Below are 115,343 nucleotides of genomic sequence, written 5' to 3' on the forward strand. Positions count from 1 at the left end.
TTTGGGTTCCGATGCCGACCCGTTCACCGTCGCGGCCGATCCCAACACGCCGAACTTTGCCGTCCGCGATTTGGCGCCCCCGCTCACTGTCCCCGCTGCGCGGTTAGGACACCGCCGCGATCTGTTGGCAATGGTGGATCGCTATCAATCCTCGGCCGAAGTCGCCGCCAATCAGTCCGCCCGCGCTTTAAGCACGTTCCAACAACGCGCATTTGACTTAATGACCTCGCCAGAGACCAAACGTGCATTCGACATCGGCGATGAATCAAAAAAACTTCGCGACGAATACGGTCGGCACACGCTGGGCCAATCTTGCCTGATGGCCAGGCGGCTGGTTGAAGCGGGGGTGCGTTGCGTGCTGGTGCATCACAGCGATTGGGATACGCACAACGACAATTTCCACATGCTCAAAAACCGGCTGTTGCCCAAGCTCGATACGGGAATGTCGACGCTGTTTAGGGATCTGTCGGATCGCGGGATGTTAGAAAATACCTTCGTACTCGTCACCGGAGAATTCGGCCGCACGCCGCGGATTAACAAAGATGCCGGCCGCGACCACTGGGGTCCCAGCACTGCTCTCGCCATGGGCGGCGGAGGCATGACCAACGGCATCGTCGTCGGCGATTCCGGCCCCCGCGCCGAACGCCCCGTCACCAACCCCTACGGCCCCAAAGACCTCGCAGCGACCATCTACCACAGCCTGGGCATCTCCCCAGAAACCATCTTCCACACCCCCGAAGGCCGCCCGATGCCGATCGTTCCACATGGGGGGAAGGTGATTGGGGAGTTGTTTTCGTAGGGTTTGTCAGTGGCCGGTGGCCAGTGGCCAGTGGCCGGAAAGAAGGTGACGCATCACTGCTGTTCGTCATTATCGTGATTTGGTGGCTTGGCAGAAAGCAATGGACATCGTGGAGGCTGTCTATCGAGCGACTTCGACTTTCCCGGCTGACGAACGATTTGGACTCACTCAACAATTGCGGCGAGCCGTGGTCTCGGTGCCATCCAATATCGCCGAAAGACAAGGGAGAAAATCGACAAACGAGTTCATTCATTTTCTCTCGATTGCCAAAGGCTCACTCTGCGAAGTCGAAACACAACTGATCATTGCTCAACGACTGGGATATCTACAAAACGAACTGCTGGATCAGCTACTCACCCAATCAGATGAAGTCGGCCGGATCATGAATGGCCTAACAAGATCCCTGGCGAAAAAAACGAAACCACAGATCCTATGACCTTTTTATTCCTCCAACCCAATGCTCTAAAGCGGACCTTAAAAGTCTGGCCACTGGCCACCGGCCACTGGCCACTAACCTTGCTTCTCACAGCCCACTGCCTACTGCCGACGAGCTTGCACGCTGATCCCCCCTCCGTCTCCTACATCTTCCCCGCCGGGGGGCAACGCGGGACGTCGGTGGCGTTTCATGTGGGGGGGCATTATTTGCATGAAGTTTGTCCGTTTGATATGTTGGGCCCGGGCGTGAAGGCGACGCCGCTTTTGCATCGTGCGCCGCATACGACTTGGTTTGAGGGGCCGTTGGTTCCCAAACCGTATTCCTCGAAAAGTGAGGACTACCCGAAAGACCAAGCCGGGGCGGTCAGTATTGCTCCCGATGCGCCGCTGGGAGTTCGCCGCTATCGTGTCTGGACGTCGCAAGGGGTGATTCCCACGATGAAATTTGTCATCGGCGAGTTTCCAGAAATAGTCGAAAAGGAAATCGACGGCCAACCGCTACCGACGCCTGTCGATCTTCCCGTCACCATCAATGGACGAATTTTCCCCCGCGAGGATGTTGACACCTGGACCTTCACCGGAAAAGCGGGCCATGGGTATACCTGCGAAGTCATGGCAGCCCGAATCGGCTCGCCACTCGATTCCCGTTTAGAAATCATCGGCCCCGAGGGGCGCCCGATTGCTGAAAATGTCGACGGCAAGGGAACCGACTCCTTGGTGCAATTCACGGCACCAGTCGACGGTGAGTATCAAGTCAAAATCCACGACATCAATTTCGCTGGGTTGCAACACTACGTCTATCGTTTGACAATTAACGACGGCCCGGTAATCAACGACGTTTTTCCTTTGGGCGGGCGACGTGGAGAGACGGTTTCGGTGGAACTCAACGGCGTCAACATCGCCGCCCCTAACGCGACGTTGCAGATGCCCACCACAACGGAGGCGACTTACACACATCAATTTACGAGTGATGGAAAAGCCACCAATCCGATCACTTTCGAATTGAGTGACCTGCCCGAATTCATCGAATATAAAACTAATCCTAACGATGCCCCGCCGGGGTTACCCGCGGTATTCAACGGTCGGATTCAAACGGCCGGGGAAACGGACCGTTGGACATTTCGTGCTGGGCCAGGGCAGGAATTCATCTTCGATCTACGGGCCTCTCGATTGGAATCGCGGCTCGATTCTGTGTTGTCGCTCGAAGACAGCAACGGAACGGTGTTGGCGGAAAACGACAATCTCGCCGCTGATCAAACAGACTCGCAATTGCGTCATACGTTTACCACCGAAGGCATCTACACAGCGGTGATTCGTGAACGGACCCCGCGCCGCGGTGGTGCGGGGTTCGCCTATCGGTTACATGTCGCCCCGCCCGTGACGGCAGCGCCCGATTTCCAACTGCAATTTTCCGCTGACTCGCTGACGTTGGTGCGCGGTACAGAAGCAGCATTCAAAGTCACTGCCCTCCGCAGCGGAGGTTGCGACGGGCCGATTGAATTATCGTTCGCTGATTTGCCAGCGGGGGTAACGGTTTCTGAAACGACGATCCCCGCCAACAAGTCGGAAACGCAGGTCAAATTCAAAGCGGACGACACGGCGAAAATCGATGTCCACCGCTTGACGGTCACCGGCACCTGCAAGGTTGGCGAAAAGACGATACTGCAACAGGCAACAACGACCGAAGCACCGGAGCTGGATCATCTGCTGCTCGCCGTGGCCATGCCGACGCCGTTTAAGGTGATCGGTGCCTTCGAAACCAATTACGTCTCTCGCGGTGCGACATATTTTCGGCACTACACACTCGATCGCGGCGGATTCGAGGGACCGCTGACGATCAGTCTGGCCGACCGGCAGATCCGGCATTTACAAGGAGTCACGGGACCGGAGATCATTGTACCCGCCGGTGAAACGGAGTTCGATTACAACATCAAACTCGCACCGTGGATGCAACCGGCGCGGACGGCTCGCATCGTTGTGATGGCTGTCGGCGTTGTCACCGACAGCGACGGGACCCAGCACAAGGTTTGTTATACGTCTAACACCGCCAACGACCAGATCATCATGATGGTCGCTACCGGTGAGTTGAGCGTTGACGTCTCACCGAAGTCCATCCTTGCAGCACGGGGACGGGCCGCTCCATTGCAGGTCAAAATCGGCCGCGGCCAGTCGATAACCAGTCCAATCACATTGCAATTGATCATCCCCGCTCACGTGCGCGGTATTACCGCCGAGAAGGTCACTTTACCAGCCGACATCGAAGAGGTTGAGCTACCGATCCAATTTGCCGACGACGCATTGGGGCCGTTCAATATGCCGCTACGGGTCCGCGCAACCGCACGAGTAGACGGCCAACCGTATACCGCGGAAGATCAGTTCGAGATACTGCCCGATCGTGCGCAGCAATAGTCGATCCCGGTTGTGCTTCGCCATTTTCTAGAATATCCTGATCTATAACGTGTTCGAAACGGTTCGCGATCTTTTTCACTTGTCATTTAGGCAGCCGATGAACAGTTTACACAGCCACGAGGGCCGTATGATTCGCTCGCAAGACCACTGGCGAACCGCAGCCGCAATGTGTCTGCTAATCCTGATGTTCGCCATCGTTCCGAACATAGCACAAGCCGACGATGCGATCCCTACGGTCGACTTTGATCGGCAGATCGCCCCGCTACTCGCCAGTCGTTGTCTCGACTGTCATAACGGGACCGAATCAAAATCGGGCCTGAACCTGGCACAATCTAAAACAGCAATGGCTGGTGGCGATTCGGGTGAGGTGATCGTTCCCGGCAGTCTGGAAGACAGCTTGCTGTGGGACTACGTCTCCACCGATCAGATGCCGCCCAAAAAGCCGCTGACGGACAAGGAGAAAGCGCTGATTAAAGCTTGGATTGAAGGAGGCGCGAAATGGGGCCGTGATCCGATCGATCCCTTTCGCTATACCACCACCTCCCGCGCGGGTTACGACTGGTGGTGCCTGCAACCGGTTAACAAACCCAAATTGCCCGATGCCGATGGCAGTCTTCCGATCGATCAGTTCATCCACAAAAAATTGGCGGAGAAAAACTTAACTCCCGCACCGGTGGCTGATCGTCGCACGTTGATTCGTCGGCTGTCTTTTGATCTGTTGGGACTGCCCCCTGCGCCCGAAGAAGTCGACGCTTTCGTCGCTGATGACTCGCCGGACGCCTACGCGAAATTAGTCGAACGGTTATTGAATTCCCCGCATTACGGCGAACGTTGGGCGCGGCATTGGTTGGACGTGGTGCGTTACGGTGAAAGCGCCGGGTTTGAACGGGACGCACTGCGCGATAATTTTTGGGCCTATCGCGACTGGGTCGTCCAAGCCTTCAACGCGGACATGCCCTACGATGAATTCACGCGTCTGCAGTTGGCCGGCGATGTGCTACGGCCCGACGATTCCACCGCCCTGGCCGCCACTGGTTTTTTGGTGGCCGGTGCCTATGACGAAGTGGGACAAAAGCAACAAAGCGCCGCGATGCGGGCCGTCGTCCGGCAGGACGAATTGGAAGACATGGTCAGCGTCGTCAGCCAAACTTTTTTGGGACTGACCGTCAATTGCGCCCGCTGCCACGATCACAAATTCGATCCGATCTCGCAAGCTGAATATTATCAGATGACCTCGGCGCTCGCCGGGGTACACCACGGCAAACGAGATTTCCAGCCTGAGGCCTTATTCAGCGATTACGACCAGCGTTTGCAACAACTTGACAGCCAGCTGACTGCCTTGAATACCCGACGCGAGCAACTGGTGGCCCCCATTCGTCAACGCATCCTAGCCCGTCGCAAACAAGAGCAAAATAACACCACGCCCCCAGAGCCATTCGCTGAATGGCTGTTCGAAGGCGACCTGCGAGACAGTCGTGGCGAATTGCACGGGACAGCGCATGGCACTGCTGTCGTCACCGACGGCCGGTTAGTGCTTGACGGCGAGACCGCTTACGTGGCGACCGTCCCCCTAGCGACCCATCTTTCCGGCAAGACTTTGGAAGCCTGGGTCTCTCTGGCTGATCTCGATCAACGCGGCGGCGGCATCCTGAGTGTGCAAACCCTCAACGGCAATTCATTCGATGCCATTGTCTACGGCGAACGTCAATCGAGACACTGGCTGGCCGGAAGCAATAACTTCTCGCGCACCGCTGACTTTCGTGGGACGCAAGAAACCGCCAATCCCGACGAGTGGGTGCACGTAGCGATCGTATACCGCGAAAATGGAACGATTGTCGGTTACCGCAATGGCCAGCCCTATGGCACGGCGTATCAAAAACCAGGTCCGGTGCAGTTTCTTCCCGAAGCCACGCAAGTCTTGTTTGGGTTGCGGCACGGTTCCCCCGGCGGAAACCGGATGTTCAAAGGTTCCATTGATCGCGCTCGGTTGTACGATCGCGCGCTGAGTCACGCCGAAGTCGCTGCTTCGGCCGGTGTCAAAAATATCACGATCGAAAATTCCGAAATCCTAGCCGCCGCCGATACGCAGCTCCGCGCGGAGCTGGACAAAATTGATTTTGAATTGTCGAATCTGCGTAGCCAGGCAAAACGATATCGCAGTAACAAAATCTATTCCAACGTTCCCAGAAAAGCGGACACGGTCCACGTGCTTCGTCGCGGCAACCCCGCAAAACCTGCTGAATTGGTTTCCGCCTCCGGCATCGCCTCGACTGGGACCGAATCGGCGGATTTCCAGCTAAAACCTGATGCGCCCGATGCGGACCGCCGCAGTAAGTTGGCCGAGTGGATCACCGATCCGCAGAACCCGCTCTTTGCCCGCGTGATCGTCAACCGGGTCTGGCACTACCATTTCGGCTCCGGTCTGGTGGAAACGCCCAACGATTTTGGCTTCAACGGCGCGCGGCCGTCGCATCCCGAATTGATCGACTGGTTGGCGGCCGATTTGATCGAACATGGCTGGAGTTTAAAACACCTACACCGCCGGATCCTCATGTCGGCGACTTACCGGCAATCCTCACAACGCAATCCCGCCGCTGCTGCGATCGATGGCAACAATCGCCTGCTGTGGCGAAAATCGCCGACGCGGCTGGAAGCTGAAGATGTCCGTGATGCAGTGCTGTCAATTTCCGGACAACTCAATCCCCAAATCGGCGGCCCCGGTTACCATGACTTCACCACCTACGTCCACAACGCGCAATTTTATGATATGCGCGATCCTGTCGGCGCCAGTTTCAATCGCCGCAGCTTATATCGCACGTGGGTTCGTTCGGGACGTAATCATTTTCTTGACGCATTTGATTGTCCCGACCCCTCGACCAAAACACCCACCCGCGCCGTTACCACCACGCCGCTGCAGGCGCTGGCGATGATGAACAATTCGTTCGTGCTCCGCATGTCCGACCAGTTGGCGGCGCGATTGACCCATGAGTTCGGTGAGGCCCCGGCGGATCAGATCCGCGGAGCTACGCGTTTGGCTTTCGGTCGTTTGCCGGCGGATGAGGAAATCACCGTCGGCGCCGCTTTCATCAAAGAGCACGGTTTGCCCGCCTATTGCCGCGTTCTGTTTAATAGCAACGAGTTTCTCTATGTCGATTAATAACGCACAGCCCTCGCGGCGCGATTTCTTTTCCTGGTCCGCTGCCGGCATTGGCGCCGTGGCGCTGACCGATCTATTGGCCCGCGACGGCGCCTTGGCTGATGAGTCAGGCAAACCGCCCGGACCGATTCAACATCATCCTGCGGCGGCGCGGCGGGTGATTCATATTGTGCTCAACGGCGGACTCAGCCAGGTCGATTCGTTCGACCACAAACCGGCGCTGGAACAATGGAACGGCAAACCGCTCGATAGCGAAGAACGCCCCGATGTCTTCTTCGGCAAGGTCGGCAACCTGCGGAAAAGCGATTGGCAATTCGCGCCGCGTGGTGAAAGCGGACTGTTGATTTCCAATCTGTTTCCGCATCTCGCCGAGATGGCGGACGAATTAACGGTCATCCGTTCCATGACAGCGGAAACCTCGAACCACACGCCCGCCACGTTTCAAGAACACACCGGCTTTCGCCTCAACGGCTTTCCGGTCATGGGAGCATGGCTGTCGTATGGACTGGGGAGCGAATCGGACGACCTGCCCGGCTTTGTGGTGATCCCCGACACCCGCGGGGTACCCGCCGGCGGCAGTATCAATTGGACCAACGGCTTTTTGCCGGTCCGTCATCAAGGGACCACGCTACGCAGCACCGGCACCGCCATCGACGATCTGTTTCCCGCGCGGCCGGTCAGCGCCACGACCGAACAGGCCAGTCGCGAATTGTTGGAGACCTTGAACCGTCGGCATTTAGCGTCCCGCGACGGCAACGACGAATTGGCTGCGCGGATGCGGAGTTACCAATTGGCCGCCAAGATGCAATTGGCCGTGCCGGAAGTCTCCGCCCTGGAATCGGAAAGTCAGCACACCCAAGAGATGTACGGCCTGGGGGGCAAAGAGACCAACGATTTCGGCCGTAGCTGTCTGCTCACGCGACGGTTGCTGGAGCGGGGGGTGCGGTTTGTGCAACTCTTTTCCGGCGGCGCGTTCGGCAGTCCGCGGATCAATTGGGACGGCCATGAAGACATGGTCCGCAACCACACCCGCGAAGCGACCCGCATCGACCAACCGGTCGCCGCCCTGCTCCGCGACCTCAGGCAACGAGGCCTGTTGGATGACACGCTCGTGCTGTTCACCAGCGAATTCGGCCGCACCCCCTTCACCCAATCCGACGCCGGCGTGCTCGGCCGCGGCCGCGACCACAACCAATACGGCTTCTCCGTCTGGATGGCCGGCGGCGGCCTGAAACACGGCATCGCCCACGGCGCCACCGACGAATTCGGCCTGCGTTCGGTAGAAAACATCGCCACCTGGCACGACTTCCACGCCACCGTGCTGCATCTATTGGGAATCAACCATGAACGCCTGACGTACTACAACAACGGCATCGACCGACGGTTGACGGACGTGTCGGGGGAAGTGATCGAGGATGTTTTGGGTTAGTGCCCGTTGCACTATTGCGTAACGGAGTGAGCGCGGCAAAGTAAACTAAAGTCTTCCATACGTTCCCGGTTACGGTAGTCGTCATGTTGCAATAGCGAGGGTCACCCAGAATGATTCACGACCCATCGCACCACGACATCATTGAGCGATTGAAAGCCCAAGCGGCTTCTGCGAGCCCGCTTGCTGACAGGGGTTTTTCTGGGTGGTGGCATGACCCGGATTCGTATCTCTTACCTCCCGCATCTGACGAATTAATTACCGCGACAGAGGCGGAACTTGGATTCGCTCTACCTCCGCTGCTGAAAACCATCTACCGCGAAGTTGGCAATGGCGGGCAGCTCCTGGGGCCCGGATTGTTTGGACTTCCCGGCGGTTATGATACCAAGAACGGCCAAAACATCGTTTCAAGCTCCAGGGCGATGGCCAGCATGCTTGCATGGTGGGAGCAATTCGTCGTCATTTGCGATCGCGGGTGCTCCATGTGTTCGTGTATTGACTGTACGGACGATGATTTCGCTGTTTATCGCTGGGATGGCAATACCCTCGATGAGCAAACTGCGGTCGATGAACCGAACGACGACATCTGGGAACTCGAAGCGAACACCTTTGATGAGTGGATTGTTGAAGAGGTACAAGCTTTCGAGTCAAAGATCGATTCTTCAGTCCAACCAGCAGGACCCCAGTCTTACAATCGCAAGCGTCGTTGGTGGCAGTTCTGGTGATGCGCCGTGACAGCCAAGTAAGTCCGATTGCGCCGGCCGCTGTTTCACGGTGACCGCGGCGACTTTGGTTATACCCGAAGTTAGTTGCTATCGACACAAATTCAAAAAACGAATGCCGTAAGCATGCGAACAGCCTCTCTGCCGCCGAACATCTAGCGCATGCAATATTTCTACCAGAATTTCCACCACGCTTTGCGACGTCGATCACTAGATTTGAGCTTGGCGATATGTTGCGAAATCTGCGCGTTTGCCTTTGCCAGGCCAGCTTGAGTTGGTGAATCAAGGAAGACGATGTTCGGAGTGGTCTCAAGGTTTTCAAATTGGGAGCCTTTGTAAAGCATCTCGTTTATTGCGTATACTTCTGCGGCCATGGATCCAAAGTGAGTGAGAGATGCGCCCGCATCATGGTAATGGCCGATTGAATCTTGTGCCGCAAGAAAGTAAGGCTCCTCATCAAGTAACCCTTGTTCAATGACATTTCCGTGTCGGTCAAAACCGAAGTATTCGTTGGTGAATTTTACTCCAGTCTCTGCAAAAATGAATCGGCCGCAAACGATCTGAGCGAATATGTAGGCTCGAGCAAGAACATGCTGAGGAGCTTCGTATTGGTTCAGTTCGCCAAATATATCTTCAACAGAAAATGGTGGAGGCGTATCTGCGATCAAATCCAAGACGATCTGCACAGCGTCTTGCGGAGACAAATTGGTGGGGTTGCCAGAACTCACTATAGTGACCTTCAGGGTATAAGTTGGTAATAATAATGGTTAGCTCCGTAGGGCCGGTTGCAACGGTCGAGATTTACCGGTGGCCCCGCGTGCTTGGGGGATACTACCGTCATATCCCGCGCTCTTTCCGTCCGGCACAGCCGGACCACTACTGTTTCGACGACTTGATTCCTTGACCTAGGGGAAAACCAATTTCTGCCAATGCTCGCCAAATGGTCACGGCGACGTTCCGGGATCGTTGTTGGGCTTCATCTCAGCTTGCAGCTCGAATTGCCCATCACGTTCGACCATTGTCATGTAATCAATTGAATTGAGCCGTGTTAGGCCTTTCCCTTGCGTTGTGAGTAGCTTGTATCCCGCGTGATAGAAGGTCAGTTCTCCACGTACCGTTCCGAACAATAATCGACGCGGTCCGACAACTTGAAAAATGAGGTAGGGCCGCCCATCAAGTTCGGTGGTACGGCAATCTGTAATTTTAAGCGGTTGTTTGACGGAAAGTTTCATCGCACGGGTGCCACTGGCGAAGCCAGTGTATTGACGGGCTTGCAGAGATTGGAATCAGCAGGGAAAAGCTAGTGCCACCTTACGCCGAAACATTGGCGACCTCAACTGGACTTCGAGACAATCTAAACATCCCGCCCCCCAATCTCCCCAAAGCTTTGCATTCCGCCTGCTTCCATTTGTCGATAAATCTCTGCAAGTTCTCTGTTGGGGCTGCAACGTGATTCGTGAAACCCAGCCCAATTGGGAAACCGGATCAGTGCTTCGTTCCAGTAATCCTCATAATCCTCGTCGATATCATTTAAAATAACTGAAGTACGATATCGGAACACAAAACGCAGGCACCAGAAATCACGAGGGCGAAAGTTAGTAAGTGGCGGTCGTTCGTCCGTCCACCACAGCGCATCTGAAAGTAGATCATAAGAGATTTCTGCATCGCTCTGAAACGTCATTGCATTCATGGCTGTGGAAATCTTTTTGAAATCGCTGAGGTAAGAGTTCATACGACTCCCATTGTGTAATTCGAATGTAATTTCGAAAACAGGGTATTTCCGCCGGGTACCACTGCTGGCTTGTTTAGCAGTCCCGTAGGGCCAGTTGCACCAGCCGCTTTTTGCCGGCGGCCAAGGGAAACCTTCTGTCATATCCCGCACCGTTTTCGTCCGGCACAGTCAGACCTACGCAATCGCGTTCAACTCCTGGTTTTGTCCGATTCCCTGTAGGATGAAATTAGATCACCCTCGGTCGTAAATTCTGCATGCCACGGGCTAGCCTCTGCGAATCCTCGCCCCACAACGACCACACGTTCTCCGGTTTTGGGGTGAGCAAACTCTTCGGTGTTCGGCAGTACAATGATGTCGGTTGATCCACAGTGTAGACATTTTGCTGGAGACCTGCGATGTTGCCGCCATTCGATTCGCTTTCTAGTTTCCGCGATAAGATCGTTGATCGGAGTACCGATGAAGGCGAATTTCCTCATATTTTCTTCATCAGGGTCCAGCAATTCTTTAAGCTCTGCCTCTAATTCAGCCAATGATTGAACCCATTCGGCCATGTCAATTCGCTCACAGACCGGACACCAGCATTCACATTGGCGGACATGCAATCGCGAACCATCTAGCAAACGGTAGTCCAAGTACGCTGAATAAATTGCGTACGCATCCTTGGAATCCGAATCAGGGAATGTGTATTGCGTGTAGCCTCTACCCATCGGACTTGATAACAAAACTTGTGATAATATTTTACGGTTACGTCAGGCCGGTTGTACCGGCTGCTGTTTATCGGTGACCCGGGTGCGCACTCCTGAAAACCTTCCGATTAGAAATCCTATTTTCCGCTGTTTACAATCACTTCCGACAACAGTTCTTCCACGTGTTTTTCTCGCGATCCTCTTTTGTTGTTCGACTTCCGTCCATCATTGTTTTTGGATCGCACGACAGGGAACGCTATTTTGAAGCATGGCACCAATCATCTCCCAAGTTACCCACCCTTCATTCAGTATAATCCGGGGAAATGACGCATGAAACATCCGGCTTGGTTGGTTGAAGCCAAACAGCACTGGGAAGATGATCGTGGATATGACGCTGGTCGCCTGATTTGCGAGCATATTTCTCCGCAAGTTCAGCCTCTCTGGGGGGGACGTATCCTCTGTTTTATGATGCAGCGGGCTAAAGTTTCTGATCCGGTCCTCGATTGCGTGAAACGATTATCTATGACCCCTTCCGAATGGGGAAATGGTCATGACGTTTTCACTAAAGTGAGAGAAGTCACTCTCCAACATGACAAACTATCAAAAGAATCGTCGGCGGATGAAACACTATCATGGATACTCGCGGTTGCAGAGCAGACAGCCAAGGTGAGCTACAATGCAACATTTCCTCAAGATGAATTCGATGATGATTCGGCAGCATGGATTATTGCATGCCTTCGTGGATTTGCTTCGGTCATGAATGAGTACTGTTTTTACGAGGAAGCGTGGCAGGTTGCTTGCGACGGAGTCGAACTATCATAGTTGACCTGTCCCCATAAATGACACTAGTGCCGGAGGGCCGGTTGTACCGTCCGCTGTTTGTCAGTGGAACCACGTGCTGGGGGAATTCTACCATCGGTTCCCGCGCTCTTATCCTCCGACAGAGCCGGACTTACTTCGCTCCTTTACCTTTCGCCGGTTTGGCCAATTGAATTCCATTGAGATAGTAGGAGGAAAACATGGCAATCTGCTTTCCATCTTTTTTATGGAAAACTTCAACCGCCATTGTCGCTCCGTTCCCCGACCAAACAGAGACTCGTTCTCCATCAACCGTGATCTGTATGTAATTCCAGAAAGGGCCCCCGCTGCCTCCTAGGCTCGGGATTAGTCCTCGCCTTAACACCTGCTTCCAAACCAGTTTTCCAGTTTTCATCTTCAAGCAATAGATGAGATATGGGGTCCCAGGGTACTCCGTCCCACATTGAAATCCCACGACACAAATATCATCGCGAATTACTGCTGCAACGGCGCCATCCTCTTCTGCATCCCATTTCTCACCAGTTTGCAACCCGCAAAAGTCACTTTTCTTGAGGGTAATCTTCTTCGCCCCTTGCTCCACTTCCAGCCCGTCGGGCGACTGCACAACGTTGTCGACACCGCTGAATTGCCAACCGGTCTTATCGCCTTTCCACAAATTCCTGAAATGGCGGCTAATAAATCCGACTCTACCATCATCGCTTATGACTCCACGTCGCACCCCCTTGGACCACCAGTCCGGGGGGCGAACGCCGACTCGACCAGCAACGAAGCCAAGAAAAGTGTTCGCTTTTTTGCCGATGCGTCCTTCAGCCACCAAGTCCCTCATTCGGATCCATTCGATCGCGAGAGCGAGGGTGTTATCCTCCAGATGTGTCGATTCAGGATCACTTTTTTGAACTTTCTTATGCAACGCGGCCAAAAAATCGGCATCCAATTCTTGATGCATCATTTCATCGCATTCAACTCCTGCGAACTGAAAGAAAGCCACTGAAAGCAGCATTGCATGGATCATTTGTGAGCACCATTTGTCCTTTCGCAATTTCCTAGAGAGTGACGAACACTCGTTTTTTTGTGGCCATCCCCTCAGCCAGGTTTGGCTTAGGGACAGCATAACCAATTGAAATCACACCGGGCATCCCAATCCCCACCCGCCGCAATAAACACCCCACCATTGTTTTCGCAATTGCGTTGCAATAAACTGCTTACCGCTCTTGACCAACAGTTTCGACCACATCTTCCACAGCTTTCACAATGTTCGCCCGTTTCCTGCTGATTTTGGTACTGCTCCTCATCGCTCCGGGCGGCTTTGCGCATCCATTGGCTGCATTGGCGAGTGAGCAAACGGTTGCGACCGACGTGGCTGAGGCGCCGGTTAATGCGGCTGATGGCAATCCGAGTCCGTTGAAAGCAGCCGCTTGGCATTACATTTTGCTAGTCATGTATTGCGGGATGATTGTCTGTGCCTCGTTATTCGGCGGTTGGTTGCCGTCGATGATTCATCTCTCGCATACCCGGATGCAATTGATTATCAGCTTTGTTGGCGGACTGATGTTGGGGATCGGTTTGTTGCACCTGTTGCCCCATTCGGCCCACGAGTTGGGTTCAGTCAATCGCGCCGCCCTTTGGATGTTGGCCGGTGTGATGGCCATGTTCATTTTGATTCGCACCTTCCACGTGCATCACCACGGTCCCGTCGAAATGCCGCCGGAATTGCAAAACAATCCGGCATCCGTCGCACACGCACACCATGACCACGACCACGATCATGACCACAATCACAGCGACCACCGCGAACCGAGCTATTACCAAAGCTGCGAACATACGCATCAACTCAGTTGGCTGGGGATCACATTAGGCCTAGCGCTGCATACGCTGATCGACGGCATTGCATTGGCCGCCAGCGTGCAGGCGGATTCGGAACGGATTAAGACGTTTTCGCTCTTGGGTGTCGGCACCTTCCTCGCAATACTATTGCACAAGCCGCTTGATGCTGTGTCGATCACCTCACTGATGGCGGTCGGCGGTTGGTCGCCGCGTTGGCGGAACATCGTCAACGGCGGGTTTGCCATGATGTGTCCGTTGGGGGCGGTGTTGTTTTTGTTTGGCGTGCGTCAATTCGGCGATTCGCAACAACAGATCGTGGGAAGCGTGTTGGCATTTTCGGCCGGTGTGTTTATCTGCATCGCTTTGAGCGACCTATTGCCGGAGATGGAATTCCACTCCCACAACCGAGCGCAACTTTCGCTCACCTTAGCGGCCGGTATCGGCTTGGCTTGGGGACTGACATTTTTATCACCAGTGCATTTGCACGCACCAACTCCTGCACCTGTTGCCGCACCAACGGTCATGATCGGCGAGCCACAGTTATCGCAGCCGTGACTCACATGGCGTATGGTACCGGTCCGGCGTTTTTAAGGCTGCAACAGTCCTCCGCACAAAAAGAAAACAAGGCCGCCACCGGTCGGCAAGCGATCGACCGATGCGACCTTGAAGATCACCCGCGCACGGCACGGACAATCGTTGGACGAGGACGCCGATATTTTTCACACAATCCCTTCTGAGCCGAATATTCTCAGGGGAGAAGACGTGTGTGAGATTGTCTTACCCACCTTGATATAAGCAATGACGAGTTTCGCTCAAAAAAATCACCACGATTTCTAAAAAAATCACAAATTCTTCAATTTCCGTCATTTTGAGCTACAAACTTTGCACAGCAACCCATTTGTATCTCGAAAGTCAGCGGACAATTGGCTTGTTTCGGGTCTAGAATTCCGGAATAAAACACTTAGAATGCAGCTGTGTAATTCCACGGTGTAATTCCAAAGTGTAACCCCACTGTGATTCTCATTCCCAAAAGCTGCTGCGCCATGACATACAATCGACTTCTGTGGCTGACAGTGCTGGTCTGGCTAACGGCCACAGCAACGGCGCAGGCGCAGCTGCCCGAACCGGCGCTGCCGAATCCCAAATATCCGTCGGTCCCCCCGCAGGTGGAAACGAGCGGACTAGAGTACATTACGCCGACTACCCAACGGGCCATTGACCGGGGACTGCGGTTTTTGTCGAAAAAGCAATCTGCGGATGGATCCTATGGCAGCGGTCCGCGCTATCGGCACAACGTGGCCGTCACAGCACTGTCTAGCATGGCATTTTTATCCGCCGGACACATGCCGAGCCGCGGACCGTATGGAGAACAAGTTGACAAGACAGTTGAGTTTCTCCTCCGCCACACCAAACCATCCGGGTTTATTTATGTCGAGGAGGGAGCGTCGCACGGCCCGATGTACGGCCATGGATTTGCGACCCTCTATCTGGCTGAAGTGTACGGCACAACGCCCCGCAAAGAGATCCGCGAAAAGTTATCACTGGCTGTAAACCTGATTGTGAATTCGCAAAACGATCAAGGGGGGTGGCGCTATGAGCCCAACAGCAAAGATGCTGACGTCTCAGTAACGGTCTGCCAGATCATGGCCCTGCGTGCGGCTCGGAACGCTGGTATTTTTGTTCCCAAGGATACGGTCGATCGTTGCATCAAATACGTCAAGGCCTGCCAAAACAACGACGGTGGATTCCGGTATCAGTTGAATCACAACCGAGACAGCCTGTTCCCCCGTTCGGCCGCAGGCGTGGTCGCACTGTATAGTGCGGGGGAGTATGAAGGCGCCGAGATCACCCGCGGTATTCAATATCTGCACCGACATCTGCCCCGTCCTGGGCGGGCACGCAACGTCGAATATTATTTTTACGGTAATTATTACGGCGTCCAAGCGATGTGGCATGCCGGCGGCGACCATTGGAAACGATGGTATCCCGCTGTACGTGACGACTTACTCATCCGTCAATCCGCCGATGGCAGTTGGGACAATACCTTGCAAAACCCCGAATACGGGACAGCGATGGCTCTATTGATCCTGCAGATGCCCAACAACTATTTGCCAATTTTCCAACGTTGATCCTCTACCGGTCATTTCCCCCCATGATGCGCCACCCCGGTTCGATGTCTGCTCTTCGCACCCTCTGCGGGTGGATCTTGCTTGTGACCGCTGCCATTCCGCTGCGCAGCAGTTTCGCTGAGGAGATGGTCTCCATCGAATCGGTCAACGGCACAACCTACACCGGTTCGCTGAGCGAGGTGACGGCTGAGCACGTTATCGTCGCGGGAAAATCTACAGAGACCATTCCGATTGCCGACGTCATTCGTATCGATTGGCCGGAGCGACGTGTGGCGAGTTTGAGTGGCCAAGATCTCGTGTTGCTAGCCAACGGCGACCGATTGGTCATGGACCCGGTGCAGACGGACAACGAAATTCTGCGAGCCAAGTGGCGCGAGTTTCCCGGTTTGCCACTCAGTTCCATTCCCTTGGAAATGGTCCAAGGCATCGCGTGGAAACTACCGCAAGACCGTGTTTCGCGCTCAGGAGTCATCACACGTTTGCTAAATTACTCCGCCAAGACGGACTTGCTCACTTTGCGAAACGGAAATTCGGTTGCCGGTGAATTCCTGGGGTTCAACGTGGACACCTTAAAATTGGAAACCGCCGCCGGACCGCTCGACATCGACCTGAAATCGCTGAATTCTCTATCCTTCAACCCTGAATTAATCGCCTTTCCCAAGTCGCAAGGAGTGCGTTTGATCGTCACTTTGATCGACGGAAGCCGATTCACGGCAACGCAATTTCAATACCTAGCCGACGCCGGCATGCAGTTCACCATGGCCTTCGGCGGCCAAGCGACATTTGCACTCGACCGCATCGCTGCGATGCAAGTCGTCGGTGGCCGTGCGGTCTATCTTTCGGATCTCAAACCGCGCGATTATACCTTTACCCCCTACCTGTCGCTCCGCTGGCCACTGCGAACTGATCGCAACGCAACCGGTGAATCGTTGCGCGTCGGGGGCCGCGAATATGCCAAAGGCTTGGGAACGCACAGCCAAGCGGAAATCACCTATGCCCTGGATGGAAACTACAGTCAGTTTCAAGCCGTTGTGGGAATCGACGATCATGCCGGGCGGGGAGGAAATGCGATTGCGGAGGTGCTGGTTGATGAGAAATTGGTCTGGACCAGTGACCCGCTCACTTCTGGTGGCCCACCGCAACGGATTGACTCCATTGACCTCTCCGGCGCTCAGGCACTGACCTTGCGCGTGCTATTCGGCCAACGCGGTGATGTGCAAGATCACGTCGATTGGTGCGACGCACTGCTGGTCAAACAACCCAAGTAGCGGTCATTGCGATTCGCGCATGTTTTCAAACTACGTTCTCGCAATTGCCTATCAGCGTCCCGGGAGTGCGAAGCTCCTGCTGAGCCGCATGCGGACGTTTCGTGTGGAAATAAGTGCGGATATCCCTAGCCGATGCAAGCGATCGTGCCGCCTATTCGACGGCGGCTTGCTGTCCCTCTTCCAGACGTGCCAGTACGATTTCCGCCATCAACGGATGCAGTCCCAGCGGAGGGCAGAGTTGAAATTGCGTGTTGGGGAATTCCTCTGCGAGTTGGCTACGGTGTTTCTGCAAATCCTCGACAACATGAACGCCTGCAGAAAGGAAATAGGGCATCATCAAGACTTCCGTCGCTCCGGCTGCGACACAGCTGCGGCCCCCTTGGTCGATCGTCGGTTCGGTGAGTTCCAGATAGCTGACTTCGATGATCGAATAGCGACCGATACGGCGAATATCGTCCGCCAGCAGGACAAGATCATGGTTCGCGGCGCTCCGCCGACTCCCATGCGCGATCAACAGTACGGCTACAGACATTGGTGACTCCATCTCGATCTGCTTGACGTAGCGACAGAACGTTTGGAGAATCAATCTCGCCCTGTTATGAAGGGTCCCCCGACCGCCGCCGTTTGTTTTATGATTATCGATTGAGTGGGGGCGTTTCTCAAGTTCACATATCGACAAAATCTATCCATAGCCCTCGAATTTCGTCGGCAAAGGAGCAACTCCGCGTGTCGTCAGATCCCAGCCAAATCGGCCCTTACCTCATTACTCAAAAAATCGGCGCGGGGGGTATGGGGACTGTGTACCTCGGACATCATACCGATTCACACAAGGTGGCGGCCGTTAAAGTCCTCCCGTCATCCATGGCGCGCGAAGCGGGATTCGTGGCACGATTCGAGCGAGAAATCGAATCGCTCAGACGACTTTCAAATCCGCACATTATCGAGCTGTTTGAAAGCGGGACCGACGACGACACTTATTATTATGCGATGGAATACGTCGACGGCGAAACGCTCGCCGATTTGATACGTCGCGAAAAACGTCTACCCTGGCGGCAGGTGGTCGATATCGGCATTCAAACCTGTTCGGCTCTCAAATCCGCGCATGACGCGGGTATCATTCATCGTGACTTGAAGCCGTCCAACTTAATGCTCACCGACGAGGGCGTCGTCAAATTGACCGATTTCGGCATCGCCCAGGTTTTCGCCACCAGCAAATTGACCGCGACCGGCGGAATTGTCGGCACTGCGGAATTCATGTCGCCCGAGCAGGCCGATGGACGCCGCGCCAGCAAGCAAAGCGATTTGTACTCGCTGGGAGCAGTCCTCTACGCGCTGGTCACAGGCCGTCCGCCGTTTTCCGGTTCCACCTCGTCGGAAGTGATCCACAAACACAAATACGGACAATTCGAACGTCCGTCGCTATTGGTGCCGGAAATCCCCAGTTGGTTGGAAGTCATCATCTGTCAGTTGTTGGAGAAGGAACCGGAGAAACGTTTCCCCGACGCCTATGTGCTCGCGCGGCAATTGGAACAAGTCCGCAAGCGTGTCGAACTTTCGATGCGGGACACGATCACCAGTCTGCCCTCGCAAGGCGACGTCGGTCCCACCATCGCCATCAGCCCCGAACCGGATTTCGGTGGCGCGACGATGATGAAGGACCTTGTGGGCCAAGAATTGGAACGTCTGCATGGCGAGCACCCGATTTCTGCGTTTTTTAATCGCACACCGGTGCTCATCCTCTCGTTGGTCCTAGTGATCGCCGGTGGATTTTTCTGGTTTCGCGATACCCAACTCCCCGCCGCCGAGCGTTTCGAAGCAGCCCGTGAAATCTTAGATGGAGCGGAAAGTGAACAGTGGCTGACGGCGGGTAAAGAGATGCAAGCCTTAATCGCCGAAGACCCCGACACCTGGCAGGACGAAGTCGCCCCCTATTTGGATAAGGTCGAACTGTACAAACTGAAAAACACCCTGGGACGAAAAGCCCGCAAAACCCTCCGCAAAGGTCCTAGCTCCGAGCCGGAACGGTTACTGCTCTTGGCGCAGAACCATCGCGAACAAGGAGATTTGGCTGCTGCGACCAAAGTCCTGGCGGCATTGACAACACTTCTCAACGAAAACCCTGATTATGCCGATCTCAACCAAGTCGGCGAACAACTTTTGGCGGAGATTTCTGCCGAACGGGAATCGATGGAGAACACAGAATCGATGCTGATCAGTGCTCTCGATCGCGCCGATCGTTTGCAGAAAGATGGAAACCGAGAAGGTGCCCGCCAAATTTGGTTGAGCGTCCTGGAACTCTATGAAAACGAAGCTGCCTTAAGGCCCTACACCGCCCGCGCCAGCGAGGGGCTCAAGGCCGAATCCCACTAAACTCACTCCTCCCTTGCCCCCTGCCTCACCTTGGAGACACCCGACACGATGGCCGAGAACTTGGACCTGAAATCTTTTATTCGTAATGTTCCCGATTTTCCCAAACCGGGAATCATGTTTCGTGATATTACCCCGCTGTTAGCCAACGCCGAGGCCTTCGGCGAATCGATTCGTCAATTCGCCGATCATTTTCGCGACGAAAAACCGACGGCGATCTTGGCTGCTGAAGCGCGAGGCTTTATTTTTGCCGCTCCGTTAGCCCTCGAATTGGGCGCGAGTTTCGTCCCCATCCGCAAACCGGGCAAACTCCCGTTTGATACCCATGCGTTTCACTACGAATTAGAATACGGCAGTGACTCGCTGGAACTGCATACCGATGCCGTTGGCGCTGGGGACCGCGTGTTATTGGTCGATGACCTCTTGGCCACCGGTGGGACCATGCAGGCCTGTGCTGCTTTGTCAAAAAAGTGCGGCGCAGAGATCGCTGGCTTCGCCTTTTTGATTGAACTCGATTTTCTAAACGGCCGCGAAAACCTGTTGCCCCACAACGTGCTGAGTTTGATTCACTACAACGGCGAAGATTAACAGCGAATCCATAGTTCGGGAGTGGGTGCCAACTGCACAACCTAGATCACACTTTACAACATTTTTATCGGCAAATCACAAGAGACGCGTTATGCCCGCATCCGTTGAGGCGGTTGAACAATGCCAGGTCATCATGGCGCATGCCTGGATGGTCCGTACATTCATCAAGCACAGTGAAGAGGTCGAGGATTTCCCCGAACTGATGGGCATCGTCCGCGCCGTGTTCGACACGGCACGCGCGCTGGAAACCCGCACCGATGATCCCGCCGGCTATCTGAAGATGTTGCAGAAGAAAATCGGCAAACTGCGCAAAGCCGCCGCTGAGTTCACGACCAACGCACCGATCGCCTCGGGGCACACCAACTTTCAACAAGCCGTGATCTCGATGAACGCCTGCGTAACCGAGCTGGAACAAATACTAGCTGACTCTGCAGGTTAGACGTCCCAGCGCGCCAATCATCGGGTGCCACTGCTGGCTTGCCCAGCAGTGTTTACGGCCTACGACATTAATCGGCAAGCATCACGCCATAGACGTACCCTTGGCCTTGAAAACAAGAAATCCAATTTTGTTCCGTGACCTTCCCGCAGCACTGCTGGACGAGCCAGCAGTGGCACCCTAAGGAATCAGCTGGAAGCACACCTATTCTCCAGACGTGTCTTGCTTTGCCGGTTGAGGCGGGTCGCTTTGCAAATAGGCGACGATGTCCCGCACCTGTTGGGCCGTGAATCCATCCAACAACTTTTCGGGCATCAATGACACTTCTTGTTGCACCATTTCGTCGATTTCATCGCGAGCGATCACCGTACGTTGATCCTTGGCATCCACGATTGTGATCGTGGTCGGGGTCGAATCAGCGATCAAGCCCGAAACACTCCGCCCGTCGATGGTGATGACGGTATACATAAAGTACTCTTTGCGGATCATCGCGCTGGGATCCACGATGTTCATCAGCATGAACCGTGTATTCTTACGATCGAAGTCAGTCAGTTTGGGGCCGATGGCTTTGCCTTCGCCATGCAGTGTGTGGCAGACCAAACAGGTCTTCACCACCAGTTCTTTCCCCTTGAGCGGATCGCCCGCCTTGAGTTTGACCGAGACGGCGATCCCATGCACCTTGGCCGCTTTATCACCCGGGCTTTCCCCACCTACCACGCGGCCCCAATGTTTTTCGATCAATTCATTGAGCGACTCATCTTTATGAAACGCGATTTTTTGTAGCTGATCGTTGGGAACCTCTTTGGCGGGAATTTTGCCCGCATCGACCGCTTTCAACAATTCCCCAGCCCAAGCCACACGGCTGCACAACAACCCCCGCGCTTGGCTTTTCAATGCGGCCGACATAGCCGGATACCGCTGAAGGACTGTGCGTGAAATCTCCGGAGATTGAAAACGTTGCAGGGCTTGCAGCACCCCTCCGCGGACTGCCGCCGGGGTCTGATCATTCAGCAGCGCCAACAGTTGAGCTGCATCCTCTTCGCGTCCGACTTGTCCCAGGACCTGTAGCAACAACAGACGTGTTTTGACGCCGGTCGTGTTGTCGACAACTTGCCGCATCGCTTCATCGCGGGCTTTTTTGCTTCCCAGTCGAATGGCAAACCGAATCAATGTGGGATCAGGGGTCTCCTGCTCCCACAACTTGGCCAACGGCTGTTGCAGTGCTTTCGGAACCGTATCACGACGACTCCCTTGCAGGCCTTTTTCCATGCCGCGAATCAACATCGCGGTTTCTTCTGCACCTGGAGCCATTGCCAACAACCGCGCGCAACTTTCGAAGTCAGCCTCCTCACCGGCGGCAGCATAACGCTGCGCCAATCGTTCCACGATCATCTTTCGAACCAACGGTTGTTTCCACGCCTCCGGTTCGGCCAGCAAATCGAGCACCAAATCGCGGTCCACAGCCGCTTTATCCTCCACCGCCCACCACAGCAACAACGGAATGTGTGGGTCATCCAGATCGGCGTCCTGCTTGAGCATCTCCCGCACGATCGGCAACGCCTGTTCGCCCGGCAACCGTTTGGCCGTGCAGGCCAATTGGCTCCGCACGGTCGGACTGGCATCGGTCGATGCCAGACTTAACAGACGAGAATGCAGCACCGGCGAAACCTGCTTGGTGTCTCCCAACAGTCGAATTACCCAGGTGCGAATATCTTCGCTACGATGCTCCAGCAGTTTTTCCGCCAATGTGTCATTGAATCCCCCTGAGACATACAACATCCAAAACGCCCGCAGCGCCAAATCGTCATCCTCTGATTCCAGCACGATCTTCTTCAGCGGTGCAATCACTGCCGGATCGCGCCGTGCTGCGAGAATGCGTCGTGCTTCGCGGCCGTACCAATCATTTTTGTGGTGTAGCAATTCCACTAGTTCTAGGCTGGTTAACTTCGCTAGATCAAACGGCTTGACCGGTTGGGTGCCGTCGGCGACGAGTTGATAAATCCGTCCGTTCGTTTTGTCCCAGTCGTCCCGCGGATCAACATGGTTCGCCCGTTCATCGTACCAGTCGGCAATAAACACAGAGCCATCCGGCGCCACAGCACAATCGATCGGCCGAAACCATGTGTCGTTGGCCAACAACAGATCGCCGCCAAAATCATTTTTCAATGTCGAACGATCGCGCTCAATTGTGTGCCAGTAGATTGCGTTGGAAAGAACATTGGCGGCAATGTATTGATTTTGAAACCGCTCGGGAAACGAATCCGCCTGATACACCACACCACCAATCGTGACATGCCCCCCTTTGAAGTTGCTGTGTGGGACATGATTGAAGAATCCGTAGGCGTGCGGGTTTTGTAACGGGCCATGTTTGCCGAAGGATTTTACATAGTACCCTCCCTGCACCTGATGCAGCATGGCATGGTTGCCGTAATTCGTTCCGGCCAGCATGTTGCCGTGCTGATCAAAATCGGCGCCCCAGGTATTGCCCCCCCCTTCGGCGAACAATTCAAATTCCTTGGTCAGCGGATGGTACCGCCAGATTCCCTGTTGAAAGGTGATGCCGCGAATATTGGCGGTCACGGTGCTCCCCTGCGCGCCGTAAAGCCACCCATCCGGTCCCCAGGTGAGCGAATTGGCAAACGCGTGCGAGTCTTCCATACCAAACCCAGTCAGGCAGACTTCCGGATCGCCATCAGGAATGTCGTCACCATCGCGGTCGGGATAGAACAGCAGATACGGGCTTTGCAGCACGAACACACCGCCATGCCCCAATGCCAAACCGGTGGTCAGGTTCAGGTCGTTGACAAAATCCTTAAACTTGTCCGCTCGCCCATCACCGTTGGTGTCTTCGAGAATCGTAATCCGGTCCACACCGCGCGGTCCGTTGGGAGGCGGCTCGGGGAGTTTGTCATAGACCGTCCGCAAATAACGGTCGACCTTCAGCGCCTTCAAACCGGCGGGATGCGGATACTGCAGGTATTGAATGACCCACAATCGGCCTCGTTCGTCAAACGTCATCGACACCGGCTGGCGGACGTCTGGTTCGGAGGCGAATAACTTCACGGAAAACCCATCCGCGACCGTCATTCGTTTGACCGCCTCTTCCGGCGTAAACCCTTGCGCGAAAGCAGCGGCGCAGACAGCATGACACAGTACTGTGGAAACGAGGGCGCGAAACACAACGTTCATATCGGAAAGCTTCTCTCTGAGGGCAATGGAACATCAATGGTTGTTGATCTATCCATTCTCCCCACGTCCCCACCCTTTTGCAACCGCTGACCAACCTCCATCTCACTCGTTCGCGCCGCCAGCCGAGTCGCCGGTTTCTTCAGCGGGTTTGTCAGTTGCTTTCGCACGCGGTGGGCGGGGGCCGGGATATTGGAAATACGTACAAGCAATCCGCCCGTTGTACAATTTTCGCCGCCGCCCCGCTTTCTTTTCAACCAATTCCTCAAAATTCGGGTGTGAGGTCAGCACATAGATCGACCAAGTGTCGAGCGTAGCAAAAACGGTCGCCATCTGCCGATACAACGCCTCCGCCTCTTCCTGCTCCCCCATCCGTTCACCATAAGGCGGATTTGTGATCAGACAAGCATACTTGCGGGGACTGCTCGTATCGGCAAACGCTTTTTGCTGGAAGTGGATGTCGTTCTCCATCCCCACCTGTCGCGCGTGATACCGCGCCTGGCTGAGTGCCTCTTTATCAATGTCGGTGCCGATGATCTGCAGTTCCTGATCGCGCCGAGCTAGATCGTTCGCTTCTTCCCGCGCCTGTTTCCAAAGTGCCCGGTCAATGATCGGCCAACTGTCCGCTGCGAATTCCCGCTGCAGTCCCGGCGCGATGTTTTTTCCAATCAGCGCCGCTTCAATCGGAATCGTGCCCGTGCCGCAAAAGGGATCCAACAAATGCCGGTCGGCATTCCAATAACTCAGTTGGATTAATGCGGCGGATAACGTCTCGCGCAGCGGAGCGTGGCCGGTCAGTTTGCGATATCCCCGTTTGTGCAGACCGACGCCGGACGTGTCGAGCGAAATCGTGGCCCGGTCTCGCAATAGCGCCACTTCGACGGCGAACTCTGGGCCCGTTTCCTCAAACCACGCGCTGCCGTGTGACAACTTCAGTTTTTCGACAATCGCTTTTTTGACCAAACGTTGGCAATCGGGCACGCTGTGCAGCTGCGATTTGATCGATTTTCCCCGCACAGGAAACGCGCCGTCAGCGGGGATCCAATCGGCCCAGGGAATCTCTTTGGTCCGATCAAACAATTCGCCAAAGTCGGTGGTTTCAAACTCAGCCAACTTGACCAACACCCGCTCGGCACTTCGCAACCAAAGATTGCACCGGCAAATTGCCGCCGCATCTCCCCTAAAACTGATGCGGCCATCTTCGACCGTCTGGTCCGCATAGCCCAGCGATTTCAATTCGCGCGAAACGACAGCTTCCAAGCCAAAAGCTGCGGTAGCGATCAATTCCAACTGTTGAGTCATCAAATACCGTCACATCTAAAGCTAAAAAAAGGAACGTCTACTGAGGTCCCGGAAATCTCATCTGAACCGGGTAATCTCATTTGAACTGGAAGCGGCCGCTTGTCTTGGGCGGGGACGATCCCCTATGATTCTTTGCCTGCCAACTACTTTAACATTCGACGAGGAAAACCGCGAAGATGCCCAAACGTGTTCTCGATGTCGGCCAATGCGTCCCAGACCACTCCTCCATTCGCCATTTGGTGGAAAGCAATTTCGACGCCCAAGTTGTGCAAGCCCACAATCACGAGGAAGCTCTCAGCGAACTCCGCGAGGGCGAGTTCGCTTTGGTGCTCATCAATCGCAAATTGGACCGCGACTATAGCGACGGCATCGAGATTCTGAAAGCAATCAAGGCCGATGCGGCCATCGCCGACGTGCCGGTGATGCTGATCACCAACTATGCCGACCACCAAGAACTGGCCCAAGCCGCCGGCGGGGAACCCGGTTTCGGCAAAGACTCGCTCTCCACGCCGATGGCCCGCGAAATGCTCGCCCCTTACCTGGGCTGAGCGGCAGCTGTGCAATAATGCCGCGGAACTGGGTTGACACTCTTCGACAGCCTGTAGTAGATTATTCCTCTACAAACCGTCGAAGAATCACCCATTCCGGATATTGGCCCCATGCCCCCCAATTCGCAACAACTCAGCGACGCCGAAAGCGATGTCCTCAAGACGCTCTGGCGGCTCGGCCCCAGCACAGCGCGGCAGATCAATGAAGATCTGCAACAGCAAGGACAGACCTGGGCGCACACAACCGTGCTCACGCTGCTGCAACGCTTGGAAGCGAAACAGTGCGTACACATCGACAAGTCCTCCTTCGCGCACATCTTTCGCCCAGCGGTCACCCGAGACAAACTGTTGCGCGGCCGCGTTACGGATTTGATCGAGAATTTCTGTGACGGCGCCGCCAGTCCCATGCTCCAAGCGCTCGTCAAAGGACACCGCTTCTCCGACGACGAAATTGCCCAATTTCGCGACTTGTTGGACAAATTGGAGCAACGCGGAAAACGCACCCAGGACTGATGCTCCGCGTGCGTCCTCCAAAACCAATTCATTCATCTCACGGCAAGGCGGTCTGACATGATGTGGTGGCTCACACAACATTTGATTATCGCGGCAGCATTAACGGTCGTCGTCTTCGCCATCACGCGTTGGCGACGGATTCGCCCCTCCGTTGCGCATGCGCTCTGGTTGTTGGTGCTCATCAAACTCCTCGTGCCTCCGCTGGTCGTGTGGCCCTGGACGCCGTTGCCGGCAGCGGCGGTCGAAGCCCCGATTTATGAAATGCCTGCCACAACAACCGGTGTTGAAATCACATCCTTAGAAGTACCAGACAATTTTTTGGAACTGGCTCCACCACCGGTCGCCACAACAGCAGCCCCCATTTCCTTCACGACCGCGGCGCTCGCCGTGTGGCTGACGGGAGCGGTTCTCGTTGTTTGCTGGCGATCACTGCAAGGGTTTCGACTGTGGCGAATGGTTCGTTGCGGTAGTCCTGCTCCTGTTGGACTTCAGCAGGAAGCAGCGGATGCAGCTGTGCGGTCAGGAATCGCGCCGCTGCGAATACGGCTCGTGCCCGGTTTAGCTGCACCAGGTATTTGGTGTACTGTGCGACCGATTTTACTATGGCCGCGCGGCTTGGCACCGGCGCTTTCACCACAGGGTCTTCGCAGCGTATTGTTGCACGAACTAGCACATGTCCGCCGTAAGGATCACCTGACCGCTTGGTTGGTGCTGTTGGGGGAAATCATCTGGTGGTGGAACCCCTGTTTCTGGATCACCCGCCGACTACTTCATGAAAACGCTGAACTGGCCTGTGATGCATGGGTCACGACCGTACTCCCCGAATCGCGGCGCGACTATGCCGAGGCACTGCTCGCCTTCGCGTCCCCCCGATCACAATATTTCACCCCGCAGCCCGCACTCGGTCTGCATTCGACACTCAAGAAAACCTTTACCAGGAGATTGACGATGATCATGGAAGAAACCCGTCACCCCCGCCACATGTCGCGTTGGGGCATTTGCGCCATTGTTCTATTCGGCTTAGCGGTCTTACCGGCGTGGTCGCGTGGGGAGGATGAGCAAGCCAAGCCGATCGTGGAAACGCCAGTGGCAAATGAGCCATCAAGTATACCTGAGTCAGAACAGAACACTGCGTCGGAAGCGGAACCGCCGGCGATCTATATTGATCGTCATGGCGAAATCACCCCCAGCCTCATTGGGGATGATTATATTGAGTTATTGAAACAGCCTAATGCGGAAAAGCCGACACAGGCACTTCATGTTTTTGTAGATTTAGGGACGGAGAATAACGTCGTGGTGAAAGCCATAAAGGACTTGCGAGACTTAGGTTTCACGCGCGAGCAGTTGATCGTTCGGCGAATTCGTGGAGGCCAACCGCAACTAAATTCCTTCTTCACAACGCGAACCTACGCCGTTGGTCATATCGTCGTACCAAGCGACACTCGTTCCATAATGGAACGAGCGAAAGCAATAGGTCACAAAAACCCCAATATGTTTCTCAAGCAAGATGAAATCGTTAAGGGGCTGAATTCGCTGAACGAATTGATCAAGTCGACGGTTTCGCCAGATACATGGCATCGGGTAGGTGGCCCAGGATCGATTTCAGTTGATAACACAAACTTGTCACTCGTCATTCACCAGACAAATGGCGTTCACGATGAGATTGGTGAGCTGTTGGACCAGTTAAAGAGTTTGCAGTTGAAAAGTGCGGAGGCATATGTTGCCTATTTGAGGGATGTGCCGGATTCAGTAGAGATCCCCAATGAATCAGTCTCGTCGCCCCCGAAACCGCGTGTTAATTCGCAGGAACCACAGCTCATCGCAGTCTCCTATATGGTCGAAGACTTGCTATACGATTATGAGCCGGTCAGTCTCAAGGGCTTATCAATTGACGAGCACCGAAGAAGAATCAAGAAGTCGTTGACGTCCGACGACTCGAAGATTGAGCCAGAGTTCCCCACCCTTATCAAAATCATCAAGACGGTATTGGGCAGCGAGAAATGGATCGATGCGGGAGGCAGAGGTACGATGGGCGAATTCCGAACGACACTCTCCTTAGTCGTCCGCCAAACGGAACAGGAACACAAGGCATTGGCCGATTTGCTGGACGCAATGCGCAAGGCCAATCTAGGCCGCGCCATTGCCGATGGCGACAAACAAGCCATCCGCGAATTTACCGAAAACTATCAGGCAAAAAATAAATAGGCGCCAATCCAAACCCCCTCGCGGTCACGCCAGCGCATCACGTGCCGCGGCGGGTTATTCGTCTTGGAAGACCTTGGTGTTCGGCAGTGCTTCGCGCAGCAGTTTGCGGCCTTCATAGGTGACCGATGTGCCGCCGAGATAGACTTTTTCTAGGCCGGTCATTTTGGCCAGATGCTGCATCCCCGCGTCGGTCACTTGGGTGTGGGAGAGGTCCAGCTCCTCTAACGTGGTCAGGCCGCTGAGAGACTCCAACCCCTTGTCGCCAATCTGTGTCCCCCTCAGCGTCATTTGCCGGATGCGGGGGAGCTCGGACAGGTTCTTCATCCCGGCGTCGGTGATTGATGTTCCGGCCAGAATCAGCATTCGCAGATGCTTGACGTGTTTGATCGGTTCCAGACCGGCATCGTCGACGCCCATGTGCGTGAAGTCGACTTTGGCAGCTCCCCCCTTCTGCACCGAAATGAGAGCCCCGGTTTCTTGCTGGATCACCGCCAAGGCTATCTTTTCTTGCTCGGTCGGCCCGTTTTCACATCCGGCCAAACCGGCTACGCTGCTAAGTGCCACCAACGCCGCCAGAACATGGTGATTCATTTCCCACCTCGCGATCGACGTCCCTGTATGTTTCAGACTCAATCTCTGCGCAGAGATTTGACGTGGCCGGCGGAGGTTTGGAAGAACTTGCGGCGTCGCTGCTCCACTTCGGGCGTCTGATTTCTCGATTCTTCCAGGTCCCGCAGGTTCGCCGCGCAATAGCGACAACCAACCGTCCGAATATGGAAATCGATATAATCCTGTTCTTCCTGGTCCAATGCTTCCAGCAAGAAACTCCCCAATTGCCGCCGCGAGGGACAACTGAGGCGATGTCGCCGCCAAATGTCGCCGACGGAGTGAAATCCGTCATCCCGTCGCCGCAAGAGCATTGCCGCCCGTTGTCGCAGCGATTCCGAACTCCGCAGCGCCGATTCCACAATCGACATCCGCTCGACGGGCAGGGATTCCTCGAGATACCCGAGAAGATCTTCATCGGCCAAGTCAGTGGAGGGCATGGATTTACGTAACCCCGTTTCTGAGAAATCTTGATAAAATTTGCATCGTCGCTCCTTCAGGATAATCACTCACCGGCGTGCTTGCCAGTGCGTTCCAGGCTAGTTAGGATATGGAGCCGCTAGGCAGGTGTCGCAGGGGCATGCATCCTGGCACAGCATGTCGGTGCAGAAGCATCCCGGAGCAGACGTCTCTGGGTGCAATCGGGTGACATCGGCTGCAGACTGAGACACGGCCTGCTGCGTGCGCCCGGCTGCGTTCGCCAACATTCGTGTCTGTTCAGACGAATCAAATCGCACAAAATAGTATTCACTTTCAGTTTTGAGGAATAAGGTGTGTCTGCTGAATTAAAAAGTATGTCGGTCGACGAATTAAAGGTCCAAGGCCGGACAATCCGCGAGCTCATTATACGGATGACCACTGCCGCCGGCAGCGGACACCCATCCAGTAGCCTCTCCGCTGTAGAAGTGGTAACGGCACTTTTCTTCGGGGGGATCATGAAATATGACCCCAAAAAACCACATTGGGCAGGTCGCGACCGCTTTATCCTCAGTAAAGGGCACGCGGTTCCCGTGCTTTATGCGGCCATGGCCGAAGCGGGCTATTTTACGCCCGAAGAAACCATGACGCTCCGCAAACTGGGCAGTAAGTTTGAAGGGCACCCCAACATGAAGCGGATGGACGGCATCGAAGCCAGTACCGGTTCGCTCGGACAGGGGCTTTCTATCGGCATCGGACACGCGTTGGCCGGAAAAATGGACTCCGCCGATTACAAAGTGTTTGTCATGCTGGGCGATGGCGAATTGGGCGAAGGCCAAGTTTGGGAAGCAGCTGCCACAGCTCACAAATACAAACTGGGCAATCTGACCGCCATCGTCGATCAAAACGGCTATCAACAAACCGGTGCCACGAAGGATGTGCTCAACATGTCCTCAGTCGCCGACAAATTCGCCGCATTTGGCTGGCATACACAGGAAATTGAGGGGAACGACCAAGAAGCCGCCCTCAAGGCACTCCAAGCCGCCCAAGCCGTGACTGACCAGCCGACCATGATTGTTTCCCGGACCCAAAAAGGATTCGGCATTTTGCCGTTGTTAGAGCAACAGGGAGACGTCAATTACCACGGCAAGCCGTTGTCGCCGGAATTGGCCGAAAAAGCGATCGCGTTGTTGGAACAATCGTAGCGGCGACTGACGAATTTCCGATTCACACAACAAATATCCCATAGATTTTTCAAAAGAGCAGTTTCATGTATTTTGGCGAGGCCAGCGGATACAAGTTGGGGCAAGCACCCCGTGACGCCTTCGGTGACGCACTCGTGGCGTTGGGCGCTGAGAATAAAGACGTGGTCACAGTCGACGGTGACGTGGGGAACTCCACGCGGACCGAACCGTTTGCTCTGGCCCATCCAGACCGAGCATTTAATGTCGGGATTGCCGAAAGCAATATGGTCAGTGTGGCGGGAGGCTTAGCCGCCTGCGGTAAAATTCCGGTCGTGGCCAGCTTTGCCTGTTTTCTGCTGAGCAACGCCCACGATCAAATGCGGATGTCGGTTGCGTTTCCCGGCCTGAACGTCAAGTTCGTCGGCACGCACGCGGGGATTTCCATCGGCGAAGATGGCCCGTCCCAAATGGGCATTGAGGACGTCGCTTTGGCCTGTACATTGGCGGGAGTCAAAGTGATTGTGCCGGCCGACGGCCCTTCCAGCAAAGCCGCCACCGCCGCCACATTGGCCGACAACGGTCCCACCTATTTGCGATTGGGACGCGGAAAAGTCGCGGAAGTTTATCCCGATGGCTGCGATTTCACGATCGGCAAAGCCAATCAGCTCCGGGACGGCAAAGACGTGACGATCATCGCCAATGGCCTGATGGTCGGTGCTGCTTTGGATGCCGCCCAGGAATTGGAAGCGGCCGGCATCTCCGCCCGCGTGCTAGATATGCATACCGTTAAACCGATCGACGAAGAAGCGATTGCCAAAGCTGCCCGCGAAACGGGCCGCATCGTGGTCGCCGAAGAACATCTGTCACACGGAGGCCTGGGATCAGCTGTGGCGATGGCTGCCTCAACCTCACATCCCGTGCCGATCGCCTACGTCAACGTGGGTGACCGTTACGCAGAAAGCGGCGACCCCATGGGACTGTTGCAGAAATACGGTCTGACTCCGCAGGCCATTGTTGAAGCAGCCAAATCTCTAAAATAGGTGCACCCGGCATAGTCCCAAGCGAAAATCGCTGAGACTGCCACAAGTCGGATGCAAACGATTGAAATGGGTTGTGAAGATTTGCGGTGACCACTAAAGTCACCGCAAACTGTTGTATCACCGATTGGATTCCGCCCGTTTCTGGCGTACGGAAACACGTGTGGGTCCCGCGCCCGATGGTTGGGAAAATCGCATTGATCGAATACCGGCCTTTTCGGAATTCCGATCCGCCTCGGCTCGTCAAGCTGTGGAATGCGTGCGAGATGGGTCGCGGAGCAGTCCACGGCATCACCTGCGACATTCTGGACGCCCTGGTCTTCGCTGAGCCGTACTGGGACAGCCAGGGGCTTATTGTGGCGATTGCCGAGGGCGAGGTCGTGGGATTCGTCCACGCCGGATTTGGCCCCAACGAATCCGAATCCGCACTCGACTTCACCACCGGCGTCATCAGCATGGTGATGGTCCATCCTAAATATTACCGGCAGGGAATTGGCCGGGAACTGGTCCGCCGGGCGGAGGAGTATCTGCGGACCAAGGGAGCGGAGCGTTTTCAAGCAGGCGAATCCCCCGAGCGAAATCCGTTTTACCTCGGATTGTACGGCGGCAGCAATTCCCCTGGTTTTCTAGAGTCCGACCCCGCTGCCGATCCCTTTCTGAAAAAGCTGGGATACGAGCCGAAACGTCGAATTTTGGTATTCCACAAAGATATTCGCGAGAAAAACGATCCGTTCGATGTCCGCATGGTCGCCATTCGCCGAGCGATGGAACTGATCGTGACCGACCAGCCGGCCCATGCGACCTGGTGGTGGATGACCCGGCAAGGACGCTTCGATTCCATCCGTTTCATTTTGCGGCCCAAACAAGGGGGCGCCCCCGTTGCGGAACTCTCCTGCTGGGGACTCGACCTGTTTGCGATGACTTGGCAGGAACGGGCCGTCGGTTTCACGCATTTGATCGTCTCCGACAACGAGCGCAAAAAAGGTTACGGCAAAACCGTCGTCGTCGAAGCCATTCGCCGCTTGCGGGAAGAAATGGTGACCAAAGTCGAATTGCAGGTTGAAGACGATAATCAAGTCATCATCTCGCTGGTGGAATCGAACAAATTCCAACAGGCCGATGTCGGCATCATCTACGAAAAGGCCTAGACGGCTGGCTTGACCGACTGCTGTCGCTACAGCAGTTCTTTGGGCCGCTGGACCGTCACCAACCGCCCTCCTCCTTCGATGCTGATGTCCCGCCACGACTCCACCGGCAATTCCACATGGGCGATCGCCGCGGTTGGCAAACGCTCATACTGTCCGGTTAGTTGCTCAAGAAAATCCTCCACACCAGGATTGTGCCCCACCAACATGACACACACGGCCTCGGTCTCGGTGTTCCGCAATAACTCGACCCAACTCTCCGGATCTCCGAAATAAAGTTCGCGATTCAATTCAAGCCGTTCAGCGACACCGCAGCGATTCGCTATTTCCTCAGCCGTCTTGCGTGCACGTTTCGCCGTAGAGCTAACAATCCGGTCAGGAATCCTCCCGTACTCGAACAACCACTGCGCCATTCGGGGAGCATCTCGCTTTCCTCGACGATTCAAAGGACGATCGTGGTCCGATAATTCCGGCGCATCCCAGCTCGACTTGGCGTGCCGCACAATAAATAGATCCTTCATCGCAATCTTCGATCCTCTGCGGTACGCCTGTGCTCATCGGTCAATTTGGATACAATCGCCCAGGTGTCCTGCCTAACTTTGAGATGCCCTCTTACAAGTAGTTCCAAAACCCTCTGACGCGTCACGTAATCTCTTGTATTATAGATTCCTGAACAGGCGCAACCGGGTTTTGAAACTGGTTCTAGGACATGCTACCTGCCTTCCGTATCTTACCGCGAGGTTCTTCGTCATATGAAGCGCAACGTCACAATTTTCGCCAGCTGCGGAATTATCGTCTTCCTCACGTCAGCCGCTCTCCGTGCCGAAAATTGGCCGCAATTTCGCGGGCCAACGCGACAGGGGATCTCGAGCGAAGTGGGACTCCCCGTCGAATGGGATGCAGAGACGGGCGAAAATATCGCCTGGAAACAAACGGTTCCCGGCAAGGGGTGGTCCTCACCGGTGGTCGTCAACGGACGGATTTATCTCACCACAGCTGTGGCTGATAGCGACGGGGACAATCCGGACCATTCACTGCGCGTCCTTTGTCTCGATGCGAAATCGGGCAAAGAGCTTTTTAACGTCGAGGCGTTTCAGCGACGCGCCGACGACGCCAACCGGATTCACCCTAAAAACAGCCATGCCAGTCCCACCCCGATCGTGGATGCGGGACAGGTCTTTGTGCACTTCGGCACACACGGGACCGCTTGTCTGAATTTAGACGGCACCTTTGTCTGGAAGAACACTGAATTGGTCTACGAGCCGCAACATGGGAGCGGCGGCTCGCCGGCGCTAGTTGACGATGTGCTGGTGATTAGTTGCGATGGCCGAGACAAGCAGTATATCGCCTGCTTGGACCGCAATGATGGTGAGATTCGCTGGAAGGTGAATCGCGACACCTTTGATGCAGACAAGAAATTCGCATTTCATACCCCCTTGGCCATTGATGTAAACGGCCGCAAGCAGGTCGTTTCCACGGGAGCCAATTCTGTGAGTGGCTTTGACGTGCAGACAGGCGAGGCAATCTGGACTGTACGGCACGACGGCTATTCGGTCGTGCCACGGCCCGTCTTTGCGCACGGTTTGGTGTTTATTTGCACGAGCTTTCAGCGTTCTTCGCTATTAGCGATTCGCCCCGATGGGCAGGGCGACGTGACCGAGACGCATGTCGCTTGGAAGTCGAATGATACGGTTTCGCATAGCCCTTCGCCGATTATTGTGGGCGATAATCTCTATATGGTCTCCGACCGGGGCGTGGCCTCCTGTCGCGATGCCCGTAGCGGTGACCTGCACTGGAAAAAGCGGGTCAATGGCAGCTATTCCGCCTCACCCATCTTCGCCGACGGCCACCTGTACTTCCAAAGCGAACAGGGAGAAGGCGTGGTCATCAAGCCAGGGGAGACATTTGAGGTCGTGGCTCGCAATTCCATCGGCGAGCCAACCTTAGCCTCATATGCGGTGAGCGAGGGAGCGCTGTTTGTCCGTTCCGAAAACCAGCTTTACCGGATCCAACAGGACGAACGTCGATAAACCGCTGCGATGAAAAATTGCGGGCAAGAATGCAAAAAAGACCTCAATGCGGGGTAGATACCGCGTTGAGGTCTTTTTAATGCGTTTCGGAGAAGCGTTATTCTTCTTCGTTCAAGCTGTCTTCTTTGTCTTCGAAATCAAATTCGGAGAAGTCCAAATTCAGCGGCTCTTCTTCCTGCAAAGCACTCCCTTTGAGTTCTGGCTCGCGCGGTCCGTGCTCGTCGCAGTCTTCATCGTGCCACAGCGGCAAACCCAGATCGTAACGTGCGGACAACATCAGGACTTTTTCTTCAGAGCCGGGTTTGGCCGGTGTTGAAGTGATGGGGTCGAGGCCAATCGCCTCTAAATCATCAAATTCGACTGAGTCTTCCGACGCAATCGTTTGCTCACTGACGTCACTGCCGAACGAAAATCCGGGTTCGAGATCAACTACGAACATCTGTTCCATTACTGACACTCCAACAAATCTGGCAATTGGATAAAAAATAGGGGCAACCGCTTTGTGCTGCTTTTTGAAATTACAGCACTTGAGCAACGTCAAAACCTAACTGTCGCCGACTCAACGTGGCGACGTCTAAGTCAAAGGCACCTGCCTGAACCCTGCTACGCATTCCGTAGTCTCATCCCGGAAGAAGTCGTGGGCATCCAACACGTTTAACATCTAGTGGCGTCGGATTGACTCCCGAGGGATGTACTGTTCTCTCGGAGTAAGCAAAGGGGGGATCTCAAGGTAGGGGGGCCGTCTCAGATCACTTGTGCCATTCTTCGGCCTTTTGGCCCAATTGTCAACGACATTTTTGTTTTTTTAACGATTCACATAAAAAAAACACCTTCTTCACACTAGCGCGCCCTGCTGCGACAGTCAACAGCAACCATCATCCCGATTAGGTAAGCCAAGTCTCCAACGATTTTCCGAAATCTGGCAATGCCATTCCCAGTTCTAGGAACCAATCAATCACACATCATTCGGCCGCGTCACCGCATAGCGTTTCAATTTGCGATCCAACGTCGATCGTTCAATCCCCAGGATTTGGGCTGCCTTGGACTTGTTCCACTTGGTCTCTTCCAACGTGGCCAGAATATGCTCTTGCTCCAATTTTTCGATAGAAATTTCCCGGTAATTCGCTGCCACTTCCGTTTCGGGAGGCAACTCTTCGTCAATTCCTAACCCGGAGAGGTGAATATCATGGTCGGCGATAAATTCACCGGTGGAGAAGATGACGGCCCGTTCTACCGTATTTTGCAATTCCCTCACATTTCCAGGCCAATCATAACCGGCCAGTTTTGCCAAAGCCTGCGGCGTAAACCCGCGCGCCGGCCGCCCCGTGCTTTTGACAAACCTTTCTAAAAAGTGATTGGCAAGTTCAGGGATGTCCGAGGGATGGTCCCGCAAAGGTTCGACAATAATCTCAACCACGTGCAGGCGAAAATACAGGTCGCGGCGGAAGCTGCCTTCTTTGACCGCCAACTCGAGATCGCGGTTCGTGGCCGCCACGATCCGCACATCGACATTCACAGGCGTCCCGCCCCCCACACGCTCGAAGGGATGGCCCTCTAACACCCGCAAAAATTTTGCCTGAATCGCCTGACTCATCTCGCCAACCTCATCAAGCATTAACGTCCCTTTGTCCGCCTGCTCAAATTTGCCGACCTTCCGCCCAGTCGCTCCGGTAAACGACCCCCGCTCGTGACCAAACAGTTCGCTTTCCAGCAAGCTTTCGCTCAAAGCAGCACAGTTCATGCACACAAACGGCCCATTCCGGCGTTCGCTGCTGAAATGGATCGCGCGAGCCACCAATTCCTTGCCCACCCCGCTTTCACCGCGAATCAAAGCCGTGGTGTCGGTCGGCGCAATCCGGGCGATCTTTAGACTCAAGCGATGCATGGCGGGACTTTGCCCCACCAATTCGCTTTGAATCGCCAATTGCTCCCGCAGATGCTTGTTCTCGTCGCGAACCTTCTCTAGGCCCTCAGCCAGTGACTCTTGCCTGCGGAGGTTTTCCATGGCCACAGCGAATTGATCCGCGACCGCCAAGGTAAACTCCAAGTCGTCGGGATCGAGCGGATCTTTCGCGTTCGTCGTATAAAGATGCACCAATCCGTACACCACCTGCCCCAGGCAAATCGGTGCGCAGATGACACTTTGGGCATGAATTTGCCCCAAACTGTCACGATTGATCAACCGGCTATCGTCGGCCACATCACGCGCCAAAATCGCCTCGCGCTCGCGCAACACGATTCCCGACAGATAATCGGAAATGGTTTGATAGGGCCGGTCATTTTGTGTTTGATAGGCGACGACATTCAAAGATCCTGGAGAATTCGCCGGATCTGTCCCTTCGGGCAGCAGCAGAATGGCGCCGACGTCGGCCCGGGAACTTTCGAAAAGTCCGCTGAGCACCACTTCCGCCAAGCGGCGATAGTCTTTTGCCGACCCCATTTCCAACGCCAACCGATACAACTGCGCCAAGACTTGACTGGTGCGGTCGACGGCAATCGGGTCACGGTCCGTGGTGATCCGGAATCGCGTGCGGCGGCGACGATGGATGATCGCCGGCTCGGTCATGGGTGGAGGATGATCCAGCACATCCTCGAAGGCCGTTCCAGTATCGTCCTCGACTCCGGAACCCTCTTCGTCCAAAATCGGAAACGCGCGGGACAGGTCGTCGGTAAATGCTAATTTGCAGGCACCGATCTCGATCAGCTGCCCCGGTTCTAACGGGCAATCCCCGGTGACGGCTGTTCCTTCCACGTAGGTGCCGTTTCGGCTTCCCAGGTCGCGCAAAACCCACGCGCCTTCGCTGTGGTAAAGTTCACAATGGTTGCGGCTGCAGACCTCGTCCTGCAATGCGATTCGATTCGTGGCAGCCCGTCCCACAGTGATGACCTGACCGGGCATCAAGCGGTAGATGTCGCGCCACTTGTTGTCTTCGCGGACAACCAAGTAAGCTATCATAGTCACATTTTCACTATACGAGGTGACGCTGCGCAATTGGTGATTTGCGTAGCGATACTAAAGCGGCCCGCAGCCCTCGCTGGGTCGGTACTTTTCCGCGTCGAAATGGCAGTTCTCGGTCGGCGCGGTCTCAGCGGCCTCCATTCAATTCATCCGCCGCTGTAAAAACAGCCCGCGCGATTGGTGTGATCACACTCTCTAGGATACTCAACACGATTCATTACCCGCAAGTGCCATGGAGGTCAAATCAGTCGACACACTGTTTACCCGTTCACCCCAAGGAGGCGACACCTGGGTGATTGGGACGAAGCAAGCCACTCAACGCCTTGAGTTCAACGGCTTTTAGTACTCATTCGCTGCTTCGTCTTCGCCGTCGAAGGCGTCAAACGTCGACTCTGCGACTTGGCGTATCCGCCGTTCGGCAACCTCTTCTCCCAGTCGTGCGGCGGCTTCGTCGGGGGTCATTGAGCCTAAATCCCCGTCGATTCGGCAACGTAGTGCAACGGTGTTGTTTTCCGCCTCTTTTTCGCCAACGACCAACATATAAGGAATCAGGTCCAATTGTGCGTCGCGAATCTTGTGGCCGATTTTTTCGCTGCGAGTGTCGGTTTTGATGCGGAACCCGGCGGCGGTGAATTTTTTCTCCACTTCTCGGGCGTAGTCCAAAAACCGGTCGCTGATCGGCAACACGCGGATCTGTTCCGGTGCCAACCAGAGTGGAAATGCGCCGGCGAAATGCTCGATCAACATCCCCACGAACCGCTCCATCGATCCAAACGGAGCACGGTGAATCATCACCGGACGATGCGGGCGATTGTCAGCACCGATGTACTCCAACTCGAACCGCTCCGGCAGATTGTAATCGAGTTGCACTGTTCCCAATTGCCATTCGCGACCGATGCAATCGCGGACCATAAAGTCCGCCTTTGGCCCGTAAAACGCCGCTTCCCCTTCTTGTTCTGAGAACGGCAGCCCCGCCTCTTGTAACACCTTACGGAGACTCGCCTCAGCACGTTGCCAATTCTCGTCGCTGCCGACGTACTTATCGCTGTTCGGATCGCGAAGCGAAAGTTGCACGCGATAATTCTCCAGACCGACGCTCCCCAAGACGTATTTCACCAAATCCAAGGTATTGCGGAATTCTTCTTCGACCTGTTCGGGAGTACAGAATTGATGCGCATCGTCCTGGGTCAAACCTCGCACGCGCAACATGCCGTTCAGTTCGCCTGATTGTTCATGACGGTACACAGTCCCAAATTCCGCCAACCGTACGGGCAGATCGCGATAGCTCCGCGGCTGCGCTTTGTAGATTTGCACGTGGTGCGGACAGTTCATCGGTTTGAGCAAATACCGCTCTTGCTGATGCTGCCAGTCTTGCAGAGTCTGCAGACGATCATCGACCGGATACTTGGGATCATAATCATCCAGCTCACACCCCAATCGCCGGGCGGTTTCGATAAACTGAGCTTCGTCTTCAGCGGTCAGCGATTCATCCTTCAGGCGTTCGGTCCAGACATCGACCAGTTGTCCGGCATCGTGCCCAAACATCGGCGGGAATTGCGATTCACGATAATACGGGAAGTGCCCGCTAGTTTCGTACATTTCCACACGGCCAATGTGGGGGGAATAAACCGGTTCGTACCCCAATTTGACCAGCTCGGCTTTAATGAAGTCCTCCAACAGTGCGCGAATGGTCGCCCCCTTAGGCATCCACAGACATAGCCCCTGGCCAACGGCATTGGAGATGGTAAACAGCCCCAATTTCTTGCCCAACACGCGGTGATCGCGGCGTTTGGCCTCTTCCATTTGCGCCAAATAGGCCTTGAGTTCCTTTTTATTGAACCAAGCGGTGCCATACAGCCGTTGCAACTGTTTATTGCCGGCGTCCCCTTTCCAGTAACTCCCAGCGACGGACATCAGTTTGAAGGCTTTGATTTTGCCCGCATGTGGAATGTGCGGACCGCGGCACAAGTCGACAAATTCCCCTTGCCGATAGAACCCCAATTCCGAATGCTCAGCCAATCCGGTCTGGATGTGTTCCACCTTGAGTGCTTGATGTAGCCCATCACAAAACTCGACCGCTTCATCTCGGGGAAGCGAAAACTGCTCAAACGGCTCAGCTTCCTTGATAATGGCCTTCATTTCTTCTTCGATGCGCGGGAAATCATCCTCGCTGATTTTGTGTTCCAGATCGAAGTCGTAATAAAAACCATTCGATAAGGTCGGACCAAAAGCCAACGAAACACCGGGATACAACCGCATCACCGCCCGCGCCATCACATGGGCCGCCGAATGCCGCATCACGGCCAGAGCTTCGGCGTCTCGATCGGTTAATAGCCGGAGATTGACGGTTCCCTCTTCGGGAAGTGCCCGGTTGAGGTCGACGATTGTGCCGTTCACCTCGGCAGCAATACAGGCTCCGGCCAAACGTTCACCGATACTAGCGGCGACATCGTAGGCGGAACTCCCGGCGGGATACTCTTTTTTCGATCCATCAGGAAGTTGGACTTCGATCATGACTTTTTTGATTTCTTCAACAGATTTCGCCCGCGGCTCCACCGAAACAAAGGGTGAATCAGACCGCATGAGGGCGTCGGAACACGCCTAATATAGGCGAATCCCCCAAGCGGTCAACTGGCCGATTGGGGTGCAAATCCCCTGTGAATCACGGGCGGAGAGAAGAATCCAGCACAGTTTTTTCACTCCCCCCTGCCCCACAGCCCCTGCCTTGTATTAGATGCACAATCGCGCCGCTGGGTTCGCCAAGAAAAAACTTGGCCCGGTTTGGCGGATTTATGCTTGAAATTTTCCGCCGCAGGACGTAAGTTCCCCTATCGGAATCGGGACGATTAGCTCAGTTGGCTAGAGCGCCACGTTGACATCGTGGAGGTCACTGGTTCAAGTCCAGTATCGTCCACTCGGCTCCACATGTACCAATTGGTACTGAGTCGCTAACCCCTGCCGTTGCAGGGGTTTTTTTATGCGCGGGGGGCGGCTTTGGGTACAATTTGTTGGTTTGGCCTGTTTTCCTAGCTGTCCAATCAGCCGGAGTTTGCATTAAGCGGCTGTAACGTGTGCCTTGGTGGTAGGGCTCGCCTTCACGATGCTAATCCACCTTCACGAACCATCGCGCAACCTCTGGTCGGTGTCTTCGGCGATCACGTCGTTCCATGTCATCTCTTGGCCGGTTTCTTGCGCGCGGATCATTGCCAACACCGCTCGTTCCACATCGGCTCCTTGCAATGCCGCTGCCTCTAGCTCTTTTGCTGAAATTGCAACGCCGGCTTGCGCTGCCATGATTTTCCAGCGGACGATATCTTTGACAGGCGAGCGGCGCAATTTCATCCCGACCACCTGTATCAAGGAAATGTGGGTTCGAGCCAGAAATGCCTGTAACCACAAACTGCCGATCTGGAAGTAAAAGACGCCAGTCACGATGACCATGAGAAACATTACACCAATAAACGCAACAGCTAACCATTCTCCCATTTTCTGCGCTGGAGCTGCAATCACCGCCGTCCACATTTGTAACTGAATCATCCTCTTGTCCTTCCGTAGGGTCCAATGGGAAAAACGCAGCCATTGGCCAGGCTTACTTCGGTGTTCGCACGTCCACACAGACGATCTCGCGGCCGTCGCGTAGATAGAGCAATCCCGCGCAGAGGGCCGGGGCTTGGCGGGTTGGACCGAGTAGCGGTGTGCGGCCGATCTCTTGGTAGTGCTGGGGAGAGGCTTCTATCACGACCAGTTCGCCTTTGATGGTCGAAATGAATAGTTTGCCGTCGCCAGCGATTAGGTTGCCTTTGCCGAAACGTGTTTGTCGCCACACCCGTTCACCGGTTGCTGCATTGACGCAGGTCAGGTGGGTGACCGGTCCGGCGCTGCCGACGTTGTCGAAGCCGTATAGATAGCCATCCATCAGTATCGACGTTTGCCACTCGTTGCGCAGCACACTTTTGACGCCTTGTGAGGCCCAGACTTCGGTCGGACGGAATCGGTCGCCGTCGGGTAACAGTTTCAACAGCACGCTGCCGTGATTCTCCGCAGCGGAAATGAACACCTGCTCTTTGAATGACAGTGGGGTGGCGATGTTGCAGTCGTAATCGGTCTTGTATGGATAGCGCCACAGGTCAGCGCCGTCTTGGGCTGCAATGCCAATCACCGAACTACCGGTGAACACGACCGCTTGCTCTCGTCCCCCCACGTTGAGTAATGCCGGGGAGGAATACCCCGCCGTCTCCTCTGTCCCCGCTTTCCAAGCGGGTTTGCCGGATTTTATGTCGTAGGCAACTACCGTTGCTTGAGGCGCGCCGATCGTCACAATGACCCGTTCGGCGGCAACCAATGGCGAACAGGCCATGCCGTAATCCGCTGGCTGTCCGCCATGTTCTTCAAGCGTGTTGTGTGACCAGAGGATATCCCCGTTGGAAAATTTGAGAGCAACGAGAATTCCTTCCCCAGTGAACGCAAACACCTGGTCGCCCACAATCGTCGGAGTCGCTCGCGGACCGTCCCCCTGCCCGTTGCGGTACTCGGGTGCGACGGGTGTACTCCAGATCGGCTTGCCGGTCGCCGCATCGATACAAATGACCCGTTGCTTACCATCGGTTTGTACCATCGTCAGCAACCGTCCACGGCTGATTGCCAATCCCGACATGCCCACACCCCCGGGCATGCGCCAGACTTCTTTGGGCCCCTCGTCCGGCCATTTGTCGAGTAAATCCGTTTCTGCGGAGATGCCGTTACGGTGCGGCCCGAGAACCTGTGGCCATTCCTCTTCAGCCTGAACGTCGACAGCAAGGATGAGTAAAACCGCACAAACACAGGACCATGTTTTCAGCATTGGGACTTCCTACTGTTATGTCCGCAGAAACGAGGCGAGAAGTCCGGTTCTCGCTTTACCGCAGATATTCTAACAACCAATGAATCGTGTTGCAGGTGCGGTTTTGCTCCCGTGCCAGGAATTATCGAGGTGATGGTCCATCCCTTGAGCAACTGCTCGATTCTGATCTTCTGCGACCTCCTTGGTGAGTCGAGTTCCACACAGAACAAAGGGCGTTATAATGACGTGTCTCGCAAACGGGTTATCAATGGGCTGTTAGGGCTTCTCGAACAAGAAAACGGCGGCGGCTTGATATTGTCCGCATCTGTTCTCGATGGCAAGCGGGCGATGATACATGACCGAAGGGCAATCTCCTCAATCCGGTTTCGCAATCCCCTGGTGGCCGGTCATCGTGACTATCGCCGTCTGGGCGATCACGGAATGCCTTTATCTGTTTGGTTATCAGCAGGCACCTTTGGGAACTGTCTTTGACGGGTTTGTGGGGACGACTGATGACCAGAACATGTATTTTTCCTTCATCCGTCAAAGCGCCGACGGGCATTGGCTGTTCACCAACCGATTGACGCATATCCCGCACCAACCGGCGCTGTTCAATCTGGAATGGCTCATGGTCGGTAAGCTGATGACATTACTGGGCGGATCGCAGCGGTGGGCCTATTCGATTTGGCGGGCCATCGGGACGGCTGTGCTCATTTTTGGATTTTGGAGTCTGGCCTGCGCAGCACTGCGCTCGCAATTTCATCGCCGAGTCGCCCTGTTGCTGTGTGCGTTTGGATGCGGATTTGGTTGGGTTTTTCTGATTTTGGAAAAAGCCGGCCTCACAGCAAAATGGCCGGCGGCCATGCTCGACCTTTCGGACGCCATTTATCCGTTCGGGCAGATCCTGATCAATCCCCACCTCTCGATATCGCACGGATTATCGTTGCTCTTTCTTGCGGCATTTATTGTCGGTGAGAAAACTGAACAACCGCGCTGGTATGGATTCGCTGCGGCGATTGCCGTGCTGCACGGGCTGATTCGTCCCTACGATTTGATTCTCCTGACCGGCGTGATCCCCCTGTATTGCCTGTTGGAGTCGGTCGTCACGCGCAGTTTTTCGTGGAGGAAGCTCGGTCTTCGCGCGGTGCCGTTGATCGCGATTGCCCCATTGGTTGGCTATTACGTTTGGTTGTTCCATTACCACCCCGTTTTTAAATATTGGGCCGGGCAAGGCGCCGTTAAGGAGATGCCCTTGGGGGGGCACCTCTTCAGCTTTGGTGCGATTGGGTTGCTCTGTGCCGTGCGATTGTGCTGTTTTCGCCGCTATCCGCTCAACGGACCGGCCGACCGATTGCTCTGCGTTTGGATTGCCGGAGCACTGGTGTTGGTGCATGCCAACAAACTACCGCTGTTTAGCTTCTTGCCCTACAGCCCGGTGTTTGGCATCACGTTGATTACGCCCATGGTCATCTTGGCGGTCCCTTTGAGCGATGCGATTAAAAATCGATTGGCCACCCGTCGTGTCCGGGTTTTGGTGGGTGTGTTCGTGGTCTTGATCGCCATCAATTCACTGGGCAGCGGAGTGTGGGTGTTGAAGACGGTCTATAACCTCCGGTCGTTTCCTGATCACTACATCGCTACGACCGATGCCCAAGCATTCGACTGGTTGAATACACATAGCCAGGAATCGGATGTTGTACTGAGCACGCTGTATACGGGAAATCGCATGGCCAAACAGGTCTCCGCCCGGATGGTGCTGGGCCATTGGTCCGTCACCCCACACGTCCGCGAAATGACCCGCACGGCTGTGGATTTTTATGCTGGAGAAATGTCGCCGACCAGCGCCAAAGCATTCCTGGATGAGTTGGATGCCGAATGGATCTATGTGGGGCGCGACGAAGAACAGTTCGGAACGATCGCGCTAGAAGAAATTCCGGGAGTGACCCTCAGCTATGCCAATGACGAGGTGCGGATTTACTCTTACAGCGGTGCGGCACACGATCCAGAATGATGGGTTGGCTAAACCGTCGGTTGCTTGGTGAAATATTATTCCAAATGGCGACGGATTTCCTGAGCGGCCATGCGCACGGCGGATTGAATGGCCGGAACTTGGCAGAGCGCGTTAGAATTCCCAAAATCATGCGTTAAGCCGTTCACCCGCACGCACACCACGTCCACACCTGCTTCACCGAGCTTGCGGGCATACGCTTCTCCCTCGTCGCGCAGCACATCGAATTCCGCCGTCTGGATCAACGTGGGCGGCAGTCCGTTGAGTTGATCGAGCGTGGCGCTAAGCGGCGAAGCCCAGATACTGCCGCGTTCGGATTCGTCGGTCGTGTAATGGTCCCAGAACCAATACATCATGGCGCGGGTCAGAAAATAGCCTTCGTGAAACTGTGCATACGAAGCGGTGTCGAAACGCGCATCGGTGACCGGCCAGAATAAGACCTGTTGGCGAATCGGTGGTCCGTTTTCCAGTCGACATCGTAGGGCCACCGCCGCAGCCAAATTGCCGCCGGCGCTGTTTCCTACCACTGACAGACGACTCCCATCCACGCCGATTTGCTCGCCATGCTCGGCGACCCACTGAGTCGCCGCATAGACCTGATTCAAGGCGACCGGATAACGCGCTTCGGGCGAACGTTCGTAGTCGACGAACACGGCAACCGCTCCCGACTGGGAGACAAGCTCGCGCACAAATCGCTCGTGCGTCGAAAAGTCACCAATCACCCAACCGCCGCCATGAAAAAACATGAATCCCGGCAACAGGTCTTTGGACTGCGAGGGACGAACGATGACCAACCGAATCTCGTGCCCGTCGACCGTGATGGTTTTCTCCAACACGTCCGCCGGAGGAAGATCAAACGGCACGGATGACTGGGCATCCGTCATCATCTCACGCGCTTCGGCAGGGCTGACGGTCTCCATGGCAGGAATGTTGCTGCGATTGAATTCGTCCAGAAGTAGTTTCGTCGTGCGTTCCATCACCGGCTGGCGAAAGTTCTGAGAATCAAAGGGTGAGTCGGCAGTCGATGTCATCGCAAGGTTTCCGAGTCAGGTGTATTGAATGATGTTCTCTGCAGCAGATTGTGTGAACAGTATGCGTCTGAAGATTATTTGTCGAGCAATTCCAGACACTCCAATTCTGCGCACAGCCGCAGCAGAGGGATTTCGTTGTGCCCTGCCCCAGGGATCTTGATGAATTGGCCATCAGCGGCCGCCTCTGCCAATTCGCGTCCATGAGCCACAGGAACCATATCGTCCTCGGTACCGTGAAACACGACGACTGGTGCTGTCACACGCGTAATGCGTTCAATAGAGGGCCAACGATCGAGCAGAAGATACTGAAACGGAAACAGCGGGTAAAGCCCAGCGACTGTGCGGGGCATCGAGACGAACGTCGCATTCAAAATCAATGCTCCAGGCTGTGGCGGGTTCGCATTTTCCGATGTCCACAACGAGAGCGCCACCGCTCCGCCTAGGGACTCGCCAAAAATGACAATACGTCCCGGTTCGTAGCCAAGGTCCCCGCAGGCATAGTTCCAGACGCGCATCGCATCGGATGCCAGATGTTGTTCCGATGGCGAACCGGAACTGTCGCCGTAGCCGCGGTAGTCGAAGATCAACACATCAAATCCGCAGCGGACAACCTCGCGCAGGTCGTTGATCCGTTCGTATCGGTTTAATGAATTGCCGGGAAAATAGACAACCAACGGCCTTTGAACTGCGCCATCATCGCCGGCTTGCTGCATCAACCAGCCGTTGAGCTTCTCTCCATCTGGCGTCTGAATCTGAACATCGCGGACCGCTTCCGCATCAAGCCCCACGGTCGTTACCCGCAGATCGTTGGCCACGGTTGGTCGATAGATCAACTTGCGTTGTAACACAACAAAGATAATCACGACCGCCAGATAGGGTACGAGCAGATAGAGCACAACTGCGCGGCGTATCCGTTTCCACCACCCCACTTTGAGGGGCGGCGGTGTTCCGGTGAGTTGTTGATCACCTGCGGCGTCCAAATAACGCTCCCGGTCGGGCCCTCAAAGTCTGCTGACAACTCCACAGATGCGCCCGCCGGACGATGGGGTGATCCCATCGCCGGCGGTGGCGATCGATCTACTTGGGCATCGGCAAAACAATCACAGCGTTCTCAGCAAAGGTGGCTTCGCCCTCTTTGCCGTTGATGCGATATTTGACAGTCAATTCCTTGCTGGAACCGGGAGCCGGGTCTCCGCCGAAGCTTTTGTTATAACTTCGTTTGCTCAACAAAATCAGCGGCAAATCGCGGACCTGTTTTTGCAAATTCTTGGTGACATCCTTGTACGTGTTCCCGGCTCCATACTTCGCTTCGATGATTTCCAGCTTGATCTTTTCCAAGCCTGCTTGCGCCAAAAGCTTTTGCACGTTGCCTCCTTTGTCCCCCAATTTCTGGGCGATGACCAACGTGGATTCGTAAGCTTTGTCTTTGACCTCAGGATCGGCCAGAGAATCGATGGCCAGTTTGAGCGTCTCGGCATTCGGATACCGCGCCAGCACTTCCAACACCAATTTGCGCTCGGCCGCCCTGCGCGAAGCGTCCAGCGCCTTACCACACATTTCCGCACGTTGGTCTTCAGGCAGATTGAACTGCCGCGCGATGCGGACATAACCCCGCAGCGCACGCACGTGATATTTTTCCGCCGGAAGTGTTTTCGCCAAGTCGAGTAGTACCGGCGCCGCATCGGCGGTCATCCATTTCCCCAGCAACGCGCTGCTGGACTCTTGCAGTGGAATACTGTTGCTTTTCGCCGCTTCGGCAATCGTCGCTAGCGCATTCGTGCCGCCCATTTCGGCTAGGATTTCGAGCAGGGCAACTTTGGTCGGGACGGACTTCGTTTGTTTAACCGCTTCGGCCAGTTGAGCCGCGCAGGCTTCCCGATCCGGCATGCGAATGCTCGCCGCCTTCAATGCCCGCTGAGCGACCGGTGTATCTTCGGAATGCTTCGGCTTGGTCGCCCGGGCGATGAGGGCGGATAGATTCTCTAGTTCGACCGTTTCGCCGAGTGACGATAATGCGGCATGCCGCACGTCCGCATCATCATGGTCCAAGGCTTTGAGTAGCGTGGGGACGGCCGCAATGCGACGCGTTCCGACAACCTCCAACAGCAGCGGATATTTTTTGCCTTCAGCAGCGGGTAGGAGCGCGACGACCTGTGCGTTCACGTTTTCCCCGGGAAGATCGGCCAATGTGGCTTTCGCAGCTTGCGTCAGTTCCTTATTGCCTTCGGTCGCGATATTCAGCAGTGCCGAGAGACAGGAAGCATCCCCCACGCGGCCGAGCGCGTCAATGGCGGAGAGCCGCACGGCTTGGGGACCTTTCGCGGCAGCCTGTAAGATGGCAGGCAGAATCACTGTCTCGGGCCGGTCGGCCATGGCTTGAACGATCAAAGCCGCCCGCTGGGGTTTCGCACGCGCCAATTCATCGGCCAGCGCCTGATCGACTTTGTCTCCGGGAAATTCACGGGCTGTGCCTAAAGCCAACTGAAACTTCGCTTTGTCCGGCGACTGAAATTGTTCGATCAACAGCGGAATTCCGTCCTGACCTCGTGCGAGAATTGCACCACGCAACCCTTCGATAATTCGTTGTTGCGGGACATCGGCGTTGCGGACTTCGTCGTAGATTTCCACAGCAACCGCAGCGTCTCCGGCAGCCAGCGATTGTTCGGCACACAGGACACACCCTTCGGCGATGGCAGAACGGATCTTTTCAGGACCGGCGGCCAACGACTTGCGTAACACTTGAGTGGCCTCGGAATTTCCGATGTGCCCCAGGGCGACTGCCGCAGCGGAGGCGACTTCCACATCGTCATCCTGCAATCGCTTGGTTAACAGCTCGACCGCTTGAGCATCTTGGCGGACGCCAATGGAGTTGAGCACGCCGACCAACAGTTGTCCGTCGAGCGAATCGGTCGCATTTCGTAATGCCTCACCGGCGGTACTACCTGGAATCGCCTCTAGGGCAATCCGCGACCAGGAGGCCAATTGCTCATTGGATAACAGTTCTGCCAAGTCGGGCACAGCGGCGTCTGAGCCGTGGATCGCCAACAATTTGCAGGTGATCGCCTTCTCCGCGGGTGGTGCGTCGGAACGGAGGACGGCGAGCAGTTCTTGCTCTTTTTCCGACGACGCTTTGGCTGCATTATCGGCTCGCAGTGAAGTGGTGGCAATGCCAACAACAACGGCGAACAAAATGAAGCCGCGTGCCATTTGTCGATTCATATACATAGTAGCGGTCCCAATATTTTTAAGGACGTTTTGATGGTGAGTCTCAACCGCAATGCGGGTATACGTGGGGTGTCAGACGTGCCAATAAGCCGGAGCCTACAGCCGCCATGGCTCGCGCAGTGCTTCGGATCGCAGACGATTCGCCTGTTCGTCATCGATGAACGTGTGCGTTTCGTTGTCGTATTTGACTTGGCGATCCAGAGACAGGGCGATGTTGGCGGCGTGACACGCGATATGTGCGTTGCACGCCGCATCGGCGTTGCCTTTGGGTTTCGAGCGGGTTTTCACGCAGTCGAGGAAATCGCGGACGTGGAACGTCGCCGGATAACCGCCGATTTCTTCCACGGTCCGACCAGCCAATAACGCGGGTGAACTGAGCACGAGTTTGCCGCTGTCCCCCGCTTCGACCCAGCCATCTTCGCCTTCGAACCGCACCGGGCAGGAGCCGAGTGGAATCCAGCCGTCTTCGCGGAAGACCAACTCCACACCGTTTTCGTAACGGGCGACCAATTGGCCATCCTTGGGCGGATCGTACACAACCGGCGGCGGGCAATCGTCGACCGCCCATTGGCAAAGATCGACACAGTGCGAACCCCATTCGAGCACGCCGCCACCGACCAAGCCGCCTCCTTTTTCGAAATTAAAACCATCCAGCAACTTCGCATTAAACGGCCGCCAGGCTGCCGGTCCGAGATACATGTTCCAATCGACGACTTCCTTGTCCGGCTCCGGTTCCGCCGGCAGCCAGCCGCTCATCATCGCTTGCATCCCGGCGGGATGGGCATAGACACGTTTGAGTTTTCCCAGTTTTCCCGTCCGTGCCAATTCGCAGGCAAACGCGAAGTGCGGCAGATTTCTCCGCTGCGTTCCCGCTTGAAACACCCGTCCAGTCCGCCGCATGGTGTCCTTGAGGATCAAACTTTGGGCAATGTTTTTGGTGCACGGCTTTTCGCAATACATATCCTTGCCGGCTTTGGCCGCTGTCATCGCGGCGGTTGCATGCCAGTTCGGGCCGGTGGCGATCAGCACCGCGTCGATATCTTTGCGGTCCAGCAATTCGCGAAAGTCGCGATAGGTGTCACAATTCTGGTTGCCGTGATGGTCGTCGGCGATCTTCTTAACGGCCGTGCGGCGGGCTTCCTTGATATCGCAAACGGCGGCAAATTGAACGTCCGGTTGTTCCAAGAAGCAACTGAGATCGTAAGTACCACGATTTCCAATACCGATGCCCCCCACGACAACCCGCTCACTGGGAGCGACAGCGCCGTCCAGCCCCAATGCCGAACTGGGGATGACCATCGGCGCGATTGCGGCAGCACCGGCGGTCGCCAAAGTGGACTTCAAAAACCGACGGCGAGGAATCTTGTTTTCCGGAGCTGACATCTCGTTATCTCCTAAAGGTTGTAATTTGTATTGCTAAAAACGCTGGTGAATCCGGGTGCCACTGCTGGCTTGTCCAGCAGTGTTGTTGGCGGTTATGAAATTAGCACTGGCGGACAAGCCGCCAGTGGCACCCCGTATTTTGCTTCGTAGGTTAATTGACTCGCACGAGTTTCATGATCCGGCCTGAGGTATTCCAATCCTGGACGTACAGGTTTCCATCCTTATCCCAGTAGGATCCGTGCGTCCCACTGAAGAGGCCCTCGACCCAGTCCTTTTGCGGCACATTAAAAGACCTCCCTGCTTTGGCATCCGGATTGTGCCCCAACACAGCGATGATGGTGTTTGTCTTATCGAGAATCACCACGCGGCCTTTCAAATCGGGAACCGAAACGAAATCCCCCTGGACGGAGACAGACGTTGGCATTCCCAATCCGGTCACGACTTCATCGATGTAATTTCCATCGAGATCGTAGTGTAGCAAGCGTCCTTTGGGTTCATGGTTGCGATCGCAGATCAACAGGCGGGGCGGATTGTAGCGGGTATCCAAGGTCATCCCGTGCGCTGTGTTGAATTGTTTGAGTTCGTTCCCCTTGGTGCCGAAGTGCATCAAGTATTTGCCGGTCTTGTCGAACTTAAAGATGTGGTTGCTGGCGTAACCGTCGGAGAGAATGATGTCGCCGTTGGGCGCCACCGTAATCGCCGTGGGGCTGAATTTCTTCAGTGCCAGTCCCGATTCTTCGGGGAACGGCAGCTTCAGCACGATGTCGCCGGTCTGGGCATTGAATTTGATCCCCTCGGCGTTGGCGTTGCGTGCACCGTAGATGTATTCGACGCCCTCTTCTTCACGGATCTCCATATCGTGAATGTTGGAGTACTCATCTCCCACAAAGCGGCGAATGACTTTGCCATCCGGTGTAAAGACAAACACACCGATCTGTGCGCTGGTGTAGATATTGCCATCGTTGTCGATCACCACAGCCCCGTGCGTCGGCCCCAGCACCGATTTGCCATCTTCGTCCAGCCCCCAGCCCGGGACGGTGTCGAAGGTCATCGCCCCAGCCCCCATCCGCACCGGCGCGGTTTTCTCACCCGCATTGACTGGTCCAGCAATGAACAACATGATCGCCACAGCGATGTAAGCCGAGAACTGTTTCATGAATTGGATTCCTAATTGTTGTTATTGTGAGGGCGTTTTCGGATCGGCGGCAAAGTTCGCCAGAAAACCGCAGCGACGCAGGCTAGTGCGCGTTCTGCCGTAGAGCATTTAGTATCCAGTGGCGAGCGATGAAATTCAACCGGTAAAGCTTTTCCGGCGGTCTGAGCTGTGTCGATGGCTCAAACAATTTCTTTAAGATGACGATAATTTCAAAGCGGCAAGAGGGGCTTTGCTTGGTGTCTGACCTTAGCAACACCGGGTTATTGACAATCAAACATATTGCAATCGCACTGAAAGCCCCCAAAAGAGACACGATGTCAGTTTCTTACCGACTTGTCCTCACCAACCGGGTTTCTTACTGTATCGTTTTTGCCGATTCCGCCTGATACGAGAAACACCATGGCTACCAAAGAGGATACGCGGCACTGGGTCGGATTTGACTTAGGCGGCACGAAGATGCTGGGTAAGGTTTTTGATTCGCAATTTCGTTCCCTCAGCCACGATCGCGCCAAGACCAAGGGAAACGAGGGGGTGGAGTCCGGTCTGGTCCGTATTACGAAAACCATCCACAAAATGCTGGATCGAGCGGACCTGAAGCCCAAAGATATTGCCGGCATCGGCTTCGGTTGTCCCGGTCCGCTGGATCTTGAGCGCGGGATTGCGCACAGTGCGCCGAATCTGGGCTGGGAGAACGTTGCACTCAAGGATCATTTGGAAGACGAATTCGGCTGCCCGGCTGTTATTTTGAACGATGTCGACGCCGGAGTGTATGGCGAATACCGCTTCGGCGTTGCTGCGAAAAGCCGGGTGGTCGTCGGCGTTTTCCCCGGCACGGGAATCGGCGGGGGTTGTGTCTATGAGGGAAGCATCATGCGCGGAGCGACCGGTTCCTGCATGGAAATCGGCCATGTGCAGGTGGCACCCGAAGGGCCATTGTGCGGCTGCGGACAACGTGGCTGCCTCGAAGCGGTCGCCAGCCGTTTAGTGATCGCCTCCCGGGCCGCAGCGGCTGCCTACCGCGGGCAAGCCCCATATTTGCTGGAAAATTCCGGCACCGATTTGACAAAAATTCGCAGCAAAGCATTGGCCGATTCCATCGCCGCCGGTGATACCGCCGTGGAAAACATCGTCCGCGACGCCGCACGGCAAATCGGACGGGCGGTCGCCGGCGTCGTGCACCTGCTGGGTCCTGACTTGGTGGTCCTGGGGGGTGGACTTGTTGAAGCGATGCCGAAGTTGTTTGTCACCGAAGTCAATGAATCGGCAAAAAAACGCGTCCTCCCCGCTCTGATGAAAACGTTCGAGGTCGTTCCCGCCAAACTGGGAGACGACGCCGGAGTCATGGGTGCCGCCGCCTGGGCACAACACAACGTCGACACCGATGCTCAGGAAGAAGCATGAGGCCAAGGCATGGCCAGCATTTTTTTTCTTCCTCAAGCCTGTCCCCTCAAACCTCAAGCCTTTTGAAACGTGCGTGACTGAAACCATTTCCCGGCAGGACTGTTCAATAGTGCGGGGAGAAAAACCAAGTCCCCCACGAGCGTTGCGGTCAATAACGTAAGCATCAGCCAGGCGAATCGCCCTGTCGGCACGAAGCCGCTCAGCGCGAACACGACCATTCCCATTCCACAAATGACCGTGGTCTGGATCATCGCCCGCGCACAATGTCCAAAGCAGAGGCGTACTGCTTCAGCCCGGTCGTGGCCGCGCGTGGTTTCGATGCGAAACCACGTTAGAAAATGCAATGTGTCATCCACGGCGATCCCCAAAGCCACGCTAGCGGTCATCATCGTGCCGATCCCGACGGGGAGATCCCACCACCCCATCGCGCCAAACACGACGGCAGCGGGAAAGACGTTGGGCAACATGGCGATCAGGCCGGCACGGATCTTGCCCAACACAAAAATCATCGCCAGCGCCACCAATCCAAACGCGGTTAAAAAACTGCTGTAGAGGTCGTGCAACAATATGCGTTGCGATTTGGAGACGACCGGCATGACACCCGTATATTCCGCCGAGATCGTCGGTCGTTGACCCGTTTCAACTTCTTCCAACACAGGGTCGACCACCTGACGCAAATCGGTCAGCGACTGGTGGTAATCTAATTCTTGCATCGCCGGGAGTCGCGCGCTGATTCGCCAACTTTGACGTCCGTCCGTTTCGTAAAAATAGTTTCGTTGAATCAACTGTTGACGAATCTCTACCTCTGCGACAGCCAGTGCACGCGACTTCAACAGTTCGACCGGTGGAACTTGATAGGTGGGGAATGACGCCGGAAATTCGTCCACAGCATACGTCACCGGTTCTGACGCGCTCGATTGCAATCGCCCCTGGGCAAAGGCCTGCAATGCCGCAAGTGATGTTCGAGGCGGACGGCTCAATGCCTCGACCACGAGAGCATCGGCGAACTTGGCACCCTCGCGAAATGTCGAGTGATGCAGACTCACCATCGTCACTGCCGTTGCGGGCCGCGTAAACGCAAGCGCCGCCCGGTGTGATTCAGTTGTTGACAATGCATGCGGTATCAAAGAGGCCTCTGGCAAATCGCGCGGGATCGGCAACTGCAAGCGTGCGGCCACCGCCATAGCTTGTTGCTCGTCCGGCGCGTTTTGCGTGAGAATTGGCGTGAACGTCGCTCCCGACAGAGTCCCGGCAATGTGCGGGACGCGACGAATCGCCTGCTCAACGCGTCGCACGACATCAATCCGATCGCTAAACAGTAAATCGTTCCGGTCATCAAAATTTAGAATGACTTCCACCGGCACGAGCGGGCCCAGGTCCCGTTCCAAGACCTCATAATTCCGCGAAATCCGACTCTCCGCCGGGAACAGACTATCGAAGGCAATTGAGGAGCGAATGTTTTGCAGTCCATAGCCAGCGACCAAAGTGCCGATGAGAAACAAGACACAAAGCGGCAGCGCATACCGCTGAATTCCGGTAGCATAAACGTCAAGAATCCGGTCGAAACGGCGCGGGCGCGGCAGTGGTGCTCCGTCTTCAGCCACCGTCATTGCTGGAGTGATAATCGCGGGCCATTTGACCAAGGCTCCCGGTAGTACATACAGCAACAAGGCAATCGTCACCGAGACGCCTCCTGCGGCGAAGAGACCGAATTGCACGATCGGTTCAATGTCACTGACGCACAAAGACAATAATCCCATGGCCGTCGTCACCACAGCCAAGATGCACGGACGACGCCCCGCTTGAAAGGCACGATCGGCGGCTCCGGGAACTCCAAATCGGCGGACCGCATCGTAATAGTAATTGACCAAATGCACGCCGGCCGAGACCGTGAGCACCAACACCAACGTGGGCAACACGATCAGCAGGGCATTCATCCGCACACCCGACCAATGCATGCTGGCTAAAACCAGTCCCTGCCCAAACAGGGCTGTGCACAGCACGATCGTCGTATACCGCCAAGACCGCAAACACCACCAGCACAAGAGCGCTGAGACAATCGTCGAGGGAATACTCAATCGATTGGCGTCGAACGTCGCTTCAGCATCGAGAAATGCTCCTTCCACCGCTGGTCCCGCCAACAAGAACTGCGCTTCATCAATTCCGGTCACTCGCTCCGCCTCACGCAGAATCACCGAAATCGACTCATCCCGCTCATAGAGGCCCTTTTCGGTCAAAACGACAACCAGACAACTAAAATCGCTGTCCTTCCCCACCAACGAACCGCGCAGCCGTGACAATGCTTCATCGCGCGACAAACTCAACGGAGGCTCCATCAATTCCTGAAGCGCCGTATAACCACTGACAGTTTCGTCGAAGTAAGCGGCCTCTTCAGCGTGAGACTCGTCACCGCGCAGCGCCGTGATTGCCGCTGCGACTTCTGCCAACCGGGGATCGTCGACCGAGCAACCGGGCCAACTGAGTAGCACCGAATTGCCACTTTCAAATTCATCGATGAACCGTTCCAACGCCTGCCGTTCCGGAAGCGAGTCGGGTAGCCACCGTGATGGCAACGTCAACATGCTGTGCATGGTCTGCTGCGCGGCAATGCCGATGAACGGCACCATGCAGAGCATCAAGATCGACGCCATGAGCCAACGACGACGAAAACGCGTTTCGATGGCGGTGATGCTGTCTGCAGAACAATTTGCGGGCGCGAGCGGTGGGTTACCGAGGGGAGTCATAGGTCCTTCTCTCTCACAATGTGCCAGCCTCTCCGGATGATCCGGCGAGGCGAATTCAACGGTGTCGTCAAACAGTCGTGGCTGTGAGAGAAAGATTCATTTTTTCTAGAGCGGCGTCGATCAAGCAGGATCCAACCGCTGTACTGCCCAGAATGCGTTCCCGGCGACATTCTGCAGGCATTGTAGACAATCGTCGGCCGTATGTCACGTGATTATGTAGTCGCTGTCGACGAACGAATCCGCATGTTTTTTTGCTGGCGATTGCCGCCGCGCGGCGCGATATCCCATAATGGCCCCTACGCCAGTTGCGCCCCCGTACCCGCTGTCTTCTCGCGTCTGCCTTTAACACTGAGTAAGGAACTCCTGCATGCGACGTTTTGCGTTTGTTTTTGTGCTGCTTGGACTCACCGCGCCTCTCGACGCGCTGGCCGGTACGTCCAATAGCTTGATGGATATCTCCGCCGACGGCCGTTTATTAGCTTGCTCAAATCGCGACAACGGCACGGTGAGTCTTGTCGATCTGCAATCGAACGCCGTGATACGCGAAATCCCCGTCGGGCATCATCCCGAAGGAGTCAGTTTTCTGGGAGAGACGCACAATCTAGCAGTGGCGGTCTATGACGAGGATCAAGTTCTCTTCATTGATGGTCAAACGGGAAAAATTGATGCTCGCATTGATGTGTTCGACGAACCGTACGGCGTCGTTTCCAACAGCGACGGCAGCCGCGTTTACGTGACCTTGGAATATCCCGGCACCGTGTTGGAAATCGATACGGCTGCACACACGGTGCTGCGCTCCTTGCCTGCCGGAAAGTTCCTCCGTGGCATTGCGATCGAACCGGGTGAGGAACGACTGTTAGTCTCCGAATACCACACCGGCATTGTCAAAGCGATCGAATTGAAGTCCGGCAAAGTCGTCGACAGTTGGCAAGGTTCGCGAGATGATAACCTAGCGCGGCAACTGCAACCGCACCCCACGCGTCCCAAGGTCTATCTGCCCCACATCCGCTCCAAAATAACCGTCACACATGGTGCCGGTTCCATTTTCCCCTACGTGACCGTCATCGACTCCGCCCCCGGCGAGGGTCGCCGCCGCAAACCGATTGCCATGGATTCCTTCAAAGGAACCTTGGTCGTCGCCAACCCTTGGGAATTGGCGATTTCGCCCGACGGCCAACGGCTGTATGTGGTCTTTGCCGGGACGGACGACATGTACGTCTGCGACATTTTGGATGACAATTATCGCGAAATCAAATTTGTGAAAGTCAAAAACCTCGGCCGCAATCCCCGCGCGGTCCGCGTCGCACCGGACAATCAATCGTTTTACGTCTACAACGCTCTCGACTTTGCTGTGGTCAAATACGATGCTCACACACTGCGGCCGATTGCGACCATCCCCGTCTGTGAAAACCCGCACGATGAACAAATCCTGCTGGGCAAGGTGCTATTTTATTCCGCACAGCAACCGATGGTCGGCCGCCGTTGGATTTCCTGCGCCAGTTGTCATCCGGACGGGCACAGCGATGGACGGACTTGGCATAACCCCGAAGGACTACGCGATACGACCGCTCTGTTCGGCATGGCCTGGACGCATCCCATTCACTGGTCGGCGGATCGCGATGAGGTCCAAGACTTCGAACACACCATTCGCAGCCAACTGATGCAAGGTCGCGGACTGATCCGTGGTGACGTCAACCCGGCGTTGGAAACCCCCAATCGCGGACTCTCCGCCGAATTGGATGCCATCGCTGCCTATTCCAATTCCCACAAATTCACCCTCAGCCCACACGCCAAAACAGGCTTAAACGCGGCTGCCAAACGCGGACAAAAGCTGTTTTTCGATGAAGAAACCCAGTGCGCCACCTGCCACGGCGGACCTTTCTTCACCGACTCTCGCATGGAAAAACCATTCCGGCTGCACGACGTGGGCACAGGCAACGACGACCCCTCAGAAATCATGGGCCCCAAATACGATACCCCGACGCTGCTGGGGATTTATCGCACCGCCCCCTATCTGCATCACGGCAAAGCCAAGACGCTCCGGGATGTGCTCACGACACAAAACAAAAACGACCAACACGGTCAAACCAGTCATCTGTCAGCGGAACAAATCGATGATCTCGTCGAGTTCCTCAAATGCCTACCGTACGAGGATCCGGAACCGGCGGCGATCAAGGCGGGTTTGCGGCGCGTTGATTGATATTGAACATTCAAGTAGACAAACAGGCCCGCGTCTCGTGAGAAACGCGGGCCTGTTTCGATTTCAATCCGTCATTTTAACGCGATGATTTACGCCTGCGCGGGAACTTCATATCCCTTGCGGTATTCCCGCGTCGTCAAGGCGTTTGCGGCGGCGTTGTCGATGAACGATTCCGTTTTCTTATCGACCATCAACTTCGGCCCCATGGCGAACTTCACCTGCGAAGGATCGACATTGTTGTCCTTCAAGTGCGACTTGGTCCGCTCGAAGACATCGACCGCAAATTCATTACCCGCCAAGCCAGCTGGGGCAGCCCCGAAATCGCTGGACTCACCCAGGCGATAGGAAATGTTCGCCAGATGGCACAACGCGCTCGACAGATGGCCTTCGTTGATCTCGCCATTGAGATCTTCAACACGACGGCTACGGACGGCATCGACAAAGTTGTTGTAGTGATAACTATCGTCCCCTTCGCTGAAGCGTTTGATCTCATTACCATCTGGATCAAACACGACGGCTGAGGTATAGCTGCATTTCATGTAGCCATTTTCGCAATGGAAAATATTGCCGACGTCATTGCCGCCCGCATCGCCACCTAAGTAATGCTTCGTCGGCAGTCCACGGGTTTCGAAGACCAACAGTTTGTCGCCGTATTCCATGATCGACATTTCGGTGTTCGGCGTTTCGCCGTCGTCGACGTAACCAAACCGGCCGCCGAATGAGATCACACTGTCAGCCAACGTATCGGCCCCAATGCCCCACCGGGCGACGTCCATTTGGTGGATCCCTTGGTTCCCCAAATCGCCGTTACCGTACTCCCATTGCCAATGCCAGTCGTAGTGCAGGCTCTTGCGGGGCACATCGGCCCGCAGCGGTGTCGGTCCCAGCCAGAGATCGTAGTCCACCCCTTTGGGGACCGGCGTCTCTCCAACGTGGTCGATGCTTTTGCGCCGCTTGTAGCACAACGCCCGAGCGACCTGAAGTTCACCCAGGCCGCCCTCTTTGAGAAACTTGATCCCTTCGATCACACCAGGATTCGAGCGAATTTGTGTGCCCGCTTGGCAAACACGGCCTTCTTTGCGGGCCACATCCACCATCACGCGGCCTTCGCGAATATTGTGGCTGACCGGTTTCTCGACGTAGACATCTTTACCGGCCTGCATCGCCCAAATCGCGGCCAGCGAGTGCCAATGGTTCGGCGTGGCGATCGAGACCACATCGATCGAGTCGTCGTCCATCACGCGTCGCAGGTCTTGATAATAAGTCGGTTTCTTGCCGGTTTTCTTATGAACGTTTTCCACTCCCTTGATGTGTCCCACCGTCTCGTCCGGATCACACACAGCGACAACATCGCAGTTCTCCACACCCGTAAAGCCGTTAATGTGGCTGCGGCCTCGACCGTTGACGCCCAACACAGCGACACGGACGGTTTCATTCGCGCTTTTGTTCGCTTTGGCTGCCTGAAGAATCGGCTGCCCCATCAAGCCACCCGCCGTAGCGGTCGCCGTGGCCAACATCGTGTTTTCTAAAAAGCGCCGTCGAGTTTGATTTGCCATTGTGGAATGACCCTTTGCAAGATTTCCAAAACAGGATGTAACTGATCGATACGAAATTCATGGAGGCGTCGGAAGTGATGCGTTGTGCATGGTTGTGACCTTGTCGATTGCGACCACACGACTCACAAACCAAGCTAGCAATTGACAACAACTCGACGTCAGAGTTTTCAAGTGATCCCTCAAATCCCTCAGGGATTATTGTACTAAACAGCCAATCGTTACAAAACCCGACGAAGCGGCAGTTGCCGCTGATTTTTCTCAGTTTTTTCCGTTTGGGCTTGTTGTCTCATTCTCCCCCCGGGTATCATTTTAATGGGCAATGCATAAGTGACACGAGTTGAAGTTCTCGGTAATTTCTCCTCAACAGGTTCACTTTTCGGAAGACTCTGATTAGCAATCAGTCATCACTCTCCAAGAACACGTTTTGAACGTGTTTTCTAACTGCAACAACACCAAAGTGATATGATTGGTTTGCGACATAGTCGCCCTTCAAGTTGCTTGCGTATTCAGCAGCTTGCAAAAACTGAAGACCCTTGGGGATGAGGAGTAAAGCATGGCTGTTGATCAAGCGGCGCCACAACACCAGGAAAAATCGACCACAGTCGATGCTCAAGCGACTGTCTTCATTGTCGATGACGACCCCGCAGTGCGTGGTTCGATGTCTTGGTTACTGGAATCCGTCGACCTGCCTGTCGAGGTGTGTGCTTCGGCTCAAGAATTTCTCGACACCTATAACCCCGCAATCCCCGGTTGTCTTGTCCTTGATATTCGTCTGCCCGGTATGGGTGGGATGGAGCTGCAGAAAGAACTCGCCAAGCGGAACATCCACATCCCCATCATCATCGTCACCGGTCACGCCGAAGTTCCGATGGCTGTCCGCGCAATGAAAGCCGGTGCTGTCGACTTCATCGAAAAACCGTTCAGCGATCAAGTCTTGTTGGATTGTATCCGCACCGCCCTGCAACGCGATTTCGAATCACGTGGCGACGATATCCGCCGCGAAGAAATCGCCGCCCGCATCCGCACACTGACCCCGCGGGAATTCGAGGTCAAGGAAAAAGTCGTCGAAGGCAACTCCAACAAAATGATCGCCGCCCAACTGGGTGTGAGTCGCAAAACCGTTGAAGCGCACCGCGCCGGCGTGATGAAAAAAATGAAAGCTCAATCGGTCGCCGACCTCGTCCGCATGGTCACCGAATACCGGTCGCTCTAACAGACGACTCAACCCGTGTAGCCGCGATTGCAATAGCAACCGTGGCCAGCACAACCGGCAAGAAACAGCAATCTCAGCGATCACCCGCACGATCCAGTCTTGGCACGCCCAATCAGGCACTCGGCAACCGATGCTGCTGGAAGAACTTCCACAGCACGGCATTGGCATCCAAGTTCTTCGTGCTCTTGCCCAAAAATAACAGCGGCGGCTTTTGCCCCGGCCATGTGTGTCCGCCCCCTTCGATCACATACAATTCGATCACAGCCCCCGTATCACCGGGCGGAAACACTTCGCGCCACACCGACGTTCCGTCATCCACAAGAACCGGGAACTCCGTTCGCAGTGGCGTCTCTTCACAACGATTCGCCGCTTTCCAACAATCCAATGTGTGCGCCACGGAAAAGAACTCGGTCCGTGATGGACTCCGTTTTCCACGGCCTCCTTCCAGCGGAACGAAATAATCCTCAGTCCCGTGCATATGCAAAATCGGCACCGGACGCGCGGGTGAACAGCACTCCGTCCCCATCGTTCCCCCAATCGAAGCGATCGCCGCGATCCGCTCCGACAACTCCGCCGCCAACCGGTAACTGAGCATCCCGCCGTTGGACATGCCCGTCGCATACACGCGTGCAACATCCACCGGCAGCCGCGCCGACAAATCATCCAACATGGCCGCGACGAAACCGATTTCATCCGCCGGCGGGTGATCAGGGGGATGATCGTTGCAACAAATCCCCGCATCCCACGACAACAAATGCGGCTGCGGCCCCGTCCCATTGGGATAGACGACAACAAACCCCGCCTCGTCCGCAACAGGATTCAACCCACAAAACCGCACCATCCCCTCCGCATTCGACCGCCCGCCATGAAAAGCCAGTACCACAGGAAGCGGCCTTGAGGCATCGACCCCAGAAGGAACGTGTACCAAATAACTCCGCTCGGTCCCGTCGACGTCGATGGTGTGCAGCGTATCGTTTTCGTGTGAATTGTGCATAAAATCCGTTGTTCATTAAATCCATTGGGTAGCCTGGAAAGATTTTTTCAGGCCGACGAAGTCGGCAAGAAGCCTCTATTACGGCGATCCATACCACAAATATGTTGCAACAAAAACCCTCGGGTGTCTGTCTCGCTCCATAGAATCTTTCCGGGTCACTCGTGACCAATTATGATGATGCCCTATCGCACCCGCAATCACAACCTTGCACTTCCACGACACCGGCAACGATTCGTTGGCTTTGCACCTGCTGATGACGCAGCAAGACTCGACGCTCCACAGAAAAAGTGGTATCGTCACGGCCACACATTTTGCAAAGGAGCCCCTGAAAATGACTGAACCAGACGCAGCCGCCGCGCCGGATGGACCGACCAACGAAGAACTCAAACGCGCGCTAAAAGCCTTCAAAAAACGCCTCAAACTGACCCGTACCGATGACGAGGCCCGGCTCGGTTACGGCGGCATGACCAGCGGCCGCAAATCAGCAATCACCGGCATCACCCCGCCCAACCAATACCCCCCCGCCGTCTGGCAAGAGCTGGTCAAACGAGGCAAACTCAAACACATCGGCCAAGGCCTGTACGAGTTGGTGCCAGTCTGATGGGTGGTGGTTAACGAACGGACTTACAGGACTGTTTTCGGACCAAGACGAGTATAGGTTGAAGCGATGCCGCAAGAACCTAATTCCGACTGTAATTGTGGCGTACCTCAACTTTGTGCAGCGGATAGGAATTGCCCAATCGACTGGGATTCCGAATTGCATGAATTCCAATTGGGCGATTTTGAAGGTCGCCAGTCTTGGGTGATTCGTTACTGCTTCAATTGCGGGAAGCCTCTCTCTGGATCCAAGCGAGCTGACCTCTTCTTCGAAATGAATGCTATTGAAGTTGATGACGTCCAACGACGATTCAAATCAATTCAGTCCGTCGAAGCGTTGGTTCACCAGTTGGGTGAACCAGACGTTTGTACATCGACGGGTGGCGAGGATGTTGATTGGCCCCATGACTTATCCAACGAAGAGCGCGCCTACCTAACATACCTACGATACTGGACGACTGTGGACGTGATGGTTCCGGTAGAAAAGGGAAATTTAGCCGGGTTTATCTGTAGCCCGAGGCGAAAGTGACTTTTATCGCGCAGTCGATAATCAGTTCAAGTAGGTCCGACTGTGCCGGACGATAACAGCGAGGGTGACAACAAACAGGTAACCACTGACAGCGCATGTCTCCCCAATCAGCGGCCGGTAGAACCGGCCCGGCCCTACGGGACTGGCCTAGGGAAGGAAGCAAGAGACCGAGCTGTAGCTGCCTTCTGTGCCGCTAAACCTGGGCATCCTATTTGCAAAGATGGGCACGGAGGTTGGATGGATTCAATTCTAGATATTGCAGCGAATCACTCGTGTGTTTACTGGGAACAGTTCGCATTTGGTTTATGCGGTAGTTGGATCGGTGGCCTTATACGAGAAAGCTGCGAGGATTGCTGTGACAAACATCATCCGTAAGGTTGTGGTATATTCCATCTCTAAGAGAGACAGAGTCTTTGGGTGGGCAAGTGTAATGCTAATTGGCTCATCCCTAATGCTGCAGTTTTTTATTTTTGCTATATATAATATGGATACTAGTCCCTCTGTGGCAGTGCCGCCTAGTGCCATTGATATAACACCGGCACGCGCCGATTTGTTAGAAGACATTAAAATGCGACGCATAACTATTAATGTAAGAACTCGTAGCATCTTTGGTTCGGTTCTTGATCTAAGTTGCATTTCCATGTACTGCCTATTGCTGGGCGTAATAAGCTTTATGGCCATGAAAGGCTCCGAAAAAAAGAGGGCAAACCTGAGGTGCGCGAGGTCCAAAAACAATGACGTACGAAAACTGAACCCATAAAGTTCAAGTAGGTCCGGCTGTGCCGGACGATAACAGCGAGGGTGACAACAAACAGGTAACCACCGACAGCGCATGTCTCCCCAATCAGCGGCCGGTAGAACCGGCCCTACGGGATTATAGCAATCACGAACGAAAATCCATGACGACGCGCAATCTCGCCATCCTACTGTTTGACGACGTGGAAGTGCTCGATTTCTGCGGACCCTTCGAGGTCTTTTCGGTGGCCGGCCATTTTGTCGATCCCGTCGCATTTGAAGTTTATACGGTGGCCGAACAGGCCGGTCCGGTCATCGCTCGCAACGGACTGAGCGTTAATCCGCATTACGGGCTACACGACTGCCCGCCGCCGGATCTGCTGATCGTCCCCGGCGGACAGGGAACCCGTACGCAGATGCACAATCCCGTTCTGATCGAGTGGATCAAACAGGTCGCCGGAGAATCCGAACTCCTGCTGTCGGTCTGCACGGGAGCATTGATGCTGGCCCGAGCGGGCTTGCTCAACGGACTGGAGGTGACCACCCACGCCAATTCGATCGAAGCATTGCGAGAACTCGTCCCCGATGCCACCGTCCATCCCGACCGACGCTTCGTAGACAATGGCCGCGTGATCTGCTCCGCCGGCATCGCCGCCGGAATCGACATGAGCCTGCACGTCGTAGCGCGACTGTTGGGAACCGAAGTCGCAGAGAAAACATCACAGCACATGGAGTATCCCTGGGAACCAGCAAGCCGGTAGCGCACGATCGTCAATCACCTTCGCCGAACCGTTTAATGGAAAACTTGCTCGTCTTTGAGTTATAGTCAATGTCCCAACCATTCCACTGCAGGACAGCGGCTCCCAGAAAGAAAAGACACATCACAGTCACCAGCGCCGAAAGTCCATAGCCGCCGACCGGCGTCTTCAAGAAGTCGTCTTCATGAACCTCGCCATGTTGCAACCGGCTGAGGGAGGGTTCCGAAGGGACGAAGATCACTGGAACGGTCTTGGCGCCGGCCTTGGTCAGTTCTGCGTAATAGGCTGGTTCGATCTCCGCGTTCCGGCTTCCCGTTTCACCCGCCTCGTTTGTGCAGGTGTATTCGACACGCGTTGTGACTCCATTGGGTGCAAGAAACAACCGATCAATGGTCGCGACCCCTTCGACCGCTTCGGTCTTCAGCAGCTTAGCGGCGCGTTGTTCCTCATGGGTCATCCAGGCAATGGAAGCCGAGACGAGTAGCATCACCACTGCAAAGCATGCGATAAAAACGGCGCTCTTGCGGGCCTTACGAAGTTGAATGTCGCCGGCAACCGCCGGGCGCTGATCGGCGACCTTTGATTTTACCGTGGCGACCAAATCGTCAAACTCTTCGATCGCTTCACTCACCGAGGCGACCTTCACGCCCGATTGATCGAACAGATCCAACCGTTTTTGTTGGGCCATCGACGTGGTATTCACCGTGACCCAGCCGATTTCACTCCACCGGTGCTGGCTGGTCCCGCTGCTTTGCTCAATCTCAATCCCCTCCTCACCGACGCGCACGCGCCGCGGACCACGGATGAGCGTCCACCCACCCATGAACAGGCCGAAAGCGATAATCATCGGAAAAGTGCTCATGGAATGCAGAGCGAGTTGATCAACCCGCCGAAAGAGCGCGAGCACGAACCCAAGCACGCTCACAATTGCCGCCCCAACCCCTCCGACCAACATCCACCCGCCGAGCACCTGCTTATTCGCCGCTCGCTCATAAACAAAGATCGGCTCGGAGTGTTCCAATTCTTGCGATTCCATAATCGGTGTCCTGCGATTCCATGATCTGTCATCGGTCGAAGGGTGGCCGGATCACCTAGTGAGAAACGATTTGATGTCTCACCTGCAGGCGGCAAGTCAGCAGCCTAGCGCCCAGCCACTCGATTCTCACAGGTCGCATTGTACCAATGATATTCGCGTTTTTCACACGTTTTTTTTGGGGGGGGCTACGGTGATTGCGTACTTGCGTGTTGAACATTGTTAATAGGTTTGGCAGGCTTAAGTCGCCTCTGGTTTCAGTCATCCGTGTCGGTCGTCTCTGCTCCCACCTCGTCGCCCTTCATCTTTCCGAAATTTGATATCGTGAAAAAAAACAGGACGACATGCACCATTAACGAGAAGAGATAGAAAACGATGCCAACAACAACAGTCCAAGTTGAAAAAGAAAACGGAAATCGGTCCAAATTTGCGAAAACGACTGCGAAGAAGAGTCCAGAGGCAACCCCTCCACAAATCATCCGCAATGTTGAGAATTTAAACTCTGCAACGTCCTTCGATTGACTCTCAGCCATGAAACCGAAAAGAGGATACGAAAAGAACATTCCGTAAAGTCCCGCCAATGGTGCCACGGTTCTCGTGTCAATATCACCAGACAGCCACAGCATGGCAAGCATTGAGGCAATCGAAGTAAGTTCGAAACCCAATGCGAAAGACCACAGTTTTATCATGGGAGTCGCACCTCAGGCTAATCAAACTGAAACCCAAATTCGTCGAGACCGGTTATTGATCGTTTAGTGTGATTCGCAGACCCCGCTGATTTATTCACTTGTGCGAAAACAAACACCATTTTGCTCAACACGTCCACCCGTAGGTCAGTGTGCAGGTCAGGCAGCCGCCTGCCCTAAGTTTCCTGTGAATTTAACACCCAACCGAACGCCCATCGCGACCGCACAACCCGGCGACTTCTGGCCGTGCCAACTTGCAGAATTAGCCGTCGCTTCGGTTGCGCCACTGCCACAGTTCGACGACGGTGTATCCGATCAAGGCGACCCTGCAGAATAACTGCAACGTGAACCCCTTGATCAACAGCATCTCGATACCACTGACGGTTGCAAATGAAAAGTAAAGCATCAACGGGATCGCCACCCATTTGAGGTCGAACCAAACAAGCAACGACATCAGTCCCAGCGTTCCGTACAGCACAGTGAAGCCGATTGACCCCTCGCGAACGTTGATGAATGCGAGAAAAAAACCGGCCAGCGCCAGCAGGGGAGAAAGCCAGATGAGATTTCCGCCAGGACTTTTGAAGCGCATGCTACATGTAGATCAGGCAACCGCCTGACTCCTTAAAGACTTGATCATCAAATGTGGTTTGCACCATGCGGCCGCCTGGCCTGCGTCGCTAAAAATTGGCATAGGGATGTGCGATCGCGAAGTCGGTGCGCCAGTGTTGTGCGAATGTCGTGATGACGAATATCGGGATGAATCCGAAACGCACAGCGAGTAAATCACAGCGTGTCGGATTTTGTGGCCGGCGGTAGGTAATCAGCGTAATTAGAAGCCATTGGGAGATGATTGCCACGGTGCAGGCACGGTTCATTTGCCCAAAGTCGAGCATCAACAGCGTGAGCAACCAGATCGGGAGTTGCTGATACGCGGCAAACCGAATAGCGCGGTCCATTTTCGGATCAATTGGTGTCGCGGCTTTTTCTTCAGAAACCCGTGACATAGGAACCACCACGCTACGAATCACGTACGAAGATGTTGATTAAATTCTCACTGGACCGTCCACTTGCCTAGGAGGCAGTGTTTCGCTGCAGCGTTCTGGTTAGCACGACTTTTTGCGAAACGCTTGCAGCCTCTCCGAATCATCATTCTGTTGGGTCAAGCCTTGCCCCCTTCAGGTGAAGCTCAATGCCTTTCCGGTTGTGAAATCCCGCAGCAAGCTCGCCAAGCTGGTCATAGACCAACGAGAGCAATTGGATACGCGACCAAAAGTCCTGCTCTTTGGGAACGGGACACTTCAAGGCGAACACCAATTCAAACCGGTACTCCTTTCCCCACAACAGCACTTCTACGTGTGACATCTTCGAAGAAATACGCTCGCTAAAAGGAACTAAAGCGATTCCTGGTGCGGTGCTTGCCAACTGCGAGACGAACCCGCTGACCTCGTCGTATGCCTGGCGTAGGCCATCGAAAGCCACCTGTGATGTCCGCGCATCACTGTGAAGTGTCACAGGCACGAGAAAACTCTCCGACGCAAGCACTGCGCCGTTTGATGCTGAAAGACGGGTGTCTGGTGATTTGAACATGATGGCTGGCGGCGAGTGCTAACTAGTATTTTTTAACAACCTTCGTCGAGAATACTCCCGAGCCAGCGGAAGCGTCAACACAATCCATCGCAAACCCGCTCCCACCAAGCCGGTTTCGTCGACTCGGCATAAGTTCCGAATTTGGGACAGTCGCAATTTCACACATTGTTGCGGAGACTGTTCAATTTTCGCTGCAGCAACTCAGCGACATAAGCAGCGTCTTGACGATTTGCCATCCAGATAAAGAATTCTTTTTTCGGGGTCGACAAAGTCGCTACGCAGTTATGGTCCGAATTTTCGACGTCATCGATCCGTACCCGTTTTTTTTGCTCAGCGGCTAGGCGAGCTTCGAATCCAATGATTTCAGCGATAGGAACCGACAAAGTTACACGACAAGGGCCAAACAACGATGTCTGGCGAAGTTGCAACTCGGTCAGTTCCACAATGTTTGTTCCCCGAATCACCCAAACGGCCATGAGTAGGCAAACACCAGCGGGGACGACGTAGTAGGGCCACCACCAGTTAAATTCGATTCCCAGGAATACGGGTATCATTCCCAGCGTGATTCCTAAGATGATACCACCTGCTTTGGCCCCACACGTAGCTGCCGTCGGGAGTCGAAGCCGTAGACCGTTGGGCGGCATCTCCTCAACCTTCACAGTTGCTGGGGCTTCTCGATCGAGGATTTTCGCCCGTAACGCTAACTGCTCAGAGACCTCAGGGTCAAATTCCGCTCCCAAGAACCCATTGATCGTGTCGACCATCCAGTTCAGATCGCTCTCAGTCAGAGATTCGCCGAAACTTACAACGCCATCAACGCATTGAACTTCGATACGATAATCTGGGCCATCATCATTAGAGACAAGATCGGCACGCGAACTGGCATTCAGAGTCAATTGTTTTGTCCGGCTCCAGCCAAATAGATTGCGCCTGACGACGATGCGATCTGGTTCCAGAAAAACGAGGACGGTTTCAAAGCACTTTTTGAACCAATAGCCCAGCAGGCACAAACCAATGACCAGCATTACGCACAGCGCTATTGCAAAAGGCCACGCCTGCCAGATCCCATTTATCTTAAAGCATGTGAAGGCTATTATGCCGAGCCATTGCAAGGAAAATGACAGCAAAAACAAGCTACGTTGGCCAGCACCAGGGAGCCGAAACAGAATGGTCGTCTCATCCGGCTGAGTGAAGACGATTCGCGTTCTGCCGGGAGGTGTTACCGCTGGTGAGTCGCTTGAGGTCGTCATGTCGTTTTTTATCGTGCGAGCGCTTCACTGACATGGTGAAAAGGCCGTACACGTGAATTTTATCCGGACTCTGTGCGGGAATTCTATATCGCTCCGTGAAATTCCTTAGTGATTCGGTCAGGCAGCCGTTTGACGACCGCTCGGGTTGATGGTCAAACGCCGTTTGTATCAGGCGGCTGGCTTACCTACCCCCCTTACCGTTTTTCGCTCCTCTGGCCGAGCCTTTCTCTTCGCGGCCCAGAAGGAGATTCCACACGGCAACCGCACCGTCGTCCGTGCCGATTGCGATGGATGTCCCATCACCGCTGAACGTCACCGCGCTGATGGTTTGCGTTCCATAGGTCGTCGATGAAAGCGTCGTCCCAGTACGAACGTCGCACAACACAAGCCGAGAACCGGAACCGTATGCCAGCATTTTGCCATCAGGACTCATGGCAAGGCCGCCGCAGTCCTCTTCCTTTGACCAAAGGCGTTCCCTTCGATCCATCGACCAGCAGACCAATGCTTCGTCACCTGATCCACGGACCACCTTGCCTGATGCACCGACCAAGTACTCACCGTTTGGAGAAATAGCGAGATGCCGAACAAAGGCAGGGGAATGAGGTTGCCGTTCATCGAAAACGATACGCCCCGAAGGCAGTTTTCGAACCAGCATACGGCCGCTGTCCAACTTATTCTCAAGACCATAGGACTCCCAGCCAAGAGCGATCCTTGCTGCGTCCTTTGCCACTTGCAGCGAGAAAACGTTCCGGCCCGCTCCCTTCAATACCATCGTTTCTTTGCCATTTAAAGGGTTCCAAAAATGGAGATTCCCGCTAGACGAGGTGACAACCATTTCGGTTCCGTCTTTGCGCCAACTCGATACTGCCGGGGCGAACCCCTCGCCGTCACTCCCAAGAGTTCGGAGTGTCTTGCCCGACGAAGCATCCAATACAAGGGGATCGCGGTAATACGGTGCCAGCACGAGCATCTTGCCGTCACCAGCAAACGTCAGGGCGATCTCCTCTTCAGATACAGCGCCCACGGGCGGCAAACTGACTTCCCATGCTTTCACTCGCGTCTTCAGATTCCATAGGTAAACACTACGGACCACGTCAGCAGAAGCCAAGTATTCCCCATTTGGCGAAAACGCAACAGACGACAATGACCAGCGACGCATTTTGAACTCCATTTCCGGCATCGCCGGCAGTCGGACGTCATCATCTGCCGAGGCCGCACGTGACGCTGCAAAAGGCACGACCAAGGCAAAAGCAACTGGCAGGAAAACGCCCAAGAAAACGTCTTTGATCCAATTCATTCTTGCACCTCTGGAATGTCGCTGTGACAGTTACGTAAGGCCTATTGCACGGGCTAACATTTGCGATTAGGCAATCCATCGCGTTCTCATAACCAACTTCCGCCGACCACCAGCCGGAGCCTACCCCTCCACACCCCCGCGCCGCTCCGCAATCTCCGCCAACCGCCGGCGGATCTCCGCTTCGTACCCACGGTCCACCGGCTCGTAGTACGTCCGGTCCACTCCCAGGTAATCTTGATCCACCCAGCCCGCTTCGGAATTGTGGGCGTATTGGTAACCTTCGCCGTGTCCCAATTGTTTCGCGCCGCCGTAGTGCGAGTCCTTGAGGTGTTTGGGGACCGGGATGATGCGTTGTGTGCGGACGTCTTCTATCGCGGCGTTGATGGCGGCGTAAGAGGCGTTGGATTTGGGGGCGGTGGCGATGTAGGTGACGGCTTGCGCCAAGGGGATGCGGCATTCGGGCATGCCGATGAATTCGGTTGCTTGCGCAGCTGCGTTGGCCAATACCAAGGCCTGCGGGTCGGCGTTGCCGACATCTTCGGCGGCGGCGATGACGATGCGTCGCGCTAGAAACCGCGGGTCTTCGCCCGCTTCGAGCATCCGCGCCAGCCAATAGATTGCCGCATCGGGATCACTGCCCCGCATGCTTTTAATCAGCGCGCTGGCTGCGTCGTAATGTTCGTCGCCGTCGGCATCGTATTGAATCGCCTTCTTCTGAATCGATTCCTGCGCGACCGATAGGTCCAACGCCTGCCCACTGCCGGCGATCGACAAAGCGGCGATTTCCAAAGCGGTCAGCGCCCGTCGCACATCGCCATCGCAAATGTCGGCTAAAAAATCGAGTGCTTCATCTTCGGCTTGAATGCGATGCTCACCCAGCCCGCGTTCAGAATCTTTGAGCGCCCGCTGCAGCACACTGCGAATCTCAGCGGCCGGGACCGATTTGAATTCAAAAATCTGGCTGCGGCTGACCAGCGGGGAGACCAGCGAGAAAAACGGATTCTGCGTCGTCGCCCCGACGAGGCTGACGACTCCTTCCTCGACATCGGGCAACAACACGTCTTGTTGCGATTTGTTGAAGCGGTGCAATTCATCGATGAACAACACCGTCCGCTCGCCGGAACCTTCCAACCGCCTGCGGGCCGTATCCAGGGCGGCGCGTAACTCTTTGACCCCGGAAGCAGCTGCGTTTAACTGCGCGAACTGCGATCGCGTGTTGGCGGCGATGAGTTGGGCCAGCGACGTTTTGCCGGTGCCAGGTGGTCCGTAGAAGATGACGGAGCTAATGCGGTCAGCTTGCAGCATCCGCCGCAGCAGTTTGCCCGGCCCGAGAAAATGCGCTTGGCCGATGAATTCATCCAGCGAGCGAGGACGCATTCTGGCAGCGAGCGGTTTTGCCGACTCTCGGAACTCACGTTCCTGGTCGTCGAAGAGTCCCTTCAAAAAAATAAACCTCCACCGGATGCCGGTCGAGCTGATTTGTGTGAACCCGCAATACAAAGGGGGGACCGACGACCGGGTTGTGTGAGCCGCATTCCTGACTAGGTCAGGGGGAGCGGATATACACGCTGCCGACCAGAAATGGTCCCCTGCGGATATGTCATAGGGTCAACAAATAAGGGCCCGTATCGTACATGGCAGAGGTGCATCGAATCCTAGGGATCCAACAGCGTTGATCCTAGCATCGGCCGCGCGGGTTCTCAAGAAGAAAGCGTCCGCAGGTGACGTTTTTCCCGGATCCACTTCACGGCGATTTTCGCCGACTCCGCGACTGGCGGTTGTCGCTCACATTTCTGTGCCGTCGAAATGCCGTGCTTCGAGGTATTTGGTGTTTCGCTCGACTGCCAGGACCACGGTTTGTTGCTTGACGCCGCTGGAGGAGGTGATGGTTGCCGGGACAACCTGCCGCCCTTCCGGCATGCTCAACCGAATCGTAAACGAACCATCTTCGCGCAGGTCGACATTCTCTTCAGAAATAGTGAGCCGCGCTCCGGGAGTCGCATTACCGAATACGACCAACTCAACTCCCATATCCAATTCGATGCTATCGTCGTCTCCGCCCCGCGCGCCGGTTGGTAAAAAGTCGGTCAGCGGATGTGAACTCATCGGTCGACGCATCTGCTGATCCATCATCTCCCGAATTCTTGTGTCGCCATTGCGTTTGCCGTTTTGCGAATGTCCGTTTTCGTATTGCTGAGCTGTTTTGCTCCAGTTTTCATCCACAATCCCACAAGCGCCCGGTTCGGGTGTTGTGACGACATTGGAACGTGCCATTCCAAAGAACCGCCCGCTGGCAGCGAGATAACCGATCTGCAACTGATACACACCCGGCGGATTGGCGACTTCGATATACCAGTGATTGATTCCACCGTGTATAGCGACGTCTTTGACTGTCTTTTCCACACAGCGACGATTTTCGTCGGCCGAAACGTCCAGTACGCGAATCACCGGTTGCGCAGTATGCCATTCATGCGCCAAGCCCGCCTCAGCCCGTTGGATCGTCGCCGGACTCAATTCCCACAAAGCGTGCAACCAAAAGGCATCGTGAGCGACCACAAATAACCGGTCCTGCAGGGCGGCGTCTTGTCCGTTCTCAGTGGCCAGGTTTTTGGAGATCCCGGCGGTCACCGAACGCTGATGGGTGTGTCGCCCGTTGCCGTTGGAGCCGTTCCTGTTTTTAGGGTTGCTCGTTTTGCCACCGTTCATTCGCACATTTGGCGAATTCCCGTTCGTCGAACTCCCATTGGCCGTTGCGGTCCGCACCCGCTTGCCATTGAGCGTTGAGGAGCGGCTTGTGCTGCCATTTTTGCGACGGTCCTTGCGAGCCAATCGGCTGAGCGCCTTGACCAGCTCATCCTTCCGCATTGCATGCCAGCCGGCCACGCCACGGGTTTTAGCCATTCCGGCCAGATCTTTACGGGTCTGCGACTTCAACTCATCGACGGTCATAATTCAACTCCGACTCAATTCCTTAAGGAGCGGCTTTTTACTCCGAGGAACAGTCGCAGCCATCCATGACTCTATCTGATGGGGCCCAAACCCCCGCATCCGAGCGCACGGTGTAAGAACACTGTTGAAACAACACTGCTGTAATAACACTGTGGACGACACAATCCTCGTTGAAATCGGCGAATCATCTCGCCGTTCTCACACAAAATGATCGCAAACAATCGCGATTTTTATCGGCGCCTGAAAACTGCAGCGCACGCTTCGATCTGAGAAAAGAAAACTACGGAAATGTCAGACTCAACAACCGGCGAGAACTTAGAAACGTTGGCAGCCACGAGGAACGCCCCGAAATCGCAACATGTTCACCGTCCAGACCAAGACAGATAGTCCGCACTTCCCTTCTACCAACGCAACTCCGAACATTCAATGCCCATCCAGCCCATCCGGCCCTGGGGTTTGTACCTAACCCTCCATAACCTCTTGACTGCATGAAAGATACGACACGCTGTCTTTGCTTGTCCTTGGAACGCTAACCACTGTTGAGCAATGAACGCCCCCCAAAACAGACGACTCTGTCAACTCATTGAGTTGCGTTCCCCGACAGTTTTGTCCAGGTAGTTAGCGGCCCCCATCACAGCAGTCTCAATGCCCAGGTGTTTTCTACCTGAGACGTCACGACGAACACGAAAACCGGGGCAACCAGAATCAGTCATTGCTCAGACGTCTTGAACTCTTGAAATTTCAATCCGCCACACTGTTCAATGCGCCACCGTGACAGTGTCGCCGCTTCGCACTTCTCAAGATGATTTCAACGACACGGATTCAGTCTTTCTCTAGCTTGATCTAGCTGCCGTTCTCTAGCTGCGATTTCGAGCGCTTCAGAAATTGCTTGGTCATTGATGCGATACAGCCATCGATGCGAGACAGTGATCGAGTTGGACAGTCCCAGAAATGAGAATGGGATTCTGGCGGCGCGCCCAAGTTTGAGAAAATTGAAAACAACGTAAGCAGGGACTTTGACATGGGTTGAGTGGCTGGCTAGACTGGCCCCTCTTGAACGCCGGGGAGAGGCCCCAATTGTTCAAAATTGATGCCGTGTGGACATGGTTTTTCGATGTCTACGCTTTCTGGAAACGGCATAGCGCGGACTCCCGTTTTTGACGGTGTGTTCGTAACTCATCCCGTTTTCAACAAGCTTCGCAAGTAAGGCGAGTTTGTGCCGCCCGACGACCAAAACAAACGCTCACCCGCAGCCATCGGTTACGAATGGGTTTCGCGAGTGACTACGGTGTGCCTGGAAATGGTTTTGCCGGGAATTGGTGGGCAATGGCTGGATGAGAGGTGGGGGACGAATTACCTTACCTTGCTAGGGTTAGTGATTGGGGTCACGGTGGGGATCACACATCTGCTGGCGATGACAAAGCAGGCAGAGCGATCCAAAAAAGATAAAAATTCTCAAGATTGAATATTCGGGAACGGCCGGTTTTGAAACTTCAAACGCTCCAAAGGCTAGATCGACTTTTTCCGCGAACGCTCGCGGGAAGCTGTGTCGTATTAACGGTCGTTGTTGCGTTGGTGTTACCGGTTGTTGCCCTAGCGTTGCGAGCCCGCAACGGGAGCGATGGGGTTCTCGCCGCATGCATTGCAGCGGGCATCTGTTGGGTGGCATCAGTTGCGGCATTGGTTGTTGCTAAGATCACGACGGAGACTCAGTTGCGTTTGGCCGGTGTCTTTGCATCGATGGCTTTACGAACCGGGATCCCGTTGATCGCAGCGATCGTTTTGACATCCACAAGTCCTACATTGGCCCGCGGCGGTATATTTGGAGCCACAGTAGTATTCTATCTGCTAACGCTCATGCTTGAGACAGTGTTGTCGGTACGGTTAGTCAATTCCACGAGCGACATGTCCGGGGTTTCTTGAATTCATGGCTGATCCGGTCCTGCACATAAAAGACAGTTACTACTTCGAAGTGCCGCGCATGTTTTGGCGGCACGATTACGAAGATCTTAGTCAGGTCCCGGAATACCTGCGTGAAGCGCATCCGGACACGACTGTTGAAGAATTCAACGATGCCTTGCACGGCAAGATTTTGATTCCTCAGCCGTTCGGGACCCCGGCCAACCATCACGACCCGGCCACCGGGTTTTGCATCTCGAAGTTCATGATCATTGAAGTGGTCGTGGCGATCATCTTGGTGCTGATCTTTACTAAACTGGCGAAATTGATCTCCACCGGGGAACGGCCTCGCGGGATCTTCTGGAATATGTTCGAGTCGGTCCTGCTGTATGTACGGGACCATATCGCCCGTCCTGCGATCGGACTACACGATGCGGACAAATTCGTGCCGCTGCTTTGGACGATTTTCTTTTTCGTGCTGTTTTGCAATCTCTTCGGCCTGCTTCCGTGGGCCGGGTCTCCAACCGGAGCCTTCGGCGTCACGTTGACCTTGGCGTTTGTGATCTTCGGCGCGGGGCTGATTGCTGGCATGCAAAAGTTTGGTCCCGTGGGATACTGGTTGAATCAGGTGCCCACCATGGATCTGCCTTGGTATGTCGCACCATTGAAGTTGTTGATTTTTGCGATCGAAGTTTTGGGAATGTTCATCAAGCATGCCGTGCTCGGTATTCGACTTTTAGCGAATATGGTCGCCGGCCACTTGGTGTTACTAGGAATCATGGGACTCATCGCAGCGGCAGCAGCAGCCCCGCTTGCGAACTGGAGCCTCGTGGCCACCATCGGCATTTTAGGCTCGACGATCTTTAGCCTCCTCGAGTTGTTTGTGTCGTTTCTGCAAGCCTATATCTTTACCTTTCTGTCGGCATTATTTATCGGTGCCTCCGTTCACCACCACTAGTCGTGGGGGGATGGATGTATCCATTTGTCGGCAACCATAAATGCACTACCTAAATTGGGAGACGGAATCCGTGAGTAGAATGAAAACTGTGTTGGTTGGTATGGCCGCCTTCTTGGCAGCCACTCCCGTGATGGCCCAAGACGGCTCCGGCAGCGTTTTGATCGAGTTCTCAGGTGCCTTGGGAACCGGCCTGGTCGTGATCGGTGCCGCACTGGGCATCAGCAAATTGGCATCCGCCGCGCTGGAAAGCATGGCTCGCCAACCCGAAGTTGCGGGTAGCATTCAAACGGCAATGATTATTGCCGCGGCGTTGATCGAAGGTTTCACCTTCTACGCCATTTTCGTTTGCTCCGGTCAAAACCCCTGGGGAACCTAGTCGTTCTCCAAGGGATGTGCGTTAACCGTCTGTCACTTGCTGCGTATTGAGGAATCCCGTGTACGCAAAATTTTCAATTGCCGCACTGTTGGTCCTGGGACTGGCTCTTTCTCCTGGTTTCGTTTTCGCTGAAGATGACGCCAAGGCAGAAGATCATGCCGCTGCGCATGATCCTGAACACAAAGAGGGTCACGCCGACGACCATGGACACGATGATCACCACTCGATCGGCACCAAAGGTGTCGATATGAGTCCGGCTGAATTCAAGTCGGACTTGGCGATTTTCACGTTTGTAGTCTTCGTGTTGTTGCTGTTCATATTGAAAAAGTTTGCCTGGGGCCCCATCGTCGCTGGTCTCGAAAAACGCGAAGGGGGCATCCAACAGCAGATCGACGATGCCAACGACGCGCACGAAAAGGCCAAAGCCTTATTGGCAAAGCATGAGTATCAGATGGATAAGGCGCAAGACCAAGTCCGTGAAATCTTGGCTGAAGCCCGTCGCGATGCCGAGCACACCCGCGATGAAATGATTGCGGCCGCTCAAAGCGAAACCGAGGCCATGAAAAACCGCGCGGTGAACGATATTAATCAGGCGCGGGACCAAGCCTTGGATCAACTCTTTTCGCACATGGCGAAGAGCGTGGCTGAGGCGACCGAACATGTGCTGGGACGCACAATCAGCGAGTCGGATGACAACAAGCTGATCGATGACGCCTTAGCGCAGTTCGCACCCAGTAAGAATTGAGCGTCGGCGACATTCACTAGCGGAACGGCTGCTAGTGGGATTCGCCAGATGGATTTACTTTTGAATTCGGTTACCACACCGGTGGCCGGTTACGGCACTGTCCGTGCCCGACATCGTCATGGTTTTGAAATATCAGTAACGACATGAACGACGCGACCCCCAAACATAGAGTGGCCAGTGTACTGGAAGACCCCAGTGCCCGTGCTATCGCCAAAGTCTATTCTGGCGCCTTTTTGGGTGCCATCGGCGATGGCGATGCCGCCGGACATTTGGAGGAATTGGTGTCGTTCATCGAGGACGTCGTCGATGCCCATCCCGATTTTGCGACAATCCTGTTATCGCAAATGGTCAGCAAAGACGACAAAGTCTCGATCCTGGAACGTGTACTGCCGGGTCACGGCAGTGACATCCTATTGAATTTTCTCCGCGTCCTGGCCACGCATGACCGGCTCGATTTGTTGCCGCTCATCGCCCAGGAAGCGCAATTGCAATTCGAAACATCCAACGGCCAAGGGCGCGTGCAAGTCACTTCTGCCAAGCCACTCTCGGATGCACAATTGCAAAATATCACACAGTCCTTAAAGACCAAATTGTCTTTCGATCCCATTATCGAACCGCAAGTCGATCCCACGGTCCTGGGCGGACTGGTGATTCAAATCGGTAATATCATCCACGACGGTTCCATTAAAACACAATTAAAATCACTGCGGGGCCGCTTGCAGCAGAGGAGTCTCCATGAAATTCAAAGCGGACGAGATCGCTTCAGTACTCCAGAAGGAAATTGAAGACTTCCGCGGCCAAATCGAGACCAGTGAGGTCGGCCGCGTGTTGGAAGTCGGCGACGGTATTGCACGGGTCTATGGCTTGTCGAACGCCATGGCCGGTGAAATGGTCGAATTCCCCGGTGGAGTGCGTGGACAGGTCTTCAACCTCGAAGAAAATTCTGTCGGCGTCATCATCTTGGGAGATTACCTCAAAATTTCCGAAGGGGACGAAGTCCGTAGCACCGGCGCATTGCTGTCGGTCCCGGTCGGCGATGCAGTCATCGGTCGTGTGATCGACCCGTTGGGCAACCCGCTCGATGGTAAAGGTCCCATCGTGGCAACCGAATCGCGCCCTGTGGAACACCTTGCCGCCGGTGTCGCCGGTCGTCAACCGGTTAAGCAACCGCTGCAAAGCGGAATCAAAGCCATCGACGCCATGACCCCGATCGGCCGCGGCCAACGCCAATTGATCATTGGCGACCGTAAAACGGGTAAAACCGCCGTCGCGCTCGATACGATCATTAACCAAAAAGGCGGCGACGTCATTTGCGTCTATGTCGCTTGTGGACAACGAGCAGCCTCCATCACCGGTGTCGTCGAAGCCCTCGAAGCCGCCGGCGCCATGGACTACTCGATCGTCATCAGCGCCACTGCCAGTGATCCCGCCCCGCTGCAATACATCGCTCCCTATGCCGGAGCTGCGATCGCCGAGCACTTCATGATGCAAGGCAAGCACACGTTGGTGGTCTATGATGACTTGTCGAAACAAGCCCAAGCCTATCGCCAGTTGTCACTGCTCATGCGGCGTCCACCGGGACGCGAAGCCTATCCGGGCGACGTCTTCTACTGTCACAGTCGTTTGCTCGAACGGGCTGTGAAGCTCAGCGACGAATTGGGCGGCGGCTCTATGACGGCTTTGCCGATCATCGAAACGTTAGAAGGTGAAGTCTCTGCCTACATTCCCACAAACGTGATTTCCATTACCGACGGCCAGATTTATCTCGAACCGGATCTATTCTTCGCCGGTGTGCGTCCCGCGATTAACGTGGGTATCAGCGTCTCCCGTGTGGGTGGCAACGCGCAAACCAAAGCGATGAAAAAAGTCTCCGGCGGTTTACGACTCGACTTGGCCGCCTTCCGTGAATTGGAAGCTTTCGCGCAGTTGGGTACGGAGTTGGACAAAGCGACACAAGCACAACTCGATCGCGGATACCGCATGGTCGAATTGCTCAAACAGCCGCAGTTCCGTCCGCTTTCCGTCCCCGACCAGGTGATGAGTATCTATGCGGGAACCAAGGGTTACTTTGACCAAGTCCCGGTGAGCGACGTCCTCGCGGCGGAAGTTGAGATGCACCAGTTCATGGCCGAGCAAAAATCGGAAGTCCGCGACAAAATTGCCGAGACCGGTGCCTTGGACAGCGAGACCGAAGAAGCCCTCAAAAATGCGCTTGAGGAATTCAAAGTCCAATATGCCGCGGGCAAGTCCTCCGCCCCGGAGCCGGTCACGGCTTAATCGCGTCCGCACGAGACGCATAAAAGAGATGAGCGTTGTTTTTCCCAGTTAGTTTTTGATTCGTTCTCGGTAAAATCGCAACATGGCTAAAGCTCGAGCAATTCTGAAACGGCTCAAAGCGGTCAAGAACATCCGCAAAATCACGCGGACGATGGAATTGATCGCGACCGCCCGCTTCAAACGGGCTATGGACCGCGCCACCGAGGCGGCTGCCTATACGCGCAAGATCTCCGAACTGGTGGCCGACTTGGCCGAAGCAGGGGGCGAGTTGGATCACCCCCTACTCAAACCTCACGAAACCCGAGAAAATCGTATCCTGCTCGTCCTCACGTCCAATCGCGGATTGTGCGGCGGTTACAACGCGAGTGTGCTGCGACTTGTCCAACGTGAGATCGTTACCAGTCGGGAAACCGACGAACAACTGCAACTCGAAGTCTCCGGTAAACGCGGCTTGAATTTCATGAAATTCAAGAAGTATGACGTCGAACGCTCGTATACGCATTTCGAAGACAAACCAACCTTCGAAGAAGTTGACGAACTCGCACAACGCTACATCGACGATTATTGCGCCGGAAAACTGGATGCGTTGGACGTTGCCTATGTTCGCTTCGAAACCGCATCACGGCAAACGGCTGTGGTCGAGACCTTGCTTCCACTCGGGAAAGTCACCGACGAATTAGCCGAACAGTCCGATGCCTCCGAGCAAAAAACTTCCGTGCAATACGAATTCAAACCCTCGCCACAAGAGATTCTCGAAGAGGTTCTTCCGGCGGCATTTAAAGCCAAGCTGCTCAAATGCTTCCTCGACAGTGCCGTCAGCGAGCAAATCGCTCGGATGGTGGCCATGAAGGGTGCGACAGAAAACGCGGGCGAAATGATCAGCGACCTGTCTCAGAATTACAACCGCGCCCGTCAATCACAAATCACCTCCGAACTCAGCGAAATCATCGGTGGTGCGGCGGCGTTGGAATAAGAAAATCAAGCGGGCTGCACTGTGGCCTGCACACAAATCAAACCGTTTTACATTGGCAAACTACGGGAGCCGACTCGGGTGTCCAGCAGCTCCAAGGAGATTTTTGACATGTCAACCACCGAAGCCCAGACCGCTGAAACAACCGCCGGTGGCGTCGGGCACGTCACGCAGATCATTGGGTCTACCTTTGATGCGGAATTCGCCGAAGACCAACTCCCCGAAATCTACAATGCCTTACGGGTCGATACCGAAATCAAAGGTGTCCGCATCAAAGTCACCGGGGAAGTTCAACAGCATCTTGGCGGAGGACGTGTTCGCTGTGTTGCTCTGGGTTCCACCGACGGCATGGTCCGTGGCATGGAAGCGATCGACACTGGTTCAGCCGTGACCGTTCCTGTCGGTAAAGCCACCCTGGGACGCGTCTTCAATCTGCTGGGCGAACCGATCGATGGTCGCGGCGAAGTGGAACACGAAGACCGCTGGCCCATTCACCGTCACGCTCCTAAGCTCGAAGACCTCAGTGCCAAAACCGAACTCTTCGAAACCGGTATTAAGGTGATCGACCTGCTGACTCCGTTTGTGCGGGGTGGTAAAGCGGGACTGTTCGGTGGAGCCGGTTTGGGCAAGACGGTGATCCTCACCGAATTGATTGCTCGGATCGCCAGCGAACATGGTGGATACTCGGTGTTCGCCGGCGTAGGTGAGCGGACCCGCGAAGGAAACGACCTGTGGTTGGAAATGCAGGAAACCAAAATCGGGCAAACCGAACGGTCCGTTATCGAACAAACCTGTATGGTCTTCGGTCAAATGAACGAGCCCCCCGGAGCCCGTTTACGTGTCGCCCTGTCGGCTTTGACCATGGCCGAATGGTTCCGTGACACAACCGGAACCGACACCCTGCTGTTCGTCGACAACATCTTCCGCTTCTCGCAAGCCGGTTCGGAAGTCTCCGCCTTGCTGGGTCGGATGCCCTCGGCCGTGGGTTACCAACCGACGCTGGGTACCGAATTGGGTGAACTACAAGAACGGATTACCTCCACCAAACGGGGTGCTATTACCAGTGTGCAAGCGGTCTATGTCCCGGCGGATGACCCGACTGACCCTGCCCCGGCAACCGCGTTCTCTCACTTGGACGCCTTTATCTACCTGGAACGACGGATCTCGGAAAAAGGGATTTACCCGGCGGTCGACCCGCTGGCCTCCTCCAGTCGGATTTTGGATCCGCAATATGTCGGCGACCGACATTACACTGTCGCACGCCGCGTCCAAACCATCCTCCAACGCTATCGCGAACTGCAGGACATCATCGCCATTTTGGGTGTCGATGAATTGAGCGAAGAAGACAAACTTGTCGTGGCTCGTGCCCGACGGATTGAACGCTTCCTGTCGCAACCGTTCCTCGTGGCTGAGGTCTTCACCGGCAAAGCTGGTAAAATTACTCCGCTGCAGGAAACGATCGAAAGCTTCGAAGAAATCTGTGACGGCAAATGGGATCACCTTCCCGAACAAGCCTTCATGTACGTCGGTGGCGTTAAAGAAGCAGAAGAACAAGCCAAACGAATGGCCGAAGAATCCTAAGGGCGGCGACGGCCGCCGGCGGGTGCGTGCTTCCGCACGAAGGGGTTGGGGCGTTCCCGTTGGTCACTGGATGAGTTGATATACCAGACGAAAACTGGTTGAACTGATACTGTTGGGTGGTGGAGCTTTTGCTTTGCTGTCACTTGAAAATCTAATGGAGCAGGCCCATGGCCGCTGAAGGCCCGTTACGTCTTGTTGTCGTTACACCGGAGAAGACCGTTCTGGAACAGGACGTTGTCTCGCTACGGTTTGCGCTGTATGACGGACAAATCGGTATTCTGCCGGGACGGGCGCCGTTGTTAGGACGGCTAGGTTATGGCGAGTTGCAATACACCGACCCCAGCGGCAACAGCCACAGCTACTTCATTGATGGCGGCTTTGTGCAAGTCAACGGCCCGGTGGTTTCCATCCTCACCAATCAAGCCATCCCGGCCGAAAAAGTCGATGCGGACGCGGCACAGAGCAAACTTGAAGAGCTAAACGCCAGCCGCCCGAGTACGGATGAAGAATTCGCCGCCAAAGACCGCGACTTGTTGCGAACCCGCCAAATGATCGCCGTCGGCAAGCGCTTCTAAAGGTCGTGTGCTTATTGTCGTGGCAACTGCCATGCAGCGTCACGGGAGGGTGAAGCTCCTGCTGAGCCTCATCGGTGCGTTTTGAGTGGATCAAACCTGACAAAAGCCAGCGCACCTCAATAATTAGGTGTGACAAACCTCCTCTGCGATGATGCCGCTGTCAACGCCCTTAAAGCTTGGCTGATCGATAAACTCAACGCTCTCCCCGCAGGCCTCGCTGATAACGCTGTTCGCGAGGGCCTATACTTTCTCTGGTGCATAGGACGCGAATGCGCGGCTTGATCGCCTCACGTGGCAAACTCTGCCAACCGAATTTGCGCGACGGGTTTCACTCATGAGGCCCGAAAGCGGTGGCCGAAATAAGATATGCATCAGGACGCTGCCCCCCACTGAACATTGGCTGCATCGCCCACGCATCGAAGTCGGTCGTGGCGGCGCAAATGCCACCCTCCCCGCCTCCCTCCCTGCCGACATGAGGTTGACAGTATCGTGGTGATGAATCAATCAACCAAACGATTAACCTTTCCCGAAAATGCGGTCGTCACCGGCGACACATTTCTGACGCTCCAAGTCAGTCGCGGAAAGACAAATTTCCCCCACCGCCCCGTCACCGTACCACGCTTCGCCATCGGCGCAGGCAGTGGTTGCGACATGGTACTGGGCGATCCCAACGTTCCGGCTCTCCATACAATTCTACTGGTAGAAGGGGGATGCGTGATCGCCGAAGCCATTGCCCACTCGCCACTGTTGAAGGTCAATGGGAATGTCGTTAAGACGGCAATTCTTGAAGACGGCGACGTGTTGACGATTGGTGGATTTCAATTCGCCATTCAACTCAATCACGAAGCCATCGCACAAACCTTGGAATCGGATTCGCAGACATCCCTCGACCTACAGGACCTGGAAAGTGAATGCGAACTCGACGATGGAGAACTCTCCGCCGCTGAACTCGTAGACCGTCTCGAGGCCGAAATGGCCTTGGTCGATCAATTTGAACGCCAAATCCAAACCGGTCAAGCGGCGCTACTGCAATCAGCCATCAACCGCAATACGCAGCGGGAATCGTCTACGGATCCCGTGCATTCCGCTATCGCACCGCGTCACATTATCCATAGCAAACATACGTTGCGAGGACCTCGTTCCCACCGGCACAGCGAAGCCGACGAACGCGTCGTTGACGAATTCGAACGCGTCCGTATGGAGTTGGAAGACTTTTCAGCTGACCTCGAACAACGTATTCACCAGGTCAATCACCGCGAAGATAATATCGATGCGGCAACCAAAGAGCTGGCTGAGGCACAAAACAAACTGGTCGCCCAACTCGGCCTGTTACTCGAACAGATCGCCGCACAACAACCGGCGGACGCCCCTCGAGCCATTGCCTAATTCCCTGGGCCCGACTCGTATTCTCTGAGACAAACCACGCTCGCCCGCTTCTTACAGCTGGCGAGCGTTTTTTATTGGATCACGACGACTTTTTCAGCGAGGCATCACGGAACCGCAGGTCCGGTTTGTTGATCGTCACGATCGTATTGGGCGGCACGCTCTCATACAGGGACACGCCGGCACCGATGACCGAGTTCGCTCCGATCGTCGTATCGCCCCCCAAAACCGTCGCGCTGGCGTAGATCACAACCCCTTCTTCAATGGTCGGATGCCGCTTCGTGTCGCGAACCACATTCCCCTCGGAATCTTTCGGGAAACTCAGCGCGCCTAAGGTCACTCCCTGGTAGATTTTCACATGCGCCGCAATCTCGCAAGTCTCGCCGATCACCACACCCGTTCCATGATCGATAAAGAAACTCGGCCCAATCTTCGCCCCGGGATGCAAATCAATCCCCGTCCGGCTATGCGACCATTCCGAGAGAATCCGCGGAATCAACGGCACGCCTAAGCGATACAATTCGTGTGCCATGCGATGAACCGTGATCGCTTCCAAGCCGGGATAGCAGAAAATGATCTCGTCAAAACTCTTCGCCGCCGGATCACCGTCGTACGCCGCTTCGACATCCAAGGCCATCGATTCCCGCATTTGCGGAATCCGCTCCAAAAAACTGATCGCGGTTCGCTGCCCTTCCGCCTCGAAATCAATCGTCGGATCGGTCCCGCCGCACTCCAGCCGCATATTCAGCGAAGCATTGTGCCGCAGGGCGCGTGCGATCTGTTCGGTCAAGCGGTCATGCAGGCCGTCAATCAAGTCGCCGATATGGTACGTCACGTTGCCGTGATGCAAATTCTGCCGGCGGCGGTAGCCCGGATAGATAACCTCTTTGACATCCTCGGCAATCGCCATCACTGCTTCCGTACTGGGCAACGGACAGTGGCCAAGATGATTGATTCGATTGATGTCGTAGTAGCTGGCAATAATCCGGTCGGTCAGTTCCGGAAGTTCTTCTTTGCGGCTGAGGTCAGTCGCCATGGTCGATCTCCTGGGTCATCGTCATGCGGGACGCGGCGGATTTCAGTGACCACGGAACGTTGGGGACCCGTCCCGATTAGTCAAACTGTAACGATTTCACCGACTCTACCGCCCTAGGCGCGAGTAGGATTGTAGGGAGCGGCATAATACGAAATCAAGTAGTAATCAGCATCGACCGAAAAACCGTTGTAAGTTGAGTGGATATCAGAATCGACACGACCCGCCGTACAAATGTTCGCTACGAACGACGATCCCGGTTTGTAGCTGAAATCCCGCACACTTCGGCCGCCTCAAATCAGACCGCTCACCCCGGATAGGCAGCTCTGCAAGGGTTCTTCGATTCACGCGTCTCCTGCCGTTGAACACGATCGCGCATGCTTCTGCTCCCGTCCTGTAGGGGCGGCCTTGACGCTGTCGATGATATCCCATGTCCGGCCCGGGAAACAACGCTGATTCCGCGCGCCGCCACTGGCTACACGAAGGACAGAACATGAAGACAACCAGCGATCCCGTTTCCCCACCGCATCCACAGCCGCCGGAAGTCCGCTTAGACGCGGGGCATGATCGCGCGGCGCGCACCCCACATTCCAACGACACAACAACAATCCGACGCCGCTACGACCAACTCATGAGTCGTTTGCGACGGATCGCCATTGACCCTGTGCGGCGCGTGCCGGAGAACGATTACTTGCCCGCCTTGCATCGCGGAGCATTGACGCTCGCCAAGCGGGTTTATCATGACATTCGCCTATCCACTGCTAAAGGCGGCGACACGCCCAGCGACCAAATCTCACCCACAGCGTTATTGAAGGTCGGCGAATCAATGCTGGACCGTCACGATCAGCAACAACAACTTCTTGCCGAACTCAAGGAACTTTCGCTGGAATTGTGCGGGCTGATTTCTGAAATGCCGCGTGAACGGCCCCCCAAATACACGAAGATCGTGGAACTGACCGACCGCATCATTGAACAGTCCGCCACCCAAACCACGATCGAGCAGGTGCTGCCGCAACCCGGACTCCCCATTACGGAGATCCTCACAGGCGAACTGCCGACAAGTCATACACGGGTCTACGTCGAAGCCATCACAGCGGCGCAGCTCATTGCCTGGACGGCTGGAGCGCACAATGCCATAAAATCGCGTGAGCAATTGCAACACATCATGATCGCCGCCTTGCTGCGAGATGTCGGCTGTCTCGTCATCGATCCGCAAGTGATTCACAATCACGAACAGCTCAAACAAACTCAACTCGGCTTGTATCGCCGGCATCCGCGATTGTCAGCGGCGATGATCGGTCGCATGCGACGCCCACCCATTTCCGTCGCGCGACTCGTCGCCCGGCATCACGAACGACTCGACGGGACCGGCTTTCCCGCGCAGTTATCGGACCTGCAATTCAACGAGGCCTTGCGACTCCTCACCGCTGCGACCGATTACGTTGCCATGTACCGCTCGACCGCCCCAGTGAATCATTTTGTCACGCATCCGGAATCTCGTCGTCGCGAGATGGCGCAAGCTCTCTCATCGCGCGCCAAGCGGGGTCAACTGGACCATGATTGGGTCGAACGTATTCTCATCGGCAGTGAGCAGTTGCACGAATTGGCCAGCCCCGAGAAAACCGGCACGCCACCACAGTTGCCGAAGCAACATCAACTGCACTCCGACCATGTCCGACCGTCGGCTCCGCATCATCAAACGCAACTGCCCAACGACGAGGTCACGACCCACCAGTCGATCGTCGCACAACCTCACTGAATCCACGCCGGAAGCCTGACATGTTTCGCTCAAAACCAATCAACGACGCGCCTCCCCCGGAAGATCCCGCTGCGCTGACCGATGATGACTATTGGACCAGTTCCCGACGCCCGCTTTCTTGTTTGATCTTTCTCCTGCCGCTATTGGGTCTGTATGAAGTCGGCGTGCTCTGGTTGGGTGGCAGTGAACCGGCGTCGTACCGCAATGGGGCCGACCATTGGATGCGCACCGCACTGCAGGAAGTCGGGCTGGTGCAAGTTCACGTGTTGCCGGCGATTGTGATTGGACTGTTATTGGCTTGGCATCTGGGCGGCCGCTATTCCTGGAAGGTGAACCGCGAAACGTTGCTCGGCATGACCGCTGAGTCGCTGTTGTTTGCGTTGATGCTGGTGGTCATCGGACAACTGCAAAGCTTAGCATTTGCGGAACTCAACGAATCCACGTTGCCGGCTTCCACTGCATTGGCCTCCGCGGGCCTATCCAAAGTGGTTAGTTTTGTCGGCGCGGGCGTTTACGAAGAAGTCTTGTTCCGCCTATGGATGCTGCCGCTGTGCTACGCGGTGTTTTACGTGCTATTTCGCTCGGCGCGCTGGGCGGCCGGAACGGCGATTTTGGTAACCAGCGTCCTCTTTTCGCTGGCGCATTACGTCGGCCCTCACGGCGATGCGTTCTCCGCACTGACTTTCTCATTTCGCGCTATGGCCGGCAGTTTTTTCGCCTTGCTGTTTTTACTCCGCGGCTTCGGCATCACCGTCGGCTGCCACGCCGCCTACGACCTACTCGTCGGCATCCTCCTAGTCGACCACACCTAACGTAGGATGCGTCGCAACGCACCTTTCTCACTTAGTACGTTCGATTCCCCCAAACGAAACCAGCGCTGCATACTCATCCAGGTAAACCGCAACGATGGACGAATCCAAACTGCAGATCTATCAAAACGACGAGAACTCCGCAGCGGCCAAACTGCAAAGCATCAGGGACCGCATGGGGGAGAAATATGCCGCCCGCATCGCGGCTGCCGGTCCGCTCCGCCGCGCGTTTTTGCATTGGCGGATGCGGCACGAGATCGAAGCTGAAATCGCAAAAGCGGCGCAGTCCATCGCCGCGCGGTTATGACACTTACGACAAGCCTCCGGCCGGATTCTGCTCAAGCGGTCATTTGCTCAAACAGCGCTTTGTAATACCGCATGACTTTCAGCGGATCGGACGTGGCCGGGCTTTCGGAGAGACAGTAGCCGTCGTAATCTTGTTGTTTGAGCAACGAGAACAACTCTTGATAGGGATACTGCTGGTCAAATAAATCGTGAATATGGAGCGTCCCGCCGAGTTTGTGTTTGAGTAGGTCAAAGTTCATCTTGATCGAACCGTTAACCGTCTCCCCCGGATTGGCGTTCCAACACACGACCACTTGCGGGTGATCGGCTGCATCCATGATCTTACGGATCACTGCCGGATCTTTCGTCCCGCGACCGTGAACTTCGACGCGAATTTCCTGGCCATGATCGGCCGCGAATTTCCCGCACTCCCGCAATGCTTCGCCGATACGGGCGATGGTTACTTGAGGGTCTTCGCCTTTGACCAACCGATTCGGACGGACCTTTACTCCCGTCCCACCGATATCGGCCGACAGCTTCACGAACTCATTCGTCAATTCGATGTTGCGCTGCACGATGCCATGGTCGGGATCGTGATATTCACACGCCGATCCCGGTCCCACAAACTCGACCGGTGAGTCATCAAACTTCTGCTTAACCTCAGCGCGCTGCGCTGGCGAGAGTTCGACCTCGACACCATGCTTGTGAGTAGATCGCAATTCCACGCCCGCGAAACCGGTGGCGGCACAATTCTTGATGACCGTATCCAGGTCCCATTCCTTGCCCCACAAATACGTCACCATGCCCAGCTTCAACATTGTCGCTCCCCCGCAATTTCCAATATTCGCATCCACCAAAAACCGACTCCCTCTCCCTCTGGGAGAGGGCCGGGGTGAGGGTTTTCGCAAATCAATTGGCCGTCATCGCCGCAGGTCATTCGGGCCGTCTTTCGACCTACCAGCGTAACAACCCCGTGCCCCAGGACAAACCGGCGCCGAAACCGCTCATCAAGATCGTGTCGCCCCGATTGATACGGCCCGCTTGGAACGCTTCGTCCAAGGCGATGGGAATCGACCCGCCTGAGGTGTTCCCCAATTTTTGTAGGTTCACAAACACCTTGTCGTCCGGGATGCCCAACTGTTCCATCGCGTAATTGATGATCCGAATATTTGCCTGATGCAAAATAAACAGGTCGACATCGTGCACGCTCATGCCGGTTTTTTCCAGCATCAGTTCGATGGTATCCGTGACCACACGCACCGCCCACTTGAATACGTTGCGACCATCCATTTTTAGGAAATGTTCGCTCTTATCGATTTGTTCGTGAGTAATCGGCTGCCGTGATCCGCCCGCCGGACAATTCAACATTGGCCCGCCGCTGCCATCGGCACCAACCTGATAGCACATCAACCCTTGATGGGGATCCCCTTGAGCGAGCAATACCGCTCCCGCACCGTCACCGAACAAGGGCGCGGTCCGCTGATCGGTGGGATCAACAATCCGGCTATTGCAATCGCCGCCAATGACCAAGGCGAGCTGGCTGTTGCCGGTCGCGACGTATTGCGCGGCGGTGGTGAGTGCATACATGAAACCCGCACACGCTGCCTGCATGTCCACAGCGGCCGCATCCAATCCCAACGCATCCTGCACCAGACAGGCTGTTGAGGGAAAAGCAAAGTCAGGTGTAAAAGTACCAACTAAGACCAAATCAATATCTTGCGGATCGACCCCCGCGCGGCGGATCGCCTTGCGGGCGGCCGCGATACACATGTCGCTGGTCGCCAGATTACTGGGGAGATACCGTCGTTCTAAAATCCCCGACCGTTGTTCGATCCACTCCGGATCGAAACCAGCGCTCTCTCGCAGATCTTCATTGGTCACAATTTGATCGGGAACGTACGATCCGCACGAAACAACCTGCACGCCGAGCATCGAATTCGTACGGCGACTGAACCGGTTGATCCGCGGCGAGGACGCCTGCGGTGCGGGAGAGCTTTGTGAAGACATATACCAATTTTCCTTAGACGATGGGTGTTTTCCAAAACCTGCGGAATCGATATAACAACAGTTGGCGAGTTATCCTGACAATAGACTCAATGTTGCATTCCGCAAACAGGTTTGAGCACCGATACGACTTCCGTCTTAGTGAACGTTCAATTTTTGTGAGTGGTTCGCAATCTGCGTGCGCACATTGCGTATTCGATGAATTCAAAACCAGTCGCTGCGACCACAAACCGGCCGCGCGGAAAATCGCGAAATGGAATGGCCCAAGAGGATTTCTCTGGCATCCATGCCTTTCGTACTCTGCTATTCGCAGTTGACGGTCCAATATTCAGGGCAAGCAATCATCCGTCGACGAGCTGTACTCGGCAGTGTAACTGGTTTTAAGTCTTGAAACCAGCGAGGTTTCACACCGACACCGACCCGGCCCTCTCATCCGCCCCAGATTACGCATCTTTCCCGCAAGAGAAATTCTTGAGTACGGACTGGGAAGAAACCTCATGTGTTTGCTCGGTGTCGCCTTCAAAACCATACCTCAACATCCCGTTTTTCTCCTCGCCAACCGCGAAGAGAGCCCCCTCCGCCAGAGTTCGGAACCGGCGATCATCCACGAGCAGACAGGAAAATCTAACTGGCTGGGCGGAACTGACTTGCAAGCCGGTGGGACTTGGCTGGGTGTCAATCAACAGCACATGATCGTGGCGGTCACCAACCGCCAAAAGCAGCAAATTCCCAAAACTCCACGATCACGCGGCTTATTATGCCGCGATTTATTGGGATTTCCCGATATCGCCACGGCCTCCGCTCACGCTCAGAAGCAACTGCAAACGGGCAATTATGCCGGCTGCAACTTTCTGCTCGCCGCTCCTGATGCGGCGGTGAGCATCGAGGCGGGTGATAAATTCCGCATCACCCCCTTACCGCCGGGCATCCACTTGATGGCCAATAGCGACCTCAACGACCCGCTCGACCCCCGCATTCACCGCGTTCGCCTCCTGCTGGAAGGCATCGACAGTCAGCTTGCCGAAGACTGGATTGCTGCCGCAAAAAAGATCTGTGGACTGACCGGCGAGGGCAGCGAACCGGCGATTTGCCGCACGGGGAGCGACTGGGGGACCGTTTCGTCTTCGATTATCGTACTTGCCGATTCCGCAAATCAGTCAACATTTCTGCATGCCGCCGGCCCCCCCTCTTCGACTCCCTACAACGATTTTAGCAATATGTTCCAACAACTTTAGCAGCGACCGCCTGCGATTGAATCCCTGGACAGCGACGGTATATACTGTCCTGCCTACGAGCCTGGTCTAATCTCAGGATTTGAGAATACCGCAGTCGCGAGCAGCTGCAGTATTTAGAGTGCGCCCCCTCCCCATTGCCTGCGTTTCTGCCGGCAAGCATTCCAGCAAACTCTTACCGTCGCTCGGTTTCCAACTTTTCGGTGGTATATTTTCATGCGTCCAGACCCAGGCCACGGGCCGTTTTATTTGGGAGTTGATGTTGGTGGAACCAACATCAAAGTGGGGGTCGTTGACTCCCAGGCGCATTCGTTGTCGCATGTCAGTCTGCCCACCCAACCCAAACTTGGACCTGAAGTCGGCCTGCGAACCATTTGCGAAGCTTCGCGAATGGCCATCGAACAAAGTCAGCTCGACATCAGCGAGATTCATGCTGTCGGATTAGCGACGCCGGGAACCATGGATATTCCCAAGGGATTGCTGCTCGATCCGCCCAATCTTCCCGGTTGGACGAATCTACCGTTGCGGGATCAGTTGTCTGAGGCGTTGGGACTGCCAACCACATTGCAAAACGATGCCAACGCTGCTGCCTACGGCGAATTTTGGGGCGGTATGGCGCGCGACGCGACGAGTTTGGTGTTTTTCACGCTGGGCACGGGAATCGGTTGCGGCATAATTATTGGCGACACAATTGTTGAAGGCGCGCATTCCCACGGAGCCGAATGCGGGCATATCATCATCGAAATGAACAACGGCCGGCTCTGCCCCACAGGTCAATATGGCACGTTGGAAGCCTATGCTAGTGCCAAATCTGTAGTCAAACGCTGTCGCGAAGCGTTGGATGACGGTCGTGAATCGTCGATTACCGCGGAACTCGACAAAGGCGAGAAGCTCACCCCGCTACTGATCAGTCGCATGTGCGACGCAGGAGATGAGTTGGCTGAGGAATTGATCATGCAAACCGCTCGCTATTTGGGTGTTGGTACAACGACCTTAATGCATACAATCAATCCGGAAATGGTCCTCTTCGGCGGCGCCATGACGTTCGGCCGCAACGAGACAGAACTGGGACGCCGATTTCTGCAGGAAATTCGTAATGAAGTCAAGAAACGTGCTTTTCCGGTCCCGGCCGAAAAGACGCAAATTGAATACGCGAGTTTGGGCGGAGACGCGGGCTATATCGGTGCCGCCGGCTGCGCGAGGTTAAAGTTTCCTTAGCCGCGCGCATTTCAATGCTGGTGGGCATGCCAACAGCCGTGCCGGAAAGATTGCACCAGAAAGCCGTAGGACAGGCAGTCGCCCGGCGAAACCGATTCGGATATTCACCGAACCGCCACTAAGTTTTTCCATCACGTAAATTGTCTGTAAGACAGAGTTTAAAACCGCACATGGACACACAGTTCATCCGCAATTTTTCGATCGTCGCGCACATCGACCATGGTAAGAGTACGTTGGCGGATCAACTGCTACTCAAATCGGGGGCCATCACCCAGCGCGAGTTTAAAGAACAGATCCTCGACGACCTGTCGATCGAACGTGATCGTGGAATCACCGTCAAAGCACGGACGGTGGCGATCAATTATACGTTCGAGGGCCAGGAGTATGAACTGAATTTGATCGACACACCGGGGCACGTCGATTTCCATTACGAAGTTTCCCGCTCACTCGCTGCCTGTGAGGGCGCCCTATTATTAGTCGACGCGTTTCAGGGCGTTCAGGCCCAGACCGTTGCCAACGCCTATGCGGCCATCGAAGTTGATCTCTCCATCATTCCCGTCGTCAACAAAATTGACCTGCCTGTGACCAGAATCGATGAGGTCTTAGAAGAAATCGAAACGGTTTTGGGACTGGAGCCGGACGACGCGCTGATGATCAGCGCTCGCGATGGAATCGGCGTGGACGAGGTGTTCGAAGCTATCATCAACCGCGTGCCACCGCCGCAAGGCAAGTCCGACGCTCCGCTGCAGGCGCTGGTATTCGACAGCAAATACGACTCGTTTCGCGGCGTCATGACTTACGTCCGCATCATGGAAGGGACAATCGAAAAAGGCCAGCGCATCAAGTTCATGCGTGAAGGAACCACCTACGACGTGTTGGACATCGGCCAATTCCGACCGGAGATGCGGGTCTGCGACCGTTTGGGACCGGGACAGGTCGGCTACATTCTCACCGGCATCAAGGACCTCGGGCAAGTGCATGTCGGCGACACCGTGACCGACGCGCGGCAACCGGCCGAGAAATCCTTGCCCGGATATCAATTGCCGCAGCAAATGGTCTTTGCTGGACTCTATCCCACCGATTCCAGTGACTTCGAAAAACTCCGCGATTCCCTGCAAAAGCTCAGCCTGAATGACTCCAGTTTTTCGTACATGGCCGAAACGAGCGATGCGCTCGGTTTTGGTTTTCGCTGCGGGTTTTTAGGCCTGCTGCATATGGAGATCATCCAGCAACGACTCGAACGCGAAGCAGATGTCGATCTCATCCAAACCGCACCGAACGTGACCTATGAGCTATTGCTCCGCAATGGTGAGACCAAAAAAATTGATAACCCGCAAGAAGTGCCTGATGCCGGTTCCATTCAGGAATTCCGCGAGCCGATTGCGCGGGTCAATTTCATTCTGCCCACCACGGGTATCGGCCCGATTATGCAACTGGCCGCCGACCGCCGCGGGACCTACATCAGCACCGAATATCTGGGCACCAATCGCGCGCTGATGATCTATGAACTTCCGTTAGCGGAAGTCATTTACGACATGCACGATAAACTCAAATCGGCGACCCGCGGTTATGGCACGTTGGACTATGACGTCATCGGTTTTCGTGCTGCTGATTTGGTCAAAGTCGATGTGCTGGTCAAAGGCAACCGTGTCGACGCTCTTTCCACAATCATGCACCGCGCTGATGCGGAGCGTCGTGGGCGCAATTTGGTGAAGCGACTCAAAAAGGAAATCTCAAAACATCAATTTGAGATTGCCATTCAAGCCGCCATCGGTGGGAAAGTCATCGCCCGCGAAACCATTTCGGCATTGCGGAAAAACGTCACCGCAAAATGCTATGGCGGCGACATCACCCGAAAGCGTAAACTGTGGGCCAAACAACGCGAGGGTAAAAAACGGATGCGGCAATTCGGTCAGGTCGAAATCCCACAAAAAGCCTTCCTCTCCGTACTCGAAGCGGGCGAGGACCAGTAAGTCGCCGCAGCGGGCTCGTCCAGCAGTGTGTGTGTGTCGGTCGCGCCATTGGCACTGGCGGACAAGCCGCCAGTGGCACCCGAGTTCACAGGGCAGGTTCGGCTCTTTATTTTCGAGTCGGAACCCGGCCCGACGACGAGAACGGCACTCAGCGACATGCTTTCCACATCCGATAATGTCGAGTCGCAGCCCAATCCGCGTCGCCGCCGTGGTTATGGCGCCATGCGACAGTGCGTGGAGTTTCTCGTCTGTCTCGGGATAGCCGTCTCGCTGTGTAAAACGTTTGCCGTCGAAACCTACATGATCGAAACCGGTTCGATGGCGCCGGGATTTTATGGTTGGCATCGTGAAGTCACCTGCCCTCAATGCCGCTGGCATTTCGCCTTTGGTGTCGAGCAAGACCAAGGAGATGGCGAAGCGGTCTGTCCCAACTGCGGCTTTCGCGAAATCCCTGTCCCCGCGCTGGAGGCCGATTCCGGTGATTCGCAAAACGTTGCCGGCGACCGTGTGATGGTGCACAAACACCTCTTCGATCATCGCCCGCCGCGCCGTTGGGAAGTCGCCATGTTTCGTAATCCCGGCCAGCCGACCGACAACTATGTCAAACGCATCGTAGGACTCCCCGGCGAAACGATCCAAATCCGCGATGGCGACGTCTACATCAATGGAGAGATCCAACGCAAAACACTCGACCAGCAACGCCAGATGCGGATCGCCGTATTCGATAACGATTATCAACCGTCCGCCACAGATCGCACCTGGCACCCACGCTGGCGTGCTCGGAGTGAGCAGAGCCCATGGCGGGTTGACGGCGGAGACTTTGACATCAGTCTCAAAGAGACCTCGGGGACCATCAGCGATCCGTCGAATTGGATCGACTATCAACATTGGATCCGCCAAGGAGGTCTGCGAACGACGACGGTACCACTTGCTCAATGGCCGTCTGAAGCTGACCCGCCTAATCCCTTCTTCAGCAATGTGACTTATGATGCGACAAAAAAACAGCTCGTCTGCCGCGGCGCCATGCCTCTTGCCGCACGAGACCATCTCGCGGGGCTGAGTCAAGATTTCGCATTCCAACAAGCGGTGGACCTGCTGTTCGAACGATCGCATCGCGCTCCGATTACCGATGGCTACGGCTACAACCCGTCAACAAGCGAAACCCCGGTGCGGGATCTGATGCTGGAGTTGCAGTTGACCTTCAGCGGGGGGATTGGCGAATTCACGGTGCGGATGTCCGACGGCCGAGAAATCATGGATTGCCGGTTGGATTTCAGCCGGAAAATGATCCAGCTGTACTCCTCACAGCAAACAACCCCAATTTTTGAACAACCGCTGCCCCAGTCACTTTTCACCGGCACAGCCAAGTTGGAAATGTCGCTGATGGACCGGCAATGTTTGGTGGCAATCGATGGTATTCTGATCGGCCAACCTTGGACCTATCCCGCTGAATCGTCCCCCAGTCCCCTGCCGCAGCAACCGGTGCAGTTCGGAGCTGCCGGCATCAATTTGCGTGTGAGCGGCATCAAGCTGTTCCGAGACGTGCACTACCTCTCAAAATCGAACGAAGCGGCGTTCCTGCCGTACCAATTGGGGGACGACGAATATTTTGCGTTGGGGGACAACAGCCCGATTTCTGAGGATAGCCGTGTCTGGCTGGCTCAGCCGGCGGCACGAAAACTCACGAGCCGGCATTTTATCGGCCGGCCGTTTCTTGTCCACTTGCCGTCAAAAACATGGCGATCCTCGATCAGCATTCCAGATTTCTCTCGGATTCGCTATATTCGCTAACAGTGACATCGTAGTAAGTTACGACAAATCAGCGGCAGGACACCCTCGACCAAGATCGATCCTCGAGTCGTGTTGCGTTAAGGTTTTGTCGACAAGGCCGAATTGTCATTGCCAACCAACATTTGCAAGTTGCCGAAGGTGCGAGTTGAGGTAACGGACTGGGTTCGAGAAAACACCGCTGCAACTCCGACGAATCGAATATCCGCCTAAGCGCGCATCGACAATAACAGCGAACGAAAATAGCCATGGGTCCACGTAAAAAAGCAGCCACTGAAAAACCGAGCAAAGCGTCGCAGCCTCCCAAGGTCGAACCGGCCAAGGATGCGGACGTCCAACCAGCTGGCGGAAAACGCCGGCAGGATGGATTTCGCGAGACGGTGGAATCGATCGTGATCGCCTTTGTCTTGGCATTTTTGTTTCGCACCTTTGAAGCGGAAGCCTTCGTCATCCCCACCGGCTCGATGGCCGAAACGCTCTATGGCCGGCACAAGGATGTCACGTGCGAAAAATGTGACACTCTGTTCCGTGTGAGTGCCAGCGACGAAATCGAAGAGAACGGAATCATCGCCGTCGACTGGTCCACAGGCGAAACACCGAAAATTGTCAACTACGCGCTCTGCCCCAACTGCCGCTATCCCAACAATGTCTTAGACAATCAGGCATTCGTGGGCGACCGCATTTTGGTCAATAAGTTCCCCTATGAATTCGGCGACCCGGAGCGCTTCGATGTCGTGGTTTTCAAATACCCCGAAGAACCCAAAACCAACTACATCAAACGATTGGTTGGACTGCCGGGGGAAACGATCAAGATCGATTGGGGGAACCTCTACGCTCGCAAATCGGATACAGAAGAGTTTCAGATTCTGCGAAAATCTCCGGAGAAACAAAAGAAGTTACAGATCCCCGTCTTTGACAACGACAAGCCGGCTCAGCAACTTCTCGATGCGGGTTGGCCCGAGCGTTGGGCCTCTGTTGCCAATGTGGACGAAAAATGGTCGGTGGTCAAAAATGGTTGGTCGGAAGACGCCAAAAACCGCAGTTTTCAATTCTCGGCAAAAGCCGATCCGAGTGATGATTGGCAATGGTTGCGGTATCGGCATATCGTGCCGTTCGCTGACGACTGGCGACGTGTCATCAACGGCGAGCGCGTTGACGATCCACCGCCGCCACCGCAATTGATCACAGATTTTTCGTCGTACAATTCGGGAATCTCCCTCGGCGAAGCGCAGCGCAAGACACCGACCGGTGATCTGTTTCCGCAACCGCCGTCTGATACGTGGGGCGTGCACTGGGTCGGCGACTTGACCCTCAATTGCGAAGTGAACCTGTTGCAACCTCAGGGCGAACTGCTGTTGGAGTTGGTCGAAGGGGACCGTTGGTATCGCTGCCGCATCGATCTCACCACCGGCATGGCGGAGTTGGAATACATCGACACAAGCTTCAATCTCGATCCCGTTCCGCTCAAAGGAGCAACCGACGCCAACACCCCGCTCAACAAAGCCGGATCGTATGAAGTGGAGTTCGCAAACGTTGATGATCGGTTGCTGCTGTGGATCGACGGAGACCTGATTGATTTTGGTGAAGGGGGCGGAATTGTTCCCCCGATCACCTTGTCGCAGCGCAAACCGACAAATCGCGACTTGGCCCCGGTGGGCATTGCTGCCCGCGATGCTTCGCTAACGGTCTCTCATTTGAACATCTCGCGCGACGTCTATTACCTCAGTTGCTCTAAGGATAATCTCGGCAACGGCACACAGGCACAGGTCGACTTTAACGCCCCGACCAGTTTATCGGAGTTGCGTACCTTTCTGGCCAACCCGGAAACCGCTTTCTCAGGCAAAGGGTACAGCCAGGGCTATATGGACATGCAGTCGAATGAATTCAAATTGGGCGAAGACGAGTTCTTTGTGCTGGGCGACAATAGTGCCCGCAGCAAAGACAGCCGACTGTGGGACAATGGACGCATCCCCAATCGTATTGGTGACAACGACCAATCGGGACACAATCATGCAGTTCCCCGCGATTTATTGATTGGCAAGGCATTTTTCATCTACTGGCCGCACGGCATTCCGTTTTTGAACAATGGACGCGGGATTCCCGTTTGGTATTACAACCAGCCTGAAGCTGTTAAAGTCGGGCCTGGTGACTATCGTCCTGTACAGCCGTTGGGGCCCAACGGGCCGATGGAATTAGAGAAATCCAAGTACCCCAGCTTATCGGTCCCCTTCTATCCGCAATGGCAACGGTGGCAGCGTATTGAGTAGCCGGCGGTTTCATATTTGATGATCTCACACGTCACGGAGGATGAGTGAATTCATGTCTATTTTGCAAGCACAAGGCCTAGCCAAGGTTTACGGTGGACGCCGCGTCGTCAATGGTGTCGACTTGAACGTCGAGCGCGGGGAAATCGTTGGTTTGCTTGGTCCTAACGGTGCCGGTAAGACCACCACATTTCGCATGACCTGCGGCATGATCGCCCCGGCGGAAGGTCAGGTGCTGCTCGACGGCGTCGACGTGACTAACTGGCCGATGTACAAGCGGGCCCAATACGGCATGGGCTATTTAGCCCAGGAATCGAGCGTCTTCGTCAAGTTGACGGTCGAGCAAAATATCATTGCCATTTTGGAAATGCTGCATGTCAAGCGCCGTGAACGCCGCAAAATCACGGACGAACTGTTGGAGCAATTTGGGTTAACGCGACTACGCAAATCGGTCGCATCGCACCTCTCCGGGGGGGAACGCCGCCGCTTAGAAATCGCTCGCTGCTTGGCCAGTGAACCGGCGCTCATTCTGCTCGACGAACCATTCACCGGGATCGACCCAGTCACGATCCACAGCATCCAAGACATTATCCGCGAACTGCGCGACACCGGTATCGCCATTTTGCTCACCGACCACCGCGAACGGGAAACGCTCACCATTACCGATCGCGCTTACGTGATCTGCGCCGGTCAAGTGCTTGTCTCGGGCGACGCCGAAACCGTTTTGAAAAACGAATCCGCCCAGGAAATGTACTTCGGCAAACGCTTCGATGCCGATTCGATCATCAGCGGCAAAGAAGCCATGCTGGCAGAAGAACAAGCCAACCGCGAAGAAGCGGCCCATAGAAAACTGACCGCCGACAATGCAGCGGCCGCTGACGAAGCCGCCGAGAAAGAAGCATCCGACGAGGATAAAAACGCCGCCTGATCCGATCGGAAACCCGTAAAAGATCATTCACAAAACCCGACCGCGGTTGCTGCATAGACCACTGCCACGCGGACCAGATCGTCGATGTTCACCCACTCGCTCGTCGTGTGCGCGCCTCCCGCCTCCGGCCCGTGCGTGATGGCCGCGATTCCTTTTTTTTGCCAGAAGCAACTCCCGTCGTCGACGAATGGCTTAGCCCCGATCGGCAGTTGTTTGCCCGTGACGTTCGCGTAAACTTTCTGAAACGTCGCAGCCAGATCACTGTGCTCGTCGAGTTCGAACGCGTCGCGAATCAGCAAAAACTCGGCATCGATCGTCGCTCCCGTCTTTGCGGCGACATCTGCAACCAACGCCCGGTAGTCGCGGCGAACCTCTTCCCAGGCATGCCCCGGCAACCATCGCAGCGTTCCCTGCAACTCGCAGGTTTGTGGATATTGGTTGTACATCTCCCCACAATTCAGCATCCCTACAAACGCGCTTTCGCAACCTGCCAGCGGATGACTGTTCTTTTCCAGCTCCACGTTCCAGTCCAATAACCGTTGCACTAATTGCGCTCCGACCTGTAGCACGTTTGGTTCTTCGCGCGGACGAAAGACTTCATGCACCGGCTCTCCCGGTCGGCTGATTTTGATTTTCAAATGCGCATTCCCGCGACCGATTACCGGCAAGACGTCGTGCGTATATTCGGGAATCAATACGCCCTCCCCCACATACCCGTCGTCGATCAACTGATTCAACTGCCGACAATCTCCCCACGGCGCTTCGTGCAGATCGTGTGCGGTCAGCAATATTCCGCCGCCACCCAAAACCGCCGAATCGCGGACGACGCGCAGCGCTTCGACCATGGCAGCTACGCCCGCTTTCATGTCGCTCGCCCCGCTCCCGGTCAAACGGTTCCCATCAACGGCCGACGGAGCGAACGGCAAGTGCACCGTGTCCAGATGCCCGTTGAACTGCAACGTCCGGCCCGGTTTCCCCGTATCCCACCGCACCACAACGGCCGGCGATGTCGGCCACGCTGCCTGCGGACGCTCCACCTGGAATCCCTCCTCCACAAGCAAAGCCGCCAGCGCATCGGCCACGGCACCCGCTTCGCAGGTGGGGCTGGGAATATCAACCAATCGTCGCGCCGTCGCTAACAACCGGTCACGATTTACAGTTTGACGAATGAGTTGCAACGTTTCAGCGGAAATCGGCATGTCTTCTCTCGTCTTTGTCATTCATCCAGATAAAACGTGCGAATCGTATCAGCACCGCCTGAACACCATAGCAGTCCAGTTCCAGACGGCAACAACAGCAACCTACGCAGCATGAAAGAACGTGCTGTTTTGCTGGCAAGGTCGACCCCGTTTCATCAGGCAGCTATGATAGTCGGTGATATTCATTTCTCTAGTTTCCGCCCACTCCGGTCGAGTGGATTCTCCTACATCAGCCAAGGTCTATGGTATGACTATTCCTCCCTGTACAGACTCCATGCTCAAAGACGGCACGTTCGATGGAAAAACAATCATCGTCACCGGCGGCGGCACCGGCCTGGGACGCTCGATGGGCCAATATATAGCCCAATTGGGTGGAAATCTGGTCATCTGTGGTCGCCGGGCAGATGTGATTGCCGAATCGGCCGCCGAAATGGCTGAAGCCACTGGGGCGAACGTTATGGGACAAGCGTGTGATGTTCGCGATCCTGAACAGGTCGAGGCACTCATTGATGCGGCAATCGAGAAGTTCGGCTCGGTCGAGGGACTGATCAATAACGCAGCGGGCAACTTCATCTGCCCCACCGAACGGCTGTCCTACAACGCTTTCAACACGATTGTCGATATTGTCTTACGCGGAACCAGCAACTGCACATTGGCGATGGGAAAACGTTGGATCGAAGCCGAGCAACGGGGGAGCTTTTTAAACATCGTCACCACGTACGCCTGGACTGGTTCGGGATATGTCGTCCCCTCGGCCGTTTCCAAGGCCGGAGTCTTGGCACTGACTCGTTCGCTGGCGTCGGAATGGGGCAAGTATGGTATTCGCTTAAACGCCGTCGCTCCCGGCCCATTTCCCACCGAAGGGGCTTGGTCGCGCTTGATGCCGGACGCACTCAAGGAGACGTTTGACGCATCCCACCGCATCCCCGTTGGCCGCGTCGGTGAACATCAGGAACTGGCCAACCTGGCCGCCTATTTAATGTCCGACTACAGCGCTTACATCAACGGCGATTGCATCACCATCGACGGCGGAGAATGGGTCCGCGCCGCTGGACAATTCAACGGCCTCGAAGCCGTCTCGTCCGAACAATGGGACCAGCTGCAAGCCTCCATGAAACCCAAGAAGGGTTAATCTCACGCGCATCACAAACTAAGGAGGGCCACATGCAATTCTCTACGGAAGACTTGCTACGTCGTTTGGGTTCCGGTGAAACGATTGAAACGCTTTGCTGCGAGTTGCAGATGAACAGCGGTCAATTCCAAGAGTGGTGGGCCAATGAGACAAAGCGGCGATTATCGCCGAATCCCGAAACCGTACCGGCGCCAATTTCTGCTACGACAAAGATCCACCGCGATGATCGTGGTATTCCGCACATTGTTGCCGAAAATGATGTCGATCTGTTCGTCGGCTACGGCTACGCGATGGCGGCCGACCGGCTGTTTCAACTCGACAACCTTCGCCGTAAAAGCTCTGGGCGATTAGCGGAAGTTGTTGGTGAAGCCGCCGTTGATCTCGACCTGACCGCACGCACCATCGGCTTTCGTGCCATTGCGGAGGCACAATGGCAACAGCTTCCCAGCCAAACACGGACTCTGCTTACCGCCTTTACCGCCGGGATCAATGCGCATATCGAAGCCGTGGGAGATTTACTGCCGATTGAGTTTGCTCTGCTCGATTACCAGCCCGAGCCTTGGACCGAAGTTGATTCGCTGGCAATCGAAATCGAATTGCAGTGGTACCTCACCGGACGCTTCCGCGTGATTGCCATTCCGGAATTGGTCAAACGACAACTGGGCAACGGCCCGTTGTATCGCGACTTTCTGTTGGGTGAAGCAGACGACGAAGCCATGCTGCCCCACGGCGCGTACCCGGCCACGGCAACGGGAGATGTGGAGCCGGTCGGTGTCGTGCAAGGGTCCCCCTTTGAAGCACATGGCAGCAACAATTGGGTTTTGGCCGGAAACAAAACCGTCTCAGGAAAACCGCTGTTGGCCAGCGACCCGCATATTGCGTTCGCGGCGGTCTCTTGTTGGTACGAAGCCCACTTGTGCGGCGGTTCGTTCAACGTGGCCGGCATGACCTATATTGGCATGCCGGCAATGATGTTCGGTCAAAACGAATACGTCGCCTGGGGTTGCACGAACAACCTCTGCTCACAGCGAGACCTATATCAAGAACAAACCGATCCCGATCATCCCGGCGCATTTCTCTACGATGGAAAATGGGATCCGGCGCAGGAATTGACAGAAACGATCGTTGTCAAAGATGCAGAGCCGATTCACAAGACAATCCAGTTTAGTCGTAACGGCCCCATCGTGAATGACATTCTGCCGACTGCCGCGAGGGATACCGGCCCGGTTTCCTTGCGCTGGTTGGGACGGCATAGTAGTGGTTGGCTGACCGCGTTGTTGCAAATGAATCAAGCGAAAAGCGTGGACGGATTATTCGCCGCTTCGCGGCCGTGGCATGTCCCGACATTCGCCGTCGTGGCGGCCGACGATCAGGGACACATCGGTTTTCAAGCCACCGGGCGAATTCCTCAGCGAAAACTCAACGAACGAGGATATCGTCCCGGCTGGGACCCTGAGCACCAATGGACCGGCCTGATTCCGTTTGAGCAGATGCCGCATTGGTCCGATCCTGATCGAGGTTGGATCTGCACCGCCAACAACCGAGTTGCCGATGACGACTTTCCCTACCCGCTATACGGAACGTGGAGTAGTTGCCAGCGTGCGCGTCGCATCCGCCAAATGATCGAATCCAAACCGCAACTCTCGCGTGATGACATGGCCGCCATGCAGGTTGACTCGCTGTCGCTGCGGGCGGTCGACTGCGTTCCGCCGTTAGTCGCGATCCTCGAATCACACTCCACCCCCGCATTCACACAAGCCATCGACGTGCTGAGCGAATGGAATTGTCGTTGCGACCCGCAAGAAGTCGCCCCCACTTTGTTCAACGCCTTTTTTGTGAATTGGTGTCAGACGGTCGCTAGCGAACGCTTTGAGGGCGAGGTTGCTGATTTTGTCGCCGGTGCAGCTTCCGGTATCGCGTCGAGACTGTTGGCCGCCGATAGTAACGGCTGGTTTCATCGCCGTAATCGGACTGAGGCCGTCGTGGACACGTTCAGAATAACGCTCGCTGAACTTGCTGAAAAAATGGGGCCGGAGTTGGAGACGTGGCGGTGGGAACGTTGGCACCGCATGCCGCTGCGGCATGTCCTCAGCCAGATCGGCGACTTGGGAGTGTTGCTCAATCATGGCGATGTCCCGGTGCCCGGTGATATGACGACCGTTGGCAACACCGGTTACAGCCCCGATGGCCGCGCAGTGACCGGTAGCGGCTATCGAATGATTGCCGATTTTGACCAAGCAGCCCCCGTGCTTTTTGCGCAAGACGCGCAAAGCCAATCAGGTCAACCGGGCAGCCCGCATTACGACGATCAACTCGCCGACTGGTTGGATAAAAAATACCACAGCCTCCCCTTGTCGCCCGCAGCTGTGGAACAAGCGGCCTGCTCGACCGTTACTTTGACTGCAGAAAAATAGTCGCCAGCACAATTTGCCATCCATGGAAAAAAATGAAGCGACCGCGCGTCACTGTGACACACGGCCGCTCATTCTTTTTCAGGACGCTCAGACTTCCCGTGTTACGAAAACGGGAAGGGTTGTGGTTCAAGCAAAAACGGAAAGACCCGCAACGGCACGCCGGCCGGCAGATCGCTTTTGTAAACCAATTGGGCGGCACGATCGGCTGCGTATTGCAACACGGTGAATTCCAGTCCGCAGAAGTAATCCTCACCAACTTCGGCGGCCACATCGGCAAAAACTTCGCCGGCTGAGGCTGCGTGCCGACGGACACCGTGCAAGCTGTTTTCGCGAACTTTGACGCCGGCGGCGGAAAGTTTGATCAACCCTTTGAGAAACCGGCCAACCAGCGTATCGGGGCCGGTGGCCCGCCACAGACGCTCCCACTCTTCGTGGGCTTCCCAATAATATCCGATGTTAAACAGATCGATGGCCACCAGGTAATTGCGACTATCAGCCCAGCCCTCGGCCTTAAGCGGCGGCGGGGGGGGACCTTTTTTACCATGGCTGTGCCCGCGGGGATCACGAATCGGATGCGGGGTCACGGTCCCCGGGATATACGTATATCCCGGCAAATCTGCCGCGGGCAACATCCGCGGAATCGATGTGTCAATTTGGGGCATCAATGGTTTCTCCGTCATATCAATAAATACAGCATCTGTGAGAATGCGGATGACCGCATGGGTTATTTGTTCAGTCCAATCGGCAGCCAATACGGATCGGCTGCGTCCTTAAAATACGACACTCAAACTGGCAGACGCCAATTTCTTGGCTCCACCTCTTTAGAAAACTCCTGAGAGACAGCCAAGTCAAGAAAAAAATCACAAACTCTCGCCGGTCTTGTCCAGATTGTCCCACATGGGGAACTGCTCACTGGCTAATCAGGTGGGCTGTTTTACCCGGCAACCTGCTCGGCCACTTCACGCTTGATCCTTCGCATCAGACCCGTAAAACCGCGACGGCGCGTCATTCCCAAAGTTTCCGCCAAGCCCAACTGGCCTAACAAATCCTCCGGAACGCTGGCCACATCCGTAGCCGGCACGCCTGAGAGTCCTTCCACTAACATCGAGACATAACCACGAACCGTAGGAGACCGCTCCGTGACGTAAGCCTCCAACTGCGCGTGACCGTCCACCACGTCGACCCATAAATAAACCGGGGTTTGGCATTCCTTGACCAAGCGACGGGTATCCTCCCGCTCCGCTGCCCGCTCGGGCGATAACTCCGGCAGATCCTGGGACATCTCAATCAACGTCTGCAGAGATTCTTCGGGATCCAGGCCGTCGAACTCTTCTAATAATTCACCTAACTTCAATCGTCCGCACCCCCGCACTTTTTTCATCGATTCCCGCACCACGGTGTACGGTCCATTTCGTCAATCGCTGACAGGTACCACAAAACTCATATGCAACTCAGCATGCCGCAGACCAAGTGAGACCCACTCTTGCCGGGCCATTCTGCCAAAGACCGGGTGGTGGACGTTGGGCGTTTCCGTTTCATAACGAGCGACTGCTTTTTTCAAATGCGCTAAACCTTCCGCCACCGAAACGTCTCCCGGTGCCAATGCTCCTGCATTGGCCGGCAGTTTGAAGCCTGCCCGCATCGGCTTTGTGATGAAACCATTTTTGATAAACGGCGCCACCAACTTTCGCAAAAACCAGGGTGCTTGAAACGGAAAGCCGTCAAACGAACAGTCCAACGACACCGCCAAGTGTTCCAGGATTTGCCCGAACGACCACTCCCCCAACGTCTGGTATTCCCCCGCCGCGAGGCTCTCCGCATCGGTGACAATGTCGTTGAGATTGCCATAATGCAATTCGCGGCGACCGGTGGCTTGTAGAGTGGCCGTCATATTTGAGTATTGCTCCTGATTTTTCGCCGCAGTCCGTTGATGTCGTCTAATCTCACTTCAATCCGTCAAATGCCGAACACTCTTCAAATTCTAGTCCGGACGAACGATTTCCGTACCGCGATCACAAGAAAGTCCGCGCGAGTCCTCACAAGTGAGGTCTAATCTTCGTTGTTTCTCTAGGGGTATGTTTTTCGTGCTGGTTGGCAGCAGCGGTGCAGTCTTAGGAGGGACGTTCATGTGAGGACTCGTGCACGTCAGTCAACCAAGCTTGTAAATTTTCCCGGCAATTGGCGAGCATTCGTATACTCAAGCAACGCCACGCGAAGAACTCACAAAGTCGAAGCGATTCCGGCACTAGCACCGGTCCTCAGCAGTGGGGTGAGTCCGGGCAGGACATTACTCCATTCTCCGCCTTAATACGAACTTTACAAGAGGAGTTTTGAGGTTCGAAGGACGATTTCTTGGAAATGATAGGCAAGGTCCACGAACTTTGCCCACCATTCCTGGAATTGGTAATCCGTACCAGCACCGGCGGAAATGGCTAAGCTATTATACGCTTAGCAATCGCCCCGGAAGAGTGCCACCAGTCGCGGGATGAAACGGGCAAAGGCCCGCGCGCGATGACTGAGGCGTTGCTTGACGACCGCGTCCAGTTCGCCGAAGGTACGATGGTATTCGGGAACCATAAACAGCGGATCGTAGCCAAACCCATTGCTCCCGCGGGGACTGTCGATAATCTGTCCGCGACAGCTCGCTTCGGCGGTGAGACGGATCTGCCCCTCAGGATCGGACAAAGCAATACTACACACATAACCGGCAGAGCGCCGAGCCGGGGGGACGTCGGCCAACTCCATTAACAACTTGTCGTTGTTTTCTTGGTCGCTGGCATTTTCACCGGCATAGCGGGCCGAGTAAATTCCCGGACGACCCTCCAAGGCATCGACCATCAACCCGCTATCTTCGGCCAACACCCACCGCGACAATTCCAACGCCGGTTCCCGGGCTTTCTTGGCGGCGTTCTCAGCAAACGACGCTCCATCCTCGACGACCTCTGCAAGATCGGCCACTTCGGCAACGCTGATAACATCGATGCCGTGTGGCGCCAAAAGATCCTTGATCTCGCCGCTCTTCTTGAGATTTCGGCTGCCGAGAACAATCTGTGGTTTGTCAGTCATGATGTTTGTCAGAAATGGCGGCAGGTTAGGCCGTCTTGCTGCGTCCTTGTCGTTTACGGCCGTTCTCGGTGAGTACGATCTTACGCAGGCGAATGCAGCCCGGCGTAATTTCTACGAACTCATCTTCTTCGATATATTCTAGTGCCATTTCCAATGACATTTTCCGCGGCGGCCGCAACAAAATTGCGTCGTCGGCGCCTGAGGAACGGACATTGGACAGTTTCTTTTCGCGAATCGGATTGACGACCATGTCGCAATCGCGGGAGTTTTCACCGATGATCATGCCTTCGTAACAATCATCGCCTGGCGACACAAACATGTCGGCCCGTTCCTGCAGTTTCCACAAGGCATAACCGACGACCTTGCCGTTTTCCTGTGAAACCAGCACGCCGTTGGGACGCCGTGGGATTTCTCCTTCGCAGCGTTTGAAGCTTTCGAAACGGTGGTGCATGATCGCTTCGCCCTTGGTGGCGTTCAGCACGCGTGTCCGCAGTCCAATGAGTCCGCGTGCGGGAATCGAAAATCGCACGTGTGTCATCCCGGTCGAACCGGCCGACATCTCCTCCATTTGACCACGACGGGCGCCCACCATTTCCATCACCGAACCCACCACGTTGGCAGGCACATCGACTTCCAGGCTTTCAAACGGTTCGTGCCATTTGCCGTCGATCTCTTTGCGAATTACCTGTGGCTTGCCGACCGACAATTCGTATCCTTCGCGCCGCATCTGCTCGATCAAAATCGAAAGGTGCAACAATCCCCGACCGGAGACCATAAAGGCGTCGTTCTGATCCGCTTCTTCGACCCGCAAGGCGACGTTTGATTCCAATTCCTTCATCAACCGCGCCCGCAGATGGCGGCTGGTGACGAATTTTCCTTCACGTCCGGCCAACGGCGACGAATTGATGGTAAACATCATCGAGAGTGTCGGCTCGTCGACAGCTACCCGTTCCAGCGGGTTGGGATGTTCGGGATGACAGACGGTATCGCCGATTTCCGGATCGGGCAGACCGGTCAAGGCGACGATGTCACCCGCAGTCGCCGTTTCAGCATCGGTACGTCCCAATTTGTCGAACAGTTGCAGATTCACGACCTCACCGGCCACTTGGCTACCGCCTCCTTTGAGGACGGCCACTTTGTCACCGTTTGAAACTTCACCGCAATTGATGCGGCCAATTGCAACGCGTCCCACGTATTCCGACCAAGCGATCGTGGTGACCATCATTTGAAACGGCGCTTCGGCGTCGACTTTGGGTCCCGGAATATTGTCGATCACCATGTCCAGCACGGGGTGAATCGATTCGGTCTTCTCGTTGGGATCGTGTGTGGCATAGCCTTCGCGGGCACTGGCGTAAACGTAGGGGAAATCCAACGTTTCATCGTCCGCTCCGAGTTCCACTAACAAGTCGAATACTTGCGACAACACCTCGTCGGGACGGCAGTCGGGACGGTCAATTTTGTTGATGACCACAACCGGCTTCAATCCACATTCCAAAGCTTTGCTGAGCACAAAACGTGTCTGCGGTCGCGGCCCCTCGAAGGAGTCGACCAACAGAATGGCTCCATCAGCCATCTTCAACACCCGCTCGACTTCGCCGCCAAAGTCAGCGTGTCCCGGGGTATCGATGATGTTGATCTTCACGCCTTCGTAGTTGATGGCGATGTTCTTGGCCAGAATCGTGATGCCCCGTTCGCGTTCCAAGTCATTGGAATCGAGGATGCAATCTTCTTGGAGTTGCGCATCACGAAATTGTCCGCTTTGACGTAAGAGTGCGTCGACGAGGGTTGTTTTCCCATGATCAACGTGCGCAATAATGGCGATGTTACGAAGGTCGGTGCGTCGCATGGGAATCGGATTTTCCACGTTAATTGTGAATTCAAAAAGGAACACGAAGGCGTTTCCGCGAATCGCTGGTCACAAAGCTTGAAAACCAGCCAATAAACTCCAGAATCGCCGCGCAGCGGAATGATAAGTGGGGCGTGTAATCTTCAATGGAAATAAAGGACCGAGTGAGCAATCCGCTCAATCCAAGCATCCGCATCGCGCTGGACGTTCCATCAAATGCGGAAAACACAACCGAAAGGCTAGCCCAAGGTGCCCTCCACCCATGGAAATTCGGCCGAATCACCACCATAGTTTAACAGCCAACCGACCATCCCTAAAGGGCAAGCCTGTTAAGAACGCGTGAGTTCGTTGCGAATCGGCAGAATTTCGATAAATTTGAGCCATCCAAGCCAACAGCACACAAATGAATCGCTCCAGTACCCCACACCCACTGCACTGACGCAACGTATTACCCTAATTGCAATTACAGCACGACGACCAACCACTGCCTCCCGCGACAGCCCCACTCTCTCCCGTAGAAAGCCACCCCAGTATGCCGCCGCAATTATTGGTTAGTGTTCGCAACGGAATTGAGGCAGAAGCGGCGCTTCAGGGGGGATGTGACATCCTGGACATCAAAGAACCGGCACGCGGCTCGCTGGGAATGGCCGATATGGCGGCGATTTCAGCGGTTGCCGAAGTAGTTGGGCAACAGCCAGACGATGTTGCTTTGAGTGCAGCCCTGGGGGAGACCACCGATTGGTACGCGGCAGCCCCCCCTGCTCTGCCGGCCGGAATCAACTATGCCAAACTTGGCACCGCCGGCTTGCGTCCGGATTTGGATTGGCAACAGCGTTGGAGCGAGGTCCGTCGCCAATTCGATTTGGCCGCCGATCGGGACATCGCCTGGATCGCAGTTGCCTATATTGACTGGGAACTGGCCAACAGCCCTCCGCCGCTGGAGATCGTCGCTGCGGCTACCGAAGCAGGCTGCGCCGGGGTGTTGTTCGACACCTTCGCAAAAACAGGTCGCGGACTCTTCGATTGGCTTTCGGAAACCCAACTACGCGGTTTGGTGAACGACATCCATGCAGCCGGCCAACTGGTGGCGGTCGCGGGACAAATCACGGCTGAAAACGTCCCGGCGCTGATCGACTTTGCCCCCGACATCATCGCCATCCGCTCCGCCGCCTGCGCCGGGGGACAACGCACGAATGCCATCGAGGCAGAGGCCATTCGGCACTTCAAAACAGCGATGCACAACGCCGCAATCTCGCACTAATCCGCAGCATCCTCGGCTTCCCCCATTTCGAGTTGCCGCATTTTGCGGTACAGGTTCGAGCGATGCAGTCCCAACATGCGAGCCGCCTCGCTCATGTTGCCTTGCACCCGTTTCACAGCACCGCGAATGAAGCGTTGTTGAAAGTGCTTGGTAGCATCGGCCAGCGTGCCATCCGACGGGTCCTCTTCCTGACCCATCGATGAACGATCGGGGCTGAGGATGAATGCTAAATCGGAGACTTCGACCTTTTCGCCCGGCGCTAAAAAGGCAACCCGCTCCATCAGATTGCGCAGTTCACGGATATTGCCGGGCCAGGAGTGTGCCTGCAGTCGCCGCCGCGCATCGGCAGCGATTTTCAGACGCTTGCGTCCCGCTTGTACCGAGAATTGCGACAGAAAATACTCCGCCAAGAGAATCACGTCCTCGGGACGATCGCGCAGCGGCGGGAGATCCAAAGTCACTACCCCCAACCGATAATACAAATCTTCGCGAAACTTCTTGGTGCGAACCGCTTCGGAAAGGTTGGCGTTGGTCGCTGCCACGACGCGCACGTTGATCGGAATGGTTTGCGATCCCCCCACGCGGGTAATGACTTTTTGCTCCAGTACACGCAGCAACTTGGCTTGTCCGCCTAGAGTCATATCGCCAATTTCATCGAGAAACAGCGTGCCCCCCTCAGCCAATTCAAATTTGCCTTGCCGCGCTTCGTGTGCATCGGTGAAGGCGCCTTTCTCATGGCCGAACAATTCGCTTTCCAGTAATGTCTCTGCCAATGCGGCACAGTTGACAGCGACAAACGGATGATCGCGCCGTGGTCCGTGGTAGTGCAGGGATTGGCTGACGACCTCTTTCCCGGTTCCACTCTCACCCAAAATGAGCACGGGCAACTCCGTGGCGGCGAGTCGCTCGATCGTATCTTTGAGTGCGGTGATTGCCGGACTTTCGCCGACAATCCGCACTCCCTCGGTCACCTGCTCAGTGAGTTGTTTTTGCGTTCGCACCAACTGTTCACGGTCTTGTGTGGACTGCAAAGCCGTTGCCGCTTGAATGCCCAATTGCGTCAGGCTTTCTTCGTCTTCCGCGGTGAATGCCCCGGCGAGCTTATTGATTACCTCAAAAGCGCCGATCCGCTCGCCGTCGCCGTTGAGCAACGGCACGCAGAGTAGGTTTTCCGTTTTGTATCCGCTTTCGACATCGACCTTTTTGTCAAACCGCGCATCACGATACGCTTCGTCGACCTGTATGGACTTGCCGGTTTGAATGACTTCGCCGACGATCCCCGCACTGTCGGAAAGCCGTAGCGTGCCCCCCTCAACTCCCAAAGCGGGGCACGCAATAACCTGCCGGTGATCCTTGTCCCAGATGAAGATGCTGGCGCGGTCGGCTTCTAACAACCGCGTCGCCTCATTGGCGATCAGTTCCAACAGCGGAACCGTTTCTCGTTCGTGGCTGAGTTGCGAGGCGATCTTCAGGATCGCTTCCAGACGTTCGCTCCGCCGCTGGCTGGTCTGATAACGGCGAACGGCAGCAATGGCCGAGCCAAGCCCCCAACCAAGCATCAACGCCGACCCGACCTGTTCGGGCCGGAGATCGCGGCCGGAAAAGAGCAACAACTCTCCCGCGAGGTCGGGCTGAGTAAAGGGGACACCGATCAGCGGCCAATACTCGTCGCCATCGGGCGGCGCAATGAACAGGGCGACCCCGCCGTCCAGCGCGTTGTCCAAATCGTTAAACGGCAATTCGGTGAGATTGATATGACCAAATTGCGCCGACAGTTCCCATTGCGGAGTCTTGCGGACCAGCCCGACCCACTGGGCCTGCAATTCGCTGGCGACATCAGGCAATTGGTTTTGCAGCAACTCGTCTTCATGATTCGCCCGCAGCGCCGATTCCAACAAACGCAGCGTAAATTGCCACTCGGTACTGCCGGCATCTTTACGGTCAAACCAAGGAGTCTGTTGCAGCTTCATGGCGTTTTACGTATCCAAGTTTGGGAACGAGCGGCATTAAAAGGATGTCACCGACCATGCGTCGACCTGTCATCGCAACGATACCGGTGTATCAATCCGATTGCAACAAGTCTCCCGCCCAACAGCCTGCGGACTGGGTTTTCAAAGGGATAGCGTCGTTAAAGTCACCCAAGGCCTGAAGGGACAGGCTTGAGGACCGGTGCAGCGCGGTCGGTGAAGTCGAATTGTGTGGCTTTGGGGATTTTGGTAACGTTTCGACCGGTTCGCCGAGAGCGGCCCGAGAAATGCTAACGATCACTTCATGGAAGGGGGAAATCGGATGGAACAGTCAGGCACTATCAAAATGACGGGCAAGGAAAAGGATGCTCGCTGGTACAGCGAAAAGTTCCGAGGCAATGCGCACAAGCCGGAACACTATACGGCATTTCGCTACTACTTTTTGTTCGCCGCTTTAGTGACACGCTTGGCCCCGGATGGGGACGAATCGGTCCTCGATATTGGGTGCGGACCGGGGCATTTAGCAGGCTTGTTGCGCGACGTGGGCGTGACGCGGTACTGCGGTTTTGACTTCAGCGAAGCCCGCATCGAATTCGCTAAGTCGACCTATCCCGATCGCGAGTTTCATGTCGCGGACATTTTTGAAACCGACCTGTTCGAGACCGTCGACTACAATACCGTGGTTTGCACCGAAGTCCTGGAACACATCGAACGCGACCACGAAGTCTTGAGCAAGATCAAACCCGGTACGCGGTTCTTGGGGTCGGTCCCCAGTTACGACTCAGCCGCCCACGTCCGCTACTTTACCAACAAGTCGGACGTGGAAGACCGTTACCGTGAACATTTCGCCCGCTTGCGTATCGACTCGCTGCCCCACGGAGTCAAGGGAGAGCGAATCTACGTCATCGACGGCATCATCATGTGATTGATGACTCGACGCTACGCCAGAACTGTGAGCATCGCATCCGCCCACCAATAATGTACTCCACGATTGGCTTCTCCAACGTATGAGCGATTTCCCCGCAGTGATTTTTGACATGGACGGCGTCCTGGTTGATTCCTACGACGCGCACTATGAAAGTTGGCAACGCCTAGCGGCCGAACGGGGATTTGAGTTCACCCGGGCGCAATTCCTGACCACCTTCGGACGCGTTAGCCGTGAGGTGATTGTCGAGTGCGGTCTGCTGGACGATCCCACGCCCGAGGCGGTCGCCGAGATCGATGATGCCAAGGAACTGCATTTTCGTGACATTTTGCGCGAGGACTTTCGAGCGATGGACGGCGCCCGCGAATTGATCGACGCCCTCGCCGCTGAAGGGATTCCGATAGCCGTGGGGTCATCCGGTCCGCTAGAAAATGTCGATTTGGTGATTGACTTGCTTAGCAAAAGAGATCACCTTAAAGCCGTGGTGACGGCCCGCGACGTGACACGGGGCAAGCCGCATCCGGAAGTGTTTCTCAAAGCGGCCGCCGGTTTGGAAGTCGAACCAGGCAATTGCGTCGTTATCGAGGACGCACAGGCAGGGATCGCCGCCGCACACGCCGCTTCAATGGTCTGCATTGCCCTGGTCAGTGCTGGGCATACGGACGAGGAATTGTCAGCCGCCGATCAGGTGGTGCATTCGTTGCGGGACCTTTCGCCGGCCAGCATTCGCGACACATTTCAACAACATATCCAGTGATGTTCTGACACGAACAATCGGAAGCAACACGCCATGACCGAACCGACCAACAACCTATTTGATTTGACCGACAAGGTGGCCTTGATCACTGGTTCCAGCCGGGGGATTGGATTGGCGATGGCCAGCGGCTTGGCGCAGTCCGGCGCCAAAGTGGTGCTCTGCGGCCGAAAACAAGAGGGGATCGACGAGGCGGTCAAAACCATTCGCGACCACGGCGGCGAAGCAACCGGCATTCCGGCGCATATGGGACGCGCTGAAGATCTACAGGCATTGGTCGACCATGCGGTCGAGACGTTTGGCGGTATCGATATTCTTGTCAATAACGCAGCAACGAATCCAGTCTTCGGCCCGCTCTTGGACAATGATGACGCCGCCTTTGATAAGATTATGGAGGTCAACGTCAAGGGGCCGCTGAATCTCGCCAAACTGGTGCACCCGATCATGGTCTCGCGCGGCGGCGGGTCGATCATTAATGTCAGCAGCATTGGCGGACTTCGCCCCGAACCGATGCTAGGGCTGTACAGCATGAGCAAAGCGGCCCTGATCAGTTTGACCAAAGTCATGGCGGCCGAATGGGGAGGCGATTCCGTCCGCGTTAATGTGCTCTGCCCGGGCCTGATTCAAACACAGTTCAGCCAAGCGCTGTGGTCAAACGAAAAGATCCTCAACAGTGTCGTCGGCAAACTGCCACTCAAGCGGATTGCCCAGCCGGAGGAACTGGTGGGAATGACGGTGTATTTGGCGTCAGCGGCGTCGAGTTACTGCACCGGTTCGGTGATGACGGTCGACGGTGGACACACGATCTGAGCGGGCGGTTCGTCTTGCGGCACGACATTCAACGCCGCGCGAAATCTGCTTCCGGGCTGGAGGCGGTCGCATACAATTTCCGCGGGATGCGTCCGGCGCGATAGGACCAACGCCCGGCCCGCGTCGCCTCTCGCATGGCATGCGCCATCATCAGTGGATCGTTGGCACCGGCGATGGCTGTGTTCAGCAAAACCCCGTCGCATCCCAATTCCATCGCCCCGCTGACGTCGCTCGCGGCGCCAACACCGGCATCGACGATCACTGGATAATCCGGATCGCCCTCTTTGAGGTACTCCAAACAGATCCGAATATTGTTGGGATTCAAAACCCCCTGCCCGCTGCCAATGGGACTACCGGCCGGCATAACCGAGGTCGCTCCCGCGTCCTTCAAACGCCGCGCGGTGATGGGATCGTCCGTCGTATAGACCAAGACCTGAAACCCCTCGCTCACCAACTGCTCGGTGGCCGCTAATGTTGCCATCGGATCGGGCAACAACGTTTTTGCGTCGCCCAAGACTTCAAGCTTCACCCAATCCGCACCAGGATTTTCCAGGCCGGTGAGAATTTCCCGCCCCATCCGCGCGGTCCGCACAGCATCTTCGGCATTAAAGCACCCAGCGGTATTCGGCAAAATCGTATACCGCTCCAGGTCGATGAAATCCAGAATGTTCCGCCCTTCCGCATCCACCAACCGTTCGCGCCGCACAGCGACAGTGATCACGTCGGCCGCGCTGGCTTCCAGGCATTCCCGCATCAATTCAAAGGTGGCGTACTTCCCCGTCCCGACGATTAACCGCGACGTGAATTCGTGGGAGCCCAGGACGAGCGGAGA

The 115,343-nt window shown here is 55.4% G+C and carries 96 protein-coding genes, 1 tRNA gene and 1 other RNA gene (2 of these 98 running past the window's edge); 52 read left to right on the forward strand and 46 right to left on the reverse strand.

All coding sequences use genetic code 11. The features are described from left to right. The 6 genes from Mal52_RS17725 to Mal52_RS17750 form a co-directional block, all read left to right on the forward strand. On the forward strand, nt 1-799 hold the 3' portion of the coding sequence (locus Mal52_RS17725) for a DUF1501 domain-containing protein (RefSeq protein ID WP_145377656.1). 542 nt of this gene lie to the left of the window's left edge; 799 of the gene's 1,341 nt are visible here — the last part of the coding sequence; its start codon lies off the left edge, out of view; its stop codon occupies nt 797-799. A gap of 52 nt (nt 800-851) precedes the next feature. Next, complete coding sequence (locus Mal52_RS17730; protein ID WP_145377657.1) at nt 852-1,235, forward strand: four helix bundle protein; 384 nt, start codon at nt 852-854, stop codon at nt 1,233-1,235. Continuing rightward, nucleotides 1,232-3,643: a PPC domain-containing protein gene (locus Mal52_RS17735; RefSeq protein ID WP_145377658.1), complete on the forward strand. Its 2,412-nt coding sequence runs from the start codon at nt 1,232-1,234 to the stop codon at nt 3,641-3,643. The genes Mal52_RS17730 and Mal52_RS17735 overlap by 4 nt, the downstream gene beginning before the upstream one ends. A 127-nt stretch (nt 3,644-3,770) precedes the next feature. Beyond that, on the forward strand, nt 3,771-6,800 hold the full coding sequence (locus tag Mal52_RS17740; protein ID WP_197534292.1) for a DUF1553 domain-containing protein: 3,030 nt from the start codon (nt 3,771-3,773) through the stop codon (nt 6,798-6,800). Beyond that, a complete protein-coding gene (locus tag Mal52_RS17745; RefSeq protein WP_145377659.1) occupies nt 6,790-8,229 on the forward strand; it encodes a DUF1501 domain-containing protein in 1,440 nt (479 codons plus the stop codon). The genes Mal52_RS17740 and Mal52_RS17745 overlap by 11 nt, the downstream gene beginning before the upstream one ends. 110 nt (nt 8,230-8,339) lie before the next feature. Further along, entirely contained in the window at nt 8,340-8,951 is a 612-nt protein-coding gene (locus Mal52_RS17750) for an SMI1/KNR4 family protein (RefSeq protein ID WP_145377660.1), read from the forward strand. Nucleotides 8,952-9,121: 170 nt separating this feature from the next. On the opposite strand, the gene Mal52_RS17755 is transcribed toward Mal52_RS17750, so the two are convergent. From Mal52_RS17755 to Mal52_RS17770, 4 genes are all read right to left on the reverse strand, one after another. Further along, nucleotides 9,122-9,676 (reverse strand): hypothetical protein, encoded by a 555-nt coding sequence (locus Mal52_RS17755; protein WP_145377661.1) that lies wholly within the window; start codon nt 9,674-9,676, stop codon nt 9,122-9,124. A 216-nt stretch (nt 9,677-9,892) separates the two neighbouring features. Next, complete coding sequence (locus tag Mal52_RS17760; protein WP_145377662.1) at nt 9,893-10,180, reverse strand: hypothetical protein; 288 nt, start codon at nt 10,178-10,180, stop codon at nt 9,893-9,895. Between the two features lie 122 nt (nt 10,181-10,302). After that, the gene (locus tag Mal52_RS17765) at nt 10,303-10,821 is read right to left on the reverse strand and encodes a hypothetical protein (protein ID WP_145377663.1); all 519 of its coding nucleotides are present in this window, start codon (nt 10,819-10,821) and stop codon (nt 10,303-10,305) included. Nucleotides 10,822-10,868: 47 nt separating this feature from the next. Next, nucleotides 10,869-11,231 carry a hypothetical protein gene (locus Mal52_RS17770; protein WP_145377664.1) on the reverse strand — a complete coding sequence of 121 codons (363 nt, stop codon included), beginning with the start codon at nt 11,229-11,231 and terminating at the stop codon, nt 10,869-10,871. 465 nt (nt 11,232-11,696) lie between these two features. Here Mal52_RS17770 and Mal52_RS17775 point away from each other — a divergent pair, with 465 nt between their 5' ends. Beyond that, on the forward strand, nt 11,697-12,188 hold the full coding sequence (locus Mal52_RS17775) for a hypothetical protein (protein ID WP_145377665.1): 492 nt from the start codon (nt 11,697-11,699) through the stop codon (nt 12,186-12,188). 130 nt (nt 12,189-12,318) lie between these two features. On the opposite strand, the gene Mal52_RS17780 is transcribed toward Mal52_RS17775, so the two are convergent. Next, nucleotides 12,319-13,197 (reverse strand): hypothetical protein, encoded by an 879-nt coding sequence (locus tag Mal52_RS17780; RefSeq protein ID WP_145377666.1) that lies wholly within the window; start codon nt 13,195-13,197, stop codon nt 12,319-12,321. A 239-nt stretch (nt 13,198-13,436) separates the two neighbouring features. Between Mal52_RS17780 and Mal52_RS17785 the strand changes: the two genes are divergently transcribed. The 3 genes from Mal52_RS17785 to Mal52_RS17795 all read left to right on the forward strand — a co-directional run bounded on the left by Mal52_RS17785 (nt 13,437) and on the right by Mal52_RS17795 (nt 17,406). Beyond that, nucleotides 13,437-14,564 (forward strand): ZIP family metal transporter, encoded by a 1,128-nt coding sequence (locus tag Mal52_RS17785; protein ID WP_197534293.1) that lies wholly within the window; start codon nt 13,437-13,439, stop codon nt 14,562-14,564. 488 nt (nt 14,565-15,052) lie between these two features. Next, nucleotides 15,053-16,138 (forward strand): prenyltransferase/squalene oxidase repeat-containing protein, encoded by a 1,086-nt coding sequence (locus Mal52_RS17790; protein ID WP_145377667.1) that lies wholly within the window; start codon nt 15,053-15,055, stop codon nt 16,136-16,138. Nucleotides 16,139-16,221: 83 nt separating this feature from the next. Further along, nucleotides 16,222-17,406, forward strand: coding sequence for an NPCBM/NEW2 domain-containing protein (locus Mal52_RS17795; RefSeq protein ID WP_197534294.1), 1,185 nt, complete (start codon nt 16,222-16,224; stop codon nt 17,404-17,406). A gap of 151 nt (nt 17,407-17,557) precedes the next feature. On the opposite strand, the gene Mal52_RS17800 is transcribed toward Mal52_RS17795, so the two are convergent. After that, complete coding sequence (locus Mal52_RS17800; RefSeq protein WP_231962383.1) at nt 17,558-17,938, reverse strand: sirohydrochlorin chelatase; 381 nt, start codon at nt 17,936-17,938, stop codon at nt 17,558-17,560. A 194-nt stretch (nt 17,939-18,132) separates the two neighbouring features. On the opposite strand from Mal52_RS17800, the gene Mal52_RS17805 reads away from it, so the two are divergent. The 3 genes from Mal52_RS17805 to Mal52_RS17815 all read left to right on the forward strand — a co-directional run bounded on the left by Mal52_RS17805 (nt 18,133) and on the right by Mal52_RS17815 (nt 20,800). After that, entirely contained in the window at nt 18,133-19,776 is a 1,644-nt protein-coding gene (locus Mal52_RS17805) for a serine/threonine protein kinase (RefSeq protein ID WP_145377670.1), read from the forward strand. A 48-nt stretch (nt 19,777-19,824) separates the two neighbouring features. Beyond that, nucleotides 19,825-20,361 carry an adenine phosphoribosyltransferase gene (locus Mal52_RS17810; RefSeq protein WP_145377671.1) on the forward strand — a complete coding sequence of 179 codons (537 nt, stop codon included), beginning with the start codon at nt 19,825-19,827 and terminating at the stop codon, nt 20,359-20,361. A gap of 91 nt (nt 20,362-20,452) precedes the next feature. Continuing rightward, the gene (locus tag Mal52_RS17815) at nt 20,453-20,800 is read left to right on the forward strand and encodes an amidohydrolase (RefSeq protein ID WP_145377672.1); all 348 of its coding nucleotides are present in this window, start codon (nt 20,453-20,455) and stop codon (nt 20,798-20,800) included. A gap of 201 nt (nt 20,801-21,001) precedes the next feature. On the opposite strand, the gene Mal52_RS17820 is transcribed toward Mal52_RS17815, so the two are convergent. Together Mal52_RS17820 and Mal52_RS17825 are read right to left on the reverse strand one after the other, a co-directional pair. Continuing rightward, on the reverse strand, nt 21,002-23,986 hold the full coding sequence (locus tag Mal52_RS17820) for a PVC-type heme-binding CxxCH protein (RefSeq protein WP_145377673.1): 2,985 nt from the start codon (nt 23,984-23,986) through the stop codon (nt 21,002-21,004). A 102-nt stretch (nt 23,987-24,088) separates the two neighbouring features. Next, the gene (locus Mal52_RS17825) at nt 24,089-25,285 is read right to left on the reverse strand and encodes a THUMP domain-containing class I SAM-dependent RNA methyltransferase (RefSeq protein WP_145377674.1); all 1,197 of its coding nucleotides are present in this window, start codon (nt 25,283-25,285) and stop codon (nt 24,089-24,091) included. A 176-nt stretch (nt 25,286-25,461) separates the two neighbouring features. Here Mal52_RS17825 and Mal52_RS17830 point away from each other — a divergent pair, with 176 nt between their 5' ends. The 3 genes from Mal52_RS17830 (at nt 25,462) to Mal52_RS17840 (ending at nt 28,551) form a co-directional block, all read left to right on the forward strand. After that, nucleotides 25,462-25,833 carry a response regulator gene (locus tag Mal52_RS17830; protein WP_145377675.1) on the forward strand — a complete coding sequence of 124 codons (372 nt, stop codon included), beginning with the start codon at nt 25,462-25,464 and terminating at the stop codon, nt 25,831-25,833. Between the two features lie 111 nt (nt 25,834-25,944). Next, nucleotides 25,945-26,346, forward strand: coding sequence for a BlaI/MecI/CopY family transcriptional regulator (locus Mal52_RS17835; protein WP_145377676.1), 402 nt, complete (start codon nt 25,945-25,947; stop codon nt 26,344-26,346). A gap of 60 nt (nt 26,347-26,406) precedes the next feature. Then, entirely contained in the window at nt 26,407-28,551 is a 2,145-nt protein-coding gene (locus Mal52_RS17840; RefSeq protein WP_231962717.1) for a M56 family metallopeptidase, read from the forward strand. A 54-nt stretch (nt 28,552-28,605) separates the two neighbouring features. Here Mal52_RS17840 and Mal52_RS17845 read toward each other — a convergent pair whose 3' ends face one another. Together Mal52_RS17845 and Mal52_RS17850 are read right to left on the reverse strand one after the other, a co-directional pair. Continuing rightward, on the reverse strand, nt 28,606-29,142 hold the full coding sequence (locus tag Mal52_RS17845) for a leucine-rich repeat domain-containing protein (protein WP_145377678.1): 537 nt from the start codon (nt 29,140-29,142) through the stop codon (nt 28,606-28,608). Nucleotides 29,143-29,180: 38 nt separating this feature from the next. Then, complete coding sequence (locus Mal52_RS17850; protein WP_145377679.1) at nt 29,181-29,597, reverse strand: hypothetical protein; 417 nt, start codon at nt 29,595-29,597, stop codon at nt 29,181-29,183. A gap of 333 nt (nt 29,598-29,930) precedes the next feature. On the opposite strand from Mal52_RS17850, the gene Mal52_RS17855 reads away from it, so the two are divergent. From Mal52_RS17855 to Mal52_RS17865, 3 genes are all read left to right on the forward strand, one after another. Beyond that, on the forward strand, nt 29,931-30,779 hold the full coding sequence (locus Mal52_RS17855; RefSeq protein WP_231962384.1) for a transketolase: 849 nt from the start codon (nt 29,931-29,933) through the stop codon (nt 30,777-30,779). A 65-nt stretch (nt 30,780-30,844) separates the two neighbouring features. Next, entirely contained in the window at nt 30,845-31,798 is a 954-nt protein-coding gene (locus Mal52_RS17860; protein WP_145377680.1) for a transketolase family protein, read from the forward strand. Nucleotides 31,799-32,061: 263 nt separating this feature from the next. Further along, nucleotides 32,062-32,943 carry a GNAT family N-acetyltransferase gene (locus Mal52_RS17865; protein WP_197534295.1) on the forward strand — a complete coding sequence of 294 codons (882 nt, stop codon included), beginning with the start codon at nt 32,062-32,064 and terminating at the stop codon, nt 32,941-32,943. Between the two features lie 26 nt (nt 32,944-32,969). Here Mal52_RS17865 and Mal52_RS17870 read toward each other — a convergent pair whose 3' ends face one another. Beyond that, the gene (locus tag Mal52_RS17870; RefSeq protein WP_145377682.1) at nt 32,970-33,461 is read right to left on the reverse strand and encodes a SixA phosphatase family protein; all 492 of its coding nucleotides are present in this window, start codon (nt 33,459-33,461) and stop codon (nt 32,970-32,972) included. 231 nt (nt 33,462-33,692) lie between these two features. Here Mal52_RS17870 and Mal52_RS17875 point away from each other — a divergent pair, with 231 nt between their 5' ends. After that, on the forward strand, nt 33,693-34,970 hold the full coding sequence (locus Mal52_RS17875; protein ID WP_145377683.1) for a PQQ-binding-like beta-propeller repeat protein: 1,278 nt from the start codon (nt 33,693-33,695) through the stop codon (nt 34,968-34,970). A gap of 97 nt (nt 34,971-35,067) precedes the next feature. On the opposite strand, the gene Mal52_RS17880 is transcribed toward Mal52_RS17875, so the two are convergent. From Mal52_RS17880 to thrS, 3 genes are all read right to left on the reverse strand, one after another. After that, complete coding sequence (locus Mal52_RS17880; protein WP_145377684.1) at nt 35,068-35,511, reverse strand: hypothetical protein; 444 nt, start codon at nt 35,509-35,511, stop codon at nt 35,068-35,070. A 414-nt stretch (nt 35,512-35,925) separates the two neighbouring features. Continuing rightward, entirely contained in the window at nt 35,926-37,926 is a 2,001-nt protein-coding gene (locus Mal52_RS17885) for a sigma 54-interacting transcriptional regulator (RefSeq protein ID WP_145377685.1), read from the reverse strand. 342 nt (nt 37,927-38,268) lie between these two features. Beyond that, the gene (gene thrS, locus Mal52_RS17890; protein ID WP_231962385.1) at nt 38,269-40,512 is read right to left on the reverse strand and encodes a threonine--tRNA ligase; all 2,244 of its coding nucleotides are present in this window, start codon (nt 40,510-40,512) and stop codon (nt 38,269-38,271) included. A 257-nt stretch (nt 40,513-40,769) separates the two neighbouring features. Here thrS and Mal52_RS17895 point away from each other — a divergent pair. Continuing rightward, a tRNA-Val gene (locus Mal52_RS17895) sits at nt 40,770-40,843 on the forward strand. 200 nt (nt 40,844-41,043) lie between these two features. Here Mal52_RS17895 and Mal52_RS17900 read toward each other — a convergent pair. Together Mal52_RS17900 and Mal52_RS17905 are read right to left on the reverse strand one after the other, a co-directional pair. Further along, nucleotides 41,044-41,451, reverse strand: coding sequence for a flotillin-like FloA family protein (locus tag Mal52_RS17900; RefSeq protein WP_197534296.1), 408 nt, complete (start codon nt 41,449-41,451; stop codon nt 41,044-41,046). A gap of 67 nt (nt 41,452-41,518) precedes the next feature. Then, on the reverse strand, nt 41,519-42,769 hold the full coding sequence (locus tag Mal52_RS17905) for an outer membrane protein assembly factor BamB family protein (protein ID WP_145377687.1): 1,251 nt from the start codon (nt 42,767-42,769) through the stop codon (nt 41,519-41,521). A gap of 334 nt (nt 42,770-43,103) precedes the next feature. On the opposite strand from Mal52_RS17905, the gene Mal52_RS17910 reads away from it, so the two are divergent. After that, nucleotides 43,104-44,759 (forward strand): hypothetical protein, encoded by a 1,656-nt coding sequence (locus Mal52_RS17910; RefSeq protein WP_145377688.1) that lies wholly within the window; start codon nt 43,104-43,106, stop codon nt 44,757-44,759. 35 nt (nt 44,760-44,794) lie between these two features. Here the strand turns inward: Mal52_RS17910 and Mal52_RS17915 are convergent, their stop codons facing one another. The 5 genes from Mal52_RS17915 to Mal52_RS17935 form a co-directional block, all read right to left on the reverse strand. Continuing rightward, nucleotides 44,795-45,787: an alpha/beta hydrolase gene (locus Mal52_RS17915; protein ID WP_145377689.1), complete on the reverse strand. Its 993-nt coding sequence runs from the start codon at nt 45,785-45,787 to the stop codon at nt 44,795-44,797. A gap of 74 nt (nt 45,788-45,861) precedes the next feature. Continuing rightward, on the reverse strand, nt 45,862-46,767 hold the full coding sequence (locus Mal52_RS17920) for an alpha/beta hydrolase (protein WP_145377690.1): 906 nt from the start codon (nt 46,765-46,767) through the stop codon (nt 45,862-45,864). A 97-nt stretch (nt 46,768-46,864) separates the two neighbouring features. Next, entirely contained in the window at nt 46,865-48,994 is a 2,130-nt protein-coding gene (locus Mal52_RS17925) for a HEAT repeat domain-containing protein (RefSeq protein ID WP_197534297.1), read from the reverse strand. A 114-nt stretch (nt 48,995-49,108) separates the two neighbouring features. Next, nucleotides 49,109-50,395, reverse strand: coding sequence for a Gfo/Idh/MocA family protein (locus tag Mal52_RS17930; RefSeq protein WP_145377692.1), 1,287 nt, complete (start codon nt 50,393-50,395; stop codon nt 49,109-49,111). Between the two features lie 151 nt (nt 50,396-50,546). Beyond that, nucleotides 50,547-51,551: an NHL repeat-containing protein gene (locus Mal52_RS17935; RefSeq protein WP_145377693.1), complete on the reverse strand. Its 1,005-nt coding sequence runs from the start codon at nt 51,549-51,551 to the stop codon at nt 50,547-50,549. A gap of 399 nt (nt 51,552-51,950) precedes the next feature. Between Mal52_RS17935 and Mal52_RS17940 the strand changes: the two genes are divergently transcribed. Beyond that, a complete protein-coding gene (locus Mal52_RS17940) occupies nt 51,951-52,952 on the forward strand; it encodes an ROK family protein (protein ID WP_145377694.1) in 1,002 nt (333 codons plus the stop codon). Between the two features lie 53 nt (nt 52,953-53,005). On the opposite strand, the gene Mal52_RS17945 is transcribed toward Mal52_RS17940, so the two are convergent. Next, the gene (locus Mal52_RS17945; RefSeq protein ID WP_145377695.1) at nt 53,006-55,696 is read right to left on the reverse strand and encodes an efflux RND transporter permease subunit; all 2,691 of its coding nucleotides are present in this window, start codon (nt 55,694-55,696) and stop codon (nt 53,006-53,008) included. A 367-nt stretch (nt 55,697-56,063) separates the two neighbouring features. Between Mal52_RS17945 and Mal52_RS17950 the strand changes: the two genes are divergently transcribed. Continuing rightward, nucleotides 56,064-57,896, forward strand: a complete 1,833-nt coding sequence (locus Mal52_RS17950) for a beta-propeller fold lactonase family protein (RefSeq protein ID WP_145377696.1) — start codon at nt 56,064-56,066, stop codon at nt 57,894-57,896. 89 nt (nt 57,897-57,985) lie between these two features. On the opposite strand, the gene Mal52_RS17955 is transcribed toward Mal52_RS17950, so the two are convergent. After that, complete coding sequence (locus Mal52_RS17955; protein ID WP_145377697.1) at nt 57,986-59,452, reverse strand: Gfo/Idh/MocA family protein; 1,467 nt, start codon at nt 59,450-59,452, stop codon at nt 57,986-57,988. Nucleotides 59,453-60,005: 553 nt separating this feature from the next. On the opposite strand from Mal52_RS17955, the gene Mal52_RS17960 reads away from it, so the two are divergent. Further along, complete coding sequence (locus Mal52_RS17960; protein ID WP_145377698.1) at nt 60,006-60,665, forward strand: response regulator transcription factor; 660 nt, start codon at nt 60,006-60,008, stop codon at nt 60,663-60,665. 112 nt (nt 60,666-60,777) lie between these two features. Here the strand turns inward: Mal52_RS17960 and Mal52_RS17965 are convergent, their stop codons facing one another. Next, complete coding sequence (locus tag Mal52_RS17965; protein ID WP_145377699.1) at nt 60,778-61,659, reverse strand: extracellular catalytic domain type 1 short-chain-length polyhydroxyalkanoate depolymerase; 882 nt, start codon at nt 61,657-61,659, stop codon at nt 60,778-60,780. A 331-nt stretch (nt 61,660-61,990) separates the two neighbouring features. On the opposite strand from Mal52_RS17965, the gene Mal52_RS17970 reads away from it, so the two are divergent. Both Mal52_RS17970 and Mal52_RS17975 read left to right on the forward strand, forming a co-directional pair. Further along, complete coding sequence (locus Mal52_RS17970) at nt 61,991-62,260, forward strand: hypothetical protein (protein ID WP_145377700.1); 270 nt, start codon at nt 61,991-61,993, stop codon at nt 62,258-62,260. 1,424 nt (nt 62,261-63,684) lie between these two features. Beyond that, a complete protein-coding gene (locus Mal52_RS17975) occupies nt 63,685-64,281 on the forward strand; it encodes a DJ-1/PfpI family protein (protein WP_145377701.1) in 597 nt (198 codons plus the stop codon). Nucleotides 64,282-64,291: 10 nt separating this feature from the next. Here Mal52_RS17975 and Mal52_RS17980 read toward each other — a convergent pair whose 3' ends face one another. From Mal52_RS17980 to Mal52_RS18025, 10 genes are all read right to left on the reverse strand, one after another. Then, nucleotides 64,292-65,314, reverse strand: a complete 1,023-nt coding sequence (locus tag Mal52_RS17980; protein WP_145377702.1) for a hypothetical protein — start codon at nt 65,312-65,314, stop codon at nt 64,292-64,294. A 254-nt stretch (nt 65,315-65,568) separates the two neighbouring features. Beyond that, a complete protein-coding gene (locus Mal52_RS17985; RefSeq protein ID WP_145377703.1) occupies nt 65,569-66,000 on the reverse strand; it encodes a hypothetical protein in 432 nt (143 codons plus the stop codon). Between the two features lie 259 nt (nt 66,001-66,259). Beyond that, the gene (locus tag Mal52_RS17990; RefSeq protein ID WP_145377704.1) at nt 66,260-66,586 is read right to left on the reverse strand and encodes a hypothetical protein; all 327 of its coding nucleotides are present in this window, start codon (nt 66,584-66,586) and stop codon (nt 66,260-66,262) included. An 88-nt stretch (nt 66,587-66,674) separates the two neighbouring features. Continuing rightward, nucleotides 66,675-67,025: a hypothetical protein gene (locus tag Mal52_RS17995; protein WP_145377705.1), complete on the reverse strand. Its 351-nt coding sequence runs from the start codon at nt 67,023-67,025 to the stop codon at nt 66,675-66,677. Nucleotides 67,026-67,143: 118 nt separating this feature from the next. Continuing rightward, the gene (locus tag Mal52_RS18000; protein ID WP_145377706.1) at nt 67,144-67,584 is read right to left on the reverse strand and encodes a hypothetical protein; all 441 of its coding nucleotides are present in this window, start codon (nt 67,582-67,584) and stop codon (nt 67,144-67,146) included. A gap of 158 nt (nt 67,585-67,742) precedes the next feature. Next, a complete protein-coding gene (locus Mal52_RS18005; RefSeq protein WP_145377707.1) occupies nt 67,743-68,348 on the reverse strand; it encodes a hypothetical protein in 606 nt (201 codons plus the stop codon). Nucleotides 68,349-69,015: 667 nt separating this feature from the next. After that, nucleotides 69,016-70,131, reverse strand: coding sequence for a WD40 repeat domain-containing protein (locus Mal52_RS18010; protein ID WP_145377708.1), 1,116 nt, complete (start codon nt 70,129-70,131; stop codon nt 69,016-69,018). Between the two features lie 120 nt (nt 70,132-70,251). After that, nucleotides 70,252-71,574: a replication-associated recombination protein A gene (locus tag Mal52_RS18015; protein WP_145377709.1), complete on the reverse strand. Its 1,323-nt coding sequence runs from the start codon at nt 71,572-71,574 to the stop codon at nt 70,252-70,254. Between the two features lie 5 nt (nt 71,575-71,579). Continuing rightward, nucleotides 71,580-71,778: non-coding RNA, 6S RNA (gene ssrS / locus Mal52_RS18020), on the reverse strand. A gap of 138 nt (nt 71,779-71,916) precedes the next feature. Further along, on the reverse strand, nt 71,917-73,080 hold the full coding sequence (locus Mal52_RS18025) for a DUF4912 domain-containing protein (protein ID WP_145377710.1): 1,164 nt from the start codon (nt 73,078-73,080) through the stop codon (nt 71,917-71,919). A 1,216-nt stretch (nt 73,081-74,296) separates the two neighbouring features. Between Mal52_RS18025 and Mal52_RS18030 the strand changes: the two genes are divergently transcribed. Further along, a complete protein-coding gene (locus Mal52_RS18030; RefSeq protein ID WP_145377711.1) occupies nt 74,297-74,545 on the forward strand; it encodes an AtpZ/AtpI family protein in 249 nt (82 codons plus the stop codon). 244 nt (nt 74,546-74,789) lie between these two features. Here the strand turns inward: Mal52_RS18030 and Mal52_RS30375 are convergent, their stop codons facing one another. Beyond that, nucleotides 74,790-74,912 carry a hypothetical protein gene (locus Mal52_RS30375; RefSeq protein ID WP_261342844.1) on the reverse strand — a complete coding sequence of 41 codons (123 nt, stop codon included), beginning with the start codon at nt 74,910-74,912 and terminating at the stop codon, nt 74,790-74,792. A gap of 95 nt (nt 74,913-75,007) precedes the next feature. Here Mal52_RS30375 and atpB point away from each other — a divergent pair, with 95 nt between their 5' ends. The 9 genes from atpB (at nt 75,008) to Mal52_RS18075 (ending at nt 83,847) form a co-directional block, all read left to right on the forward strand. Next, nucleotides 75,008-75,937, forward strand: coding sequence for a F0F1 ATP synthase subunit A (gene atpB, locus Mal52_RS18035; protein ID WP_145377712.1), 930 nt, complete (start codon nt 75,008-75,010; stop codon nt 75,935-75,937). Nucleotides 75,938-76,016: 79 nt separating this feature from the next. Beyond that, nucleotides 76,017-76,313, forward strand: a complete 297-nt coding sequence (gene atpE / locus Mal52_RS18040) for an ATP synthase F0 subunit C (protein ID WP_197532834.1) — start codon at nt 76,017-76,019, stop codon at nt 76,311-76,313. A gap of 58 nt (nt 76,314-76,371) precedes the next feature. After that, entirely contained in the window at nt 76,372-77,058 is a 687-nt protein-coding gene (atpF, locus tag Mal52_RS18045; protein WP_145377713.1) for a F0F1 ATP synthase subunit B, read from the forward strand. Between the two features lie 143 nt (nt 77,059-77,201). Then, entirely contained in the window at nt 77,202-77,843 is a 642-nt protein-coding gene (atpH, locus tag Mal52_RS18050; RefSeq protein ID WP_145377714.1) for an ATP synthase F1 subunit delta, read from the forward strand. Then, on the forward strand, nt 77,794-79,335 hold the full coding sequence (gene atpA, locus Mal52_RS18055; RefSeq protein ID WP_145377715.1) for a F0F1 ATP synthase subunit alpha: 1,542 nt from the start codon (nt 77,794-77,796) through the stop codon (nt 79,333-79,335). Before atpH ends, atpA begins: the two co-directional genes overlap by 50 nt. Nucleotides 79,336-79,417: 82 nt before the next feature. Next, the gene (gene atpG / locus Mal52_RS18060) at nt 79,418-80,308 is read left to right on the forward strand and encodes an ATP synthase F1 subunit gamma (protein ID WP_145377716.1); all 891 of its coding nucleotides are present in this window, start codon (nt 79,418-79,420) and stop codon (nt 80,306-80,308) included. Between the two features lie 108 nt (nt 80,309-80,416). After that, nucleotides 80,417-81,886 carry a F0F1 ATP synthase subunit beta gene (gene atpD / locus Mal52_RS18065; RefSeq protein WP_145377717.1) on the forward strand — a complete coding sequence of 490 codons (1,470 nt, stop codon included), beginning with the start codon at nt 80,417-80,419 and terminating at the stop codon, nt 81,884-81,886. Between the two features lie 167 nt (nt 81,887-82,053). Further along, a complete protein-coding gene (locus Mal52_RS18070; protein ID WP_145377718.1) occupies nt 82,054-82,461 on the forward strand; it encodes a F0F1 ATP synthase subunit delta/epsilon in 408 nt (135 codons plus the stop codon). Nucleotides 82,462-82,956: 495 nt separating this feature from the next. Further along, complete coding sequence (locus tag Mal52_RS18075) at nt 82,957-83,847, forward strand: FHA domain-containing protein (protein WP_145377719.1); 891 nt, start codon at nt 82,957-82,959, stop codon at nt 83,845-83,847. A 79-nt stretch (nt 83,848-83,926) separates the two neighbouring features. Here Mal52_RS18075 and epsC read toward each other — a convergent pair whose 3' ends face one another. Beyond that, nucleotides 83,927-84,880, reverse strand: coding sequence for a serine O-acetyltransferase EpsC (gene epsC / locus Mal52_RS18080; RefSeq protein WP_145377720.1), 954 nt, complete (start codon nt 84,878-84,880; stop codon nt 83,927-83,929). Nucleotides 84,881-85,370: 490 nt separating this feature from the next. Here epsC and Mal52_RS18085 point away from each other — a divergent pair, with 490 nt between their 5' ends. The 3 genes from Mal52_RS18085 to Mal52_RS18095 all read left to right on the forward strand — a co-directional run bounded on the left by Mal52_RS18085 (nt 85,371) and on the right by Mal52_RS18095 (nt 87,752). Continuing rightward, nucleotides 85,371-86,636 carry an HD-GYP domain-containing protein gene (locus Mal52_RS18085; protein WP_197534298.1) on the forward strand — a complete coding sequence of 422 codons (1,266 nt, stop codon included), beginning with the start codon at nt 85,371-85,373 and terminating at the stop codon, nt 86,634-86,636. Nucleotides 86,637-86,656: 20 nt separating this feature from the next. Next, nucleotides 86,657-87,448 carry a CPBP family intramembrane glutamic endopeptidase gene (locus tag Mal52_RS18090; protein WP_145377722.1) on the forward strand — a complete coding sequence of 264 codons (792 nt, stop codon included), beginning with the start codon at nt 86,657-86,659 and terminating at the stop codon, nt 87,446-87,448. A gap of 94 nt (nt 87,449-87,542) precedes the next feature. Beyond that, nucleotides 87,543-87,752 (forward strand): hypothetical protein, encoded by a 210-nt coding sequence (locus tag Mal52_RS18095; protein WP_145377723.1) that lies wholly within the window; start codon nt 87,543-87,545, stop codon nt 87,750-87,752. A gap of 31 nt (nt 87,753-87,783) precedes the next feature. On the opposite strand, the gene Mal52_RS18100 is transcribed toward Mal52_RS18095, so the two are convergent. Beyond that, nucleotides 87,784-88,584: a sugar phosphate isomerase/epimerase family protein gene (locus Mal52_RS18100; RefSeq protein ID WP_197534299.1), complete on the reverse strand. Its 801-nt coding sequence runs from the start codon at nt 88,582-88,584 to the stop codon at nt 87,784-87,786. 100 nt (nt 88,585-88,684) lie between these two features. Continuing rightward, a complete protein-coding gene (locus Mal52_RS18105) occupies nt 88,685-89,737 on the reverse strand; it encodes a 3-oxoacyl-ACP synthase III family protein (protein WP_145377724.1) in 1,053 nt (350 codons plus the stop codon). A 494-nt stretch (nt 89,738-90,231) separates the two neighbouring features. On the opposite strand from Mal52_RS18105, the gene Mal52_RS18110 reads away from it, so the two are divergent. From Mal52_RS18110 to lptB, 6 genes are all read left to right on the forward strand, one after another. Next, complete coding sequence (locus Mal52_RS18110) at nt 90,232-90,969, forward strand: NRDE family protein (RefSeq protein ID WP_145377725.1); 738 nt, start codon at nt 90,232-90,234, stop codon at nt 90,967-90,969. A 213-nt stretch (nt 90,970-91,182) separates the two neighbouring features. Continuing rightward, nucleotides 91,183-92,184: an ROK family protein gene (locus Mal52_RS18115; protein ID WP_145377726.1), complete on the forward strand. Its 1,002-nt coding sequence runs from the start codon at nt 91,183-91,185 to the stop codon at nt 92,182-92,184. Between the two features lie 170 nt (nt 92,185-92,354). After that, nucleotides 92,355-94,157, forward strand: a complete 1,803-nt coding sequence (gene lepA / locus Mal52_RS18120) for a translation elongation factor 4 (protein ID WP_145377727.1) — start codon at nt 92,355-92,357, stop codon at nt 94,155-94,157. Nucleotides 94,158-94,313: 156 nt separating this feature from the next. Further along, a complete protein-coding gene (gene lepB, locus Mal52_RS18125; protein ID WP_145377728.1) occupies nt 94,314-95,948 on the forward strand; it encodes a signal peptidase I in 1,635 nt (544 codons plus the stop codon). Between the two features lie 245 nt (nt 95,949-96,193). Beyond that, complete coding sequence (lepB, locus tag Mal52_RS18130) at nt 96,194-98,212, forward strand: signal peptidase I (RefSeq protein ID WP_197534300.1); 2,019 nt, start codon at nt 96,194-96,196, stop codon at nt 98,210-98,212. Between the two features lie 52 nt (nt 98,213-98,264). Further along, a complete protein-coding gene (lptB, locus tag Mal52_RS18135; RefSeq protein WP_145377729.1) occupies nt 98,265-99,137 on the forward strand; it encodes an LPS export ABC transporter ATP-binding protein in 873 nt (290 codons plus the stop codon). Nucleotides 99,138-99,160: 23 nt separating this feature from the next. Here the strand turns inward: lptB and Mal52_RS18140 are convergent, their stop codons facing one another. Beyond that, complete coding sequence (locus tag Mal52_RS18140; RefSeq protein ID WP_197534301.1) at nt 99,161-100,336, reverse strand: M20 family metallopeptidase; 1,176 nt, start codon at nt 100,334-100,336, stop codon at nt 99,161-99,163. A gap of 247 nt (nt 100,337-100,583) precedes the next feature. Between Mal52_RS18140 and Mal52_RS18145 the strand changes: the two genes are divergently transcribed. Both Mal52_RS18145 and Mal52_RS18150 read left to right on the forward strand, forming a co-directional pair. After that, entirely contained in the window at nt 100,584-101,468 is an 885-nt protein-coding gene (locus Mal52_RS18145) for an SDR family oxidoreductase (RefSeq protein WP_197534302.1), read from the forward strand. A gap of 32 nt (nt 101,469-101,500) precedes the next feature. After that, nucleotides 101,501-103,882 (forward strand): penicillin acylase family protein, encoded by a 2,382-nt coding sequence (locus Mal52_RS18150; RefSeq protein ID WP_197534303.1) that lies wholly within the window; start codon nt 101,501-101,503, stop codon nt 103,880-103,882. Nucleotides 103,883-103,983: 101 nt separating this feature from the next. On the opposite strand, the gene Mal52_RS18155 is transcribed toward Mal52_RS18150, so the two are convergent. From Mal52_RS18155 to typA, 5 genes are all read right to left on the reverse strand, one after another. Further along, entirely contained in the window at nt 103,984-104,544 is a 561-nt protein-coding gene (locus tag Mal52_RS18155; protein WP_145377732.1) for a DUF309 domain-containing protein, read from the reverse strand. Nucleotides 104,545-104,816: 272 nt separating this feature from the next. Then, nucleotides 104,817-105,263 carry a SufE family protein gene (locus Mal52_RS18160; RefSeq protein ID WP_145377733.1) on the reverse strand — a complete coding sequence of 149 codons (447 nt, stop codon included), beginning with the start codon at nt 105,261-105,263 and terminating at the stop codon, nt 104,817-104,819. A gap of 33 nt (nt 105,264-105,296) precedes the next feature. Next, nucleotides 105,297-105,773 (reverse strand): DUF1569 domain-containing protein, encoded by a 477-nt coding sequence (locus Mal52_RS18165; protein ID WP_145377734.1) that lies wholly within the window; start codon nt 105,771-105,773, stop codon nt 105,297-105,299. A gap of 557 nt (nt 105,774-106,330) precedes the next feature. Continuing rightward, entirely contained in the window at nt 106,331-106,948 is a 618-nt protein-coding gene (gene rdgB, locus Mal52_RS18170; RefSeq protein WP_145377735.1) for an RdgB/HAM1 family non-canonical purine NTP pyrophosphatase, read from the reverse strand. Between the two features lie 25 nt (nt 106,949-106,973). Beyond that, entirely contained in the window at nt 106,974-108,794 is a 1,821-nt protein-coding gene (typA, locus tag Mal52_RS18175; protein ID WP_145377736.1) for a translational GTPase TypA, read from the reverse strand. Nucleotides 108,795-109,326: 532 nt separating this feature from the next. Between typA and Mal52_RS18180 the strand changes: the two genes are divergently transcribed. Next, on the forward strand, nt 109,327-110,055 hold the full coding sequence (locus Mal52_RS18180; protein WP_231962386.1) for a (5-formylfuran-3-yl)methyl phosphate synthase: 729 nt from the start codon (nt 109,327-109,329) through the stop codon (nt 110,053-110,055). Here the strand turns inward: Mal52_RS18180 and Mal52_RS18185 are convergent. Next, on the reverse strand, nt 110,052-112,025 hold the full coding sequence (locus Mal52_RS18185; protein ID WP_145377738.1) for a sigma-54-dependent Fis family transcriptional regulator: 1,974 nt from the start codon (nt 112,023-112,025) through the stop codon (nt 110,052-110,054). The two genes, Mal52_RS18180 and Mal52_RS18185, sit on opposite strands and share 4 nt — an antisense overlap. A 343-nt stretch (nt 112,026-112,368) precedes the next feature. Here Mal52_RS18185 and Mal52_RS18190 point away from each other — a divergent pair, with 343 nt between their 5' ends. The 3 genes from Mal52_RS18190 to Mal52_RS18200 all read left to right on the forward strand — a co-directional run bounded on the left by Mal52_RS18190 (nt 112,369) and on the right by Mal52_RS18200 (nt 114,511). Next, complete coding sequence (locus Mal52_RS18190) at nt 112,369-112,947, forward strand: class I SAM-dependent methyltransferase (protein WP_197534304.1); 579 nt, start codon at nt 112,369-112,371, stop codon at nt 112,945-112,947. A gap of 82 nt (nt 112,948-113,029) precedes the next feature. Then, nucleotides 113,030-113,704, forward strand: coding sequence for an HAD family hydrolase (locus Mal52_RS18195; protein WP_145377740.1), 675 nt, complete (start codon nt 113,030-113,032; stop codon nt 113,702-113,704). A gap of 33 nt (nt 113,705-113,737) precedes the next feature. Further along, nucleotides 113,738-114,511, forward strand: a complete 774-nt coding sequence (locus Mal52_RS18200) for a glucose 1-dehydrogenase (RefSeq protein ID WP_145377741.1) — start codon at nt 113,738-113,740, stop codon at nt 114,509-114,511. 28 nt (nt 114,512-114,539) lie between these two features. Here Mal52_RS18200 and Mal52_RS18205 read toward each other — a convergent pair whose 3' ends face one another. Beyond that, a protein-coding gene (locus Mal52_RS18205; RefSeq protein ID WP_145377742.1) for a thiazole synthase crosses the window boundary here: on the reverse strand, nt 114,540-115,343 show its 3' portion. 24 nt of this gene lie beyond the right edge of the window; only the last 804 of its 828 coding nucleotides appear in the window; its start codon lies beyond the right edge, outside the window; it ends in the stop codon at nt 114,540-114,542.

Source organism: Symmachiella dynata (assembly GCF_007747995.1).
In the GTDB taxonomy this organism is placed as follows: Bacteria; Planctomycetota; Planctomycetia; order Planctomycetales; family Planctomycetaceae; genus Symmachiella; species Symmachiella dynata.

Coding starts and splice junctions, on each gene's coding strand:
- Mal52_RS17735 (WP_145377658.1), top strand. CDS start 1,232: ATGACCTTTTTATTCCTCCAACCCAATGCTCTAAAGCGGACCTTAAAA.
- Mal52_RS17740 (WP_197534292.1), top strand. CDS start 3,771: ATGATTCGCTCGCAAGACCACTGGCGAACCGCAGCCGCAATGTGTCTG.
- Mal52_RS17745 (WP_145377659.1), top strand. CDS start 6,790: ATGTCGATTAATAACGCACAGCCCTCGCGGCGCGATTTCTTTTCCTGG.
- Mal52_RS17750 (WP_145377660.1), top strand. CDS start 8,340: ATGATTCACGACCCATCGCACCACGACATCATTGAGCGATTGAAAGCC.
- Mal52_RS17760 (WP_145377662.1), bottom strand. CDS start 10,180: ATGAAACTTTCCGTCAAACAACCGCTTAAAATTACAGATTGCCGTACC.
- Mal52_RS17765 (WP_145377663.1), bottom strand. CDS start 10,821: ATGACAGAAGGTTTCCCTTGGCCGCCGGCAAAAAGCGGCTGGTGCAAC.
- Mal52_RS17770 (WP_145377664.1), bottom strand. CDS start 11,231: ATGGCCGAATGGGTTCAATCATTGGCTGAATTAGAGGCAGAGCTTAAA.
- Mal52_RS17775 (WP_145377665.1), top strand. CDS start 11,697: ATGAAACATCCGGCTTGGTTGGTTGAAGCCAAACAGCACTGGGAAGAT.
- Mal52_RS17780 (WP_145377666.1), bottom strand. CDS start 13,197: ATGATCCATGCAATGCTGCTTTCAGTGGCTTTCTTTCAGTTCGCAGGA.
- Mal52_RS17785 (WP_197534293.1), top strand. CDS start 13,437: ATGTTCGCCCGTTTCCTGCTGATTTTGGTACTGCTCCTCATCGCTCCG.
- Mal52_RS17790 (WP_145377667.1), top strand. CDS start 15,053: ATGACATACAATCGACTTCTGTGGCTGACAGTGCTGGTCTGGCTAACG.
- Mal52_RS17800 (WP_231962383.1), bottom strand. CDS start 17,938: ATGTCTGTAGCCGTACTGTTGATCGCGCATGGGAGTCGGCGGAGCGCC.
- Mal52_RS17810 (WP_145377671.1), top strand. CDS start 19,825: ATGGCCGAGAACTTGGACCTGAAATCTTTTATTCGTAATGTTCCCGAT.
- Mal52_RS17815 (WP_145377672.1), top strand. CDS start 20,453: ATGCCCGCATCCGTTGAGGCGGTTGAACAATGCCAGGTCATCATGGCG.
- Mal52_RS17820 (WP_145377673.1), bottom strand. CDS start 23,986: ATGAACGTTGTGTTTCGCGCCCTCGTTTCCACAGTACTGTGTCATGCT.
- Mal52_RS17825 (WP_145377674.1), bottom strand. CDS start 25,285: ATGACTCAACAGTTGGAATTGATCGCTACCGCAGCTTTTGGCTTGGAA.
- Mal52_RS17830 (WP_145377675.1), top strand. CDS start 25,462: ATGCCCAAACGTGTTCTCGATGTCGGCCAATGCGTCCCAGACCACTCC.
- Mal52_RS17835 (WP_145377676.1), top strand. CDS start 25,945: ATGCCCCCCAATTCGCAACAACTCAGCGACGCCGAAAGCGATGTCCTC.
- Mal52_RS17840 (WP_231962717.1), top strand. CDS start 26,407: ATGTGGTGGCTCACACAACATTTGATTATCGCGGCAGCATTAACGGTC.
- Mal52_RS17845 (WP_145377678.1), bottom strand. CDS start 29,142: ATGAATCACCATGTTCTGGCGGCGTTGGTGGCACTTAGCAGCGTAGCC.
- Mal52_RS17850 (WP_145377679.1), bottom strand. CDS start 29,597: ATGCCCTCCACTGACTTGGCCGATGAAGATCTTCTCGGGTATCTCGAG.
- Mal52_RS17860 (WP_145377680.1), top strand. CDS start 30,845: ATGTATTTTGGCGAGGCCAGCGGATACAAGTTGGGGCAAGCACCCCGT.
- Mal52_RS17865 (WP_197534295.1), top strand. CDS start 32,062: ATGGGTCGCGGAGCAGTCCACGGCATCACCTGCGACATTCTGGACGCC.
- Mal52_RS17870 (WP_145377682.1), bottom strand. CDS start 33,461: ATGAAGGATCTATTTATTGTGCGGCACGCCAAGTCGAGCTGGGATGCG.
- Mal52_RS17875 (WP_145377683.1), top strand. CDS start 33,693: ATGAAGCGCAACGTCACAATTTTCGCCAGCTGCGGAATTATCGTCTTC.
- Mal52_RS17885 (WP_145377685.1), bottom strand. CDS start 37,926: ATGATAGCTTACTTGGTTGTCCGCGAAGACAACAAGTGGCGCGACATC.
- thrS (WP_231962385.1), bottom strand. CDS start 40,512: ATGCGGTCTGATTCACCCTTTGTTTCGGTGGAGCCGCGGGCGAAATCT.
- Mal52_RS17900 (WP_197534296.1), bottom strand. CDS start 41,451: ATGTGGACGGCGGTGATTGCAGCTCCAGCGCAGAAAATGGGAGAATGG.
- Mal52_RS17905 (WP_145377687.1), bottom strand. CDS start 42,769: ATGCTGAAAACATGGTCCTGTGTTTGTGCGGTTTTACTCATCCTTGCT.
- Mal52_RS17910 (WP_145377688.1), top strand. CDS start 43,104: ATGACCGAAGGGCAATCTCCTCAATCCGGTTTCGCAATCCCCTGGTGG.
- Mal52_RS17915 (WP_145377689.1), bottom strand. CDS start 45,787: ATGACATCGACTGCCGACTCACCCTTTGATTCTCAGAACTTTCGCCAG.
- Mal52_RS17925 (WP_197534297.1), bottom strand. CDS start 48,994: ATGGCACGCGGCTTCATTTTGTTCGCCGTTGTTGTTGGCATTGCCACC.
- Mal52_RS17930 (WP_145377692.1), bottom strand. CDS start 50,395: ATGTCAGCTCCGGAAAACAAGATTCCTCGCCGTCGGTTTTTGAAGTCC.
- Mal52_RS17935 (WP_145377693.1), bottom strand. CDS start 51,551: ATGAAACAGTTCTCGGCTTACATCGCTGTGGCGATCATGTTGTTCATT.
- Mal52_RS17940 (WP_145377694.1), top strand. CDS start 51,951: ATGGCTACCAAAGAGGATACGCGGCACTGGGTCGGATTTGACTTAGGC.
- Mal52_RS17945 (WP_145377695.1), bottom strand. CDS start 55,696: ATGACTCCCCTCGGTAACCCACCGCTCGCGCCCGCAAATTGTTCTGCA.
- Mal52_RS17950 (WP_145377696.1), top strand. CDS start 56,064: ATGCGACGTTTTGCGTTTGTTTTTGTGCTGCTTGGACTCACCGCGCCT.
- Mal52_RS17955 (WP_145377697.1), bottom strand. CDS start 59,452: ATGGCAAATCAAACTCGACGGCGCTTTTTAGAAAACACGATGTTGGCC.
- Mal52_RS17960 (WP_145377698.1), top strand. CDS start 60,006: ATGGCTGTTGATCAAGCGGCGCCACAACACCAGGAAAAATCGACCACA.
- Mal52_RS17965 (WP_145377699.1), bottom strand. CDS start 61,659: ATGCACAATTCACACGAAAACGATACGCTGCACACCATCGACGTCGAC.
- Mal52_RS17970 (WP_145377700.1), top strand. CDS start 61,991: ATGACTGAACCAGACGCAGCCGCCGCGCCGGATGGACCGACCAACGAA.
- Mal52_RS17975 (WP_145377701.1), top strand. CDS start 63,685: ATGACGACGCGCAATCTCGCCATCCTACTGTTTGACGACGTGGAAGTG.
- Mal52_RS17980 (WP_145377702.1), bottom strand. CDS start 65,314: ATGGAATCGCAAGAATTGGAACACTCCGAGCCGATCTTTGTTTATGAG.
- Mal52_RS17985 (WP_145377703.1), bottom strand. CDS start 66,000: ATGATAAAACTGTGGTCTTTCGCATTGGGTTTCGAACTTACTTCGATT.
- Mal52_RS17990 (WP_145377704.1), bottom strand. CDS start 66,586: ATGCGCTTCAAAAGTCCTGGCGGAAATCTCATCTGGCTTTCTCCCCTG.
- Mal52_RS18000 (WP_145377706.1), bottom strand. CDS start 67,584: ATGTTCAAATCACCAGACACCCGTCTTTCAGCATCAAACGGCGCAGTG.
- Mal52_RS18005 (WP_145377707.1), bottom strand. CDS start 68,348: ATGGTCGACACGATCAATGGGTTCTTGGGAGCGGAATTTGACCCTGAG.
- Mal52_RS18010 (WP_145377708.1), bottom strand. CDS start 70,131: ATGAATTGGATCAAAGACGTTTTCTTGGGCGTTTTCCTGCCAGTTGCT.
- Mal52_RS18025 (WP_145377710.1), bottom strand. CDS start 73,080: ATGACCGTCGATGAGTTGAAGTCGCAGACCCGTAAAGATCTGGCCGGA.
- atpB (WP_145377712.1), top strand. CDS start 75,008: ATGGCTGATCCGGTCCTGCACATAAAAGACAGTTACTACTTCGAAGTG.
- atpE (WP_197532834.1), top strand. CDS start 76,017: ATGAAAACTGTGTTGGTTGGTATGGCCGCCTTCTTGGCAGCCACTCCC.
- atpH (WP_145377714.1), top strand. CDS start 77,202: ATGAACGACGCGACCCCCAAACATAGAGTGGCCAGTGTACTGGAAGAC.
- atpA (WP_145377715.1), top strand. CDS start 77,794: ATGAAATTCAAAGCGGACGAGATCGCTTCAGTACTCCAGAAGGAAATT.
- atpG (WP_145377716.1), top strand. CDS start 79,418: ATGGCTAAAGCTCGAGCAATTCTGAAACGGCTCAAAGCGGTCAAGAAC.
- atpD (WP_145377717.1), top strand. CDS start 80,417: ATGTCAACCACCGAAGCCCAGACCGCTGAAACAACCGCCGGTGGCGTC.
- Mal52_RS18070 (WP_145377718.1), top strand. CDS start 82,054: ATGGCCGCTGAAGGCCCGTTACGTCTTGTTGTCGTTACACCGGAGAAG.
- Mal52_RS18075 (WP_145377719.1), top strand. CDS start 82,957: ATGAATCAATCAACCAAACGATTAACCTTTCCCGAAAATGCGGTCGTC.
- epsC (WP_145377720.1), bottom strand. CDS start 84,880: ATGGCGACTGACCTCAGCCGCAAAGAAGAACTTCCGGAACTGACCGAC.
- Mal52_RS18085 (WP_197534298.1), top strand. CDS start 85,371: ATGAAGACAACCAGCGATCCCGTTTCCCCACCGCATCCACAGCCGCCG.
- Mal52_RS18090 (WP_145377722.1), top strand. CDS start 86,657: ATGTTTCGCTCAAAACCAATCAACGACGCGCCTCCCCCGGAAGATCCC.
- Mal52_RS18095 (WP_145377723.1), top strand. CDS start 87,543: ATGGACGAATCCAAACTGCAGATCTATCAAAACGACGAGAACTCCGCA.
- Mal52_RS18105 (WP_145377724.1), bottom strand. CDS start 89,737: ATGTCTTCACAAAGCTCTCCCGCACCGCAGGCGTCCTCGCCGCGGATC.
- Mal52_RS18110 (WP_145377725.1), top strand. CDS start 90,232: ATGTGTTTGCTCGGTGTCGCCTTCAAAACCATACCTCAACATCCCGTT.
- Mal52_RS18115 (WP_145377726.1), top strand. CDS start 91,183: ATGCGTCCAGACCCAGGCCACGGGCCGTTTTATTTGGGAGTTGATGTT.
- lepA (WP_145377727.1), top strand. CDS start 92,355: ATGGACACACAGTTCATCCGCAATTTTTCGATCGTCGCGCACATCGAC.
- lepB (WP_145377728.1), top strand. CDS start 94,314: ATGCTTTCCACATCCGATAATGTCGAGTCGCAGCCCAATCCGCGTCGC.
- lepB (WP_197534300.1), top strand. CDS start 96,194: ATGGGTCCACGTAAAAAAGCAGCCACTGAAAAACCGAGCAAAGCGTCG.
- lptB (WP_145377729.1), top strand. CDS start 98,265: ATGTCTATTTTGCAAGCACAAGGCCTAGCCAAGGTTTACGGTGGACGC.
- Mal52_RS18140 (WP_197534301.1), bottom strand. CDS start 100,336: ATGCCGATTTCCGCTGAAACGTTGCAACTCATTCGTCAAACTGTAAAT.
- Mal52_RS18145 (WP_197534302.1), top strand. CDS start 100,584: ATGACTATTCCTCCCTGTACAGACTCCATGCTCAAAGACGGCACGTTC.
- Mal52_RS18150 (WP_197534303.1), top strand. CDS start 101,501: ATGCAATTCTCTACGGAAGACTTGCTACGTCGTTTGGGTTCCGGTGAA.
- Mal52_RS18155 (WP_145377732.1), bottom strand. CDS start 104,544: ATGCCCCAAATTGACACATCGATTCCGCGGATGTTGCCCGCGGCAGAT.
- Mal52_RS18160 (WP_145377733.1), bottom strand. CDS start 105,263: ATGAAAAAAGTGCGGGGGTGCGGACGATTGAAGTTAGGTGAATTATTA.
- Mal52_RS18165 (WP_145377734.1), bottom strand. CDS start 105,773: ATGACGGCCACTCTACAAGCCACCGGTCGCCGCGAATTGCATTATGGC.
- rdgB (WP_145377735.1), bottom strand. CDS start 106,948: ATGACTGACAAACCACAGATTGTTCTCGGCAGCCGAAATCTCAAGAAG.
- typA (WP_145377736.1), bottom strand. CDS start 108,794: ATGCGACGCACCGACCTTCGTAACATCGCCATTATTGCGCACGTTGAT.
- Mal52_RS18180 (WP_231962386.1), top strand. CDS start 109,327: ATGCCGCCGCAATTATTGGTTAGTGTTCGCAACGGAATTGAGGCAGAA.
- Mal52_RS18185 (WP_145377738.1), bottom strand. CDS start 112,025: ATGAAGCTGCAACAGACTCCTTGGTTTGACCGTAAAGATGCCGGCAGT.
- Mal52_RS18190 (WP_197534304.1), top strand. CDS start 112,369: ATGACGGGCAAGGAAAAGGATGCTCGCTGGTACAGCGAAAAGTTCCGA.
- Mal52_RS18195 (WP_145377740.1), top strand. CDS start 113,030: ATGAGCGATTTCCCCGCAGTGATTTTTGACATGGACGGCGTCCTGGTT.
- Mal52_RS18200 (WP_145377741.1), top strand. CDS start 113,738: ATGACCGAACCGACCAACAACCTATTTGATTTGACCGACAAGGTGGCC.